The following is a 111,244-nucleotide window of genomic DNA, read 5'->3' on the forward strand; positions in this document are numbered from 1 at the left end:
GGCGCGAGCTTCTCGCAGCCGAGGCTGATGACCAGAATCTCGCCGCCGAAATTCGGGTTCAGCGCGATGTTCTGCAGCGTGCGGATCGGCACCACCGCGTCGGGGGCATTGATGGCGACGCCGCAGCCGTAAGCATGCGTCAGCGGCACCACGTCGTCGACGTTGGGGTACTTTGGCAGCAGCTCGGCGCGGATGCGCTTCACCGCATATTCCATGGTGCCCTTGACGCATTGCACGGAGGACGAGATGCCCAGGATATTCTTGGTGCCGACCGAGCCGTCCGAGTTGCGAAAGCCTTCGAAGGTGAAGCCTTCGAGCGGCGGCAACGGAGCGGGGACGGCGGTGGAGATTTCCAGCTTGTCGAGGTCGGGGGCATCGGGCATGCGGATGCGCGCCTCGTCGACCCATTCGCCGGCCAGGATCGGCGAGAGCGCGTAGCCGATGATCTCGCCGTAACGGATGATCGGTGCGTCTTGCGCGATGTCGACCAGCGCCGTCTTGTGACCCTGCGGCACGAAGGCGCGCAGCGTCAGCCCGCTGGCGAAGCGGGAGCCGGCGGGAAGCCCGAAATCATTGACCACGATCGCGACATTGTCGCGCTCGTTGAGCTTGATGTAGCGGGGCTGCTCTTTCGCTGCGACGTCCTGGTCCATCACTAGCTCCGGATTTGTAGGGCGGGTTAGCCGAAGGCGTAACCCGCCGCTTCTCCCAACGTTCGGAAAACAAGAGGCGGATTACGCTTACGCTAATCCGCCCTGCGATCTTCACCCCGGGAACGTATAGGCCGTCTTCACCGTCGTGTAGAACTCGCGTGCGTAGGAGCCCTGCTCGCGGGCGCCGTAGCTCGAGCCCTTCCGGCCGCCGAACGGCACGTGATAGTCGACGCCGGCGGTCGGCAGATTGACCATCACCATGCCGGACTCGCTGTTGCGCTTGTAATGCGAGGCGTATTTCAGGCTCGATGTGCAGATGCCCGAGGCGAGGCCGAACTCGGTGTCGTTGGAGATCGCCAGCGCCTCGTCGTAGTTCTTGGCGCGAATGACGGCGGCGACCGGTCCGAAGATTTCCTCACGCGCGATGCGCATGTTGTTGTTGGCTTCGGTGAACAGCGCCGGCTGCAGGTAGTGGCCGGGGTTCTCGCGCTTGAGCAGCTCGCCGCCGAAGGCGAGCTTGGCGCCCTCGTCCTGGCCGATCTTGATGTAGCGCAGGTCCTGGTCGAGCTGGCTCTGGTCGACCACGGGGCCAATATGCACGCCGGCCTTGAGCGCATCGTCCACCGACAGGCTGTTCAGCCGCTCGGCCACCGCCGCGACGAAGCGGTCGTGAATGCCCTCGGTGACGATCAGGCGGGACGACGCCGTGCAGCGCTGGCCGGTGGAGAAATAGGCGCCGTTGACGGCGACCTCGACGGCGGTCTTCAAATCCGCGTCGTCGAGCACGACCAGCGGATTCTTGCCGCCCATCTCGAGCTGGAATTTCTTCATGGGGTTGGAGAGCACGCAGGCCTGCGCGATCTTGCGCCCCGTCTGCACCGAGCCGGTGAAGGAGATCGCGGAAACGTCCGGATGGTCGAGCAGGGTCTGGCCGACCACCGAGCCGGAGCCGACCACGAGATTGAACACGCCGGCGGGAATGCCGGAGCGGGTGATGATCTCGGCGAGCGCATGCCCGGAGCCCGGCACCAGCTCGGCCGGCTTGAACACCACGGTGTTGCCGTAGCAGAGCGCGGGCGCGATCTTCCAGGCGGGAATAGCGATCGGGAAATTCCAGGGCGTGATCATGCCGACGACGCCGACGGGCTCCCGCGTCAGCTCAACGTCGAGGCCGGGGCGCACCGATGCGCCTTTCTCGCCGATCAGGCGCAGCGCCTCACCGGCGAAGAACGCGAAGATCTGGCCGGCACGAGCAACCTCGCCGATGCCCTCCGGCAGGGTCTTGCCTTCCTCGCGCGCGAGCAGGCGGCCGAGCTCTTCCTTGCGGGCGAGGATCTCGAGCGAAATCTTGTTCAGCGCGTCGAAGCGCACCTGCGGTGTCGACTGCGACCAGGCGGGGAAGGCGGCCTTGGCGGCGGCGATCGCCTTCTCGGTCTGTGCCTTGTCGGCCTTGGCGTATTCGCCGACGAGATCGTTGGTGTTGGAGGGGTTGATGTTCCTGGTGACGCCGGAGCCGTCGACCCATTCGCCGCCGATGAAGTTTTTAAGGATCGCAGTCATCTTGTCCTCCAGAGTTTTTAGCGAACCAGGCAGGGACGCTTGTCGTCGAAGGTCCAGCCCGGGATCAGGTCCTGCATGGCAATAGCGTCATCCCGGGCGCCAAGTCCATGCCGCTTGTAGAGTTCATGCGCCGCGTCGATGGCGGCCCTGTCGATTTCGATACCCAGGCCCGGGCTATCAGGGACCGCGATCTTGCCGCCCCTGATTTGCAGCGGCTCCCTGGTCAGCGCCTGACCGTCCTGCCAGATCCAGTGGGTGTCGATCGCGGTGACCTTGCCGGGTGCGGCGGCACCGACATGGGTGAACATGGCCAGCGAAATGTCGAAATGGTTGTTGGAGTGCGAGCCCCAGGTCAGTCCGTTGTCGCGGCAGGTCTGGGCGACGCGCACCGAGCCCTGCATGGTCCAGAAATGGGGGTCGGCCAGCGGAATGTCCACTGCGCCGAGGCGCAGCGCATGGGAGAGCTGCCGCCAGTCGGTGGCGATCATGTTGGTTGCGGTCGGCAGGCCCGTGGCGCGGCGGAACTCGGCCATGATCTCGCGGCCGGAGAAGCCGGCCTCCGCGCCGCAGGGGTCCTCGGCATAAGCGAGGATACCGTGCATGTCCTTGCAAAGGCCGATCGCCTCGTCCAGCGACCAGGCGCCGTTGGGATCCAGCGTAACGCGTGCGTTGGGGAAGCGCCTGGCGATCGCGGTGACGGCCTCGATCTCCTGCTCGCCGCGCAGCACGCCGCCCTTCAGCTTGAAATCGGCGAAGCCGTAATGGTCGTGGGTGGCTTGCGCGAGCCGCACCACGGTCTCGGGCGTCATCGCCTCCTGATGGCGCAGGTTGAACCATTCCGCCTTGCTGGTTTCGCCGCTGACATAGTCGAGCTTGCTCTTGCGCCGGTCGCCGACGAAGAAGAGATAGCCCAGCGTCTCGACGCTCTTGCGCTGCTGGCCTTCGCCGAGCAGCGCGGCGACGGGCAAATTGAGGTGCTGGCCGAGCAGATCGAGCAACGCAGACTCCACGGCCGTGACGGCGTGGATCATGACGCGGAGATCAAAAGTCTGCTTGCCGCGGCCGCCGGCGTCGCGGTCGGCGAAGGCGGTGCGGACGTCGGCCAGAATGTTGTTCATCGCGCCGACGGTCTTGCCGATCACGAGATCGCGGGCGTCCTGCAGCGTCTGCCAGATCTTCTGCCCGCCCGGCACCTCGCCGACGCCGGTGTGGCCGGCATTGTCGGTGAGGATGACGATGTTGCGGGTGAAGAACGGCGCGTGTGCGCCGCTGAGGTTGAGGAGCATGCCGTCGCGGCCCGCGACCGGGATCACCTGCATCGCCGTGACGACAGGTGCACCGGAAATTTCCACCATCGCACGCTCCTCCCTGTTGTCTTCGTTATTCTGCAGCCTGTTGTGACGATCGGATGGCGGGCAGATTCTTCACCAGCGCGGCCAGTTCCGCAATCTCCTGCTCGGAGAGGTCGGTCAGAGGCGGACGGACCGGGCCGGAATCGCGGCCGATCACCTTCATGCCGGCCTTGATGATCGAGACCGCGTAACCCTTCTTGCGGTTGCGGATCGCGATCAGCGGCAGGATGAAATCCTTCAGCCCGGCTTGGATCGTGGCGTGGTCGCGCTTGCGCACGGCCGCGTAGAAATCGGTGGCGAACTCCGGCACGAAGTTGAACACCGCGGAGGAATAGGTCGTCACGCCCATGTCGAGATAGGGCAGCGCGAAGGTCTCGGCCGTCGGCAGGCCGCCGACATAGGTCAGGCGGTCGCCGAGCTTGGTGTAGACGCGGGTCATCAGCTCGATGTCGCCGATGCCGTCTTTGTAGCCGACGAGGTTCGGGCAGCGCTCGGCGAGGCGGGCGACCGTGTCGGGCTGCAGGATGGCATTGTCGCGATTGTAGACGATGACGCCGATCTTCACGGCGGCGCAGACCGCCTCGACATGGGCGGCAAGGCCTTCCTGCTCGGAATGGGTGAGATAGGGCGGCAACAGCAGCAGGCCGTCGGCGCCGGCCTTTTCCGCACCGATCGCGATCTCGCGGGCGATCGCGGTGCCGTAGCCGGTGCCGGCGAGCACGGGCACACGGCCCTTGGTCTCCTCGACGGCGACCTTGACGACCTCAGGGACCTCAGCAGGCGTCAGCGAGAAGAACTCGCCGGTGCCGCCGGCGGCGAACAGGCCCGCGACATCATAGCCGCAAAGCCAGTCCATGTTGGCGCGGTAGGTCGCTTCGTCGAAGGAGTAATCCGCCCTAAACGGGGTGACGGGGAAGGACAGGAGGCCGGATCCGATCTTCTCGGCCATTTCCTGCGGGGTCATCTTGCTCACGGGCGCTGCTCCCTTATTGCGTGTTGTGGAGGACGCGGACCGTGAAGGGCTCGCGCGTCCATGCGCCGTGGTTTAGGAGACCGTTCGATACGCGTCCAAGCCAAAGCCTATATCGACCGATGCGGATTGAGCATCAATCCTCCGCCACCTCCGCGGAGGACAATTCGCCGGCGATTTTGACCAGCGCGGCGAGCAGCGGATCCTCGTTGTCGCGGCGCCAGACCATGAACAGTTCGACCGGCACGCGGCCCCGCAGCTTCAGCGGCCGCAGCCGGACGTCGGAGATTTTCAGGCCCGCGGCCGCAGCCGGCACGATGGCGAGGCCGAGGCCGGCGCGCACCATGGCGAGGATGGAGTGGATCTGGCTGAGATGCTGGACATAGCGCGGCAGCACGTCGGCGCGGGTGAATTGCGCCACCAAGAGGTCGTGGAAGTATCGGCTCTCATAGGGCGAATACATCACGAAGGGCTGGTCGTCGAAATCCTTGATGGTGATGCTGTCGGCGCTCGCCAGCGGATGCTTCTTCGGGATCGCGGCGAGCAGGGGCTCGGCGACGACGCGGCGGCTGGCGAGCTCGGGCCGCGCGATCGGCGGCCGCAGCAGGCCGGCGTCGATCTGGCCGGACGTGAGCGCCTCGAACTGGTCGCCCGAGACCATCTCCTTCAGCGAGAAGTCGACCTCCGGCAGCTTGGCGCGGCAGGCGGCGACGAGCTCGGGCAGGAAGCCGTAGGCGGCGGCGGCCGTGAAGCCGATCTTCAGCGAGCCGGTCTTGCCGAGTGCGATGCGGCGGGCGACCTGCGAGGCGCTTTCCGCCAGCTTGAGGATGCGCCGGGCCTCGGGCAGGAAGCTGCGCCCGGCCGGCGTCAGGCGCACCGATCGGCTGGTCCGCTCCAGCAGCGGCGCGTCGATGATGTGCTCCAGCACCTGGATCTGCCGGGACAGCGGCGGCTGGGTCATGTTCAGCCGTGCGGCGGCGCGGCCGAAATGTAATTCCTCCGCGACTGTCACGAAACAGCGGAGCTGGTTGAGGTCGAACATCGATACATGCCTTAGATGGATAAGGCGTTTCCCCGGCACTTCTAGCATCGATCACCCCCAAAACAAAGACGGCGGCTTTTGGGGCCGCCGTTGAGTTGCCTGGTCAAGCTCCCATGGGAGCCCTCAGGAGGAACGTTTGAGCGTCACCCGCTCGATCTTGCCCACGATGACGAGATAGGCGAACGCGGCCACCAGCGCGTTGGCGCCGACGAACACCAGCGCGCCGTTGAACGAGCCGGTCGCGGCCAGGATGTAGCCGATCACGATCGGCGTGGTGATCGAGGAGAGGTTGCCGAAGGTGTTGAACAGGCCCCCGGAGACGCCGCCGGCTTCCTTCGGCGAGGTGTCGGAGACGACGGCCCAGCCGAGCGCGCCGATGCCCTTGCCGAAGAATGCGAGGGCCATGAAGCCGACCACCAGCGCCTGTCCGTCGACGTAGTTGCAGGCGATGATCGACATCGACAGCAGCATGCCGCCGACGATCGGGATCTTGCGCGCCATGGTCAGCGAGCCGGTCCGGCGCAGGATGGCGTCCGAGATGACGCCGCCGAGCACGCCGCCGATGAAGCCGCACAGTGCGGGCAAGGTGGCGACGAAGCCGGCTTGCAGGATCGACAGGCCGCGCTCCTTGACGAGATAGACCGGAAACCAGGTCAGGAAAAAATAGGTCAGCGTGTTGATGCAGTACTGGCCGAGATAGACGCCGAGCATCATGCGGTTGGAGAGCAACTGGCGGATGTGATCCCATCCGGAGCCGGTCTCGGGCGCACGCGCGCGCGGCAGATCGTCCCTGGGCGCGTCGAGATCGACCAGCGCGCCGCCCTGCTTGATGTAGTCGAACTCGGCCTCGTTGATCGAAGGATGCTCCTTCGGGCCATAGATGGTCTTGAGCCAGACGAAGCCCATGACGATGCCGAGCGCGCCCATCACGACGAACACGAAGCGCCAGCCGTAGCTGTGCGCGATCCAGCCCATCAGCGGCGCGAAGATCACGGTCGCGAAATACTGCCCCGAATTGAAGAAGGCCGACGCGGTGCCGCGTTCATTGCCCGGAAACCAGGCCGCGACGATGCGGGCATTGGCAGGGAAGGACGGCGCTTCCGCGATGCCGACGAGCAGGCGAAGCGCGAACAGCACGATCACGGCCGTGCCGGCGCTGAGGAAGCCGACCCAGCCCTGCATCAGCGTGAACAGCGACCAGATGATGATGCTGAAGGCATAGACGAGGCGCGAGCCGTAGCGGTCGAGCAGCCAGCCGCCCGGCACCTGCGCCGCGACATAGGACCAGCCGAACGCCGAGAAGATCCAGCCCATCGCGACCGGATCGAGATGCAGCTCCTTGGAGAGCGCGGGGCCGGCGATCGACAGCGTGGCGCGGTCGGCATAATTGACTGTCGTGACCAGGAACAACATGGTCACGATGAACAGCCTGACGCGAGATCTCCTCGCGTCCGCGGCGGACACCACTGCGCTCATCAGGCGCCTCCTTGAACTCGAACATTTCCTCAAGGCGACTCCTAGAGGCGCGCGCGGCGAAGTGTCCAAGTTGAAGGCAGTATCGATCGATGCCGTTTTTGGATTGATGGAACGGCAGGTTGCGGGGAACGATGGTATGGGAGTGAGAGCCCGCGGTTGGTGGCTGCGCACTTCGCCATGCACTCCACCGTCATTCCCCGCGCAGGCGGGGAATCCAGTACGCCGCGGCTTCTCGATTCAAACCCTGCTGTCACGGCGTACTGGATCGCCCGCCTGCGCGGGCGATGACACCAGAAGTGGACGGTGCTGGCCAAACTCGTCATTGCGAGCGCAGCGAAGCAATCCAGGAATCTTTCCGCGGAGGGACTCTGGATTGCTTCGCTGCGCTCGCAATGACGGCGGATAGAGCGCGTAGCCCGCATGAGCGAAGCGACATGCGGGGGACTTGTCCCGGATGTCGCTTCGCTCATCCGGGCTACGACATCACCGTGCTCGCTACTGCTGCGCGCGGCCGCCCAATAGCGGAGCGAGCAGGCCGCGCGTCACACCTGGCGGCACGGCGAAGCGAGCGGCGCACACACCGCCGTCATTCCCCGCGCAGGCGGGGAATCCAGTACGTCGCGGCTTCGCGATTCAATCCCTGCTGTCACGGCGTACTGGATCGCCCGCCTGCGCGGGCGATGACACCGGAGAGTGGACGGTGCTGGCCAAACCCGTCATTGCGAGCGCAGCGAAGCAATCCAGGAATCTTTCCGCGGAGAGGACTCTGGATTGCTTCGCTGCGCTCGCAATGACGGCGGAGAGAGCGCGTAGCCCGCATGAGCAAAGCGATATGCGGGGACAGTGGTCCCGGATGTCGCTTCGCTCATCCGGGTTACGACATCACCGTGTTCGTTACTGCTGCGTGCCGCCGCCCAGCAGCGGCGCGAGGAGGCCGCGTGTTACGCCCGGCGGCACGGCGTCGAGGCGAAGCACCGCGCTCGCGGCCGGCAGGGCCGCATCCGCCATCGCGGCATGGCCTTCCGCGCTCGGATGCACGGCGCCGCCATAGACGGCGGAGAGCACGCCCCAGGTGGCGTCGTGGATGTCGGTCGGCTGGCTCGCCGCCGGCAGTCCTTGCGGATAGGTCATCGCGGCGAAATAGCTGTCATTGGCGTCGCGGATCCAGCGCCCGCGCGGCAGGTAGGCGCGGTATTCGGAAGCGCCGCGGCCGCACAGCATCGGCTGGCTGGCTGCGCTCACGATATCGGGGTTGAAGCTCTGGCCGTTCTCGGCAAAGCAGGTGCGGTCGAATTCGGGATCGTTGCCGGAATGGGCGCAGAAACCGTGATCGGCGAAGGCGGCCTGGTGCGCGTCGACGAAGGTCATGCGGTCGGCCTCGGGATCGCGGCACAGCGCGCCGCGGGTGCAGGTGGCGAGGCCCTTCAGCTGCGGCAGGAATTCAGTGTCGACGAAGGTCGAGACGCGGGCGAGGCGCTGCGGATCGGCATTGAAGGAGGGATGGATGTCGAAGCCCGCGCGGCCACCGCGGCAGGGCACGCCGCCCTCGGCGAGCGCGGGATTGGCGTAGGAGACGTAGACGACATGCGAGAGGTCGCCGCCGACCAGCGGCTTCAGCGCCTCGCGCAGCTTGACGAAATTCTGCGGCAGCTCGCGCTGGAGCGCGTCGCGGGATTCGTCGACGCTCGCCATCACGCCGGAGCGGCGGAACAGCGCCCGTTCGGTCGCGGTGTCGACGATGACGTCGGTGACGAGGCCGGAGAAATAAACGTCGTTGGCGCCGACCGAGAGCAGCACGAGATCGAGCGTGCGGTCGGGCTGGCGCTTCTTCGCCGCGGTGAGCGCTTCGCGCAGCTCGGCCACTTGCGCATTCACGCTGGTGTTGCAGACGCCGGTCTTGCCGGGCGGGCATTCGCGGGCGCGCTGCGAGCCGAGCAGGCCGTCGCCGATGCTGGCGCCGGTGCAGGCGAGCGGCAGATAGGTCACCGCGATATGGGTGTAGCGCACCGCGAGCGCGAGTGCCGTGCGGGTCTGGTAGCTGTAGAGCGAGCGGTGGCAGGGCGAGTTGAACCAGAGCGCGCTGTAGCGCTGCCAGTTCGCGAGCGTGTCCGGCGCCTCGCAGGCACGGCCGCCCTTGTAGCCGTGGCGGCTCGGCCGGTAGTACTGGCCGCCGGCGGCGGTGCCGAGATAAGAGCGGAAGCAGAAGCCTTCGTCGGACAGCGCCAGCGGCCGGTCCGGATTGCCTTCGCCGGAGGCGATGCTGTCGCCGAGGCCGGCGATGAAGATGTCGCGGACTTGAATCTCGGTCTGGACGCGCTGGCTTGCGTCGGAGCCGGAGGAGACGTCGACGGTCGCGACCGTCTGCTTGCCGTAGCGGACGCGCAGATTGATCGGCTCGGCGCAGTCGAAGGTGGATTGTTGCGGCCCGTCGCCGTCGTCGAACGACCAGGCGCAGGTGGCGCCGACCGGCACGGCGCCGGCGAGGCGCACGGTGACGGGATGGTCGATCGGGGTGAGGTAGTTTTCCTTGGTGTTGTCGCGGGTGCAGGGCTGGTTGACCCGGCCCTGGAGGTCGATGCAGAGGCGGTTGACCATGTTGCGGGCCCAGCCGCGGCCCTCGCTCTGTAGCTCCAGCGATTGCTCGGCGGCGAGGATGCTGCGGTTGCGGGCGTTCTCGACATGGAGCAGGAAGTCGCGCTCTTCGCGGAATAGCCGGAAGCGGTTACGCACCTCCCAGCTGATCTGCAGGGTGCCGGCGTCCTGCGCGGCAGCGCGCTCGGCCGGCAAAACGGACAAAAATCCGGCGATCAGCAGGGCGCCGGCGGAAAGCTTACGAAGCAATACAGGGATCATGGCCCGCGTCTTCAACGGCAAAGTTGAGGCGGAAATAAGAGAGCATTGCCCCTCAATCCGCAACCTTTGTCTAAAGCGCGTGCCTTACCGCTTGCTGGCCTGCCGCAGCGCCCGCTCGCGCTCCATGGCCGCCACCTGCTTCGGCAGATTGGCCTGCGCGCAGGCCTCCGCCAGCCGCCGCCGCTCCTGCCAGGGCTCGACCACGTTCATCCAGAGCTCGCGCGTGCCCATGATGGAGATGGCGAGGCCGAACGGGATCACGAAATAGAGGATGCGGAACACCAGCAGGGTCGCCAGGAGCTGCTCGCGGCCGAAATCGGGCAGCGCCAGCAGCATGGCGGCATCGAACACGCCGATCGAGCCGGGGGCATGGCTGGCAAAGCCCAGCAGCGTCGCCAGGATGAACACCACGGCCAGCGACATGAAGTCGATCGGCGGATTGGCCGGCATCAGGAGGTACATCGCGGTGGCACAGAAGCCGAGATCGACCACCCCGATCAGGATCTGGACCAGCGTCAGCGGCGCCGACGGCAGCACCACCTTCCAGCCCTTCTGGCCGAGCTCGCGCCGCTTCTCGCCCATGCAGAGCCAGACCAGATAGGCGCCGATCGAGGCGAGGCCGCCAAGGGCGATCAGCCGGTTGATCGAGGAGGGGAGCTGATCCATCGAGGAGGCGGCGTCCGGATGGATCGCCATGCCGATAGAGAGCACGAAGATGTTACCGAGCCAGAAGGTCAGGCCCGACAGGAAGCAGATCTTGGCAACGTCGATCGCGTTCAGCCCGTAGTCCGAATAGATCCGGAAGCGGATCGCGCCGCCGGTGAAGACGGTGGCGCCGATATTGTGGCCGATCGAATAGGACGTGAAGCTGGAGAGCGCCGCGATGCGATAGGGCACGTGCTTCTTGCCGATCGTTCGCAGTGCAAAAAAATCGTAGAAGGTCAGCGTGCAGAACGCGAAGAAGACGCAGACCGCCGCCAGCCCGATGCTGCCGCGGGGGATCTCGGTCAACGCGGTCAAGATTACCCCGGTATCGATACCCTTGAGGGTTCGCACCAGCGAGGTAATCGCGAAGGCGATGATGAAGATGCTCGCGGCAACTCCCAGCCGTCGCCAGCCGATCCATCTCTTGAAGCCGCGTTTCAGCGCGGGCAGCAGTCCGTGCATTCATCCTCCCGGCGGGGGGCAAGACCAACGAGGCCAGGCATTGGCCAGTCGGGTACGATCATGGCCAAAGACGGGCATCGATCGCTAGGCATGATCCAGCTCATTTAATGCAAAAACAGCGGCTTGTGCAGCCCTTGACAACAATAGGTTCTGCGTCGGACCGGCCGGTTTTGTCATACGCGGTTCACATCGACGGCGCGTTAAGCATATGAGTCGTAAGCCGGCCCGGCCCACGCATGTCGAATGCCGGCATGATCGCAGCTGTCGGCGCCGTCCGCATTGTTCCAGCGCAAGCCTTGACCGGTCTTTTTGGAACGTCGATGCCGCGCGCTCGTTGGGCCCCATCAGCAACCGAACATGGCGGAACGGGCGGCTTTTTTCACGCAAAGCCGCTGCCTGCGTGTTCCCAAACACCAAGAGGACGGAACGATGGGACTGTTCACAAAAGATATCAAAACCATGAACGACCTGTTCGTGCACCAGCTCCAGGACATCTATTACGCCGAGCAGCAGCTCACCAAGGCGCTGCCCAAGATGGCCAGCAAGGCCACCGATCCACAGTTGAAACAGGGCTTTTTGACGCACCTCGAGGAAACCAAGCAGCACGTCGCGCGGCTCGAGGAAGTGTTCAAGATGCACGGCGTGCCCGTGAAGGCGGTCGATTGCCCGGCGATCGACGGCATCATCGAGGAAGCCGACGAGACCGCCGGCGAGGTGGCCGACAAGGCCGTGCTCGACGCGGCCCTGATCAACGCGGCGCAGGCCGCCGAACATTACGAGATCGTGCGCTACGGCAGCCTGGTCGCCTGGGCCAAGCAGCTCGGCCGTAGCGATTGCGCCGCTGTGCTTGCCAAGACACTCGAGGAAGAGAAGGCGACCGACATGAAGCTGACGAAACTGGCCGAGAGCAAGGTAAACCTGCGCGCGGCTAGCTGAGCAACGAGCGCGCTTCCCTTCTCCCCTTGTGGGAGAAGGTGGCGCGAAGCGCCGGATGAGGGGTTGTCTCCGCGAACTCGGATGAGAGTCGAATTCGCGGAGACAACCCCTTACCCGTCTCGCCGCTACGCGGCGAGCCACCCTCTCCCACAAGGGGAGAGGGGAAGCCACCGGTCGGCGCGTTCGCGTGGTTGCGTCCATCCTTCGTCCATTATCGAAGCATGATCGCGCGCCGATCGCCTATATTCGCATGGGGCTGCAATCGAGGTGCAGCATGCGAGCCAACACCATCAAATACGGATCCTTCGACAAGGCAGCCAGCACGCCACGCGCCGGCTCGCCTCTTGCGACATCCCTCACGCTGGCGGCGATGAGCCTCGGCTATGGCGTGGTGCAGCTCGACGTCACCATCGTCAACACCGCGCTCGATGCGATGGGGCGGACGCTCGGCGGCGGCGTCGCCGAGCTGCAATGGGTGGTCAGCGCCTACACCATCGCCTTTGCCGCCTTCATCCTGACGGCCGGCGCGCTCGGCGACCGCATCGGCGCCAAGCGCGTCTTCATGGCGGGGTTCGCCATCTTCACCGCGGCCTCGCTGGCCTGCGCGCTGTCGCCCAATGCGACCGTGCTGATCGGCGCGCGGCTGGTCCAGGGCTTGGCGGCGGCGATCCTGGTGCCGAATTCGCTCGCGCTGCTCAATCACGCCTATCCCGACGACCGCGCGCGCGGCCGGGCCGTCGCGGTCTGGGCCGCGGGTGCCAGTCTTGCGCTCACCGCCGGCCCCTTCGTCGGCGGCGCGCTGATCACTCTGGTCGGCTGGCGTTCGATCTTCATGGTCAATCTGCCGATCGGGCTCGCCGGCCTGTGGCTGACCTGGCGCTATGCCAGCGAGACCACGCGGGCGCGCTCGCGCGAGATCGATCTTCCTGGCCAGCTCGCCGCGATCGGCGCGCTGGGCATGCTGGCCGGCGCCATCATCGAGGGCGGTGCGCTCGGCTGGTCACATCCGGTCGTGCTTGGCGCCTTTGTCGGCGCCGCCGCTTTCGCTGTGCTCTTCCTCTGGCGCGAGAGCCGCGCGGCGCAGCCGATGCTGCCGCTGTCGCTGTTCAGCCACCGGCTGTTCGCGCTGACCTCCCTGGTCGGCCTGCTCGTCAACATCGCGATCTATGGCCTGATCTTCGTGCTCAGCCTGTACTTCCAGCAGATCAACGGGCTGTCGGCGTGGTGGACCGGGCTCGCTTTCGTGCCGATGATGGGCGCGGTGCTGCCGATCAACCTGCTGGCGCCGCACCTTTCCGAGCGCATCGGCCCGTGCCCGACCATCGTGGTCGGCGCCTGCGTCTCGGCGCTCGGCTGTTTCGGCCTGCTTTGGATCGAACCTGACACGCGGTACTGGATGATCTGTGCGCAGCTGATTGCGATCAGCGGCGGACTGGGGCTGCTGGTTCCGCCGTTGACCTCGACCCTGCTGGGCAGTGTGGACAAGGCGCGCTCGGGCATCGCGGCGGGCGTCCTGAACGCGACGCGGCAGACCGGCAGCGTGCTCGGCGTTGCGCTGTTCGGCTCGCTCGTGGCCGCGGAAGGGGCATTCATGACCGGGTTCCATCTGTCGCTGGTCGTGTCCATGTCGGCCCTGCTGCTTGCGGCGATTGTGATCGGCTTCGGGGCGCCGCGGAGGATGAACAATCCGAGTGAATGAACACATCTTCCGTTCACCATTGCTGCAAGAGGCGCGTAGCGGGTTACCACCTGTCCACATTGATCGGCTCAAGTGCGGGTCCAACAGGGGCCCGCGATGCATCAAGTTCTCTACTGTCTCACCGCAGAACATGATCTGCGGCTCGTCGCACTTGGCGGCGCGGTGTGCCTGCTCGCCAGCGCGGCGGCGATCAGCCTGTTCCATCGCGCACGCGCGACGCACGGCATCGAGCGTCTGGCCTGGCTCGGCCTCGATGCCGCCGTCAGCGGTTGCGGCATCTGGGCAACCCACTTTATCGCGATGCTCGCCTACGGGCCGGGAGGCGTTGGCGCCTACAACATCCCGGTCACGATCCTGTCGCTGATCTCAGCGATCGCCGTGACCTTCGTGGGGCTGGGCATTGCCGTGTCGTCCTCGCGCACGGTGTGGATCGTTACCGGCGGTGCCATCGTCGGTGCCGGTGTGGCGGCGATGCATTACACCGGCATGGCGGCGCTGGAGATACCGGCGCGGGTGGAGTGGATCGGAAGCACGGTCGCCGTCTCGGTGCTGTCAGGAATTCTCTTCGCGGCGCTTGCGCTGTTCGTGGCTGCGCGGCGCGACGACCTCTCTCATGCGCTGACGGCAACGGCCCTGCTGACGATCGCCATCGTCGCCCATCATTTCACGGCCATGGGCGCGGTGCTGCTGACGCCGGATCCGACGCTGGCGATCAGCGGGTTGTCGATCGCGCCGGCCTCGCTGTCTTTCCTCACCGCAAGCGTCGCCGTCGCGATCATCGCGGTCGCACTCGTGGCCGCGCTGCTCGACCGCCGCTCCAGGAGCGAGTTGGGCGCGCAGCAGATGGTGCTGGACACGGCGCTCGAGAACATGTCGCAGGGGCTTTGCATGTTCGACGCGGACGGCAAGGTCATTCTGTTCAACGAGCGCTATACGGCGATGCTTCGTCGCACCGACATGGCGCTGACCGGCCGCCGGCTGGTCGACGTGCTCAGGGACGAGCAGGCCAGGGGGCAATGGCACGGCGATGCGGACGAGTTCTTCGCCCGCCTCGTTGCCGACGCCCGCGAGGGACGCACCACGACCGACATCGTGCGCCGGTTCGGCCGCGCGATCCGGGTGGTCAACCAGCCGATGCAGGGCGGCGGCTGGGTCGCGACCTTCGAGGACATCACCGAATGGCTGGAGGCGCAGGCCAAGATCTCGCACATGGCGCGCCATGACGCGCTGACCGGCCTGTCGAACCGCGTCCTGTTCCACGAGCAGCTCGAGCAGGGGCTGCGCCGGACCGGCTCCGGCGATCAGCTCGCGGTGCTCTGTCTCGATCTCGATCACTTCAAGGACATCAACGACTCGCTCGGCCATCCCATCGGCGATGCGCTGCTCAAGGAGGTCGGCCGCAGGCTGAAGGCGGCGGTCGGCGAGGGCGACACCGTGGCCCGGCTTGGCGGCGACGAGTTCGCCGTGGTCCAGATCGGCCGGTCCGAGGAGGCTGCCGCGCGATCCCTTGCCGGCCGTCTCGTCGAGGTCACCTCCGCGCCTTACGAGATCGACGATCATCAGATCCTGATCGGCGTCTCGATCGGCATCTCGCTGGCGCCGCAGGACGGCAGCAATCCGGACGAGCTGTTGAAGAACGCCGACCTCGCGCTCTATCGCGCCAAGGCCGACGGCCGCGGCACCTATCGCTTCTTCGAAACCGGCATGGATGCCCGCGCGCAGGCACGCCGCCTGCTGGAAATGGATCTGCGCGCAGCGCTGCAACGCAGCGAGTTCGAAGCCTATTACCAGCCGATCCGCGACGTCGTCAGCGGCCGCGTCGTCGCCTTCGAGGCGCTGCTGCGCTGGAACCATCCGCAGCGCGGCCTGATCTCTCCCATCGACTTCATTCCGCTCGCCGAGGAGACCGGTCTGATCCTCCAGCTCGGCGAATTCGTGCTGCGCGCCGCCTGCGCCGACGCGGCCACCTGGCCGGAGGACGTCGACCTCGCCGTCAATCTGTCGCCGGTGCAATTCAAGAATCCGAATCTGATCGCGTCGGTGACCGATGCGCTGTCCGCGTCCGGGCTCGATGCGCGACGCCTCGAGCTCGAGATCACCGAATCGGTGCTGCTGCAGAACAGCGAGGCGACGCTGGCGACCCTGCACGAGCTGCGCACCATGGGGGTGCGGATCTCGCTCGACGATTTCGGCACCGGCTATTCGTCGCTGAGCTATCTGCGCAGCTTCCCGTTCGACAAGATCAAGATCGACCGCTCCTTCGTGTCGGAGCTGGCGACGCGCGACGATTCCATGGCGATCATCCGCGCCGTGACGGGCCTTGGCCGCAGCCTCGGGATCGTCACCACGGCGGAGGGCGTGGAAAACGACGCCCAACTCGAGCTGCTCAGGCGCGAGGGCTGCGACCAGGCGCAGGGCTATCTGTTCAGCAAGCCGCGGCCCGCTTCGGACGTGACGATCATGCTGGGCCGCCCGCGGTTGCTGGCGTCGGCTTGAATATCAGCCGCGGCGCAGTGCGAAATGGGCGCCGCAAAACGCCATGACCGCGCCGAGGCATAGCGCGGCGAGCCCGGCCAGCACGCCCGAGGCGGTCGGGATCGGGCTTGGCGCCGAGGCCGCCTGGCCCGCGCCTGCCAGCAGCAGCACGCCGACCGCGATCAGGAATTGCCGCATCCGTTGCGGGATCTGGCCGGAGACCGCGCTCTGCATCAAGGTCGCGGTGAAATAGCCGCCGGAAAAGCCGACCGTTGCGATCAGCCACCATGCGATCGCCGCGCCCGCGGGGATGTACTCATTCGAGTCGGAGCGCCAGAGCCCGCCGAGGTCGAGACCGTAGCGCGCGCCCAGCATATGCACCGCGAGCGCCAGCAGCACGCCGGAGATCATTGCGGCGCCGAGAATCAGGCGGCGTGGAAAAAAGATCGTCTCAACCATGCCTCGCTTGTAGGATGGGCGAGGGCGATCGCGCAAGCGGATCGCCGAGGGGATTTCGTGGACGGGATCGGTTGCGGGGATGCAAGGTTCGGAAGCTGAGGCCGCGTCGGTCACGAGCTATGCCTACAAGGCCTCGCTGATCGGCTCGGCGCATCGCTTCGCGCTGGCGGAGGAGGGGTTGTCCTGGCACATCGGCGGCCGCTCGGGGCTGTGGCCGTTTGCCGAGATCAGTGCGATCCGGCTCTCCTTCCGCCCGGTCTCGATGCAGCAGCATCGTTTTCGCGCCGACATCACCCACACCTCCGGCCGCCGCATCGCGATCCTGTCGACGAGCTGGCAGACCGCCGCGCTGATGGCGCCGCAGGACAACGGCTTTCGCGCTTTCATCGTCGAACTGCACGCGCGGATGGCCAGGGCCGGCAGCCGCGCGGCGCTGACCGCAGGGCTCGGCCGCACCAGCTATGCGATGGTGCTGGCGTTCCTCGCGGTGCTGACGGTTGCGATGGTGGGCCTGTTGATCCGCGCCCTCATGACCGGCGAGCTTGCTGGCGTTCTCTTCATCCTCGGCTTTGCCGCGCTGTTCGCCTGGCAGGTCGGCGGCTTCGTGCGGCGCAATCAGCCGCGCGCCTATACGCTGGCGCACCTGCCGGAATCCTTGCTGCCGTAGCTCTGCAACCGCCAGCAATCAAACGTGAGTTCGCGCCTCCGCGCGGCTGCCGCATGCTGCGGCCATGCCGCACATGCATCCCGCCACACGCCAACTGACAGCGGACGAGATCGCCGAGATCAATCGCAGGCACCTGATCGAGACGCCGCTCGTGCCGGCCGATTTGTTGTTCGTATTCGGCACGAGAGAGGACGAGATGTTGCGGGCGGAGACCGCGGCGCGGCTCTGGCGCGAGGGTTATTTCCGCTGGGCGATTGTCAGCGGCGGGGTGACGCCGGGCTCGGAGCAATCCGAGTGCGCGCTCATCAAGGCAGCGATGGTCGATGCGGGAATTCCTGCGGAACTTGTCCTCGAAGAGCATCGTGCGATGAACACCGGCGAGAACGTGATCTTCTCGCTGCCGATCATCGATGCGGCGCTGGGCCTTGCCAACATCCGCAGCGTGATCTGCCTCGGCAACACCTGGACCGCGCGGCGCTATCCGATGACGCTGCACCGGCACTGGCCGGAGGTCGCGAAGATGCTGCTCACAGTCGACAGCTTCGCGACGCCGCGCGCGCTGTGGCACACCGACGCCGAGTTTCGCCGCCGCATGCTGCATGAATGGGACAAGATCGAGCCGTACAAGGCGAAAGGCTTCATCGCGGAGTGGCCGGAGGCCTGAGCAACGCGATCTATTCCGTGGAGTCGAAATCCTCTTCCTTGGTGCCGAGCAGCGACACGATGGTGCGCAGTCCGGAATCGAGCTGCTCGAAGGTGGGCGGGGCGATCGCGAGGCGCACCGCGTTCGGCGCATGGCCGTGGGCGATCGCGAAGGTGGAGGACGGCGTCAGCGCGATGCCGCGGCGCGCCGCGGCCGCGACGAAGGTCTGCGAGCGCCAATGCGGCGGCAGCGTCAGCCACAGATGATAGGCGCGGGTGTCGGCGGCGATCTGGTAGCCCGCGAGCAGCCTTGCGGCGGTCTGCTGTCGGCGCGCGGCGTCGATGCGCTTCAGCCGCGTCAGCTCGGCGACGGTGCCGTCGGCCATCAGCCGCTGTCCGGAGGCGAGCGCATGGCCGGAGGCGATCCAGCCGCCGGTGCGAACCGCGCTCATCACGCTTTCGCGCAAGTGCGGCGGCGCGACCAGGATGCCGAGCGCAAGGCCGGGCGCGACCTTCTTGGACAGGCTGTCGATCACGATGCAGCGGTCCGGCCCGAGGGCTGCCAGCGGCGTGTCGTCGGCGAGGAAGCCGTAGACGGCGTCTTCGATGATGGTGAGGTCGAGCTTCTCGGCAACGCGCATGATGTCGGCGCGCCGCGTCGCGTTCATGGTGACGCCGAGCGGGTTCTGGATGATCGGCTGCAGATACAGCGCCGACAGATGCGCCTCGCGATGCGCTTTCTGGATCGCATCGGGCCGCGCGCCGAACTCGTCCATCGGGATCGGGACCAGCGTGATGCCGAGCCGTGCCGCGATGCTCTTGACGTAAGGATAGGTCAGCGCCTCGACGCCGCAGCGGCCGCCGGTCGGAACGAGTGCGGCGAGCGCGGCCGCGAGCGATTGCTTGCCGTTGGCGGTGAAGACGATCTGCTCGGCCTGTGGTGCGAAATCCTTGCGCGCGAGATAGGCGGCGGCTGCATTGCGCGCGCTCTTGGTGCCGGTGCTGGTCGAGACGCGCAGCGCCGATTCGAGCGCGTCGACGCGCTCGAGCCCCGCAAGGCTCTTGGCGATCATCGCCCATTGCTGCGGCAATAACGGATAATTGACCTCGAAATCGATGCGCGCATCGCGCGGCTCGCTCAAGGCCTCGACCTCGCGCCTGATGTCGCCGGAGATGAAGGTGCCGCGTCCGACCTCGCCGACGACGAGGCCGCGACGAAGCAATTCCGTATAAACACGGCTCGCAGTTGAGACTGCAATGCCACGGTCATATGCAAAATTGCGCTGCGGGGGCAGCCGATCGCCAGGCCTTAACGTGCCGTTAGAGATATCCGAGGCAATGGCATCGGCGAGCTTCACGTACTCGAACTTGGACATTATTGCACCGAGAGCAATGTTTTGCTTGCTCCGAGAAGTGTACTGAAGCATTTAAGTTCCATCAAGGTCCGCGATTGAGCCGAGGAAAGCGAGAGCAATCCGACGGCAAATGAGGTGCAAGCGCTGAGTGCGCCTGCGTCAACGGCAATTGCTTCGCCGCGCGGCCCATTAGGCCGGAGAAGAAAAGTGACCATCATTTCGCAAACTGCCGGGCAGAATTTACGCCCGTCCTCCACGAGCGGCTTTCTTGCATCGCTCTTCAATCTCACCTGCGCGCTGTTCGACCGCATGGAGCGCCGTACCGCCGTCAAGACGCTGAACGAACTCGACGACCGCGCCCTGCGCGACATCGGGATCAACCGCAGCCAGATCGAGGACGCGGTGTACGGACAGGTCAAGGCCGAGCTGACGCGGTATCTGTAAGCTGCTCCTGTCCCGGACGCGGTGCGGCACGCAGTGACGCTCCGCAGAGCCGGGACCCAGCAGGCCACGGCATTCGCTACAACGTTGGCCCCGGCTCTGCAGCGCACCGCACCGGACGATGCTTCGCATCGCCGGGGCTGCACTGCGTCCGGGGCACGAGAGCGGAGTGTGGCGCTCAACTGCATCCACGCCGTCATTGCGAGCGCAGCGAAGCAATCCAGAATCCCTCCGCGGAAAGACTCTGGATTGCTTCGCTGCGCTCGCAATGACGTTGTGATGGCATCGCTCCTTCATTGCGCATCTTCCTCTGCAGACACACCTTCGCATCCTCGCGGCGTTTCTCGCCCGAGCTTTGCATGGTCGCTTCACCCTCATGAACGAGGGCGCAGGGAAGACCGGGAGCCGGTTGGCTCCCGTGGACCGCCATGCCAAGGGCAGACTGCGTGTGCTGCTGCATAGCGGAGAACAGGGCAACCGGAGACATCCCGGCCTTCCCTGCGCGATGGTTTGACGGCTTATGTCGTGCTCTCCCCGGGAGCGTTGCACTATTGCCCCGTCGCCTTGCGGATGACCGATGCGTGGGCCCGGTTGGGCCCTCCACATCACCGCAACACTTGACGCCAGACCGCGGGCGTCAGGACCACACGATTTTGCCGTACGCCGATCACACCGGTCGTGTGCGCGATGGCTTCGCTCACGGTTTCCCGCCCTGCAAAACCCGTCGCGCCGATGTGACCTGCGTCAACCGCCACTCGGCCCGCGTTCGTGACGATCGCGATACGCCCCTCTTAGTTGGGCCGGGATGTGGCGATAGATACGCCATTCCAAAAATTCGGTAAAACGGAATATTGTTCGATGCGCGGATTGACCGGCATCTCGGGTGTTTTGCCCGTTTGGGCAACGCAAGATGTCGTGGCCTCGTAGCCCGGATGAGCGAAGCGACATCCGGGATTCTCGCCGCCAGCGGCCCCGGGTGTCGCTTCGCTCACCCGGGCTACGGTCCGAGCGACCCGGTGGATTGCGCCCCACGCGACCTCGATCAGGCCAACGCCATCCCGCCCCAGGCGCTGCCATAAGCTCGATCGTCTTCGGAGCGGGCCGGCTTGCGGCGAGGCCTCGTCTGGACACCGCGTTGACGCCGGTGCCGGATGTCGAGCCGTTGCACATGCGCGACGATGCTGCCCGCGAGCAGGGCGATACGTGCCGCCGCCTGTTTGATGACGAACAGGATCGTCGTGACGCGGCTCAGGACGCCGAACAGGATCAGAATCGAGAAGACGTCGATATAGGCGAGAAAATCGCCGATCAGCATCAGCTCCGGCGGAATCGGGATCCGGTGGTAATAGGCGAGGACGATGATCGCGACGGGGATGAAGGCGATGATCTTTCGCACCGTCAGCCTGTCCAGCAATGCCGCCAGTTGGACGACCAGCACGTCCCACAGCGCATCGCCGATCGCGAGCGGGACCTCGTAGCTCCATCGTCGCCACCATTGCTTCATACCGTTGCTCCGAGCTCGGTGTCCGATCATCGGCTGTGTAGCCCGGATGAGCGAAGCGACATCCGGGATTCTCGCCGCGCGCAGCCCCGGGTGTCGCTTCGCTCACCCGGGCTACAAGGCTAATGCCTCACCACCAGCACCGAGCATTTGGCGTAGCGCACCACGTGCCCGGCGTTGGAGCCGAGGAAATAGGTGCGCATCGCCGGCCGGTGCGAGGTCATCACGATCAATTCGGCCTTCATGTGCGCGGCCTCCTCGAGGATCTCGTGATAGATGCCGCCCTGGCGCACCACGCTGGAGATGCGCCCCGCCTCGATGCCGGATTCGCGCGCGACGATGGCGAGGGCTTCTTCCGAGGTCTGGCGCTGCTGCTCGTCGAAATCGGCCGGCACGTATTCGGCCAGCATCACCGGCGTCATCGGCATCACGTTGAGCAGTCGCACGACGCCGCTCCAGGTCTGCGACAGCGTGGCCGCGGTCGCGATCGCCGGCTTGGCGAGATCGGTATCGGCGAGGTCGATGGGCACGAGGATGGACTTGAACATCTGCGCCTCCAGATCTTTTCGGCCGGCAGGTCGGGCCGGCCCGTCGCGCGATCATCCCGATCGAAGCAGCCTGGGACTGACGAACAGCACCAGCTTGCCGCGGCGGTACGCCACGTCCCCCCAATCCTTGACGTCAAAGTCGAAGATCGCAAGCCCCGAGGTGGGCAGATTGTCGGCGAGCGCCTTGGCGCCGGCCGGGTCGCCGCCGCCCATCAGCATGAGGGCGGCCTCGTGCATGCCGGGATTATGGGCGACCAGCAGCAGCTGCTTGGGGTCGGCCGGGGCGGTTGCAGTACGAATGGACTCCAGGATCTGCGCGGGATCGGCGCCGTAGAGTTCCGGCAGGATCTCGACCTGCGGCGCCGGGACGCGGTCCTTCATCGCCTCCCAGGCGGTGTCCCAGGTCTGCCGGGCCCGGACGGCGTGCGAGACCAGCACGGTATCGGGGAAGGGCGGATGGCTGGCGATCCAGTCGCCCATCTGGGCGGCATCCTTGTGGCCGCGGTCGTCGAGGCGGCGATCCTGGTCACGGCCGCTCGGCGCGTCAGTCTCGGTCTTGGCGTGACGCAGCAACATCAAACGGCGCATGGCATTCTCGAATCGTTTTACGGCTTGGATAATCTACAGGCGCTGGGAGAGGACAAGGTGACAAGCGCCCGCACGGTGCTTTAAAGCGCGATCAGACTAGGGCAAATCCTCATCGCGCTCTAAATTTTTGTTTTTGAGCATGATCTCGGCGCAAACCCGATTTCCGGGTGTGTCGCCACAGAAAACCGCTGCACGGCTTTCCGGATCATGCTCTAAGAAAACGACATGAGCGAGACTTTCACAAGCGTGTCCCAGGAGGAAGCCGGCTTTCGCGACCGTGCGCGGCTGTCCTTCGACCTCGACGCCGACATCTGTGTCATCGGTGCCGGGCTTGCCGGGCTCACCATCGCGCTGGAGGCGGCCCGGCTCGGGGCCAGTGTCGCGGTGCTCGAGGGACGCCATATCGGCTGGAACGCTTCCGGCAACCAGCTCGGCACCGTGATGCCGGGCTTCGCGCTGCCGCTCACCGATCTGATCGAGCGCATCGGCTTCGAGGACGCGCGCGAATTGTGGACGCTGTCGAAGGAGGGCGCCGAGTTCGTCCGGGTCAACGCCACCGAAGAGAACATGCCGGGGATCGCCAGAAGCGACGGCGTGCTGGAGGTCTCCAACGTCGATGCCGGCGACCGCCTGATCAGCCGGTTGCAGATGCTGAACGAGGATTTCGACACCGAGGTCGAGGGCTGGCAGGCCGATCGCGTTCGTGAGGTGCTCAAGACCGGTCGTTACTTCCACGGCGTGTATTATCCCCGGGCGTTCCAGGTCGACGGACGCAAATATGTGCATGGCCTGGCGGCGCTGGCGCGGCGGGCCGGGGCCCGTATCTTCGAGGACACGCCGGTCGTCAGCATCGATCATTCCGGCATCCGCAAGCGCATTGTCACGCCCTCGGCGCGACTGCGCGCCACCCACATCGTGCTCGCCGGCAACATCCATCTCGGCGCGCCGTTGCGGCGTCTGTCGGAAACGCTGCTGCCGGTCTGGCGCTATGCCGGCATCACCGCGCCGCTCGGCGAGCGCGTGCACGAGATCATCGGCTTCAAGGGATCGGTGATGGATTCCGACGGGGTCGACCATTTCCGCGTCGTCGACGGCGACCGGCTGATGTGGGAGAGCCCGGAGACCACCTGGGCGGCGCGTCCGCAGCGGCTCGCGGGCGCCGTCCGGCGGCGGATCCACGCTGTCTTTCCCGAGCTCGGCAAGGTCGAGGTCACCGACATGTTCGGCGGCGCCACCGGCCAGACCGTGCACGGCATGCCGCAGATCGGCCAGTTGCGCAAAGGCCTGTGGGTGGCGAGCGGGTTCGGCCGCCAGGGCATGAACACCTCGGCCATGGCCGGGCAGATGATCGCCCGCAGCATCCTGTGGGGCGACGAGCGCTGGAAGCTGTTCTCGCCGTTCGAGCTGGTCTGGGCCGGCGGCGCCACCGGTCGCGTGGCCGGCCAACTGGTCGGGATCTGGGGCAGGGCGAGTTCCGCCGCCGCAGGCTCGCTCGCCCGCTACCGCGAACGAGCCAGGATCAAGGATCGGCAGCGCGAGGCCCGCCTCGCCGAGGCCAACCGGGCCGCCGGCACCGGTCCGCGCCGCCCGCCGCCCGGCGTCCGGCCGCGGCCGGCGCCGCCGCCCAAACCCGCCGTTCAGGCGGAGCAACGGACCACGGAACCGGCCTCGCAGGAGGCCGACATTTCGCGATAGGGCTTAGAAAAATATCGCCTGGACGTGTAACGTCAGCCGTTAGAGCCCGTATCTCAGGGCGTGGAGCTCCCGCACGGAGAATGAGATGTTTGATCGCCGCATCCTGTTGACGACTGCCGCCGGCCTGTTCGGCCTTGGAGCCCTTCGCTGGCTGAGGGCAACGCCTGCCGAGGCCGGCCAGAAGGCCGCTCAGAAATTCGAGATCGAGAAGACGGACGCCGAGTGGCGCGCCCAGCTCACGCCGCAGCAATATGAGATCCTGCGCAAGGAAGGCACCGAGCGGCCGGGATCCAGCCCCCTCTTGAAGGAGCACCGCAAGGGCACCTTCGCCTGCGCGGGCTGCGACCTGCCGCTGTTTGCCTCCGATACCAAGTTCGAAAGCGGTACCGGCTGGCCGAGCTTCTACCAGCCGATCGAGGGCAATGTCGGCAAGACCGAGGACCGGACCTACGGCATGCTGCGCACCGAGGTGCATTGCCGCCGCTGCGGCGGCCATCTCGGCCACGTCTTCGACGACGGTCCGAAGCCGACCGGCCTGCGCTATTGCATCGACGGTTTCGGGCTGGTGTTCCATCCGGCCGCGGCGTCCGCGACGTGATGGATTGAGGTGTCATTCCGGAGCGATGCGTCAGCATCGAATCCGGAATCTCGAGGTTCCGGATTCGATGCTTCGCATCGCTCCGGAACGACGATCCTCCCCGGCAATTGTTGCCGGTCCCGGCAATTGTGCCCCGGTCACCCGACCGGGGCTTTTTCGTTAAGTCATTGATTTCGTGAAGTTACCCGCATTGGCATGGCCCTTGCGACTGTCTCCCCCGACTGCGGCCCTGGTCGACCGGCCGCCGAGATCGGATTTGGAGACAAAGTTATGGGTATCTTCGATGCAATGAACACCTCGGTGGGTGGCCTGCAGGCGCAGTCCTACGCGCTGCAGAACATTTCCGGCAACATCGCGAACTCATCCACCACCGGTTACAAGGGCATCGGCACCAGCTTCGTCGATCTCATTCCCGACTCCTCGGTTCCGAGCAAGCAGGTCGCGGGCGGCGTGACGGCCAATGCGAAGGCCACCATCACCACGCAGGGCACGATCTCGGGCTCCACCGTCGCCACCAACATGGCGATCACCGGCGACGGCTTCTTCTCGATCCAGAAGGCAACCGGCGTCGTCGACAACGTGCCGGTGTTCAGCGGCGTCACCTACTATACCCGTCGCGGCGACTTCCAGCTCAATGCCAACGGCAACCTGGTCAACGGCGCCGGCTATTATTTGATGGGCGTCACGGTCGACCCGAAGACCGGCAACCCAACCGGCAATGTGGCGAACGTCCTGAAATTCCAGAACAACTTCATTCCCGCCCAGGCGACCACTTCGATCCAGTACGCCGCCAACCTGCCGACCCAGCCGAACACGGCCGCGAGCTCGACCGCCGGGAGCGGGACGCTGCTGGCGGCCGGCGGCATCAACCCGTCGGATTTCTCTGCCAACCCGCTGCCGGTCGGCACGCCGCCCGCGCCTTACACCAACAACACCGCTTCGGGCGCCGCGGCCACGGGCAACGTCCGCTCGCCCTATTCGTCGACGACCAACACCGGATCGGTAGCTCTGCAGAACAACTCGTCGGCCGTGGCATCCACGACGACATCGCTGGATAATGCCCTCGGCACGCATCTGGCATCGAGCATCCTCACCGCGTTGAGCGGCCAGACGCTGACCATCAACGGCAGCAACACGATCACCTTCAACGCCGGCAACACGGTCACGCTCGGCACCAACTCGACCATCGGCCTGGGCGCCGGTACGCCGGCGACGGTCCAGGACATTCTGACCGCAATTCAGAACGCAGCCGGCCCCGGCGTCACCGCTTCGTTGAGCGCCAGCGGCAACATCGTGATTTCGAGCGGCACCACCACGGACGTGGCCGTGAACAGCGGCACAGCGGCTACGGCGCTCGGCATCACCAGCGTGACGCGCGGCGGCAACGTGCTGTCCTCGCCCGCCATCTCCGGGGCAACGCTGTTGAGCGGCAGCGCGACGGCCGGCGGCGCCCAAGTCCTCACCTCCGGCTTTTCGGCGGGCCCGCCTGCCGACACGATCACCGTCAACGGCCAGACGCTGACATTCATGGCTTCGGGCGCGAGCGGTCCGAACCAGATCAACATCACCGACAACATCACGACGCTGCTCGGCAAGATCGATGCGCTCTCCGGCGCCACCGGCTCGTCCGTCAGCACCAGCGGTGTGATCACGTTGAACACGGGCACCGTGTCAAACCTGTCGGTGTCCAGCTCGAACAGCGCCGCCTTCGCCGCGCTCGGCTTTACCTCCACCATCACCAAGAACCGTAACGGCGGCGGCACCGCCGGCACCGGCGGCGTTATCGGCAACGACATCGCGACCTTCACCAAGGAATCGATCAGCGGCGGCGCGGTGACCGCCTACAATGCGGCCGGTACGCCCGTGAACCTGCAATTGCGCTGGGCCAAGACCGACAGCGCCTCGCTGGGTGCAGGGCATTCCGACAGCTGGAATCTGTTCTATCAGACCGATCCGAATGCGACCGGCACGACGGTCGGCTGGGTCAATACGGGCCAGGCTTTCACCTTCGCTTCCGACGGCTCGCTGACCACGCCGAGCGGGTCGGGCATCACCATCAACAATGTCAGCGTCAGCGGCCAGTCGCTCGGCTCCGTCGCCTTCAACATCTCCACCGGCGGACTGACGCAATATGCCTCTACCAGCGGCGCGGTGACCATCAACACCATCACCCAGAACGGCTACGCCGCGGGCCAGCTTCGCTCGGTCGCCGTCAACAACAGCGGCCTCGTGGTCGGCACCTTCTCCAACGGCCAGAACCTGAACCTCGCACAGGTCTCGCTGTCGCATTTCAACGGCACCAATTATTTGAAGGCGATGGACGGCGGTGCTTATGCCGCGACCGACCAGTCGGGGCCCGCGATCGACGGCGCATCGGGGAGCATCAGCGGCTCGTCGCTGGAAGGCTCGAACACCGACATCGCCGACGAATTCACCAAGCTGATCGTGACCCAGCAGGCCTACTCGGCCAACACCAAGGTGATCACGACCGCGAATTCGATGGTGCAGGACCTTCTGAACGTGTTGCGCTGATCGGCGCGCGACGTAACCAAAGGCGGCAAGTAACATGGGTTTGAGTTCAGCCCTCGCCAGTGCGATGAGCGGTCTGCGTGCCAACCAGGCCGCGCTCTCGATCGTCTCCTCGAACGTCGCGAATGCGCAGACGCCGGGTTACGTCGCCCAGAGCGCGAACCAGATCGAGGTCACCACCGGCGATTTCGGCTCGACGGCGATGACGACCGGCGTCAGCCGGGAGCTCGACACCTTTGTACAGAACCAGCTGCGCACCGAGACCGGCGGCGGCGGTTACGCCGACCAGATGGCCAACATCCTGAAGCAGCTTCAGAGTGTCTATGGCACGCCCGGCAACAGCGGCACGCTCGAAACCGCGCTGAACAACTTCACCACGTCGCTGCAGGCGCTGTCGACCAGCTCGGGCGCGTCGTCGGCGCAAACGGTTGCCCTCGGTGCGGCGCAGGCGCTGGCCACGCAGCTCAACGTCACCACCAAGGGCATCCAGTCGCTGCGCTCCAACGTCGAGCAGGATCTCGGCACCTCGGCGCAGGCCGCGAACGCTGCCATGCAGCAGGTCGCCACCATCAACTCCAAGCTGCAGGGCCTGTCGGCAAACGACCCCTCGGCCGCGACGCTGATGGACCAGCGCGACCAGGCCATCAGCACGTTGTCGAAATATGTCGACGTCCGCGTCACCACCGACGGTTCGAACCAGGCCAACATCTATACGACGACAGGCATCCAGCTCGTTGGTGCCGGGCTTGCCTCGCAATTCACCTTCGCGTCCGCAGGCGCGATGTCGGCGACATCGCTGTACAACACCGATCCCGCCAAGTCGGGGGTCGGCGCGCTCAACATCGTGCTGCCGAACGGCTCGAAGGTCGACGTCGTTGCCAACAACGTGGTCTCGTCGGGCCAGATCGCGGCCGATCTCAAGCTGCGCGACCAGACGCTGGTGCAGGCCCAGAACCAGATCGACCAGCTTGCCGCGACGATGTCGAGCGCGCTCTCCGACAAGACCACTGCCGGCAGCACCGTCTCCGGTCCGCCGGCAGGCTTCGATGTCGACCTCGCCGGTGCGCTGCCGGGCAACACCGCCACCTTCACTTACACCGACACGGCCACCAACACCCAGCGTCAGATCACGTTGGTGAACGTGACCGATCCGGCGGCGTTGCCGCTGCAGAATGCGACCAACGCCAATCCGATGCAGATCGGCGTGAATTTTTCCGGCGGCATGGGCGCGATCGCCTCGGCGCTCAACACCGCGCTTTCGACCTCGCATCTCAGCTTCTCTGCGGCGCCAGCGCCGGCGAACGCCACGACGCTGCGGGTTACGGACGACAATTCCGGTCTCGCCAAGGTCAACTCGGCCACGACGAGCAAGACGATTTCGTCGCTGACCTCGGGCAATCCGCAACTGGCCGTGTTCACCGACGGCGGGCAGGCGCTCTACACCGGCGCGATCACGTCGTCGGGTTCGCAGCTGACCGGCCTTGCCGGACGCATCAAGGTGAACACGCAGCTGGCCGCCGATCCGACCAGGATGTCGGTCTACAACACCTCGCCGGTGACGCCCTCCGGCGACACCACGCGTTCGGACTATCTCTACTCGCAGCTCACCTCGGCGGTGTTCTCCTATTCACCGCAAAGCGGTCTCGGCTCGGCCAACCAGCCCTTCACCGGCAGCGTCTCGAACTATTTGCAGCAGTTCCTGAGCATCCAGGCCAATGCCTCGACCCAGGCCACCCAGCTCCAGCAGGGTCAGAGCGTCGTGGTCTCGACGCTGCAGGCCAAGTTCGACTCGACCTCCAAGGTCAACCTGGACTCGGAGATGTCGAACCTGATCCAGCTGCAGAATGCCTATGCCGCCAACGCCCACGTCATGTCGGTGGTGCAGAGCATGATGAACACGTTGATCCAGGCTCAATTGTAACCAGTAACAGGGCGCTGAAACATGTCGATCAGCAGTATCAATTACTCCTCGTCGGTTCTCGGCGCGCAGATCCGCAACATCAACCAGCAGCTCACCGATCTGTCGACGCAGCTCTCGACCGGCAAGCTGTCGCAGAACTATTCCGGAATGGGGACCAACGAGGGCTTCGCGATCGCCGGGCGCGCGCAGCTCTCTAACATCGCCGCCTATACCGACACGATCACCAACGTCAATGTCAGCATCAATCTCTCCAACACCGCCTTGCAGGCGCTGACCAAGATCCGCAGTACCGTGCAGACGGGCGCCGCCAACACCGCGCAGGATCTCAACGTCAACGGCCAGACCATCGCGCAGAATACCGCCGCGGCCCAGTTCGGCTCGATGGTCGGCGTGCTCAACACCCAGACGGGCAACCGCTATCTGTTCTCCGGAACCGCCGTCAACACGCAGTCGGTCGCCGATGCCGGCGACATCATCAACGGCACCACGACGCAGGCCGGCTTCAAGACCGTGATGGCGGAGCGCCAGGCCGCCGACCTCGGCGCCAACGGCATGGGGCGGCTGGTGCAAACGCACGTGACGCCGAGCGCGGTGGTGCAGGTGTCGGAGGACGTCGCAGGCTCGCCGTTCGGGCTCAAGCTCAAGGCGGCGTCCTCGACGCTGACGGGCGCGACGGTCACGGGCCCGAGCGGCTCACCGGTGTCGTTCTCGGTCGATCTCAACGGCAACAACCCCGTCAACGGCGACAAGCTGAGCATTCAGTTCACGCTGCCGGACGGCTCGACCGAGCAGATCGACCTGACCGCGTCCACCGCGACGCCGACGCCGCTCGGCAGCTTCGCGATCGACCCCGGTCAGCCCAATGCCATTCCGCCGGTCGCGCCCGACCCGAACATCACCGCCTCGAATCTCAACACGGCGCTGAACACCGCGATCAAGAAGCTCGCGGGCACCTCGCTGGTCGCGGCGTCGGCCATGGCCGCCGGCGACAATTTCTTCAACACGGTGGGATCGGCGATCGCGAACCAGCCGGCGGTGAATCAGGTCGTGCCGCCGGCTCCGGCGACCGGCGCGACGACACTGTCCGGCACCAGCGGCTCGGATTCGATTTCGCCCGGATATGCCGCCGGCGACACCATCACCGTCAACGGCACCACCATCACCTTCGTCAATTCGGGTGCCACCGGCAACCAGCTCAACGTCGATGACAGCATCCAGACCCTGCTCGGCAAGATCGATCAGATCACCGGCACGTCGAAGCCGTCGACCATCAGCGTCGGGGTGATCACGATCAACACGGACGATCCCGGAAGTCTGAACATCACGAGCTCCAACGGCACGGCGTTCGGGAAGCTCGGCTTCACGTCCGCTCCGGTCACCGCAGCGACGCCTCCCTTGCGCGTTCCCCAGCCGGCGAGCTCGGCGACGACCCTCGTCAACGGCTCCGCCACGACAGTGAAATGGTACCTCGGTAACGACGGGCCGGGCTCGGCGCGCTCCACCGCGATGGCGCGGGTCGACGATTCCGTCACGGTGCAGTACGGCGCGCAGGCGAACGAGGACGCGATCCGCCGCCAATTGCAGGTGACCGCCGTGTTCGGCACCTTCGCGACCTCGCCGACCGGGCAATATTCGGGCGGACAGGTCTCCGCGCTGAGCCTGCGGGTGACGCAGGCGCTGACCCAGCAGCCCGGTCAGCAGCGCATCGAGGACATCCAGACCGACATCGCGATGGCCCAGAACACGATGAAGGACGCCTCGACGCGCCAGACCCAGGCCAAGGCGCAGCTCCAGACCATCATCGACCAGGCGGAATCGGCCTCGCCCGACCAGGTCGCGAGCCAGTTGCTGGCGCTCCAGAACGCGCTCCAGGCCTCCTACCAGGTCACCTCGAACCTGGCGCAGCTCTCGCTCGTCAAGTTCCTGTAAGGAGACGTTAAGGCGCCGTTAACCATGCCTCTTTACCTCTTGGTGAGGATTGGAGCGGGGCGGAGCTGTCGATGTCGGACAAGATGCAATTGGTGGTGGCAACGCCGTGCTTCGGCGGGCAGGTGTCGAGCATCTATGCCAGCTCGATCTTCGCGCTGCAGCGCGCCGTGCACGGCATGTCCAATCTCGAGCTCAAGGTGCTGCTGCGGGACGGCGATGCGCTGATCACCCGCGCGCGCGCCAATCTGGTCGCGCTGTTCCTGGACGACCCCAAGGCCACGCATTTCCTGTTCATCGACGCCGACATCGGCTTCAAGCCGGAGCAGGTCTTCCGCCTGATCGAATGCGGCGCGGACGTCGTCGCCGGCTGCTATCCGATCAAGCGGGTCAACTGGGACAAGGCCGCGCGGGCGATCCAGTCGGGTCGCGCCGACGTGCCGGCCGCCTCGCTCGACTACGTGCTCGAGATCGAGGATCCCGACCGCATCGTCGTGGTCAACGGCTTTACCCGCGTGCGTTATGCGGGCACGGGCTTCCTGATGATCCGCCGCCACGTGCTGGAGGCGATGTGCCGGCACCCGAATTATGCGTCGCTGCAGTTCTTCCGCGAGCATTCGCACGACTCGCTGGTCGCGAGCCAGAACCGGTTCGCATTGTTCGAATGCATGATCGATCCGGCGACAGGCACGTATCTGTCCGAGGACTTCGCCTTCTGCAAACGCTGGACCGACATCGGCGGCGAGATCTGGGCCGACATCCAGAGCTCGCTCGATCACGTCGGGCCGTCGGTCTTCCACGGCGACATCGCCTCGCAATTCGCAGCCGTTCCCGCAGGGACGGCGGCCGATGCGGCGTGAGCCTTCCGGGATGAGCGCCGGCGCATCCCGTCTGTCAGGACTGGAGCGCGCCTCCGACGGCGGCTCGCGTTATCGCCTGCGCGATCTCTTCACGCCACTCGACACGCTCCTCGTCTCCGGCGGCGATCCGCGGCTGGCGCTCGATCCACGCGATCGCGTCAACGGCTATGGCTGCGCGGCCTCGCCGGAGCCGGAGATCTGGAATTTCGCATCATCGACCGCATCGACGATCTCGCAGGCTGCCTATGACCGTGCCGCGTTGGCGCGCGAAGAGTTGATGCACAAGTGCCTGTTCGACGAGGTCGAGATCGCCTTCGATGCACGCTGCGAGGACATGCGGGACGAGCTGCGCGGTCATCTCCAGCTGCCGCCGCGCGTCGACATCGTGTTCTCGCCTTCGGGTACGGATTCACAGCTTCACGCCCTGTTCCTGGCACGCGCGGTGCTCGGCGCGCCGCCGGTGACGATCGTGGTCGGCGCCGACCAGACCGGAAGCGGGACGCCCCATACTGCCCGAGGCCACCATTTCAGCTCCATGACGGCGAGCGGGCTTGCGGTTCGCAAGGACGGCGCGGTCGCAGGGCTCGCCGGCGCCAGTCTCGCATTGCCGCTGCTTGCGGTAGGGCCGGAGATCGCGATGCGCGCGGACGCCGATGCCGCTGTGCTGCAAGCGGTCGAGGCGACGATCGCGCAAGGGTCGCCCGTGCTGCTCCAAATCATGGACGCATCGAAGCTCGGCTGGCGCGCGCCGAGCGCGGCCTGCCTGGATGAGATCGCGCGGCGCTGGCCGCGCAAGGTCCAGATCGTCGTCGATGCCTGCCAGGCCCGGCTCGGCCGCCGCCGGCTGCGCGCCTATCTCGACCGCGGCTACATGGTGCTGACGACGGGCTCGAAATTCTTCAGCGGCCCTGCCTTCAGCGGCGCGCTGCTGGTACCGAAGGGACTGTCGCGGTCGCTCGACCGGATCGAGGGGATCGCGCCGGGCTTCTTCGACTATGCGGGCCGCTGCGATTGGCCGATGGCCTGGACGGCGCTGCGCTCGCGCTTCGAACGGCGGCCGAACTTCGGTCAATGGCTGCGCTGGGAGGCGGCGCTCGCCGAAATCGGCAGCTACTACGCCGTGCCCGGCGCATTCCGCGCCAGGGTGCTCGCCGAGCTCGGTGCCGGCATCGACAGCATGATCGCGTTGTCGCCGTCGCTTCGCGCCGTTCCAGCCGCGACCACCACCGCTGGCGCGGATGACGAAGAATTTGCACAAACCACGATCTTTCCGTTCATGCTGCTGCGCGACGGCAGACCGGTTTCGACGGCCGAGACCTCAGCCCTTCACCGGGCACTGGCGCGTGACATGAACGAGGAGATCAGCGGCAGCGCGGCGGACCGTCAGGTCGCCGCGCAGCGCTGCCTGATCGGCCAGCCGGTCCGTCTGGAGCGGCAGGACGGGGCACCGCAGGCGGTGCTGCGGCTTTGCGTCGGCGCCCGGCTCGTGACCGAGGCCTGGTCGCCGGATGCGGCAGAGGCCAGGCGCAACGTCCGGCACGTGCTCGATCGCATCGCCCATGTCCTGGTAAAGATCGAGCTGCTGCTGGACCGTGGCGCGGTCGCAAGCGCGCCGGTAAACTCCGCGTTCGAGGTGTGAGATGCAGCATCAGGTTTCCGCGCCGATCGGCATGACCGCGGCGAACTACGCCGATCGCATCGGCTTCGCGCAGTTGACGCGGCAGGCATTTGAAGGTGTTGATCTGCATCCGTTGCGCGACCATTTGCTGGCGCGGATCGCGGCGGGCACGGCGCATGCGGGCGAAGGGCTCGATCTGTCGTTGATCACGCAGCTTCTCGGCGACAAGGATCAGGGGCTTGCGATCCAGTCGGAGGTGCTGACCTTCCATCAATTGTTCCGCACGCCGAGCGCCGCTTCCAAGCCGGTCTTGCGCGTGCTCGCGCTCGCCGCCGACATCGACATGGGCGGCAACACGCCGATCGATTTTCTGCTCGAAGGCTCCGACATCGAGCTGCTGACGCTCTACGTGATTAAGGGCGTCGCCTTGCCCGAGAGTTTGCCCGAGCACGACGTCGCCATCGTGGTCGCCTCGGATTCCGAGGAATGCCGCGCGGCGCTCGCCTCGATCGAGAAGGCGGCGCCGCACTGGCCGCGCCCGCTGCTCAATCGCCCCGATCGCATCGGCAATCTCGATCGCGACAAGCTGCATCGGCTGCTCGCGGGTGTTCCGGGCCTCGACATTCCCGCGACCATCCACGCAACGCGCGCACAATTGTCCGATCTCTCCAGAGCGCAGATCGCCTGCAAGGATATCGCGGATGAGCTGCGCTTTCCGATGATCGCGCGGCCGCGCGGCTCTCATGCCGGCGTCGGACTCGCAAAGCTCGACGATGCGGCGGCGCTCGCCGCCTATCTCGCCGAGCGCGGCGAGCAGGACTTCTTCGTCGCGCGCTTCGTCGATTATGTCAGCCCCGACGGGCTCTACCGCAAATATCGTCTGGCGATGGTCGACGGCAAGCCTTACGCCTGCCACATGGCGATCGCCGACCGCTGGGACATCTGGTACCTCAACGCCTATATGGCGTTCAGCGAAGAGAAACGGGCCGAAGAGGCCGCCTTCATGCTCGACTTCGATCGTGCCTTTGCCGAGCGTCACAGACACGCACTCGACGAGATGAGCAAGCGCGTCGGTCTCGACTATTTCATCGTCGATTGCGCCGAGAACGAGAACCGCGAACTGCTGGTCTTCGAGGCCGACAACACCGCGGTCGTCCACAACATGGATTCCCCGGTCGTGTTTCCCTACAAGCCGCCGCAGATGCGCAAGATCTTTGCGGCGTTCTCGGCGATGCTGTCACGGCATGCAGGTGCGGGCGAGGGGAGCGCAGCATGAACGAGATCATCCGCAACGCACGAAGCTCCGTTGCGCGCACGTCGCTCGATCCGCAGGATTGGAGCGAATTTCGCGCGCTCGCCCATCGCATGCTCGACGAGGCGATCGACGGCATCGCTAATGTTCGGGCTCGTCCCGTTTGGCAGCCGATCCCCAATGACGCCCGCGCGGCGATGAAGTCCGACGTGCCGCGCGAGGCGAGCGATCTCGCCGACGTCTATCGCGAGTTCGCTGAAAACGTCGCGCCGTATGCGACCGGCAACGTCCATCCCGGCTTCATGGGCTGGGTGCATGGCGGCGGCACCGCGGTCGGCATGCTCGCGGAGATGCTCGCGGCCGGCCTCAACGCCAATCTCGGCGGACGCGACCACATGCCGATCGAGGTCGAGCGGCAGATCGTCGACTGGATGCGCCGCCTGTTCGCGTTTCCGGACAATGCCAGCGGCATCTTCGTCACGGGCACCTCGATGGCCAATCTGATGGCGGTGCTGGTGGCGCGCACGACCGCGCTCGGCACGCTGGCGCGGCAGCACGGCATCGGCAATGACGGCGCGTTGCTGACGGCCTATACGTCCCAGGTCGCACATGGCTGTGTCTCCAGGGCGATGGACATTGCCGGGCTCGGCACCGATGCGCTGCGCAAAATCGGCGTCGATGCCGATCATCGCATCGACGTTGCCGCGCTGCGCGCGCAGATCGTCGTCGATCGCGAGGTCGGCTTCAAGCCGTTCCTCGTCGTCGCCTCCGCTGGCACGGTCGACATCGGCGCGATCGACGACCTCAAAGCCGTCGCGGAGCTGTGCCGCGAAGAAGGAATCTGGTTTCACGTCGACGGTGCCTTTGGTGCGCTTGCGATCTTCTCGCCCGAGCTCGCGCCGCTGCTCGGCGGCATCGAGCTTGCAGATTCCATTGCGCTCGATTTCCACAAATGGGGGCAGGTGCCCTACGATGCCGGCTTCCTGCTGGTGCGCGACGACGAGCAGCATCGCCAGGCCTTCGCGCAGCCTGCTGCCTATCTCAGCCGCGAGGCGAGGGGACTTGCGGCGGGCGCGGTCTGGCCCTGCGATCTCGGCCCGGATCTGTCGCGTGGTTTCCGTGCGCTGAAGACGTGGTTCACCCTGAAGACGTTCGGCACCGAACGGCTGGGAGCCGCGATCGCGCGAAGCTGTGCGCTCGCCAAATACCTCGAAGCGCGCGTGCTGGCCGAGCCGCGGCTGCAATTGCTGGCGCCGGTCAACCTCAACATCGTCTGCTTCCGCTATCGTGCCGATGATGCGGTCAATCGCGAGATCGTCGCCGACATCCAGGAATCCGGAATAGCGGCGCCGTCGAGCACGACGCTGAACGGCAGGTTCGCGATCCGCGCCGCGATCGTCAATCACCGCACCGAGGAAGCCGACATCGATGCGCTGCTCGCGGCGGTGCTGGACTTCGGCGGCCGGCGGTGCGGCAACGATCTGATCGAGGTCGAGGCGCCGCCGCTCGCGGTGCAATAGCGCGCCTCGCATTCCCTGAAACGACAACGGCCCCGGAGTTGATCCGGGGCCGTTGTCGTTTGCGGGATGCGTCGTTCGCGTGGCGCGGCCGCCAATGGTCAGGCGGCGGAGCTCACGTCGTCCTTGTCCGCTTCCGCCTTGGGATGGGTGGCCTCGAACTGGCTCCGCAGCTTCTCTTCATAGGCGATCAGCTTGCGGGCATCCTTGAGCGCCCGGTAGAGGTCGCCGTTCAGGATGTTGTTGTTGATGCACTCGATGATCGGCCAGGCGCTCGGCACCGCGGTGACGATGTCGCGCACCAAGTTGAAGTAGGTGCCGTGCTGGGTCTGCGGATCGGGCGAGATGTACATCAGCTGGACCGCCAGATAGACGAGCTTGGCGGGCGTATCGGCGGTCTCCGGGGTGAGGATGTCGCGTTCGCGCAGGATCGGCACGTTGTCGCCGTCGATCAGGAGGCGGGCGCGCTGGTCCGTGTTGGTAATCACGCAGTTACCGACGATGATACGTTCGTGCGGTCTGAGCTCGACCTTGAGGGCCATGCCTGTTCTCCATCAACGCTTTCGTAACCGAGCGTTCGTTGCGGCCTATCAGAGCGCGATTCTCGCTCGTAACTAGTTAACGAGCTGTAAATTCACGCCATTCGCGCTGAAAAGCGCAGCAATTTCAATGGTTCGATCGTGTGGCGCCGCAACGATCCGCGCCGCTTGCGGGACCGAATCACGCGTGACCCGGCGAAAGCGCGGGTTTCATTTCATGTTTCGTTAGAGGTCTCGGCGCCACGGTCCGCCGGTCGCTGGGTCCATCTCGATCCAAGCAGACGTGTAACAGTAGCGTCGTTTACCAGAAAGGTAACAGAGTTATGTCAGGCATCGTCCTCTCCGCATCGGTTCGTCAGAACCTGCTTTCCCTCCAGTCCACCGCTGATCTTCTCGCCACCACGCAGAACCGTCTGTCGACCGGCAAGAGCGTCAACTCGGCTCTGGACAATCCCACCAACTTCTTCACCGCCCAGTCGCTCGACAACCGCGCCAGCGACATCAACAACCTGCTCGATGGCATCGCCAACGGCGTGCAGGTGCTGCAGGCCGCCAACACCGGCATCACCTCGCTGCAGAAGTTGATCGACAGCGCCAAGTCGATCGCCAACCAGGCGCTGCAGACCACCGTCGGTTACTCCACCAAGTCGAACGTCTCCGCCACCATCTCCGGTGCGACGGCCGCCGACCTGCGTGGCACGACCTCGTTCGCCAGCGCTACCGCCAGCAGCAACGTGCTGTTTAGCGGCGCTGCCGGCGGCACCACCGCGGCGAGCGGCACCACCACCCTCGGCGCCACCATCGGCTCCTTCACGGGCACGACGGCAACGACGGGCGCGGGCGGCACCACGGCCCTGACCGGCACCATCACGCTGATCGCGACCAACGGCACCAGCGCCAGCGGTCTCGCCGGCGTTGCTCAGCCCGCCGACGGCGACACGCTGACGGTGAACGGCAAGACCATCACCTTCCGTGCCGGCACCGCGCCCGCGGCGTCTGGTGTTCCGACCGGTTCTGGCGTCAGCGGCCATCTCGTCACCGACGGCGGCGGCAACACCACCGTCTATCTCGGCAGCACGGGTACCCCGGCGACGCTTGCGACCGTCAGCGACCTCTTGACCGCCATCGACCTCGCCAGCGGGGTGGATACGGTCTCGATCAGCTCCGGCGCCGCGACGATCACCAACAGCGTCGGCCAGACCTCCTCGAGCGTTGGCGCAAGCGCCGTCACGCTGAAGAGCTCGACCGGTGCGGATCTGAACGTCACCGGCAAGGCTGACCTGCTCAACGCGCTCGGCCTGACCTCGGCCGTGGGCGGCGGCAACGCCACCATCAACGTCAACCGGACCACGAGCTCGGGCTCGCTCGGTGCGGAGATTGCGGATGGCTCGACGCTGAACGTCAACGGTCACGTCATCACCTTCAAGAACGCGCCGATCCCGGGTTCGACCGGTGCTCCCAGCGTTCCGACCGGGTATGGTGCGAGCGGCAACGTCCTCACCGACGGCGCCGGCAACTCGACGGTCTATCTGCAGGCCGGCACGGTCAACGACGTGCTCAAGGCGATCGATCTTGCCACCGGCGTGCAGACCGCGACGGTCAACGCCAACGGCACCGCGACGCTCGCGACGGCCACTGGCCAGACCAACTCGTCGATCAACGCTTCCGGCCAGCTCAAGATCTCGACCGGCGTCAATGCCGATCTGTCGGTCACGGGCACCGGTAACGCGCTGAACGTGCTCGGCCTCGCCGGCAACACCGGGACTGCAACCGCCTTCACGGCGGCGCGGACCTCCGGCGTCGGCGGACTCAGCGGCAAGACCTTGACCTTCTCCTCCTTCAACGGCGGCACGGCGGTCAATGTCACCTTCGGCGACGGCACCAACGGCTCGGTCAAGACGCTCGATCAGCTCAACACCAAGCTGCAGGCCAACAACCTGACGGCGACGATCGACGCCAACGGCCTGCTGACGGTCTCGACCACCAACGACTACGCGTCCTCGACCATCGGTTCGAGCGCCGCGGGTGGTGCGATCGGCGGTACGCTGACCACGGCTCTGACGTTCTCGACGGCTTCCAGCCCCGTCCAGGACACGGTTGCCCAGACTTCGCGCGCGAACCTGGTCTCCCAGTACAACAACATCCTGAACCAGATCGACACGACCTCGCAGGACTCCTCGTTCAACGGTGTCAACCTCTTGAACGGCGACCAGCTCAAGCTGGTGTTCGACGAGACCGGCAAGTCGAACCTGAGCATCACGGGTGTGACCTACAACTCGAAGGGCCTGGGCCTTGCTGCGCTGACCAGCGGTGTCGACTTCATCGACAACGCTGCCACCAACAAGGTTTTGTCCAACCTGAACGCCGCGTCGAGCACGCTGCGCTCGGAAGCTTCGAGCCTCGGTTCGAACCTCTCGGTGGTGCAGGTTCGTCAGGACTTCAACAAGAGCCTGATCAACGTGCTGCAGACCGGTTCGTCCAACCTGACGCTGGCCGACACCAACACCGAAGCGGCGAACAGCCAGGCGCTGTCGACCCGTCAGTCGATCGCGGTCTCCGCGCTCTCGCTGGCCAACCAGTCGCAGCAGAGCGTGCTGCAGCTGCTCCGCTAAGTCGCGGACGACATCGCAAGCAAGATCAGGCGGCGGGGCTTCGGCCCCGCCGCTTTCTTTTTGGGCGGCATCAGGTTGCCGCTCGGCGACGTGCGGACGATGCGGTCGAGTCCAGCGAATTGCTCACTCTGAGTTATGGTTGACAAGTGGCAAACGCATCGCCGCTGCACCAAAAAGCATCATCTGATCATGACGATACGACGGAGCGCGATCCGACCTCGATTGCTCATATGGTGAATCCGCGCAAGGACTGCCGCGACACGCTTCATGCTTTGTTAGCCCCAAACGTTCACCGTCCCGGCATCGATTAATCCTAATCGAAGTTTTGTTGCGTTGCGTACCAGAAGGGTAACACTCAATGTCCGGTATCGTTCTCTCTTCGTCGGTTCGTCAGAACCTGCTTTCTCTCCAGTCCACCGCTGATCTTCTCGCCACCACTCAGAGCCGCCTTTCGACCGGCAAGAGCGTCAACTCGGCCCTGGACAATCCCACCAACTTCTTCACCGCCCAGTCGCTCGACAACCGCGCCAGCGACATCAACAATCTGCTCGATGGCATCGCCAACGGCGTGCAGGTGCTGCAGGCCGCCAACACCGGCATCACCTCGCTGCAGAAGCTGATCGACAGTGCCAAGTCGATCGCCAACCAGGCGCTGCAGACCACCGTCGGCTACTCCACCAAGTCCAACGTCTCCACCACCATCTCCGGTGCGACGGCGGCCGACCTGCGTGGCACGACCTCGTTCGCCAGCGCCACCGCGAGCAGCAACGTGCTGTATAGCGGCGCGGCCGGCGGCACCACCGCGGCGAGCGGCACCACCACCCTCGGCGCGACCATCGGCTCCTTCACGGGCACGACGGCAACGACCGGTGCGGGCGGTACCACGGCCCTGACCGGCACCATCACCCTGATCGCGACCAACGGCACCAGCGCCAGCGGTCTCGCAGGCGTTGCTCAGCCCGCCGACGGCGACACGCTGACGGTGAACGGCAAGACCATCACCTTCCGTGCCGGCACCGCGCCGGCGGCCACCGGTGTTCCGACCGGTTCTGGCGTCAGCGGTCACCTCGTCACCGATGGCGGCGGCAACACCACCGTCTATCTCGGCAGCACGGGTACGCCGGCGACGCTCGCGACCGTCAGCGACCTCTTGACCGCCATCGACCTCGCCAGCGGGGTGGATACGGTCTCGATCAGCTCCGGCGCCGCGACGATCACCAACAGCGTCGGCCAGACCGCCTCGAGCGTTGGCGCAAGCGCCGTCACGCTGAAGAGCTCGACCGGTGCGGATCTGAACGTCACCGGCAAGGCCGATCTGCTCAACGCGCTCGGCCTGACGACGGCCGTGGGCGGCGGCAACGCGACTGTCAACGTCAACCGCACCTCGAGCTCGGGTTCACTGGGCGCGACGATTGCGGACGGCTCGACGCTGAACGTCGACGGTCACGTCATCACCTTCAAGAACGCGCCGATCCCGGGTTCGACCGGTGCTCCCAGCGTTCCGACCGGGTATGGTGCGAGCGGCAACGTCCTCACCGACGGTGCCGGCAACTCGACGGTCTATCTGCAGGCCGGCACGGTCAACGACGTCTTGAAGGCGATCGACCTTGCCACCGGCGTGCAGACCGCGACGGTCAACGCCAATGGCACCGCGACGCTCGCGACGGCCACCGGCCAGACCAACTCGTCGATCAACGCTTCCGGCCAGCTCAAGATCTCGACCGGCGTCAATGCCGATCTGTCGGTCACGGGCACCGGTAATGCGCTGAACGTGCTCGGCTTCGCCGGCAACACCGGGACCTCGACCGCCTTCACGGCGGCGCGGACCTCCGGTGTCGGCGGTCTCACCGGCAAGACCTTGACCTTCTCCTCCTTCAACGGCGGCACGGCGGTCAACGTCACCTTCGGCGACGGCTCCAACGGCACCGTCAAGACGCTCGATCAGCTCAACAGCAAGCTGCAGGCCAACAACCTGACGGCGACGATCGACGCCAACGGCCTGCTGACGGTCTCGACCACCAACGACTACGCGTCCTCGACCATCGGTTCGACGGCTGCGGGTGGTTCGATCGGCGGCACACTGACCTCGGCGCTGACGTTCTCGACGGCTTCCAGCCCCGTCCAGGATACGGTTGCCCAGACTTCGCGTGCCAACCTCGTCTCGCAGTACAACAACATCCTGAACCAGATCGACTCCACGGCTCAGGACTCCTCGTTCAACGGTGTCAACCTCTTGAACGGCGACCAGCTCAAGCTGGTGTTCGACGAGACCGGCAAGTCGAACCTCAGCATCACCGGCGTGACCTACAACTCCAAGGGTCTCGGCCTCGCCGCGTTGACCGGTGGTGTCGACTTCATCGACAACGCCGCCACCAACAAGGTGCTGACCAACCTGAACTCGGCGTCGAGCACGCTGCGCTCGGAAGCTTCGAGCCTCGGTTCGAACCTGACGATCGTGCAGGTTCGTCAGGACTTCAACAAGAACCTGATCAACGTGCTGCAGACCGGCTCGTCCAACCTGACGCTGGCCGACACCAACGTCGAAGCGGCGAACAGCCAGGCGCTGTCGACCCGTCAGTCGATCGCGGTCTCCGCGCTCTCGCTGGCCAACCAGTCGCAGCAGAGCGTGCTGCAGCTGCTCCGCTAAGTCGCGGACGACATCGCAAGCAAGATCAGGCGGCGGGGCTTCGGCCCCGCCGCTTTCTTTTTGCTTGCTGCTTGTCGATTTCGAGAGGGCAGGTGGCGGTCGAAAAAGTAACCAGCGGTTATGGTTAATGGAGCGTAAGCGCGGAGAAATGCCAATGATTTCAGCTTGATTGCCGCGCTCACGCGCGCCGTCTGCGCGCTTATGGTGAACCGGCGCTTATGCCGACGATGATCGTTTCACCCTTTGTTAGCCATGTCACGGCACGCTGGCCCCGTCACTCGATCCAGAAGCGATCGAACGAAGACGCGTAAGCCAGAAGGGTAAGAGTCATGTCCGTTGTTCTCTCTGCGTCGGTTCGTCAGAACCTCCTCTCTCTCCAGTCCACCGCCGACCTCCTCGCCACCACACAGAACCGTCTGTCGACCGGTAGGAGCGTCAACTCGGCCCTGGACAATCCGACCAACTTCTTCACCGCCCAGTCGCTCGACAACCGCGCCAGCGACATCAACAACCTGCTCGACAGCATCGCCAACGGCGTGCAGGTGCTGCAGGCCGCCAACACCGGTCTGACCTCGCTGCAGAAGCTGATCGACAGCGCCAAGTCGATCGCCAACCAGGCGCTGCAGACCACGGTCGGCTACTCCACCAAGTCCAACGTCTCGACCACGATCTCCGGTGCGACCGCCGCCGATCTGCGCGGCACGACGAGCTTCGCCAGCGCGACCGCCAGCAGCAACGTGCTCTATAACGGCACGGCCGGCGGCACCACCGCGGCGAACGGCACCACGACCCTCGGCGCCACCATCGGCTCCTTCACGGGCACGACGGCAACGACCGGTGCGGGCGGCACCACGGCCCTGACCGGCACCATCACCCTGATCGCGACCAACGGCACCAGCGCCAGCGGTCTCGCCGGCGTCGCCCAGCCCGCCGACGGCGACACGCTGACGGTGAACGGCAAGACCATCACCTTCCGCGCGGGCACCGCGCCGGCCTCGACCGCCGTTCCCTCCGGTTCGGGCGTCAGCGGCCATCTCGTCACCGACGGCAACGGCAACACCACCGTCTATCTCGGCAGCACCGGTACGCCGGCGACGCTTGCGACCGTCAGCGACCTCTTGACCGCGGTCGACCTCGCCAGCGGCGTGGATACGGTTGCGATCAGCGCCGGTGCCGCGACGATCACCAACAGCGTCGGCCAGACTCCCTCGAGCGTCGGTGCGAGCGCCGTCACGCTGAAGAGCTCGACCGGTGCGGATCTGAGCGTCACCGGCAAGGCCGACCTGCTCAACGCGCTCGGTCTGAGCACGTCGACGGGTGCAGGCAATGCCACCGTCGAGGTCAACCGGACCACGACCGCGGCTTCGCTGGGTGCGACCATCGCGGACGGTTCGACGCTGAACGTCGACGGTCACGTCATCACCTTCAAGAACGCGCCGATCCCGGGTTCGACCGGTGCTCCCAGCGTTCCGAGCGGGTATGGCGCGAACGGCAACGTCCTCACCGATGGCAACGGCAACTCGACGGTCTATCTGCAAGCCGGCACGGTCAACGACGTGCTCAAGGCGATCGACCTTGCCACCGGCGTGCAGACGGCGACGATCAACGCCAACGGCACCGCGACGTTTGCGACCGCCACCGGCCAGTCGAACTCGACGATCAACACCTCCGGCCAGCTCAAGATCTCGACCGGCGTCAATGCTGATCTGTCGGTCACCGGCACCGGCAATGTGCTGAACGTGCTCGGCCTTGCCGGCAACACCGGCAACGCGACCGCCTTCGCCGCGGCCCGCACCTCTGGTGTCGGCGGCATCGCCGGCAAGACCTTGACCTTCACGTCCTTCAACAGCGGCACGGCGGTCAACGTCACCTTCGGCGACGGCACGAATGGCACGGTCAAGACGCTCGATCAGCTCAACAACAAGCTGCAGGCCAACAATTTGTCGGCGACGATCGACGCCAACGGCCTGCTGACCATCACCGCGTCCAACGACTACGCGTCCTCGACGCTGGGTTCGACGGCAGCGGGCGGCACCATCGGTGGCACGCTCACCTCGGCGCTGACCTTCTCGACGGCTTCCACTCCGGTCCAGGATGCGGTTGCCCAGACGGCGCGTGCCAATCTGGTGTCTCAGTACAACAACATCCTGAACCAGATCGACACGACCTCGCAGGACTCCTCGTTCAACGGCGTCAATCTCTTGAACGGCGACCAGCTCAAGCTGGTGTTCGACGAGACCGGCAAGTCGAGCCTGAACATCACCGGCGTGACCTACAACTCCAAGGGTCTGGGCCTCGCCTCGCTGACCGTCGGCGTCGACTTCATCGACAACGCCGCGGCCAACCGGGTGCTGACCAACCTCAACGCCGCCTCGAGCACGCTGCGCTCGGAAGCTTCGAGCCTCGGCTCGAACCTCTCGGTCGTGCAGATCCGTCAGGACTTCAACAAGAACCTGATCAACGTGCTGCAGACCGGCTCGTCCAACCTCACTCTGGCCGACACCAACGTCGAAGCGGCGAACAGCCAGGCGCTTTCGACCCGCCAGTCGATCGCGGTTTCCGCGCTCTCGCTGGCCAACACCTCGCAGCAGAGCGTCCTCCAGTTACTCAGGTAAGTAACTGACTTATCTAGCTAAATCGAGCGGCGGGGTCCCTGGCCCCGCCGCTCTTTTTTGCGTTTGGCGGCGGGCTGGGGCGTTCACCGGCCATTAACCCTATCCTTTAAACCGGCGTTAACCATACTTTAAAGGACACCTCCTAAGACTGGTCAAAAGCCCGCTTTGCAGACCGCGCGGCCGATTCGTATCCGGTTCAAGAGGAAGACTCGCCAATGTCCAACATCGTTCTCTCGGCGTCCGTTCGCCAGAACCTGTTGTCGCTGCAGTCGACGGCCGACTTGCTGGCCACGACGCAGGAGCGGTTGTCGACCGGCAAGAAGGTCAACACGGCGCTCGACAATCCCACCAACTTCTTCACGGCGCAGGGGCTCGACAACCGGGCGAGTGACATCAGCAACCTGCTCGATGGCATCAACAACGGTGTCCAGGTGCTGCAGGCCGCAAATACCGGCATCACTTCGCTGCAGAAGCTGATCGACAGCGCGAAATCGATCGCCAACCAGGCGCTGCAGACCACGGTCGGCTACTCCACCAAGTCGAACGTCTCCACCACCATTCCCGGTGCGACGCCCGCCGACCTGCGCGGCACCACCTCCTATGCCAGCGCGACCGCGAAGAGCAACGTGCTCTATACCGGTGCTGCCGGCGGCGTGACCCCGGTGACGGGAACCGCCGCGCTCGGCGCCTCGCTGGGTTCGACGGCCGGCGCCTTTACCGGTACGGCCGCGCTCGCGGCCGACGGCACCACCGCATTGTCCGGAACCGCGACACTGCTCGGCACCACCGCGTCCACCACGTTCGGGACCGCGCCCGCCGACGGCGACACCATCACGGTGAACGGCAAGTCCATCACCTTCCGCACCGGCATCGCGCCGAGCACGCAGCCGACGGGCTGGGGTCTCGACGCCAGCGGACACATCGCCACCGACGGCAACGGCAATTCGATCGTCTACGAGGGAACGGCGGCTGCTCCGGGCGCGACCATCAACGACGTCCTCAGCGCGATCGACCTCGCCAGCGGGGTCAAGACCGCAACCATCAGTGCCAGCGCGGCGACCATCGCCGTCAGCGGCGCGGCGGGTCCCGTCGGCACGCTGCAGGTGGCATCCTCCATCACGGCGGGTGCCGTGACGTTGAAGAGCTCGACCGGTGCGGACCTCAGCGTGACGGGCAAGGCCGATTTCCTCAAGGCGCTCGGCCTGACATCCGCGACCGGCGCGGGCAACGCGAACGTGACCGCGAACCGCTCGACCACCGCGGGCTCGCTCGGCACCCTGGTCCAGGACGGCTCGACGCTGAACATCGACGGTCACACCATCACCTTCAAGAACGCGCAGACGCCGCAATCGGCGGCGAGCGTGGCCAACGGCTATGGCGTCAACGGCAACGTCGTCACCGACGGCAACGGCAATTCGACGGTCTATATCCAGAGCGCGACGCTCACCGACCTGCTCAACTCGATCGACCTTGCCACGGGCGTGAAGACTGCCAGCATCTTCAACGGCGCAGCGGCGCTGCAGACCACTGCAGGCCAGATTCCCTCGTCGGTCAACAGCAGCGGTCAGCTTGCGCTGTCCACCGGCATCAATGCCGACCTGTCGATCACCGGCACCGGCAATGCACTGAGCGCGTTCGGCCTCAGCGGCAACACGGGGACGGCAACCGCCTTCACCGCCGCGCGAACCTCCGGCGTGGGTGGTGTCAGCGGCAAGACGCTGACCTTCTCGTCCTTCAACGGCGGTACGCCTGTCAACGTCACCTTCGGCGACGGCACCAACGGCACCGTCAAGACGCTCGATCAGCTCAATGTGCAGCTGCAGGCCAACCATTTGACGGCGACGATCGACGCCAATGGCGTGCTGACGGTGACCACCGTCAACGAATACGCCTCCTCGACCCTCGGTTCGACTCTCGCTGGCGGCGCGGTCGGCGGTACGCTCACCGGCGTGCTCGCCTTCACCACCGCGCAGCCGCCGGTTCAGGACCCCGTCGCGCAGACGGCGCGTTCGAGCCTGGTCAGCCAGTTCAACAACATCCTTGCGCAGATCGACACGACCTCGCAGGACTCCTCCTTCAACGGCATCAACCTGCTCAACGGCGACACGCTGAAGCTGGTTTTCAACGAGAACGGCAGCTCGACGCTCGGCATCAACGGCGTCGTGTTCAACGCGGCGGGCCTGGGCCTCAGCAATCTCGTTCCCGGCACGGACTTCATCGACAACGGCGCCACCAACAAGGTGCTGGCCAGCCTCAATGCCGCCTCGAGCAGGCTGCGCTCGGAAGGCTCCTCGCTCGGTTCGAATCTCTCGATCGTGCAGGTGCGTCAGGACTTCTCCAAGAACCTGATCAACGTGCTGCAGACCGGCTCGTCGAACCTGACACTCGCCGACACCAACGAGGAAGCGGCGAACAGCCAGGCGCTGTCGACCCGCCAGTCGATCGCGGTGTCCGCGCTGTCGCTGGCGAACCAGTCGCAGCAGAGCGTGCTGCAGCTGCTCCGTTAATTTCGCGAGCCAGGTTCGCTCTTCAAGATTTCGCGGCGGGGCTAACACCCCGCCGTTCTTTTGAGGGAGATCGCTAAGACAAGATTAGCTGAGATCGACACGCATCGCGCGAGGTGCGTTTACATCATGCATGTGTGGATCTAGCGTTGCGCCGACGAAGAGCTCCGTAACCCGTAATTATCCGGAGTGCTTCCAAGCACAACACGTAAGCAAATCTTAAGCGGTGCTGCCTAGGGTTGGGAAAGAAATCCTTAAGCGCTTACAACGCGCTAGGTAACCTCCAGGGTGTGATTGATGTCGAATTCCGCTGCCTCGGCTTATGCGCGTGTTGCAACGACCACCGCATCTCCTCGCGACATCGAGGCGCAGACCCTGCTGAAGGCCGCGAACAAGCTCCAGGATGCGGTGAACAACGCCGATCCGCTGAGCGAGCAGACCATGCAGGCCCTGATGTTCAACCGCAAGCTCTGGACCATCTTCCTGAGCGAGGCGATGCGCGACAACAACCCGCAGCCGATCGACGTTCGGCAGAAGATCGCCAACATCAGCGTGTTCGTGCTGAGCCAGACCGCCGCGCTGCAGATGAGCCCGCAGTTCGATCACTTCCGTCCGCTGATCGAGATCAACCGCAACATCGCTGCCGGCCTGTCCGGTCGGCCGTGACGGCGGCGCGTGATCGCAGCATCACGGGCACCCCGGACCTGTTTTCATTCGGAAACACGAATTTCGCGCTGACCGGTGTCGGTCAGACGCAGGGCGTCGTCATCGATCGCGTGATCGTCAGGCGCTGACGTCCGTGCTGAGCGGGCGCGAAGGCTCGGACTTCATATCCAAGGCGTGGAAATAGGCCCGCCGGCGCAGCATCGCTTCGTCGGGGAACTGGTTGACCACCGCTTCGGTCTTGTCGTTGACGACCTGGAAGACCATGGATGCGGACGCCTGGTCGAACACGACCTGGCGCGAGATGTTCTCGTGGTTCGGCAGATCGTTGCGCACAGGCGCGCTCGTATCCGCCGCGGCGACCGTCTGGCTCACCGGAAGATCAGTCTGCACGGCCTCGTTCGCCGCCGCGCTGGACGTCGCTACTATCTGCACGGGGGCCGGGATCCCCACCGGCCTGATGCTGAAATCTGTACTCATGGCAGCCTCCTGGTTGCCTCACGTGAGTCAAATCCCAACCCCTCTCGTAACGCAACCTTGGAACACCAGGACTGAAGACCCGGTAAGGAAACGTGCCTAACCGCGCGACGAGATCGCCGCGCGGTTTTTCGTAAAATTGTCGCTTGTTTTCGCGCGCGCTCAGAGCGAGCGGCTGACCGCGAGCGGCGTGATGTGGCGCGGACCGGGAGTCGCGCGACGACCCGCGGCCGTATAGGTGTTCGGCACGTTGCGCTTCTGGATCTCGGCGTTGACGCCGCGCACCACGCTTTCGGAGACCGCGTGTGCGGTCGCGAGCACGGTGAGATTGACTTGAAGCATCGCGCGGAACGCATCGTGGTGGCGATGCAGCGTCGAGAGCAGCTCGGGCGCGGATTTCGCGAGCTGGGGCTGGTTCGCCTTCAACTGGCTGACGGCGCCGACATAGTTGCGCGAGAGCTCCTGCTTCTTGCTCTCGAGCGTCATCGCCTCGCGAACCTTGCCGGCGCGAACGAGCTCGGTCTCGCGTTCGATCAGCCCGAGCAAGGCGTTCATCGCGTCCATCAGGTCCTCGGCGAGCTTGCGCGCTTCCGCGTTGCCGGGCGCGGCGGGCGGGCGTTGCGCTTGCATCGGCCGACGTGAGGCGTTGAACTGGTTCATCTCGTTTGGACCTTATGCCGTACGAAGAGTTGTCTTCGCCTGCTGGACGATCAGCGTGCGATAGACGTCGCGGGCGATGCCGACGCCGCCGGCGTTGGCGAAGTTCTTGGAATATTGCTCGGTCAGCATCGAGCGCCACACGCCGGTGCCCGGCGTGTCGCCGAACGGGCCTTCGCCCTTCAAGCCCGAGGTCATCTGCGAGAACATGCTGTTGAGGAACATCGCTTCGAAATCGGTGGCGGTCTTCTGCGCCTTGGCCTGTTGCTTCGGCGAGACCTTCTGCAGCGCGGCCGCGAGGTCGAAATCGGGGCGGCCGTTGCGGCTCTCGACCGAGAAGGCCGAGGAGGTGGAGAGGCGCGGGGTGTTGATGGTGTTCGTCTGCATCACATCACCTCGATGTCGGCTTCGATCGCGCCGGCGGCCTTGATCGCCTGCAGGATGCTGATCATGTCGCGCGGGCCGATGCCGAGGCCGTTGAGGCCGTCGACGAGCTGCTGCAGCGACACGCCGTCCTTGACGACGGCGAGCTTCTTGCCGTCCTCGGTGACGGTGACGCTGCTGCGCGGCGCGACCACGGTGCGGCCGCGCGAGAGGGGATTGGGCTGGCTCACCTGCGGGCTCTCGGAGATCGTCACCGTGAGATTGCCCTGCGCCACCGCGACGGTGGCGACGCGGACGTCGCGGCCCATCACGATGATGCCGCTGCGTTCGTCGATGATGATCTTGGCGGCGAGATCCGGATCGACCTGCAACTGCTCGATCTCGGTGAGGAAGGCGACGACGTTGCCCTTGAACTCCGGCGGCACCGACAGCTGCACGGTGGAGGGATCGATCGGCTCGGCCGTCTTGACGCCGAGATAGTCGTTGACGGCGGCCGCGATCCGCTTCGCCGTGGTGAAGTCGGCGTTGCGCAGCGCCAGGCGCACGTTCGGCAGGCGGTTGAGCGCGAACTCGATCTCGCGCTCGATGATGGCGCCGTTGGCGATGCGGCCCACCGTTGGAACGCCGCGCACGATCTTCGCCGCTTCGCCCTCGGCCTGGAAGCCGGAGATCGCGAGCGAGCCCTGCGCCACCGCGTAGACATTGCCGTCGGCGCCGAGCAGGGGGGTGACGAGCAGCGTGCCGCCCTGGAGGTTCTTGGCATCGCCGAGCGCGGAGACGGTGACGTCCATGCGCGTGCCCTGGGTGGCGAAGGCCGGCAAATTGCCGGTCACCATCACCGCCGCGACGTTGCCGGTACGGATGGTGGCGCCGCGGATGTTGACGCCCATGCGCTCGAGCATCGCCTGCAGCGACTGCTTGGTGAAGGGGATGTTGTTGAGGGTGTCGCCGGTGCCGTTGAGGCCGACGACGAGGCCGTAGCCGATGAGCTGGTTCTGCCGCACGCCTTCGATGTTGGCGAGGTCCTTGATGCGCGAGGTCGCAGCCGCTGGCGCGGCCGAGAGCACCAGCGCTGACAGCGCGGCGCAGGCCACCCCAACAATCCTCACCCAACGAACGACTGGCATCCTCTGCTCCCCGAGGTCCTCAAATCTCGGACTAACCACGACACTCCCATGTCGAGCTGGTCCGACGCTGTCCTTGCGAGGGTTGTGCCAAGCCGCATTGGCAGGGGTAGGGCGCTGAATAGGTTGAATAAATCTGTTTCGACTGGTGTCAGCCGGCGTTCGCCGTGAGGAGCGAAACTGCCGGCTGTCGGCAGTTTTTGCCGGGCTGTTTACGCGCCGTTAACCATAAGACGGCGAAGGTGACGGCATCGATCACCCGGATTCCCTCCGATGCGCATCTACGGACCGAATGGCACCACGCTTGGAACGCCGGCCAGCCAGGCCAGGCGGACCAGCTCCGGCACCTTCGTGCTGCCCGACACCTCGTCGGCGCAGGAGACGCGGAGCGCTGCCGCACCAAAGGCCGCCGCCAACATCGACGGGCTGCTGGCCCTGCAGGGCGTCGAAGAGGATCCGGTCGAGCGGCGCAAGCGCTCGGTCGCCCGCGGCAGGACCGCGCTCGATGTACTCGACGACCTCAAGATGGGACTTCTGTCGGGCAATCTCGACGCCTCGACCGTGCTGCGGCTGCGGGACGCTGCGGCGAACCTGAAATCGTCCTCGGGCGATCCCGGACTGGATTCCGTGCTCTCGGAAATCGAGCTGCGCGTCGAGGTCGAGCTGGCCAAGGCGGGGCAGGCCTGATCAGAGAGGCTGTCGTCGCCCGGCTTGACCGGGCGACCCAGTATTCCAGAGACAGTCATTGTTGAATTGAGGCGCTGCGGCGTACTGGATGCCCCGGTCAAGCCGGGGCATGACAGCGGAGTTTTGGGCCCTACGCCGCTTCTTCCTTCTGCTGCGTGTCGTAGCGGCGCTGGGCGGCGAGAACGTCTTTCAGATTCTGCTCGGCCCAATCGCGCAACGGATCGACCGCAGCGGCGAGCGTCAGCCCGAGCTGCGTGATCGAATATTCCACGGTGACAGGCACCGTTGCGATGGCGTGGCGCCTGATCAGGCCGTCGCGTTCCAGCGATTTCAGAACTTGGCTCAGCATCTTCTGCGAAATGCCTTCGATCGTGCGGCGCAACTGATTGAAGCGCATCGGCTCCTCGCGCAGCAGCAGGAGGATCAGCACCGCCCATTTGTCGCCGACGCGATCGAGGATCTGGCGCGTGGGACAGTTCGCTGCATAGACGTCGGGTTTCATGGTCGGGCCTCGGACTCCGTTTTCGTCGCTTGCGACACGCATGGGGTTACCCCTGTGTAATCAGGTAAGCACAAAGTGCTCTCTTAACACCAGCATTCTTTGCGATATCTAGTCTCCGTTAGTTACTAAAGCAACGAAGGAGCCTTCCATGAAAATCGCAGTTGCCGGCGCCTCGGGCCGGGCCGGGTCGGAGATCACCAAGGAGCTGTCCCGCCGCGGACACGCCGTCACCGCCATCGCCCGGAACCCGGAGAAGATCGCGGCCCTGCCGAACGTCACGCCGACCAAGGGAGACGTGCTCGACCAGGCCGGCCTCGCCGGGTTGTGGGCCGGCCACGACGTCGCCGTGAGTTCCGTGCACTTCCTGGCCAGCGACGCGCACAAGCTGATCGGTGCGGCGAAGGACGCCAAGGTTGGGCGTTACCTCGTCGTCGGCGGCGCCGGCAGCCTGGAAGTCGCCCCGGGCGTCAAGCTGGTCACCACTCCCAATTTTCCGGCCCAGTACAAGGCGGAAGCCGAGGCGGGCTCGGCCTTCCTCGACCTGCTGCGGCAGGAGAAGGAGCTGAACTGGACCTTCATTTCGCCGTCGGCGCTGTTCGTCGAGGGGGAACGCACGGGCAAGTTCCGGCTCGGGACCGACCAGCTTCTCGCAGATGCGAACGGCAAGAGCTGGATCACCTTCGCCGATTACGCCATTGCGCTCGCCGACGAGATCGAGCGCCCGGCCCATCCGCGGCAGCGTTTCACGGTCGGCTACTAGGCCCAGCGGCGGTCTCCAGGCCCTGCGGGATAAACCTTCCTGTGCAAGGGCTTGGGGGCGCCAGCCGGACGATGAGGGAAACATTGTCTGTCACGGGAGGCCACTATATAAGCCCCGGCTCAACGGACCCTGTTTCCGTTGCGAGTCGTTGCTTAGACAGATAGGCCGCCCTTGGAAAAGTTGAAAAACTACCGACCGACCGAAAAAGAGCCTTTCATGAACGACCGGCAGAAGGAGTACTTCCGTTTGAAGCTCCTCGCCTGGAAGGATGAGATCCTCAAAGAGTCCAAGCTCACCCTGCAGGCCCTGCAGGAGGAGAATGTGAACCACCCCGATCTCGCCGATCGGGCATCGTCCGAAACCGACCGCGCCATCGAACTCCGCGCCCGCGACCGCCAGCGCAAGTTGATCGCCAAGATCGACGCCGCGCTCCAGCGTATCGAGGACAACACCTACGGCTATTGCGAGGACACCGGCGAGCCGATCTCTCTGAAGCGGCTCGAAGCCCGGCCCATCGCGACGCTCTCGGTGGAAGCGCAGGAGCGCCACGAGAAACGCGAGAAGGTCTACCGCGACGAATAGAGACGGAGCCGCAGGGATGCGGCTCTTTTGTTGTGTGGCGTAAGGTGCACTGTTTCGCACCGCGTCCGGCCTTTTGCCTGACGTCTGCAGTCGCGCGTGTTTGCGCGCGAGCGGAAACGCGAAAAGTGAATCGCGATCAATGGTCTAGAGTCCATTCTTCCGAGCTCACGTGAGTTCGGATGAGAATCGACCTTAACTTCAGGCGCGGGCGGTTTTGCGAGTCGCATCAACGAGATCGGCTCGGATGCTGAGATGCTGATCCAGCGGCATCAAGCATCGCTGTAATCAGCCCTGTTGCGACGCCATGAGGCGTGCATCTCCATAAAGCCTGGACCAACTCAATATTTCCTTAAACGCCGGCAACAGGCCGTAGGCCGACTCGGTCAGCTCGTATTCGACTTGCAGCGGCTTCGAAGCGAGGACGGTGCGCGACACGAGTCCATCCTGCTCGAGCTCTCGGAGCTGCATCGTCAGCATGTGCTGGGTGACCCCGTCGATCGATCGCCGCAACGCGCCGAAGCGGACCGCGCCGTTCATCAGCGCGAACAGGATCTCCAGTTTCCACTTGCCGCCGAGGGCGTGGATCGCGCGCTTGAAGTCGGCGAGCAGGGCAGGGTCGGGGCTGCAATCGCAGTTGCCCTCGCAGGCGATGGTCAGGTTTTCCATACCGGTCTCAAATTCCATTCTACTTGTTCCCCCTGGAGATAGGGACCAGATGCCGCCTTGAGCAGGGTGACGGAGCCAATTCGCGAACCCGCGCAACGAGGGAAATCTTGGTAATGAGCACCGTTCTGGTCACCGGCGGGTCCGGCTTCATCGGCATCCATGTCATCCTGCAGCTTCTGGCCGCAGGCCATCCGGTGCGGACCACGGTGCGCCGGCCGGACCGGCAGGCCGAGGTGCTGGCGATGTTGCGCGAGGGTGGAGCGGCCTCGCCCGAAAGCGTCTCCTTCGCTACGGCCGACCTCACCGCCGACCAGGGGTGGCGCGAGGCGGTCGCGGGCTGCGACTACGTGCTCCATGTCGCCTCGCCCCTGTCGACCAGCGTTCCCAAGGATGAGAACGAGATGATCATCCCGGCCCGTGACGGCACGCTGCGGGTGCTGCGCGCCGCGCGGGACGCCGGCATCAAGCGCGTCGTCGTCACCTCGTCGCTGGGCGCGATCGGTTATGGCCATCCGCCGCGGGCAAAGCCATTTGACGAAGCCGACTGGACCAATCTCGGCAGCGCCGATTTGCAGCCCTACATCAAGTCCAAGACTCTGGCCGAGCGGGCGGCCTGGGATTTCATCTCGCAGGAGGGCGGCGGACTCGAACTGTCCGTCGTCAATCCCGCCGGCGTTTTCGGTCCGGTGCTGGGGCCGGACTTTTCAGGCTCGATCGAGATCGTCAAATCGCTGCTCGACGGCGCCATGCCGGCGGTGCCGCGGGTGTATTTCGGCGTGGTCGACGTTCGCGACGTCGCTGACCTGCACCTGCGGGCGATGACCGCTCCCGAGGCGAAAGGCGAGCGCTTCATCGCGGTCTCCGGCGAGACGATGTCGATCCTTGAGATCGGCAAGGTGCTGCGGCGGGAACTCGGACCGCAGGCGCGGCGGGTTCCGCGGCTTCAGGCGCCGGACTGGCTGGTGCGGATCGCGGCGAGCCGCATTCCGTTGCTGCAGGCGGTGGTGCCGATGCTTGGAAAGGTCCGGCATTCCACCAGTGCCAAGGCGCGGGCGATGCTGGGCTGGCAACCCCGTTCCAATGACGAAGCGCTGCTCTCGACGGCCGAAAGCCTGCTGCGGCTCGGTCTCGTCAAGGGCTGAGGCTTCCCTTTCAGGTGTTCCTTGGCCCGCGCTTGTCACGCCCGGGCGGGGATGCTGAAGTGCCGCCCCTTGATTGTGACGCGTGGGAGGCGGCGCCGATGGACAAGATTCTCGAAGCCGCCAAGGCGATCGCGCTGGCGCGCCGCAATCATGCGCCGCTGGCCACGCTGGAGCGACCACCGGCCGACGAAGCCGAGGGCTATGAGGTCCAGCGCGCGCTGCACGATCTGCTGCTCCCGCATGTCGGGCCGCTGGTCGGCTACAAGATCGGCTGCACCAGCCAGGTGATGCAGGACTATATCGGCATCCCGCACCCCTGCGGCGGCGGCGTGTTCCAGAAGGGCGTGCATGACAGCGGCGCCAGGCTTGCCGCTTCGAGCTATGTCCGGGTCGGCGTCGAATGCGAGATCGCGGTCCGGCTGAAGCGCGACCTCGCCCCCGGCGAGGCGCCGTTCACGGCCGAATGGGTCGGCGAGGCGGTGGAGGCCTATCATCCCGCCATCGAGATCGTCGACGACCGCTACGTGAAGTGGGAGACGATGGGCGCCCCGACGCTGATCGCCGACGACTTCTTCGCGGCCGGCTGCGTGCTCGGCCCCTCGGTTCCGCGCTCGTCGGTGCCGGACCTGAAGGCGGTCAAGGGCCGGGCCATCGTCAACGGCGAGGAGGTCAGTCACGGCACCGGCGCCGACGTGCTCGGCCACCCCCACAACGCACTCGCCTGGCTCGCCAACCATCTCGCCGCCGAAGGCAAGGGTCTGCACGCCGGCCAGCTGGTTCTCACCGGCAGCCTGGTCAAGACGCTGTGGCTGAAAGCCGGCGACAAGGTGCGGATGGAGCTGGACGGGCTTGGTGTGGTCGAGGCGGAGTTCACGTAAGCTCTCTCCCCGCGTCATTGCGAGGAGCCCTTGCGACGAAGCAATCCAGGATCTTTCCGCGGAAGCAGTCTGGATTGCTTCGTTGCGCTCGCAATGACGGAGTGCGAGGCAATACCACCGCTAAAATACATGCGGCCTCCAGCAGGGGAGCTACTGGAGGCCGCGTAGTACATCGTCGTTCGCGCCTAGGATCGCGAGCACGATGTGGGAGCTCTTGAAGGGTCAGAAGGGCAGCAGCACGTCCATCACTTGCTGGCCGTAGCGCGGCTGCTGCACGTCCGTGATCTGGCCGCGGCCGCCGTAGGCGATGCGGGCCTGCGCGATCTTGGTGGAATCGATGGTGTTGTCGCTCTGGATGTCCTCGGGGCGGACGATGCCGGCGACCACGAGCTCGCGGATCTCGTAGTTGACGCGGATCTCCTGCTTGCCTTCGACCACGAGGTTGCCGTTCGGCAGGACCTGGGTGACGACCGCAGCGACGTTGGTCTGCAGGGCTTCCGTGCGATTGACCGAGCCCTTGCCGTCGCTGGAGGAGGCGGAGTCGGCGGTGAGGAGGCGGCCGGGCAGCACCTTCTGCGCCTGCACGCCGAGGGTCTTCGCGCCGATGAAGTCGGTCACCCCGGAATCTTCCTTGTTGGTCCGGCTGCGCTGGGTCTCGTTGGCGATGTTGGCCTTGTCCGTGATGTTCACGGTCACGGTCAGGAGGTCGCCGACCTGGCGGGCGCGCTGGTCCTTGAAGAAGGCGCGGCTGCCGCTGCGCCACAGCGAGTTCGGATTGTAGGAGGCGACTTCCGGCTTCGGCATCGGCATCTGCACCGGCTTGTAGCCGGGCTGCGCCGTCGGATTGTCGATCGCCGACAGTTTCGGTTGCTCGCCGATCTGCGACAGACGGTCGATCGACGAGCAGCCGCCCAGCGCGCAGGAGGCCAGCATCAGGGCGGAGATCGCGATGCGACGAAGACGGTAAGCCGAACTGAAAGCGGACATGACGAACTCTTACTTGGCTTGAGCTTGCGAGACGCGAGCTTGCGGGATCTGGGCTTCTGCGATCTGGGCCGGCGAGGCGGGCGCCTGCACCAGGTTGCGGAGGAGAGCTGCGGTGTCGACGGGGGCCGGGGCCTCGTCGCGCTTGAGCGAGGAGGTCTGCTCGACCGCGGGCGCCATCGGCGCGGACTGGCTCGCGCCCTGGATCGTCACCTGGCCGCGGCCGGTGACGACGCCGGTGAGCGTGCGCTTGGATTGCAGATTGAGCACGCTGACGGTGTCGCCCTCGGCGCCGCTCTCGATCGCCTTGCCGCGCGTGGTGAGGTATAGACCGGGCGCCTGGAAGATGACGGTCACTGCCTGGTCGCGCACCACGAAGTCGGGCTTGACGATGTCGGCGGCGCGAAGCGGCGTCCCTGCGCGCATCCCGCGGCGCAGCTGCATGCCGACGCTGCGGTCGCGCGAGGCGGGCTCGCCGGTGACCTCGGCCTTCGGCCGGCGCTCCAGCGCGACGTCGGAGGACTTCAGCGTATCGGCACGGTCGACGTCGCGCGTCAGCACGGCCACTTCCACCGTCTCGATCGCGGTGCCCGAGAAGCGCAGCTTGGTCGGGGTCGGATTGTTGTCGTTGGTGATCTCGAAAGCGATGTCGAAACGGCCGCTGCGCGCGTCGTAGCGGGTCGCGACCGGCTGGAGCGCGCCGGTGTTGGACGCGTCCAGCCGCATCTCGGCGACGCCGCGGTCGAAGGTGACGGTGATGTTGGCGGCGTCCCCGAGGCCGAAGCGGCGCTCGAGCGCCGTGGCGACCGCATTCTCGAGATCCTTGTTCGCGAGCGTGCGGGCGAGGCGGGTGACCTGGACCTCCTTGATGTCGCCGGTCATCACGCCGATCACCTGCTTGGCGCGGAGCACCGACAGCACTTGCGCGGCCGTCAGCGTGCCTGTCGTGCCGAGGTCGGGCGAGCGGTAGACCGGGATCAGCGCGGCCGATCCGGCATTGTCGATGAGATCGCCGACCCGCACCACGTCCGCGGACACGGTGACGTTCGCCCGCAGCGTCGGCGAGGCGATGAAGTCGTCCGCGGCCGCGGCCGGCAGGGCCAGCAGGGCGAGGGCGGAGAGGGTGGCGAGAGCGGTGCGGATCATCGTCATCACTCAGCGGAACAGCGCCGTGGTCGACTGCATCATCTGGTCGGCGGCGCTGATCACCTTGGCGTTCATCTCGTAGGCGCGCTGGGCGGCGATCAGGTCGCTCATTTCCGAGACGACGTCGACATTGGCCTGCTCGAGGCTGCCTTGCGTGATCTTGCCGTAGCCCTCGGAGTTCGCGGTGCCGTCCTGCGGCGCGCCGGACGAGGGGGTCTCGGTGAACTGGTTGCTGCCGACCGGCTGCAGGCCGGCCTTGTTGATGAAGCGCGTCACGCCGATCTGGCCGACGATCGAGGAGGTCGACGAGCCCGGCAGCGTCACCGAGACCTGGCCCTGCTCGCTCACGGAGATGCCGGAGGCGTTGTTGGGGATCGTGATGGTCGGCTGCACCGGGTTGCCCTGGGCGGTGACGACGCGGCCCTGATTGTCCATCTGGAAGGTGCCGTCGCGTGTGTACTGGTAGGTACCGTCGGGCATCAGGATCTTGAAGAAGCCTTCGCCGGACATCGCAAGGTCGAGATCGTTGCCGGTCTGCGACAGCGTGCCCTGCGTCATGCTGCGCGGCGTGCCGACGGTCTTGACGCCGCCGCCGATGTCGACGCCGACGGGAAGGATGGTGCCCTGGTCCGAGGCCTGCGCGCCGACGCGGCGCACGTGCTCATAGATCAGGTCCTGGAACGCCGCGGTCTGCTTCTTGAAGCCGGTGGTGCGGAGGTTGGCGATGTTGTTGGAGATCACCTGAACGTTGAGTTCCTGTGCCGCCATTCCGGTCGCTGCGGTGTGAAGCGCCTGCATGTCAGTTCTCCCTCAATCAGGCCGGCACGTCGGCGAGCTTCTCGATCGCCGATTTGTGCATGTCGCTCTGCTGCTGGAGCAGGTTGGCAATGGCGGTGTAGCTGCGCATGACCTCGACCATGCGGGTCATCTCGCCGACCGAATTCACGTTCGACTTCTCGATGTAACCCTGGCGCACGGTGGACTTGGTGTCCGGCTGCTGGACGGCGGAGCCGGCGGCGTAGAGATTGGCGCCGAGCTTGGTCAGCTTGGCCGGATCGTTGAAGGAGGCCATGCGGATCTTGCCGCGGATCGAGTCGGTCTTGGCGGTGCCTTCGAGTACGGTGACGGTGCCGTCGGGCGCGATGTTGATGTCGTGGTCGGTCGGCTGGAAGGTGATCGGGCCGCCGGTGCCGAGCACCAGGTTGCCGTCCGTGGTGACGAGCTGGCCGGTCGCGTTGAGCGAGAACTTGCCGTCGCGGGTGAACATCTCGCCGCCATTGGCCTGCACGGCGAAATAGGCGTTGCCGTCGATCGCCATGTCGAGCGGGTTGTTGGTCGCCTCCATCGGCCCCTGGCCGATGTCGCGGTAGGTACCACGGTCCTGCACATAGGAGACCCGGCGGTCGGCGCCGATGAAATTGTCCTCACGCGCGTTCGAGTTGAGAAACTCCTCGAACAGCGAATGGTCGGCCTTGAAGCCGTTGGTGTTGGCATTGGCGACGTTGTTGGCGACGACATCCATCTGCCGTTCCAACGTCATTTGCCGTGACAAGCCGATCAGAAGCGCGTTCTGCATCGGAAAATCTCCCCTGAGGGGGATCTGCCATTTCGCTCTCCCAAGCGCCTTGGCGGACCCCGTGAACGAGACCGGCAGGTTCTCCCAAACCGTTCGGTCTCGGCCCTCTCTCAGCGAAAGCCGTGCCAACTTTAAAAATGTTGAAAACTCAATGGCTTGGCGATTTTTCGGGGGTGCGGGAGGGCGGCAGAAAGGTTCTGTTAGCCATGTCTGCCCGGCAGATTTTTCCTAGCGGAGGCCCAATCGAAAGATTCCGTTAACCATTATTACCGTAGCGTTTGCCATGAAAAGGAGCGCATTGCGCCGGGGCATTTGTATCGCGTCTCTGTCTAAGGCCTTGCTCTTCGACCCCTTTGAGAAATCCGGGCGCGGCGACCATGGCAGAGAATGATGCAGAAGGCGGCGCAGCCGCCGAAGGTGCGGAAGCCGCTCCGCCCAAGAACAAGCTGAAGATCATCATCATGGCCGTCGGCCTGCTCGCCGTCCTCGGCGGCGGCGCTGCGACCTGGTTCTTCTTCTTCCGTCACGGCGACGAGGAGCATCATGCGGAGGCCGCGCCTCCGCCGAAGCCGCCGGCCTTCGTCGACGTCCCCGACATCATGGTCAACCTCGCCGGCGCGCCGGGCGAGCGCGTGCAGTATCTCCGGATGAAGATCGTGCTCGAGCTGAAGGAAGAGAAGCAGATCGAGGCGATCAAGCCGACGATGCCGCGCGTCACCGACATCTTCCAGACCTATGTCCGCGAGCTGCGCCCCTCCGATCTCAACGGTTCCGCCGGCATCTTCCGCCTCAAGGAGGAACTGACCAAGCGCGTCAACGCAGCGGTCGCCCCGATCCAGGTCAGCGCGGTGCTGTTCAAGGAAGTCGTGATCCAGTGAAGACGCTGCGGAAGGGGACGGGCTAGCGTCATGGCCGGCAACGAGCAAATGGACCAGGATGCGATTGCCGCCCAATGGGAGGCGTCGCTCGATTCCGAGGATCCCGCGGAGGCCGCAAAGGCCGCCGCCGAAAACGAACTATCGGAGACCATGGCCCTGCAATGGGCGGCCATGGTCGAAGACGGCAGCCGCGATCTCGGAACCGGCAAGAATTCCGGCGAGCGGGTGCTGTCGCAGGAGGAGATCGACAATCTCCTCGGCTTCACCGTCGGCGACGTCACGCTCGACGATCATTCCGGCATTCGCGCCATCATCGATTCGGCGATGGTGTCCTACGAGCGTCTGCCGATGCTCGAAATCGTCTTCGACCGCCTGGTGCGGCTGATGACGACGTCCCTGCGCAACTTCACCTCCGACAACGTCGAAGTCTCGCTCGACCGCATCACCTCGGTGCGCTTCGGCGACTACATGAATTCGATCCCGCTGCCCGCCGTCCTCACCGTCTTCAAGGCCGAGGAGTGGGAAAACTTCGGCATGGCGACGGTCGATTCCAACCTGATCTATTCGATGATCGACGTGCTGCTCGGCGGTCGCCGCGGCACCAGCCAGCTCCGCATCGAGGGCCGGCCCTACACCACGATCGAGACCGAGCTGGTCAAGCGGCTGGTCGAGGTGGTGCTGGCCGATGCCGAGCAGGCGTTCCGGCCGCTGTCGCCGGTGACCTTCACGATCGACCGGCTCGAGACCAACCCGCGTTTCGCCGCGATCAGCCGTCCCGCCAATGCCGCGATCCTGGTGCGCCTGCGCATCGACATGGAAGACCGCGGCGGCAACATCGAATTGCTGCTGCCTTATGCGACCATCGAGCCGATCCGGGGCGTCCTGCTCCAGATGTTCATGGGCGAAAAGTTCGGCCGCGACCCGGTCTGGGAAGGCCATTTCGCCACCGAGATCGTGCAGGCCGAGATCGCCGTCGATGCCGTGCTCTACGAGGCCGATATCCCGCTCAAGCAACTGATGCGGCTCAAGGTCGGCGACACGCTGCCGCTCGACATGCGCGCCGACGCCAACGTCACCGTGCGCTGCGGCGACGTCACGCTGACCGAGGGGCGGATGGGCCGGGTCGGCGACCGCGTCGCGATCCGCGTGACGAAACCCTTGCGCAAGCCAAGTACGACACTTGCGATGTTCGAGAAGGTCGACGAGCAGAACAAGATGATGGAGGCCCCATGAACCACTCCCTGGGAATGGCGATCGAGACGTTGGTGGCTGTCCTGCTGATGCTGACGATCTTCTACTGCGTCATGCTCAACAAGCGCCTGACGCGGCTGAAGGCGGACGAGCATTCGCTGAAGGCGGTGATCGGCGAGCTGATCACGGCGACCGAGATCGCCGAGCGCGCGATCGGCGGGCTGAAGCTCGCCGTGCGCGACGTCAACGAGAATCTCGGCAGCCAGCTCGCGGCGGCGACGCAGATGTCGGACCAGCTCTACAAGCAGCTCGGCGAAGCCGACAACGTGGTGCGCCGCCTGTCCAAGATCGCGATCGCCGCGCGGCCCGTCACCAATCCGGAAATGGTTGCCGCGCCCGCGCCGAAGCCTTCGACCGCGAAGGCGGTGGCGGCCGCGGCGGAAGCTTTCTCTGAACGCCGACGATCCAACGGGCTTGCCGCATGAAGTCCTTGCCGCATGAAGTCAGGGTATGAAATCCTTTCGTAACATCCGCGTCATCCCGATCGTCCTGGTTGCCGTCGCCGGCCTCGCCACGTTGAAAGTGGCGGGCCTCGTGATCAATGGCGGCTATGTGTTCGACTACAAGCCGAACCAGACCAAGAAGTCCTGGGCGCAGGAAAATCTGAACTTCCCAACCGGCCGCGAGGAACCGGAGATCATCACCGGCTCGACCCATGGCGCGCCGAAGGAAGCGCCCAAGCCCGCCGCGCCCGAGACCAAGCCGGAAGGCACCGTGGTCAAGGTGGACGAAGCCCAGCCGCAGGTCTCGGCCTCCGAGCGCGCCATCCTCGAGCGGTTGCAGTCGCGCCGCCAGGAGATCGAGGCCCGCCAGCGCGAAATCGACATTCGCGAAAGCCTGCTCAAATCCGCCGAGAAGCGCATCGAAGGCAAGGTCGAGGAGATGAAGGCGGTGGAAACCCGCATCACCGCGACGCAGGCCGAGCAGAAGGCCGCCGAAGCCCAGCGCATGAAGGGCCTCGTGACCATGTATGAGGGCATGAAGCCCAAGGACGCCGCGCGGGTGTTCGACCGGCTGGAGATGGGCGTGCTGATCGAGATCGCCTCGGCGATCGCGCCGCGAAAGATGTCGGACATCATGGGGCTGATGTCGCCCGAGGCCGCCGAGAAGTTGACGGTCGAGATGGCCCGCCGGGCCAATGGCGGCGGCGATCAATCGGCCTCGGCCGGAGATCTGCCCAAGATCGACGGCAAGCCGACGCAAAAGCCGAATTGAGGGCTCATACTTAAGAAGTCCTTAATTGGCAAAACCTTAGAGTCGAAGCCGGGGGCCGGCATCAGCAGGGCCCCCGTGGACCGTCGAAACGGAAGACATGCCGCCAATGGCGCAGAAGGCTGCCGATGGATTGTGGTCGCGAGCCCGCGCACTGGCGCCGGGGCTGTCGCGTCATGTCCGCTCGGCGGGCGTGCTGGCGGTCTGCCTGCTGACCGGCCTCGGTGCGCCGGCGCGGGCGGCTGATCCCGTCAGAGGCGAGGCGACCTTTTCGGCGGGCGGCGGCTTTGCCCGTCTCGTCATCAAGCTCGGCGAGGACGTGCCGTCCGAGGTGACGACCGCGGGCTCCATCCTGATCATCCGCTTCGACCGGCCCGTCGACGTTCCCGTCGACCGCGTGCCGGAAGGCGCCCCCGATTACGTCAACTCCGCGCGCCGCGACCCTGATGGCGGTGCCATCCGTCTTTCGCTGGCGCGGCGTGTCACCGTCAACACCATGAACGCCGGCGAGCGCACCTTCGTCGACCTTCTGCCGGAGGGTTGGAAGGGCGCGCCGCCGAGCCTGCCGATGGACGTGGTCAAGGAACTCGCCGAGCGCGCCCGCGCGGCCGAGCGCGCGTTGCGTGCCCAGCGTGCCGCGGCCGAGACCAAGAAGCGTCCGCCGATCCGCGTGCGCGCCTCGGTGCAGCCGACCTTCGTGCGCTTCGTGTTCGAGATGCCCGACGGCGTCGGCGTGTCCTCCGTGCTCAACGAGCAAAAGCTCACGCTCGCCTTCAACGCCAACCTCAATTTCGATCTGGCGGATGCGGTCGTCGCGGCGCCGCCCAATGTCGCCTCGATCAAGCAGAAGGCCGACATCGACCAGACCAATGTCGAGATCTCACTGGTCGGCGATTCCGATGTGCACTCGTTCCGCGACGAGAAGAACTACGTCGTCGACGTCTCCTTCCAGCCCGACCGGGGCAAGGCCGCCGCGACGCCCGAGGCGGCGATCGCCCAGATGAAGCCTGCCGGCCACGGGACGGCGCCCGAGAAGCCCGCCGCCGAGAAGCCGAAGGACGCCCATCGCGAGATCGCGCCGCCGACCTCCGAGACGATCGCGCGCGAAGCCAAGATCGAAGTCAAGCCCGACCCGAAGCCCGAGGTGAAGGCGGAGGCGCCCGCCGCGATGCCACCCGCGGAAGCGCCGAAGCCCGCGCCGGCTCCCGCGACCGAGGCCGCGCACGCTTCCGAAGCGCCAAAGGAAACACCGAAGGAAGTTGTCAAGGAAGCTACGAAGGAAATGGTGAAGCCGCCGCCTCCCGCGGCCGAAGCTGCGGCCGCGCCGGCCAAGCCCGTGCACGCCGAAGAGGTTGCGAAGGAGCCGGTCAAGGAAGCCACCAAGCCGGCGCCGCCGTCGACGGCCGCCAGCGTCGATGTGCGCCGCGATAGCGACGGCTTGCGCGTGACGTTCCCGCTTCCGGTCGCGACGCCCGCGGCTGCGTTCCGCCGGGGCGACACGGTGTGGCTGGTATTCGATACGCCGAAGCCGATCGATGTCGAGGCGATCCGCGCCAAGGGCGGCGCGATGATCGGCGAGGTCGGCCGGATCCCGCTCGACAAGGGCCAGGCGGTGCGCATCCGTCTGACCCGCCCGCTGGTCTACTCGCTGACGAGCGAGGAGGTCGGCAAGGAGACCAACTGGCTTCTGACGCTCGCCGACAAGATCCAGGCGACGCCTTTGCCGCTGATGATGTCGCGCAACATCACCGATCCCGCGCTCGCCACCATCGCGATCCCCTTCGCCAATCCGGGCCAGTTGCACAAGCTGACCGATCCCGACGCCGGCGACATGCTCTACGTCGTCACCGCGCAGCGGCCGGTGCGCGGTTTCATCAAGCGGCAGGACCTCGTCGATCTCTCGCTCCTGGAATCCGCGCACGGCATCGCGATCCGTCCGAACTCCGACGAGGTCGGCGTCGAGGTCGGTGCCGACAAGGTGATCCTCGGCAAGAAGGGCGGACTGACCCTGTCGCCGGTCGACATCTCGGCCGAGCGGGCGCCGACCGCGGTGCGCCCGGTGTTCAGTCCCGAAGGCTGGCGCAAGGGTCAGTCGGAAAACTTCATGACGCGCCAGAGCGATCTGATCACGGCGATCTCCAACGTCGAGCCGGCGCTGCGCTCGCTGCCGCGGCTGGATCTCGCGCAGTTCTACATGTCGCGCGCGATGTATCACGAGGCCAAGGCCGTCACCGACGTCATGCTGACAGATCCCCTCAACAAGGAGGAGAGCAGCGCGCTGATCGTCCATGCGATCGCCAGCATCCTGATCGGCCGGCCTTCGCAGGGCTTGAAGGACCTCGCCAATCCCGTGATCGGCAACAGCCACGATTCCCAGCTCTGGAAGGCGCTCGCCTATGCGCGCCAGGGCAAATGGGCGGACGCGCGCGAGAAGTTCAAGAACGTCGAGTTCGCCATCGCCTCGCTGCCGCTCGACATCCAGCGCATCGTGACGATGGACGCGATGCGGGCCTCGCTCGAGGTGAAGGACTATGCCGGCGCCTCCAAGCGTCGTGGCGAGCTCGAGGTGGTCGGCGTCTCGCCCGAGGCGGCGCCCGGCTTCGCCGTGCTGCGCGGCCGGCTCGCCGAGGCGCTCGGCCACGACAAGGACGCGCTCGACGACTACAAATTCGCGGTCGCCTCGGCCGATCGGCGGGCCGCGGCGGAAGCCAAGCAGCTCGAGGTCGCGCTGCGGCAGAAGCGCGACGAGATCGGCAAGGAAGACGCGCTGCGCGAGCTCGAGACGCTCTCGATGACCTGGCGCGGCGACTCCATCGAGGTCAAGACGCTCCAGCTGCTGTCGCGGATGTATGCCGAGAGCGGGCGCTACCGCGACGCGCTCACCGCGGCGCGCACCGCGACGAGGCTGCAGCCCAACGCGGAGGCCTCGCGTCAGGCGCAGGATCTCGCCTCCGAGCTGTTCACGCAGATCTTCCTCGGACCGAAGGGCGACGAGCTGCCGCCGGTCGAGGCGCTCGGGATGTTCTACGAATTCCGTGAGCTGACGCCGATCGGCCGTCGCGGCGACGAGCTGATCCGCCGGCTCGCCGACCGTCTCGCCTCGATCGATCTGCTCGACCAGGCCGCCGAGCTCCTGCAATACCAGGTCGACCACCGCCTCGAAGGCGCCGCGCGCGCCCAGGTCGCCGCGCGCCTTTCCATGATCTATCTTGCCAACCGCAAGCCGGACATGGCGATCTCGGCGCTGCGCGCGAGCCGCATCAGCGATCTCTCCGGCGAGCTCAGGCAGCAGCGCCTGCTGCTGGAAGCGCGCGCGCAGAGCGACGTCGGCCGTCACGACCTCGCGCTCGACATCGTCTCCAACGTCTCCGGGCGCGAAGTGCTTCGCCTGCGTTCGGACATCTTCTGGGCAGCGCGGCGCTGGCGCGAATCCGCCGAGCAGATCGAGCTCTATTACGGCGAGCGTTTTCGCGATTTCAAGCCGCTCAACGCGGTGGAGAAGAGCGACATCATCCGCGCCGCCGTCGGCTACGCGCTCGCCGACGACTCGATCGGCGTGTCGCGCTTCCGCGAGAAATACGCGCCGCTGATGAGCGAGAGCGCCGACCGTCTCGCCTTCGACATCGCCAGCAAGCCGGCCGCGGCCTCCAGCGCCGAATTCGCCGAGATCGCCAAGCTCGCTGCCAGCGTCGACACGCTCGACGGCTTCCTGCGCGAGATGAAGCAGCGCTTCCCCGACGCCACCGCCCGCGCACCAGGCTCGCCGCAGGCCAAGGACGAAGCCGAGCACACCGGCTCGCTGCCCACGATCCCCGTCGTGCGGCAGATCAAGATGACGCGGTAGCGCCCGCGCAAAGCGCGTCCCGGGACCGTACCGCATCCTCCGTCATTGCGAGCGCCGCCGCTCCATCCTCCGTCATTGCGAGCGCAGCGAAGCAATCCAGACTCTTTCTGCGGCGGCAGTCTGGATTGCTTCGTCGCAAGAGCTCCTCGCAATGACGGGAGAGGGTGCGGAGGGCTTTGGGATGGATCGCGGGTGCGATTGGCAGTTTGTTCGAGCTGCCGCCGCATACTCCGTCATTGCGAGCGCAGCGAAGCAATCCAGGGATCTCTCCGCGGCGGCAGTCTGGATTGCTTCGTCGCAAGCGCTCCTCGCAATGACGCCGATGGGGCAGCAATTTCTCGCAAGGACTGTTCTCGCTGCTCGCCCTTACCGCCTAGTTGTGCTATCGTAACTGCACTCCTCAGCCGAGCACGATCATGAAGCAGCCATGCGTTTACATGTTCGCCAATCGCCGCAACGGCACGATCTACACCGGCGTCACCTCCAATCCGCCGCGACGCGCCTACGAGCACCGCGAGGGCTTGGTGAAGGGCTTCTCGGCGAAATACGGCTGCAAGCTTCTCGTCTGGTACGAGCTGCATGACACCATGATCGACGCCATCACGCGCGAGAAGCAGATCAAGGGCGGCAACCGGGCCAACAAGTTGGCGCTGATCGAGAGCGTCAATCCGGATTGGAAGGACTTGTACGACACGCTGATCTAGCGGCGGACGCTCGATGTTCAGTGAGGCAGGCTGTTCCCGCGTCCTCCGTCATTGCGAGCGCAGCGAAGCAATCCAGACTCTTTCCGCGGCGGCGGTCTGGATTGCTTCGTCGCAAGGGCTCCTCGCAATGACGTGGAGGGTGCGGAGGGCTTTTGGATGGGATCGCAGTTGCGGCTGGCGATTTGTTCGAGCTGCTGCCGCATGCTCCGTCATTGCGAGCGCAGCGAAGCAATCCAGACTCTTTCCGCGGCGGCAGTCTGGATTGCTTCGTCGCAAGCGCTCTTCGCAATGACGTGGATGGTGCGGAGGGCCTTGTGGATGGATCGCGGTTGCGGCTGACGGTTTGTTCGAGCTGCTGCCGCATGCTCCGTCATTGCGAGCGCAGCGAAGCAATCCAGCTCTTTCCGCGGCGGCAGTCTGGATTGCTTCGTCGCAAGGGCTCCTCGCAATGACGTGGATGGTGCGGAGGACCTTATGGATGGATCGCGGTTGCGGCTGGCTAATTGTTCGAGCTGCCGCCGCATACTCCGTCATTGCGAGCGCAGCGAAGCAATCCAGAGTCTTTTCGCCGCGGCAGTCTGGATTGCTTCGTCGCAAGCGCTCCTCGCAATGACGGGGAGAGGGCGGAGGCAATCTCTGCGGGCTGGGGGAATACGGGCGGCGCCCGGGCCCGCGCTATCCTCCGTAGCTCTGCACCAAGCTTCCCGCCACCAGCGACCAGCCGTCGACCAGCACGAAGAAGATCAGCTTGAACGGCAGCGAGATCGTGGCCGGTGGCAGCATCATCATGCCCATCGACATCAGCACGGATGCGACGACGAGGTCGATGATCAGGAATGGGAGGAACAACAGGAAGCCGATCTCGAAGGCGCGTTTCAGCTCGGAGATCATGAAGGAGGGCACGAGGATGCGCAGCGCGAGGTCGTCGGGCGTGGCCGGCGGCGGGTCGCCCGAGAGATCCAGGAACAGCTTGAGGTCCTTCTCGCGCACGTTCTTCTGCATGAAGCCGCGCAGGGGAACGGAGGCGCGCTGCAGCGCGTCCTCGACGCCGATCTGGTTGGCGACGAGCGGGCGGATGCCGTCGTCGTAGGATTTCTGCAGCACCGGTCCCATCACGAAGAAGGTGAGGAACATCGCGAGCGCGATGATCACCGAGTTCGGCGGCGCGGTCGCCGTGCCCATCGCGGTGCGCAGCAGCGACAGCACGACCACGATGCGCGTGAACGAGGTCATCATGATCAGGATCGAGGGCGCGATCGACAGCACCGTGAGCAGGGCGATGAGCTGGATCGCGCGCTCGGTGACGCCGCCGCCGCCAGCGCCGCCGCCGAGATTAATGCTGATGTCCTGCGCATGCGCAGGACCCGCGAGCGAAGCCGCGGCGATCAGGACAGAAACTGAAAGAACTCTACGCGGGAGGGACGGCAGCCTCACGAAGACGGCTTCGGACGGCCGAGCAGCGAGGCCATCTCGTCTTCAAGATTTTCAAAGCTGGTCTTTTCCGCGGCCGGCTTCGGCGGCGGGGCCGGTGGTGCTGCGGGCTCGCTGCGGGCCGCCCGCGGCGGGGGAGCGGCCGGCGGCTCCGGCGCGACGGGGGGCGCGACCGTTTCGCCGGCGGGGCGACGCAGCGCGGCCTCGAGCCGCTGCGCCATTTCGGCGAGGTTCTGCTCGGCGCTGGACGGCGCAGCCGCGGGCGCTGGCGGCGGCGGCACGGGCGGAGCCTGCGGCACGGGCGGCGGAGGCGGCGGTGCGGCGGCACGCTCTGCGCGCACCGGCGGCATCTTCGCCGGTTCGTTGGCGCGCGGCGGACGCGGCATCAGCGGCGGCTCGCTGCGCGGAGCGCGCGGCGGCAGCGGCTCGGGCCGGGGCTCGCGCTCGGGACGGGGCGCGATCGGCTCCGGCGGAAAGCCGCCCATCGGCGGTTCGCTGCGGCGCTCGGCCAGCGGGGGCGCGGGACGGCGCAATTCGTCGGCGAAGGACGGGCGCGCCGGCCGCGGCGGCGGCTCGGGCATCTGCGGCTCGGGATGGTCGAGCAGCTCGGGCCGCGGCGCTTCGTCGGCCCAGTTGCCGGCATCGGGCATCGGGGCGAGGCGCGGCGGCTCGGCGGCGTTGGGACGCTGCGGCAGCTGATCGCGGCCATGCGCGGCGCGAACGATGTTGGGTTCGACCACGATGTCGGTGGGGCCGCCGATCATCAGGAGATGTTCGACATTGTCACGCCTGACCAGCACCAGGCGGCGGCGGCCGTCGACCGCGGCGGCGTCGATCACGGCAAGGCGGGGCATCCGGCCGCGCTGGGTGTTGGCCCCGAGCCGGCTGGTGGCGAATCGGCGAACCAGCCAGGCAGCGACGCCGATCAACGCCAGAACGACGATGAACGCGACGATGAAGGTGATAGGGCTGCCTTGCATACTTGTCCCCGACAAATGGCGCTTTTCTCGTGCCCATGGTCGGACGCGCCAACCACCAGCCTACGATGCCCCAAACTGCGATCTCTTAACGTCCCACGGCAAGTTTTGCCGTCCCCAACTCTTAATAACCTATGAATCGCTCGATCCAAAACGACTTCTTGGCCTGTGCACGCGCCGCCAAATGGTTGGGTTAATGCAACTTTTGGAGGCGTAGAATCACGGGGGTGCCACATCATGTCCCACGCCGGGACACGCGCCGGCAACGTCCTTAACCAGCTGTTAACCATACACACGGCAAATTCTGCCTAGCTTCGGACCCAGAGGTCCGCAAGAGGCGGAAGGAGCCGCGACGATGTCCATCAACGACCTCCCGGTGCTGTCGGCGCTTCGCACCAAGATGCAGTGGCACCAGGAACGCCAGCGCGTCCTGTCCGAGAACGTCTCCAATTCCGACACGCCCAAATTCCGCCCGCGCGACCTCGTCGAGCCGAAACTCGACAAGGCCGGGGCCGTCACCGGCTCGATGGGGCCCCTGGCGATGATGCGCACCAGCGGCTCTCACATGACCCCGTCGGGCGCGCCGTCCGGATTCGACCAGAACAAGAATGCCGGCTTCGAGACCCGCCCCGCGGGCAATGCCGTCAATCTCGAGGAGGAGATGATGAAGGCCGCCAGCAACCAGATGGACTACGCGGCGGCGACCTCGCTCTATTCGAAGAGCCTGCATCTGCTCAAGACCGCGATCGGCAAGGGCTAACCGCATGATCCGCGGACAGAACAGCTAGGGGAGGCGCATCATGGCCAATGACAGCAGCGACTTCGCCCGCTCGATGGCGATCGCGACCTCCGGTCTGCGGGCGCAGGCCGGCCGCATGCGGGTGATCTCGGAAAACATCGCCAACGCCGATTCGACCGCGCAGACATCAGGCGGCGATCCCTACCGGCGCAAGGTTCCGACCTTCTCCTCCGCGCTCGACCGCACGCTCGACGCGCAGGTCGTGACCCTCGGCAAGATCAAGCCCGACCAGTCCAACTTCCGCGTCAAATACGAGCCGAGCAATCCGGTCGCCGACGCCAGCGGCAACGTCAAATACCCCAACGTGAACTCGGTGGTCGAGATGACCGACATGCGCGATGCGCAGCGGTCCTACGAGGCCAACCTCAACATCATCAGTGCGACGCGCCGGATGATCCAGCGCACGCTCGACATCCTCAAGAGCTGAACAGGACAATTGAGCCATGGCATCACCGTCAGTCGCCGCCAATGCCTATGCGAGCCTCGCCCGCGTGCTGGAAAACACCGGCGCCGGTGCCAGTAAGGGCAGCGAGGCCGGCGGGCAGTCCTTTGCATCGCTGCTCAAGGACGCCGTCGGCAGCGTCATGGAATCCGGCCGCAAGTCGGACGCGCAGACGGTCGCAATGGCGGCCGGCAAGGCCAATGTGATGGACGTGGTGACGGCGGTGGCGGACACCGACGTCGCAGTGTCCACCCTGGTCTCGGTCCGCGACCGCGTGATCGCGGCGTATGAAGACATCATGAAGATGCCGATCTGATATTTCGGCGCTGGCGTTCGCCTCAGTCGTCATTGCGAGCGCAGCGAAGCAATCCAGAATCTCTAAGCAGAGGCAGTCTGGATTGCTTCGTCGCAAGGGCTCCTCGCAATGACGGGGAGGGGCCGGTGGCCCACACCAGAGTGGTGGGGGATGGAAATGAACAAGGAACTCTGTAGATGACCGGCCCCGAAACTCTCGACGTCGCCCGCGATGCGATCTGGACCATCGTGATCGTATCCTCGCCCCTGATGGTGGTGGGCCTCGTGGTCGGCGTCGTCGTGTCGCTGTTCCAGGCGCTGACGCAGATCCAGGAACAGACGCTGATCTACGTGCCGAAGATCCTCGCCATCTTTGCCACGATGCTGCTGGCGCTGCCGTTCATGGCCGATGCGCTGCATTCCCACATGCTGCGGATCTCGTCGCGAATCATCGGCGGCTGAGGCAAGATGCGGCGATTATGCGCATCGACGTCTCGCTGCTGCCGGCGCTCGCCGCTTCCTTCATGCTCGCCTTCGCCCGGGTCGGCGCGATGGTGATGCTGTTGCCTGGTCTCGGCGAGACCAATATCCCGACCCGGATCAAGCTGTCGATCGCGCTGCTGCTGACGCTGATCATCCTGCCGCTGCACCGCAACGCCTACCAGGTCGACATGGGCTCGCTGGCGCCGCTGCTCGTGCTGATGCTGCATGAGATCGCGATCGGCATCGTGCTGGGCGCGACCGCGCGCGTGACGCTGTCGGCGCTCCAGGTCGCCGGATCCGTGATCGCGCAGCAGATGGGCCTCGGCTTCGTCACCTCGGTCGATCCGACGCAGGGGCAGCAGGGCGTGCTGGTCGGCAACTTCCTGACCATGCTGGGCGTGACGCTGCTGTTCGCCACCGACAGCCATCATCTGGTGATCGCGGCGCTGAACGACAGCTATACGATCTTCGCGCCGGGTGAGACCGTGTCGAGCGGCGACGTCGCCGCGCTCGCAACGCGCGCCTTCGCCGCCGCGTTTCGTCTGGGCCTGCAGCTCTCGGGGCCGTTTTTGGTGTTCGGCCTCGTCTTCAACATCGGGCTCGGGGTGCTGGCGCGCCTGATGCCGCAGATGCAGGTCTATTTCGTCGGCGTGCCGCTGTCGATCTTCGCGGGCTTCCTGGTGCTCGCCGTGGTGCTCACGGCGATGATGGGCACGTATCTGGATTACTTCATCGGTGTCATGCACCAATTGATGCCGCTCAGGTAGCGACGGGGCGATGGCAGAAGACAAGGATCCAGAGAGTCAAACAGAAGACCCGACGCAAAAGCGTCTGGAAGACGCGCTCGAACGCGGCGACGTCGCCAAGAGCCAGGAGATCAACACCTGGTTCATGATGGCGGGCGGCACGCTGGTGGTCTCGACCTTCTCGGGCTCGGTGGGCAGCGGGCTGCTGACGCCGATGCGCAATCTGCTCGCCAATTCCTGGATGATCAAGACCGACGGCAAGGCGCTGCTGGCGCTGATGCAGCAGATCGAGATCGTCCTGCTGGCGGCGATCGGCGTTCCCCTGATGATGCTGGTGCTGGCGGCGATCGCCGGCAACATGCTGCAGCACCGCCTGGTGTGGTCGGCCGAATCCCTCAAGCCCAAATTCAGCAAGATCTCGCCCGGCGCCGGTTTAAAGCGCATCTTCGGCAAGCAGGCGGCCGCGAACTTCCTGAAGGGCCTCGGCAAGCTGATCGGGCTCGGCGCGGTCATGACCATGATCCTGTGGCCGGAGCGCCATCGCATGGAGGCGATGGTCAAGCTCGATCCGGCCGCCATGCTCGGTGCCAGCACCAGCATGACCGTTCACCTGCTCGGCGCGGTGGTCGCGGCGCTCGCGATCGTCGCCATCGCCGATTATTTCTTCCAGTATCGCAGCTGGTTCCAGCGGCAGAAGATGTCGCTGCAGGAGATCAAGGAAGAGTTCAAGCAGTCCGAAGGCGACCCGCACATCAAGGGCAAGCTGCGGCAATTGCGCCAGCAGCGGTCCAGGAAGCGCATGATGGCGGCGGTTCCCAAGGCCTCCGTGATCATCACCAACCCGACCCACTATTCGGTGGCGCTGTCCTATGAGCGCGGCATGACGGCTCCGATCTGCGTCGCCAAGGGCGTCGACAACCTCGCCTTCAAGATCCGGGAGATCGCGCGCGAGCATGACATCCCGATCGTGGAGAACGTGCCGCTGGCCCGCGCGCTCTACGCCACCGTCGAAATCGACCAGGAAATCCCGAACGAGCACTATCACGCGGTCGCCGAAGTCATCGGCTACGTCATGCGGCTGAAGCGCGGATTCAGTGCGGGGCGGGGATAAAACACCCGAAAAGTACCGGAAATGGCCGTAATCTGGGAATCAGCGTACCTTTCGCCCCCGCTGCCCTTGCACCTCAGGGTCCGATTCAGGCAGGGAGGACCCCGCGCGCCCCGTAGCGCGTTGATTCTCTGCAGACAGGCTGCGCCAGCTCGAGAATGACCGCCGAAACCGACCACGACCTCCCACGCGAGCCCGTTGCGGCGCACGAGCCTTCGCCGCGCTCGGGCAGCATTGCGCTGGTTCTGCTGGTGGCTGCCGGCCTCGTCGCCGTCGCCGTCGGGCTGATGACGCTCGGGCGCGCGCAGGCGCAGCCCTACATTCTCGGGGTCCTCGCCGTGCTGGCGATGGTCGGCCTGTTCAACCTGTTCGCCTTCGCCGCAGGCATCATCCGCTTTGCCGACCGCAATCTCGACGACCCCATCATTCGCCGCATTTCCGATCACGCCTTCGACGGGCTCGCGGTCACCGACGCCCGCGGCCACGTGATCTATTCCAATGCCGCCTATCTGACGCTGACCGGCGCCAGCGGTCCGCAGGACGTGCGCCCGGTGGAGCGCGTCTTCATCGGCAATCCCGACGTCTCCGAAGCCGTGTTCCGGCTGCTCAAGGCTGCGCGCGAAGGCAAGCGCCAGCAGGAGGAGGTGCGCATCTCCGGCCAGGACGGCAGCCAGGGCCGCTGGCTGCGCATGCGGGTGCGCCCGCTCGGCACGGAAAAGCGCGAGGCGAAATACGCGGTGTGGTCGATCGCCGACATCACCCGTGATCGCGAGCGCCAGGAGGACGTGTTCCAGGAGCTCCAGCACGCCATCGAATATCTCGACCACGCGCCGTGCGGCTTCTTCTCGGTCAATCCGGCCGGCGAGCTCGCCTATGTCAACGCGACGCTGGCGAACTGGCTCGACTACGACCTCGCCGAGATCGGCTCGGGCGGCCTGAAGCTGACCGACATCGTCTCCGGCGACGGCGCCTCGCTGCTGACCTCGATCGTGGCGGTGCCGGGCGAGGTGAAGACCGAGGTCTTCGACATCGATCTGCGCATGCGCACCGGCAAGACCATGCCGGTGCGGCTCTATCACAAGCTCGCCTTCGGCGCCGACGGCGCGCCGGGGCCCTCGCGCACGCTGGTCATCAGCCGGGCCCGCGACGAGCGCAGCGACCCCGATCGCGCCGCCGAAGTGCGCTTCATGCGCTTCTTCGACCACACGCCGATGGCGATCGCGACCGTCGACCGCGGCGGCAACGTGGTGCGCGCCAATGCGCGCTACGCCAAGCTCGGCCAGGCGCTCGGGCTCGACAGCGCCTCCAAGTCGATCTTCCGTGCGGTCAATTCGCGCGACCGGCACCTCCTGATCGCGGCCATCAACCAGGCCGCCGACGGCCAGGCCGACGTCGCGCCGGTCGAGGTCGCGCTGGAAGGGACCAAGGACCGCTGGGGCCAGTTCTTCGTGACGCCGGTGGATGCCGTCGAGAACGAGGCGGAAGCCGCCATCGTGCACATGCTCGAGACCACCGAGCGGCGCGCGCTGGAGAACCAGATCAACCAGTCGCAGAAGATGGAGACCGTCGGCCAGCTCGCCGGCGGCATCGCCCACGACTTCAACAACGTGCTCTCCGCCATCATGATGGCGAACGACTTCCTGCTGAACGCGCACAAGCCGACCGACCCGTCGTTCCAGGACATCATGCAGATCAAGCAGAACGCGACGCGCGCCGCCACGCTGGTGCGGCAGCTGCTGGCGTTCTCGCGCCGGCAGACGCTGCGGCCGCAGGTGCTCGATCTCGGCGATGCCCTGAGCGATCTCACCATGCTGCTGCGCCGGCTGATCGGCGAGAAGGTCAAGCTCGACCTCGTCCACGGCCGCGACCTCTGGCCGGTGAAGGTCGACGTCTCCCAGTTCGAGCAGGTCATCGTCAACCTCGCGGTCAACGCGCGCGACGCCATGCCCGACGGCGGCAAGCTGATCATCCGCACCGCCAATGTCGCGACGGAAGACGCCGGAAAGCTCGCCTACAAGGGCATGCCGGCCGCGGATTACGTCCGGATCGAGGTCGCCGACACTGGCACCGGCATCCCCGCCGACATCCGCGACAAGATCTTCGAGCCGTTCTTCTCGACCAAGGAGGTCGGCAAGGGCACCGGCCTTGGGCTGTCCACGGTCTACGGCATCGTCAAGCAGACCGGCGGCTTCATCTACGTCGATTCCGAGCCCGGGCAGGGCACCTCGTTCCACATCTTCCTGCCGCGCCATCATGCCGAGCCGGAGGTGCAGGTCGAGCAGCCGGCGGCCGTGGCCGGCGCGGCCAGTGCTGCGGCGAAGGACGCCGCGCCTGCAGCCGCCGAGGCCAAGCCGCGCACCGATCTCACCGGGCAGGGCACGATCCTTCTCGTCGAGGACGAGGAGGGCCTGCGCGCCCTGAACGCACGCGGCCTGCGCTCGCGCGGCTATACCGTGGTCGAAGCCGAGAACGGCGTCGAGGCCATGGAGGTGCTGGAGGAGCAGAGCGGCGGCATCGATCTCGTCGTCTCCGACGTGGTCATGCCCGAGATGGACGGCCCGACGCTGCTCAAGGCGATGCGCGAGCAGAACCCCGACATCAAGTTCATCTTCGTCTCCGGCTATGCCGAGGACGCCTTCGAGAAGAGCCTGCCCGAGGGCCAGCAGTTCGACTTCCTGCCGAAGCCGTTCACGCTCAGCCAGCTCGTGGCGGCGGTGAAGGAGACCATGGCGAAGCAGGGGTGAGGAGCGTTCTCGCCTTTCCCGCGCCTTCCGGTCATTGCACCCGACTCTCTCATTCCGTCATTGCGAGCGCAGCGAAGCAATCCAGGCTGCCTCCGCGGAAAGACTCTGGATTGCTTCGTCGCAAGGGCTCCTCGCAATGACGTGGAAAGAGCAAAAATCTCTTTCAAACCCCACCGGTATCCCGTGACCGCGGTTCCCACCTCGATCCGGCCAAGTCCCGGCCAAATATGGGCTTTTGCCACATCCCCGCGACTGAGGGCCGCAGCCATAGGTTCCGAAACCGGCTTCACTTTTCGGGAAGTCTGCCCATCTTAAGAGCACGTCCCCATGCCGGGGATTTGGGAAACGCAAATGAATTTCTCGCTACGCTCCCGCAGTCTCTTCAAGACGATCGCCGTCGTGCTGGCGCTTGCGCTGCCGACTGCACTGGCGATCTCGTCGGCCGACGCGCGCGTCGGTGGCGGCTCCTCGTCGGGGTCGCGCGGCTCGCGCACCTATTCGGCCCCGCCCTCGACCTCCACGGCGCCGGGCTCGGCCTCGCAGTTCAACCGCACCTACACCCAGCCAGGCGCAGGCATGAACTCGGCCGCGCCCGCGCGCGGCGGCCTGTTCGGCCGCGCCGGCGGCTTCATGGGCGGCCTTGCGGCCGGCTTCCTCGGCGCAGGCCTGCTCGGCATGCTGTTCGGCGGCGGCCTGTTCGGCGGCCTCGGCGGTCTGTCCTCGATCCTCGGCCTGATCATCCAGATCGTGCTCGTGGTGTTCGTGGTGCGGCTGGCGATGTCCTGGTGGCAGCGCCGTCACTCGCCGCAGGCGGCCTATGCCAATGCGGATGCGGGCGCAGGTCCCGGACCGCAGGCGAACCAGCGCAGCGCGCTCGGTGGTGGTCTTGGCGGCGGGCTCGGTGGCTTCGGCTTCGGTGCCAATGCCAACAACGCGCCGCTCGAGATCAAGCCGGACGATTACGAGGCGTTCGAGCGCCTGCTCGGCGACATTCAGGCAGCCTGGTCGAACGAGGACGTGGCCAAGCTGCATACGCTCGCGACCCCGGAGATGGTCTCCTATTTCGAGCAGGACCTCGGCCAGAACCGCGCGCGCAACGTCGTGAACAAGGTGACCAACGTCAAGCTGCTGCAGGGCGACCTCGCGGAAGCCTGGCGTGAGGGCGAGACCGAGTACGCCACGGTGGCGCTGCGTTTCGCGCTCACCGACAAGACGCTGGACCGCAACAGCGGCACGGTCGTTGCCGGCAGCGAACAGCCCGGCGAAGTCACCGAGGTCTGGACCTTCGCCCGCAGGCCCGGCAGCGGCTGGGAATTGTCGGCGATCCAGCAGACCAACTGATCGCAAGGCGATTGAAGATGAAGGCGTCGTGCTCACCGCACGGCGCCTTTTTCTTTTCGGCATCGCGCATCGGAATAAGCGGGCGCGCCTCGGGTTGAAATCAGGCGGCCAACGACAAACACAACGGGAGGACGATATGATCCGCATTGAGAGAACCGTGACGATTTCAGGCCTCGCGCTCGCGATGGCCTTGCTGGCGACGCCCTCGGCGCAAGCGCAGTCGGCCGACATGACCTTCTTCGTGACCTCCAACGGCCCGGGCAAGGGCGCCGATCTCGGCGGCCTCGAAGGAGCCGATGCGCAGTGCGCGAAGCTCGCGCAAGGCTCCGGCGCCGCCGCCAAAACCTGGCGCGCCTATCTCTCGACGCAAGCCGCCGACGGCAAGCCGGCCGTCAACGCCAAGGACCGCATCGGCAAGGGCCCGTGGCAGAACGCCAAGGGCGCGGTGATCGCCAAGGATGTCGCCGACCTGCATGGCGCGGCCAACAATCTCACCAAGCAGACTGCGCTCAGCGAGAAGGGCGAGGTGATCAACGGCCGCGGCGACACGCCGAACCGGCACGACATCCTGACGGGAACGCAACCCGACGGCACCGCCTTCGCTGCGGGCGACGACAAGACCTGCAAGAACTGGACGTCGAGCACGCAAGGCGCGGCGGTCGTCGGTCACGCCGATCGTCAGGGCCTGCGCGATGACGAACCGTCGAAGTCCTGGAATAGCTCGCACCCCTCGCGCGGTCCCGACGGCGGCTGCTCGCAGGCCGATCTGAAGAGCACCGGCGGCGACGGCCTGATGTACTGCTTCGCTGCGAATTGAGTTAAGACGGGAAGATCTCACCTCCGTCATTGCGAGGAGCGAAGCGACGAAGCAATCCAGAGTCTTTCCGCGTAGGCAGACTGGATTGCTTCGCTGCGCTCGCAATGACGGAGTGTGTTGCAAGAGTGTTCCGTCTCACCCTGACGGAACACTCAGCTACATGCTACATTGGTCCTGACGCATTCACGCTGACGGACCTCTCCCATGAAATACGAACTCTACTATTGGCCCGAGATCCAGGGCCGCGGCGAATTTGTGCGGCTGGCGCTGGAGGAGGCGGGGGCGGCATACGTCGACGTCGCGCGGGGAGCGCGCGGGACGGCGGCGATGATGAAGATGATGGACGTGCAGAAGGACACGCCGCCCTTTGCACCGCCGTTCCTGAAAGCGGGCAAGCTCGTCATCGGCCAGACCGCCAATATCCTGCTCTATCTCGGCAGCCGGCACGGTCTCGCGCCGAAGACGGAAGCCGGGAAACTCTGGGTGCACCAGCTTCAGCTCACCATCACCGATCTCGTGGTCGAGATCCACGACACCCATCATCCGCTCGGGCCCTCGCTCTATTACGAGGATCAGAAGCCGCCGGCGAAGAGGCGCACGGCCGATTTCTGGAGCGAGCGGGTGCCGAAATATCTCGGCTATTTCGAGCAGCTTCTCGGCGAGAACGGAGGCGCGTATGTCACGGGTCGGCGGCTCACTTATGTCGACCTCTCGCTGTTCCAGATCGTCGCGGGGCTGCGCTATGCCTTTCCCAGACGCATGGACGCGTTCGAGGCGGACATTCCGGGCCTCGTCGCCTTGCACGACCGGATCGCCGCGCGGCCGAACATCAAGGCCTATCTCGCAAGCCCGCGCCGCATTCCCTTCAACGAGCAGGGTATCTTCCGCCGCTATCGCGAGCTGGATGGCTAAAGCGTTTTCGAGCGAAGTGGACGCCGGTTCGCGTCAGGAAAACGCGTCAAGACAAAAACTCTAGCCGGTCCGGAGGGAGGCTGGCGGCAGCCCCCGTTCCGGACCGGCCGCTTCGGGCGCGATCAGTCGCCCGAACGCGTCTTGGCCGGGCCGCGCAAGTGAACGCTCCGGCGCAGAGCGCTTATTGGAATCATCGGGGACGAGAGAGAGGTCGTGCTCGTCGGGGCAGGGTGGCTTGCAGAACATCGTTGTCTCCCGTCGCAAGGATGCGGGTTCCCTTAGCGGGGTTCGCCTGCTGCGACGTCACTCGTTCGGAGGAGGCGGGACGATTTTCCGTGCAGGGAGAGTGAGGCGTCCTCACCAGACGCCCGGCAGAAGGCGATAGCGCACCCGTTCGGTGTAATCGACGTAGCCCGGCAGGCCTTCGCGCAAGATGCGTTCCTCGATGCCGATGCGGATTGCGAACAGGACGACGAAGATCGGGACCATCAGCAGTCCCCGCCACGAGCCCAGCAGCAGCGGCACGCCGGCGTAGAACACGACCATGCCGCCATACATGGGATGACGCACATGGGCGTAGGGGCCGGTCGAGACCACGTGCTGCGCGCGTTCGGCCTGCAGCTTCACGACGGGGGCCGCGAACGAGTTCTCGCGGAAGACCCGGAGTGTGAACAGTGTCGAGAGCAGGAACAGCGCGAAGCCGGCGGCCTGGAGCACGACCGGCATGTCGAATGATTGCATGCGCTGGTCGAGGCCGATCAGCGCCAGCCAGAGCAGCATCGCGGCGACCAAGACGCTCATGAACACCTTGTCGGCGGTGGGCTGATCCTTCTGCAGGACCGGCCGCAGGCGCTCGGCGAGCAGCGCCGGATCGATCCGGTAGAGCCACCAGCCGCAGAGCGGGCCGAGCAGGGCGCATGTCACGAGGAAGATCCAGGCCGACGGCCAGCGCAAGGTCCCGGCGGAGGCGAACAGCAGCGCGCCCATCCCCGCGGTGGTGATCGTGCTCTGCAGCAGCAGTCTGGCGATCATGGTCGATCCCGTCCGATTCCCGCCGGCGCATTGGCAGCAGGTCTTTCCGGCAAACATGCGGCCGCTGAGGCGATCGAGACTCGCTTCAGACCTTGATCGGCGGCGTGAAGGCGGCAACCAGCCGAACCAGGTCCGCCTGCCGCTTGGTCCCAGTCTTGACGAAGATCCGGGCGAGATGGGTCTTGATCGTGGTTTCGGCGATGCCCATGCTTCTGGCCACGTCGGGAACACCGCCGATCTCGACGATGGACAGGAAGACGCGCAGCTCGGTCGGCGTCAGCTTGAACAGCTTGCGGATGAGGTCGGGCGCGACGATCGTGTCGAGCGCGGCCTTGCTGACGAATAGAACGGCGCAGGCATCGTAGCTGGCGCCGAATCTCTGCCGGCGCCCAGCCGTCAGCGGCAGCAGGTGCCCGACATAGTGCGAGCCGTCGCGCGCCGTCAGATGCAGCGAAATGCTCGCGCTCGTCATCGTCCGGTCACCGAGAACGGTGCCCGCCAGCGCCTGTCGCAGCACGCGATCGGTGTTCAGATCCGACGTCACGAGCCGGCCGCGGACCGAACGCAGCACGTCGGCGTCCTCCAGAATGTCGCGCGCGCTCGTATTGAAGTGCGTGATATGGCCTTCGGCGTCGAGCAGCAGGACGGCGGTTCGCAGCGCGTCGAGCGTACGCACCGAAGTCGTCTCCAGCTCGTTCTGGTGCTGCAGCTTCTGCCTGACCAGCATGGCCCGTTGCAGGTGGGGCGTGAGGTGGGAGATCACCTGGTACATCCTGCGGTCGACCGGACCGCCGCCCTTCATGATCGAAAGGCGGGATACGCCTTCGGAGGATTTGTCGAGCAGGACGTTGGCGGCATCCTCGAGCCCCTGCGGCCGCGTCCACTCGTTGTAGAACATGGTAGTGCGGAATTCGTCGACGTCGATCCAGTCCCTGATCGTCTGGATCTGGCCGACCGCCGCATGGAGCACGCCGCGCGACGGATCGAATGGCTCGTAGGTTTCGATGTAGGACTGGATGTAGGCGGGATCGACGCCGACAGCGTGCGAGATCACGGGCTCGCCCGCCGCCCCGATCCGCACCAGGCCGCCGCTCTGTCCGCCCGAGATGTCGACGATGCTATGAAGCGTCGCCGACCACCTGGAATCGTCGAGCGCGGCATCGTAGATGTCGGCGACCAGCGACAGCAGCTTGTCATTCATTTCCATTGGCTTGTCCCACAGACGCTGGCCGACCGGACGTAGGGATGGGCTCGTTCGGCCTCACAGATGAGCACGCCGGATACCGAAGTTGGATGAGCCGGATCACACTTGGGGGGCGCGCGCCGATCCGGAGGCGGGGGACTTGCGAGTCGAGGACTGGCGAAGGGGACAGCGCTGAAGCGGGCCGCGAATGCGGAAGGGGTATGCAACCCATGCGCGAGCGAAATCCGCCGCGTACTCGCGGCGGCGACCGGGATCGAGTTCGGCAATTGCAGTCGTGCGATCATGCGCAGGTCCCGGGGTGACCGCGCACGAATCTGATCCAGCTATCCGGCAAAGATGCGGCCGAATGCGGGACGGGCCCGATCGACCGGATCGGGCGATCCGTCCTCGCGGGGGCCGATCAGGCGAGCTGATCGATCCGCGTGCCCTGACCCGGCGGCAGCGGCGCAGGCGGCGGCGGCTCGTAGGTCGGGTCGGCATCCTTGGTCTTGGCCTGCTCGTCCTGCTGCTTGGTCGCCTCGTAGCTCGGCACCACGATCGCGATGGGCGGCGGCGCAACGGTAGAAACCTTCATGCGCAAATCCTCACATATGGAAACAATTCAGCCTGCGCCGTGAGGAGCGAAAATTCCTTCAAGCCAATCGTTAAAATGCGAGCGATCTAACGCGTGGGATGGGCGGTGTTTGCGTCTCATCCGCGCGGTGGCAAAGGAGGCGACGCGGCCTATCCCCGTCATTGCGAGCGTAGCGAAGCAATCCAGACTGTCTCAGCGGAGAGATCTCTGGATTGCTTCGCTGCGCTCGCAATGACGGAGTGTGTGGCAGGCGGCGCCGCGATGCGTTTCGACGCGGGGCGCGTGGCAAGAGAGCGGAGCAGTGCCCCGCTTATTCGTCCTTGCCGCGCGTGATCGCAATCGACGCATCCGTCTTGGTGCGCGTGCATTCCATGTTGAGGCGGCGGTAGCGCATGTTGACCTTGTCGCCGCGGAGCAGGCCCATTCGCTTCAGGCAGCGTGTGGCGCCGGTCGTGGTGTCGTCCTTCGTCACGGTGAAGACGATCGCCGCCATCGATCCCACCAACGCGTAGAACTCCGGCTTGGGCTTGCGATCGCCCTTGGCATAGAGCTCGATGGAGAATTTGTCGCCGCGGCAGCCGACCGACAGCTCCTTGGCCGCCGGATGCGAGAGATAGACGACGTTGCCGGCGCGGAAATTCACCTTCATACGCTCGACCTGGTTCGCGAGCTCCTTGGCGCTGTCGTCGCAGCGATCGGCGCGCGCAGGCGAGGTGAGGGTCACAAGGCCGGTGATGGCGGCGGCGACCAGGATCGCGCCGCGGACGTTCGAGTTCAAAGTCATGATGAAAAGCCCCTTAGGGCGCGCATTCAAGCGTCGTCGGACGCGAAGCGCAAGGGCGGGAACGGGCCTTTCCACGTGCTGCGCCAATGCCTTCCCAAGCCCCGGCCGCCCTCTTTGATGCGTACCGGGTCCCTTCCTTTTCGGTCCAAAATGGGCTTAGAACGCTTCTACGCGAGGGCCCGCGCGTGGCCCCAAACCCCTGGATTCGTCCCATGAACGCTCCCACCGCCTTCCCCGACCAGTCACAGCCCGTTCCGCCCTACAAGCACACCCCGCTGTTCCCGCTGGGCAAGGACGAGACGCCCTACAAGAAGATTTCGTCCGAGGGCGTCAGGGTGGAGAAGGTCCTGGGGAAGGACATGCTGGTGGTCTCGCGCGAGGCGCTGCGGGCGCTGTCGGAGGCGGCCTTCGGCGACATCAACCATTACCTCCGCCCCGGCCATCTGAAGCAGCTCCGCGCCATCCTGGAGGATGGCGAGGCGAGCCCGAACGACAAGTTCGTCGCGCTGGACTTTTTGAAGAACGCCAACATCGCCGCCGGCGGCGTGCTGCCGATGTGCCAGGACACCGGCACGGCGATCATCATGGGCAAGAAAGGCTGCAACGTCATCACCGACGGCGAGGACGAGGCGGCGCTGTCGGAAGGCGCGCGGGACGCGTATCTCCGCCGCAACCTGCGCTACTCGCAGGTCGCGCCGCTGTCGATGTACGAAGAGAAGAACACCGCCAACAACATGCCGGCGCAGTGCGAGATCTACGCCGAGGGCGATGACGCCTACAAGTTCATGTTCATGGCGAAGGGCGGCGGCTCCGCCAACAAGAGCTTTCTGTTCCAGGCGACGCCCTCGGTGCTGACCAAGGACCGGCTGCTGGCGTTCCTGAAGGAGAAGATCCTGACGCTCGGCACCGCGGCGTGCCCGCCTTATCACCTCGCCATCGTGATCGGCGGCACCTCGGCCGAGCTCTGCATGAAGACCGTGAAGCTCGCCTCCGCCCGCTATCTCGATGCGCTGCCGACCCACGGCTCGCCCGACGGCAACGCCTTCCGCGACGTGGAGATGGAGAAGGAAATCCACAAGATGACGCAAAGCTTGGGGGTGGGCGCGCAGTTCGGCGGCAAATATTTCTGCCACGACGTGCGCGTGATCCGCATGCCGCGTCATGGCGCCTCGCTGCCGATCGGGCTCGGCGTGTCGTGCTCGGCCGACCGCCAGGTGCTCGGCAAGATCACGAAGGACGGCGTCTATCTCGAGGAGCTCGAGCACAATCCGGCGCAGTATTTGCCTGAGGTCGAGGAGTCGCTCGGCGGCGAGGTCGTCAAGATCGACCTCAACCAGCCGATGAAGGACATTCTGGCGACGTTCTCGAAATATCCGATCAAGACCCGGGTCTCGATGACCGGCACCATGATCGTCGCGCGCGACAGCGCCCACGCCAAGCTGCGCGAGCGGCTGGAGAAGGGCGAGCCGCTGCCGGATTACTTCAAGAACCACCCGGTCTACTACGCCGGCCCCGCCAAGACGCCCGAAGGCTACGCCTCCGGCGCGTTCGGTCCGACCACCGCGGGCCGCATGGATTCCTTCGTCGAGCAGTTCCAGGCCGCCGGCGGCTCCATGGTGATGGTGGCCAAGGGCAACCGCGCGCCGGCCGTGCGCGAGGCCTGCAAGAAACATGGCGGCTTCTATCTCGGCTCGATCGGCGGCGCCGCGGCGAACCTTGCCGAGCACTGCATCAAGAAGGTCGAGGTGCTCGAATATCCCGAGCTCGGCATGGAAGCGATCTGGCGCATCGAAGTCGTCGACTTCCCGGCCTTCATCATCGTCGACGACAAGGGCAACGACTTCTTCAAGGAGTTGAACCTGGGCTGATCGAGACCTGCGTCGTCCGCCGGTTTCAGGCCGGCGGACGGTCCACGCAGCGTGCGTTCAGCGCTTCAGGCTGAAAGATACGGCGCCGCCATTTTCCGCACTGTCGAACATGACGAGGGTGCGAATGCCGGCTGCGTCTTCCTCGAGAGGAAGCAGAATCTCGGCTTTGGCGCCCGCCGTGACTGTGCTGAGATCGAGCGTCGCCAACGCCTTTGCTTCCTTGCTGCTGCCGTCCCACAGCCAGATCGTATAGGGCACGTTTTCGTCCCGCGTCGGTCCCGCGAGAATCAGGATGCCGCCGTTCACCACGGCAAGGTCCCGGATCCCGGTGTTCTCCCCCAGCTTCAGCGGCGTCGACTCTGGTTTGAGATCGTCGGCCTTGGTGAAGAGTGCGTCTGCATCGACGCTGAGCACGAAGGCCTGCTGCTCCAGTGACGGTCCCCGCAGTCCGAAGTACATGCGGCCGTTTCTGACCGCAATCCCTTCGACATTGACGCCGCCTTGCGCGAGCGGCTTGTTGAATTTTTCTTTGACAAATTTGTCGTTCTCGATCACCTCGCGCATTCGCGGGCTCGGCTCCACGCCGTCGACCTTCTTGGCGTTGGGTTCGGTCTTGGGGACGCCAGTTTGCGGATCCACGGCGATGCGAAATACGACGTAACTCGACAAGTTCTCCTTGTCGCTCTTGCGGCTGCGGCCGTGCGAGCCGGTTACATAGAAGAAGCCTTTGTCATATGCGACGCCTTCGGCATCGGGATCCTTGTCCTCGTCCGAAAGCCGGATGAGCTTCTTGGGAGTGAGGACGTTGCCTTCGATCGAGAAGAACTGCGCATATTTCTTCTCGTCATTGGCGATCAGGCATGACGTGAATTTCGGCGTGGTCGGCACGCACGCCGCGCCGCTCAAATTCATGCGCGGCTGGTCCTTGAACTCGTCGTCCTTGTCGTTCTTCTCGAAGATCGAGGCGGGCTTCCAGGTGGTCGCCTCCGGCGAGATCTTCGGCGGCAATGTTTCGCCGCGTCCGGCCGACGTCGTCGCTCCCAGCAGAATGCAAACGAATACGGCGGTCAGTGATCGATGAAATCCATGCGTGAAATTGTACGGCATTTTTCCCTCCCGGGCGCAATGCTCAAATACAATCCTGAATTGTGAGCAAGGGCAAGGGCGAGAACGCCGCAGCGTGCTCGTCTCAGCTGCAGTTCGTGACCTGGTTGGAACACAGCGCGCGCCACCAGCCGCGGACGCCGTCGTGGCTCTCGACCAGGCCCCAGAAGCCGCTGCAGGCGAGCAGGCGCTTCGGGCCGCCGTCGCCGTCGATCGGGCCGCCGAGCTCGCGCTGGGCCGGGGTCCATTGGGCGTCGACAAAGGGCGCCTGGAACAGGCCGCCTGCACGCGTGGCGCCGTTGGCGTAGTTGGCGCCGACCTTGTTGGACGCGACCCAGCCGCGCCCCGCATAGGGTTTTGGCGCGCTGCGCGGATATCGCTTCTCGTCCTCGTAGTCCTTGCCCGGCGGCTTGGCGCCTTCGATCAGGAACCAGCCGTTCTTGAAGCCGACGATGTGGAACTCGGTGAGCCAGCCGCCGTCGGGCGTGTTCTCGGCGCCGCCGAGCTTCAGCCGGTAGGGCGGCGGCAGCGTGCCGAGCACGCGCGCCGCCGCCGAGGGTTCGGCGCGCACGTTGAGACCGCCTGCATCCTTGTCGATGGACCAGGCGCCGAGACTGCAGGGCTCGGTGCCGTCAGGCAGCGCCGTGCGCTTTGCCGCAAGCTCGGCGTGCGGCTTGGCGAAGTCGGCTTCGTCGTTGTCCGGATCGGGCTCGGCGCGCGGCTTCAATTCGGCGGACACTGCGCGTGTCGCATCCGGTGTCAGCGCGACCACGAGGCTCTGGCGCGCCGCGAACACGCTTGCCGGTGTCTTCGGATCGTTCGATGACGCCGGATAGACGGCGAGGTAACCGGTCGCGCCTTCTGTGCGATAGGCGCTGCCGGCGACATAACCCGCTGGCACCATGGCGAGCGCGCTTGCGCGCCACGCCGGTTCGGCGTCGTCCGCGCGCGCCGCCTGTGCCACGACGCACAGCATCGTCGCCGCGATGAGACGAAGCGCGCGCATGATCGAGTGCGGCCTTACGCGCGGGCGCCCGTGAAGGGGAAGCTGCCCATCGGGCCGATGCCCATCTCGCCGTTCATGCTGTCGCCGGAGACGGTGCCGGTGAACTCGAGCGTGAGCGGCATCGGCTTGTCGATCGAGACCTTCCAGGAGACGTTGTCGCCGGAGACGGTGCCCTCGAAGATTTCGGCGGTATTACCTTCCGCGCCCTGCGTGCCCGTGAGCGTGCCGCCCGCGGCCTTCACGTTCAGCGTCGCCTGGCGCTCGCCCATCGGCGTCGTCATGGTCAGATTCCAGTTGCCGTCTACGGCCATTCCCGTCTCCCGAACAATCCCGGCGGACCGCGACGATCCGCGGCCAGTCCTCAAGCGAGCCTATAACCCAACTCGCAGCTCCTGCCTAACCCCTCGAATAGGGCGTTTAGGCGCGGGCGGCGGCGCGCCGGCGGCTGGTGACGATGAGCCGCAGCACGACGTACTGCACGGCGAAGGCGAGGATCTTGGCGCCGCCGGCGACCACCGTGAGGTAGAACGCCCACAGCTTCAGATCGCCCGTGGAGGCAACCACGATCATGCCGGCGCCGATCACGAACATCAGCACCGCCCAGGCATAGCCCGCGGCCGTCACATATTCCGGAACGGTCTCGACGACCATCGGCGGCATGTAGCGCAGCATCCAGCCGCGCTTGAGCATGATCGCGCCGATGGCGAAATGCGCGATCGAAGGCTTCGCCATCATGAAGCGGGGATCGTTGGTCAGCAGCGTGACGGTGCCGAGGCCAACCACGAGCGCGAGGCTCGCATAGGTCATGTAATTGAGCGGCTGCCCCTTGATGCGGGCGTAGATCACCTGCGCGACGGCGCCGGCCACGGCCACCGAGGTTGCCAGGATCACGTTGTCGGTGACGAGATAGACGACCAGGAAGAGGATCGCAGAGAAGAGATCGGAGGCGAGGCGGGCGAATACGTCCTTCATCGTCAATCCTGTTCAGCGGGCGGTGGGCAAGGTGGTGGGCAAGGTCGTTGTCAAGGCGCGGTCGGGCGCACCGTACTTGATCTGGCGATACTCCGGATACCACTTTGTGAAGTAGATCGCGCTGTTGCGGGCGGCGAAGGCGACCGCAAGGCTGGTCCAGAGCGGCAGGCCCGGGACGTAGAGCAGCACGAGATTGGCCGCCGCCATCAGCAGCGCGGCGACGGTCCAGGCGCCGGTGATGACGTAATTGGCATAGAGGAAGCCCGGCATCGCCGCGGTCTCGGCCGGTACCGATTCAAGCGCATATTGCAGCGTGAAGGGACGACGGAGCAGGATCGAGCCGAGCGAGATGACGAAGATGCCGATGTCGACCGACAGCTTGACGCCGAGCGTTCCGAGTTGCGGATCGAGCAGCGCGAGGTAAAGGCCGAGTGCGGCGAACACGATCGCCGAGCCGGCGGCCAGGATCTTCACCGAGCGGCCGCACGCCACATCGATCGCGACGGTGACGAAGCAGATCGCGGAGGCCGCGAACACGCTTGTCGCGGCCGACGTCACCAGCATCAGGAAGCTGTAGACGCCATAGGGCGCGAGGATCAGGAAAATCGTCATGGGCCGCCTCGGTCAATCCGATCTTTACGATGTAAAGATCAATAGTTCAGACGGCGTGCCGGGTCAAGCCAAATCTTTACAGTGTCAAAATAACGTAAGCGGCATGTAAAAGCTGAGCCGCTGCAATGGCTTGATCGGAGGCCTCCTCGGCCAACTCCGCCCAGGGCAGGTGCGAAAGGAGGGGCAGTGCGCAGGCGACCGCCAGACCAAGGGCGAGCAGGATGCCGCCGTTGAAGATGATCTGGCCGCTCCGCCGCAGCCGGATCATCTGGACCGCAGCGACGGCGCAGACCATGGCCAGGAGGGCGAGAACGTCTGCGGTGATCGAGGATATGTACATGGTGGATTCCCGTTTCCGCGATGTCATTCCGGGGCGACGCGGAGCGTCGAGCCCGGAATCCATTGAGCGGCATACACGCGGTAAAATGGATTCCGGGCTCGCGACTGCGTCGCGCCCCGGAATGACAGGCTGCTACTGCGCGCCCACCCAATTGCCGTGAAACCCGTCGGGTACGCGATGGCCGAGCTGCACCAGCGCGACGGGGCCCGCTTCGACATCGGTGGCGTTGAACACCGCGAGGTCGCTGCGGTTCTCGCGTGCGCGCCAGACCACCGCGAGCAGCCAGCCGTCGCCCTCGCTCGCATCCTTCGCGCGCTCGACGAACACGGGCTCGGAGATGGTGTCGCCGGCGGGCAGCAGATAATGGCCGAGCCGCTTTCCGTTGCCGTCGACATGGACGACGCCGGAGAGCGCGCCGAACATCGGCAGTTTCGGATTGGCGCAGGCGTACCAGCCGTGACGGGTCTTCAGTCCGGCGCGGCGGTCGTCGATGCGCGGGAATTCGCCGGTGAGATCGTCGAGATAAGTCTGCTGGAAGCGGTCGGTATTGCCCGAGAGATCGAAGGTCCAGCGGCAGTGCCGGGCGCGCGACTTCTCGGGATCGGTCGGCCGTCCGTCGGGATGCGGAAACAGCGGCGCTTCCTCGAACTGCATGACGTCGGCGACGATGCGGTTCTCGTCCTCCCACGCATTCATGATGTGGAAGACGTAGCAGGCTTCACCGCGGAACCAGACGATGTCCTTCGCCGTGCCGCTTCGCTTCATCACGCCGACATAGGCGCCCTTGTCCGGCTCCCAGGCGTAGGGCGGCCGCCCGCTCATCGCGCGCTCCATGCTGCCGGTGATGGGCAGGATCGGAAACAGCACATGGTTCGCGGTGACGATGAAGTCGTGCACCATGCTGGCATAGGGGGCCTCGAACCGCTCGAAGCGCGTCGCCTTGCCGGCGGCGTCGATCGATCCGTAGGAGAGGGCAGGGGTCAACGGCCCTGCTGCGTTGTAGCCGAAGAACACCAGCTCGCCGGTGACGGGATCGATCTTCGGATGCGCGGTGAAGCTGCCGGCGACGCGGCCCTGGTAATCGTGATAGCCGCGTGTCGCCAGCGTGCCCGGCTCGATCTCGGTCGGCAGATGCGCTTCTTCCAGCGCCAGCAGCTTGCCGGCATGGAAGATGATGTTGGTGTTGGCGACACCGCCGTCGGTGAGATCGGCGGGGGCATCCGGCAGCTTGCGGCCGAAGCCGCCGAACAGCGCGCGGCCGGCATCGTGCTCGGCGAGCCATTTCGGCGTGCGGACCCAGCGGTTGCGATAGCTGGCGCGGCCGTTCTCGAGGTGGAAGGCGTGCAGCATGCCGTCGCCGACGAACCAGTGGGCGCCGGGGGACTCGAACTGCGGATTGGGTCCGTTGCGATAGAGCACGCCGTTCAGCTCACGCGGCAATTCGCCGATGATCTTGAGGAAAGGTGCGTCCGCTTCGAACGGGATCGGCCCGATATTGTTGCGGCGCTCGGCGATGGCGTCGTGCTGCACGGCGTAACCTCCCTATCTTTACATCGTAAAGATGAGATAGCGCCGATCCGCGTTCCGGTCAAGCGAAATCTTTACACTGTCAATATTGCGTCATATAGCTTGCCAATGGCCAAGACAGACACCAAGACCGACACCAAGAGCGAAACAGCGCGAAGCGCGCGTGCCCCCAAAAAGGCTGCGTCATCGCGTGCGGCGCGTAGCGCGGGGAACGCTAGGACCGAGACGCCGTATCACCACGGCGCCTTGCGCGAGGCGCTGTTGCAGGCCGCCGAACGGGTGCTGGAGCGCGACGGGCTCGCCGGCCTCACCTTGCGCGCGGTGGCGCGGGAGGCGGGCGTGTCGCACGCCGCGCCGACCCATCATTTCGGCGATCTCACCGGCCTGCTCAGCGAGCTTGCCGCCGTCGGCTTCCGGCAATTCAACGCGGCGATGGCCTCGTCCTGCGATGCGGCCACCACGCCGCTCGAACGCGCGCTGGCGCGGCCGAAAGCCTATGTCGCTTATGCGCAGGCCCATCCCGGCATGTACGGCATCATGTTCCGCACCGAGCGCCTCGACTATTCCAGGCCCTCGCTGCACGAGGCGGCCGAAGCTTCCTTCGCGGGCCTCGCCAATGCGATCGGCATGATGCGGCAGGAACAGATCAGCGGCGATGCGCTGACGCTGAACCAGGGCGCCGCGATCGCACGCGCCTGGTCGATGGTGCACGGCTTCACCACGCTGCTGCTCGACGGACGGCTGGAAGACATCTTGGGGCGCCTGCCGGAGGGGACGACGGCCGAGCGCCTGCTCGAGACGATGCTGATGGCGCCCATCTCGGGAAAGCTGCCCGGCCCCTGATCGTCAGGGCCGACGCAACCCTTGCCGTGATCGGGCGTTGACGCCGCATGGCAAAAACATCACGCGCCCCCTGGAAACGCGCCAATCCCCGCAAGCGGGCCGGCAAGGCCGCGAGGCATCTCAGTCCCGCAAAGAAATCGGCGGCGAAGGCGCGCGCCCGCCGCGCCGGCCGCCGCTATCCCAACCTCGTGGACAACATGCGCATGGCAGCGAAGAAGAGCTCCAAAAAGAAGGCTTCCAAGAGAACTCCCAAGAAGGCTGCGAAGGCAACGAAGTCGAAGACATCCGCGAGGAAGACCCGCAAGCGCACCGCAAAGAAGGCGACAAAGTCCTCACGCAAACGCAGCGCATCCGCGCGCGAGAAGGATCCGCGCGGCGGCCTGACCGCCGCGGGCCGCAAGGCGTTCGCGCGCAAGCAGGGCGCTCATCTCAGGCCCGGCGTCACCAAGAAAGCATCGGAGATGACGCCGCAGGAGATGCGGCGGAAAGGCAGCTGGGCCGTGCGCTTCTACGGCCGCGCGAAATTGCCGCCTCTGGTCGATGCGAAGGGGCAGCCGACCCGGCACGCATTGTCGGCGCATGCCTGGGGCGAGCCGGTTCCGAAGACCGTGGCGGCGGCACGGCGTATTGCCGCGAAGGGCGAGCGGCTGCTGGCGCGCTATCGGCGTGCCAAGGCGCGAGGCCAGGCGAGGCGAGGCTAGTGCATCGTCGCCAGCTCGACGGCGCGGCCGCGCGTGCCGATGATCTTCACCTCGTCCCTGCCGCAGGTGAAGCCGCGGGCGAAATCGTCCGCGGCCTTGCGCGCGAGCTCGTTGGCGGCCGGGTTGGCAATCGCATCGACATAGGCGACGTGGCAGACCGGGCCGGGCGGCAGCCGGGTCACGACCAGCATGGCCTTGGTGTTGGGCCGGCCTTGCTTGTCGGGATCGCCGTTGTCGGCGATGTGCCAGCGCTGGATGATCGCGAACGGCTTTGCGTCCATGGCGCGCCATTCGATCGTGGTCTCCGATGAATTGAACGGGCCAAACCAGACCTTGGCCGCAGGTTCCTCGGCGGCAGCCCTGCGATTGCGGCCGACCGAGACGATTTCGCGAAGATCGTCCTCGGCGATCAGCACTATGAGCCCGTTCTTGCCTGGACATGCCCGCGTGGTGCTGCCGTCGAGCTCGCCGGGCTTGCCGATCTGGCGGCAATCCCTTGGTGCGGTGGAGGTGTAGCTGCTGCCCACGGATTGGGCGGCGGCACCGTTCAAGCCGATGCCTATCGCCAGGACGGCCAGGCCGATGCAGGTGACGTGGTTGATCATGTGGGCTTCGATGGTCCGGGAACTCGCTCTCATCAGACGTCTTCACTGTGGGCAAGGTTCAAACGAAGGTGGGTTGGACCTGACAGCGGCGCGGAATCGTTCTAGAAGAGCGGCTTCGCCTGAGGCATCCAGCCTCGTTCGCGTTCTCAATCCTCTCGATCATGCCAGCCATCGCTTCCAGCAAATCCTACCGCGTCGGCCGCTCCAAGACTGGACTCGGCCTCTTCGCCACCATGCCGATCAAGAAGGGCACCCGGATCATCCGTTATTTCGGACCGATCCTGGACTCGCGCATCCCCGAGCAGGACGACATCGAGAACAAATACCTGTTCGAGCTCAACGGCCGCTGGACCATCGACGGCTCGGTGCGCAAGAATGTCGCCCGCTACATCAATCATTCCTGCCGGCCCAATGCGGAATCCGACGTTCGCCCGCGCGAGCGCAAGGTCTTCATCCGCGCCATCCGGAATATCGAGCCGGGCGACGAGATCAACTACGATTACGGCACCGACTATTTCAAAGCCTATCTGAAGCCGATCGGCTGCAAGTGCCCGTCCTGCGAGGCCAAGCGCAAGAAGCAGCGCGCCGAAGCGCGGGCGGAAGCCGCCAAGGTGAAGGCGCGCAAGGCCAAGAAGGTGGTCGCGAAGGGGTCGAAGACCAAGGCCGCCAAAAAGAAGAAGCTCAACGGCAAGCACTTCGCCGGCAAGGCCGGGCGCGCGAAGGCGTAGTGTTCCGGAGGCCGAGCGCTCAGCCCTCTGTCTCCGTCCTCTGGGCCCGGCCCACAGCCCGAGACCGACGTTCTCGCCTCCTCTCCGTCATTGCGAGCGCAGCGAAGCAATCCAGGAGTCTTTCCGCGGAGACAGTCTGGATTGCTTCGCTGCGCTCGCAATGACGGCGCGGGCAAAAGTCCCGTGGGCTGACCACGCAACCAGCAAGACGGGTGGCCCCGAAGGATGGGCGGATCGCAGCTATGCCGATCGCTTTTCAGCCGCGCGGCATGGTGGCGGCCCTTGCCAACCCCATCGGCCTCAGTGCCACTCTCCGTACTCACTGCCGCTGTTTGACGGTCAATCGTGCCCAGAACGCGTTGCCGCGCTAGAGGCGCTCATTGCTCGTGATACGCGCGCAAAACCTTGAAGGTTTTCCTGTCAATGAAGACGACTGGAGTGCCACCGACAAAACCTTCCGGCAGTTGGTACTCCACTTGCCAGAATTTTGTCGTGCTCCTGATGATTGGCGGGCTCCCAGCGAGATCAAAGGCTGGCCAGCGAGTTGCCACATAGTCGCTCGCGATCTGAGCAACTTTGAGCTCGTCCTCTTTCACCGTTGGCCCATTGGCTCTCAAATCGCTCGAAAGGAACGCCGCCGCGGAGAAACAAAACACGAAGGCTAAGGAGCGAAAGACCATCATGAGAGCGTGCCGCGCGAATGGCTGAAGGAGTTCGGCTCCGGCCCAGTGCAGGCCTTCCCGGCCTCGAACAGATGGAGCCCAATTGGAGATCAGGAGGGCAAAGGTACGGTGGATAACTATGCCCTTTTCAGATCGGTCCATCTTACCATCGTTCTGTCAACCGCAAGGAACGATTCGAAATGGACCTGGATTGTAATGCCTACTTGGTCGGCTACGGCTCTATGCCTCTACGCAGCGCAATCAGGCGCATCAAACGACGATCTCCCGGTGAGTTTCCGTGCTTCCCAATTTTCTGCGAGGGCGATCCGGATAGCTTTACCTTGGCGGAAGTAGACGCAATGGACGATCCAGCAGAGGAGTAAGGCACATTCTCAAAGGTGATATGGCTGCCGCTCATGACGACGGCGTATGCGAATAGCTTCCAGGCGCGCGCGAGGCGTCGGGCAAAACACCCAAAACCCGTCAACCCCTCCCACTAGAAATATATCGCTTTTCCGAATTTCGGATTTGTGGCATATGTCCTCCATCCCGGCCCTGCCAGAGGGGCGCTTCGCGATCGTCACGAGATGCGGGTCGGGGTGCGGTGGACGCGGTAGCGCCGGCGCGGCAAGCGATGACAGGGACGGGCGACCGTTGAGTCAGGCGCGGCGCGCTACGACACGGCGCGGTCACAGCGGTTGGGTCGATGGTCTGGGGTGCGCACACTAAGCCCCGGGTGTTGAGGCCCAACCGTCCGCGGACGGAGAAGTCGTGTGGTCCCGGCGCCCGCGGTTCTGGCGTCAAGCCTCGCGGTGATGTGGCGGCCAACCGGCACGAGCATCGAACAGCGGCGAGGCGACGGGGGCAATAGTGCAACGCTCCCCGAGGAGAGCACGAAGGACACCGTTAAAACCATCCGCGCAGGGAAGGCCGGGCGACCGGCAACACCTGTGATCCACCCCGTGTGCATTTCTGTTGCGCACGGATTGCGGGTGCCGCCGGCGCCCGGCCTTCCCTGCGCCCTCTGGTCTTTCGAGGGCGGAACGAACAGCAAAGCTCGGGCGAAAGATGCCGCGAGAACGGGAAGGCGTGCCTGCAATTGCGAGAGCCGATGAAATGCGATCCGCTTGCCACTTGCTCCGTCATTGCGAGCGCAGCGAAGCAATCCAGGAATCCCTCCGCGGAGGCAGTCTGGATTGCTTCGTCGCAAGGGCTCCTCGCAATGGCGTGGAGAGAGCGACCGATACACTCGCGGCCCGTGCCCCGGACGCAGCGCAGCGCGCACTTGCGCGGTGCGCTGCAGAGCCGGGGCCCATGCATCGACGCGGCAGGCGGCCAGTGGGTCCCGGCTCTGCGCAGCAGCGCGAGAGCGCTGCAGCGCGTCCGGGACACGAGAGGGTCACGCGACCGCAACGATGCTGCTTCGCCGCAACCCCAAATATTGCAGCTCGGCGAACACGCCGGTGGCGATGGCCTGGGCGACGACCATCAGCTCGCCGGCAAGGTTCGGCGACACCGCGCCGGAGAACAGCATTGCGATGCTGCCGACCGTCCAGGCCGCATTGCCGACCACGACCAGCAGCACGAGCGGCTTTGCGACCGAGGCGCGGGAGGCGAGCCAGCCGACCAGCGCGGCATAGGCGATCAGGAACAGGCCGGTCTCGCGCAGCAATGCTTCCGGCAGGTTGAACAGAGCTGCGAACGCGCTGGCGCCGAAAGTAAAGCCGAGCGCGGCGACGCCGCTGAAGATGGCGTCGGCGAGCAGGGCGCGGCGGAGGAAGGTGGATGCGTCGATCATCGGTAGTCTCCTTGGCTGGGCTGGGGTGGAATTCACTGCCGTCCGCGCCACCAAGCGCGGAGCAGGCGGGCGAGGCGGAACGGGCAGAGGCTCCTGCCGACGCCGTGCTCGAAGGCGATGACCTGTGCGACCACGTAATCGCCGGTCGAATGCACCAGCGGCTCGGGCATGTTGAGGCTGCGCGCCAGCAGGCGGGTCGCGAGCGTCATGGCCCAGGGAAGAAGGTGGTCGGCGACGGTCCGGTAGAGCAGCAGCGCGATCATGGTCATCTCCTGTTGCGACCGAAGATGCGCCGGCCCGGAGGTCAATTCGATTACCTCGCGGGTAATGGAAGGGCCGAAATCTGCGTGATAGGTTTCCGGCCATGAACGCACATGCATCCACGGCACACACCGAACGCAGCCAGCCGGTCCATATCGGCGACCATTTGCGCGAATGGCGGCAGCGCCGCCGCATGAGCCAGCTCGATCTCGCGGGCGAGGCGGAGATCTCGGCACGGCACCTCAGCTTCGTCGAGACCGGCCGCGCCGCGCCCTCGCGCGACATAGTGCTCAGGCTCGCCGAGCGGCTCGACGTGCCCTTGCGCGAACGTAACGTGCTGCTGGTCGCGGCCGGCTTCGCGCCGGCCTTCCGGCAGCGGCCGCTGGAGGATCCCGCCTTGAAGTCAGCCCGTCAGGCGATCGACCTCGTGCTGAAGGCACACGAGCCCAATCCCGCGCTCGCGGTGGACCGGCACTGGAACCTGGTGTCGGCCAACCGCATGGTGGCGCCGCTGCTCGACGGCATTCCGCCGCACCTGCTCGGCCAGCCCTTCAACGTGCTCAGGCTCGCCTTCCATCCCGAGGCGCTGGCGCCGCGCACGGTCAACCTCGCCGAATGGTGCGGGCATCTCCTCGAGCGGCTGCATCGGCAATGCGAGGCGACGGCCGACCCTGAATTGATCAAGCTCTACGGCGATCTCAAGACCTATCCGATCCCGGCGCGGACGGGGCCGCTGTCGAGCGACAGCGTCGCGATCCCCTTCAAGCTGCGCCATGGCGGAGAGATCCTAAGTTTCTTCTCCACCACCATGGTGTTCGGCACGCCGGTCGACATCACCCTGTCCGAGCTGGCGCTGGAGACCTTCTTCCCGGCGGACGAGCGCACGGCCGAACGGCTGAAGCAGATGGCGGCAGCCATGACGTAGCGTCCCCGTCCGATGCCCTTGCGCCGTGCCCGGTTCGGCTTATCTTCCGGCAAACCCTTGACCTGCCCGAAGGAGGCGCCTGACATGAGCACGCTCAAACCGCTCCAGATCGATGTCGTCTCCGATGTGGTGTGCCCCTGGTGCTATATCGGCAAGCATCGGATCGAGAGCGCGCTGGCGCTGGTGCCGGACGTTCCGGTCAAGCTCAATTTCCGCCCGTTCTTCCTCAATCCCTGGGTGCCGCGCGAGGGCATCAGCCGCGAGGCCTACCTCACCCAGAAGTTCGGCTCGGTCGAAGCCTATAAGGGCATTGCCGGACGCGTCGTCGCGGCCGCGAGCGAGGAGGGCCTCGTCTACAAGCCGGAGCTGGTGGCGCGTCAACCCAACACCACCGACTGCCATCGCCTGATCCTGTGGGCGGAAGCGATCGGCAAGGCGCCCGAGATGAAGCAGCGCCTGATGGAGCTGTATTTCCGCGACGGCGGCGATCTCACCGATGTGAGCGTGCTGGTGCAGGCGGCCGCCGATGTCGGCCTCGATGCCGAGGATGTGCGCAAGCGCCTCGCCACCGACGAGGACGTCGCGCGCGTCTCGGCTGACGCGCAGGAAGCCGCCGAGAAGGGCATCTCCGGCGTCCCGACCTATGTGTTCGCGCAGAAATACGCCGTCTCCGGCGCGCAGGATCCTAACCTGCTCGCCCGCGCCATCCGCGAGGTCTCGGCGGAGATCAACACGCAGGCGGCGGAGTAGCCTTGCAGGTTGGATATATCGGCAGCTTGGGCGACTATCTGGGATGTGAGGTCATCATGAAGATCAAGATAGTTGTACACGAAGCCGAAGAGGGGGGCTTTTGGGCCGAGGTGCCGGCGATTCCTGGTTGCGCTACTGAAGGCGACACCATGGATGAGCTCATGGTCAATCTTCGTGATGCGATCGAGGGGTGCCTTTCCGTCGAAGTCGCGCCGCCGGAGCCCGGTGGCATCGAGCGTATCCTGGAATTGCCCGCATGAACTCTGTCTCCGGCCGGGAGTTCGCGCGCATTGTCGAACGCCGTGGTTGGAGCTTACTTCGGGTCAGCGGAAGCCATCACATCTACGGTAAGGCGGGCAGCGTCGTGCGTCTTTCCATACCGATCCGCGGCAGCAAGCCACTCAAGACAGGACTGCTGCGTCATCTCATGAAGATGGCAGATCTTTCGGACGCCGATCTTTAGTCCGCCGATTCCGGATGAAGCGAACGACAGTCCGCGCGGCCTCATGCGCGGCGTTGAGGCCGATCAGCGCGCCGTGCACCAGCGCCAAGACCGGGTCACGTCGGCGCAGCGGGATCAGCACGTCGCCGATTGCAAAGCGCCCGCGCCAGATCGGGTTGATCATGGGGTGGTCGGCGCCGGCCGTGGAATCCGCGCTTGTCATGGCGGGGTCGGCGCAGAGATGGCGGGTGAGCTCGAGCGTGAGCTGCACGCCCGGCGAATATCTCGCAAAGCGTTCGTCGATGCCGAGCTTGAAGAAAAAGGCGCGATCCTGGTGGCGCAGCACGATGCCGGCAGCGACCGGAATCGTCCCGGCGCGAAGCGTGATGATCTCGCACTGCGCGGTCTCGGCCAGCGCCGGCACGGCGCGGCGGATGAAGCTGGCATCGCCCGCATGCTGAACCAGCGCGGTGCCGCGCTTGCCCTTCCAGCCGCTGGCTTCGAGCTGCAGGAAGGTCTCGAGCGCGGGCCCGATCTCGTCCGGCCTGCGCGCGACGTCGAATGTAACAGGGCCATGCTCTTCGAGCCGGTGGCGCAGGCGGCGCAGCTCCTTGAGCTTCTTGGTGCCGAGTGCCCCGTGCAGCAGCGTTTCGGCCTCCTGCGTCGCATCGAGGCTGGCACGCATGTAGGAGGACAGCACGCGCGGCTTCAGACCGTCGCGGTCGAGGACCTGCCTGAGCGCATTCATGGCGGCGCCGTCGAGCGCGACGTCGTTCAGCACGAGCGCATGGGCGCCGGCCTCGCGAGCCTGCTGCAGCAGCCGTTTGGCCGCCTCGATCGGGGCGTCGCGGTCGAGCAGCGGGCTGCACAGCGTGCCGTAGGGATGCGCGCTCACCAGTGCGGGCAGGGGAATCTTCAGCGCGCGCCACAGCGAGATCACGGGCATCAGCCCGATCAGCCGCGGCGACGTTCCGTCAAAGGCGGGCAGGGCCGAGGCCGAGGTGCGGCCGCGCGCGGTGGCGCTGACGGCGAGCTCCCAGGCGGGCAAATAATATCCGTTCGGCTCGATCGCGCGCTGCGCCAGCGCGCGCCACTGGCCGGGGTCGATCGCAACGAGCGGGACGCACGCGGCCGCGGCATCCTCTGCGGATGCCGGATGGATCGCTGCCTGCTGCGCGATATCGACCACGTCCCCTCGTCCCGTCCACGCGGGCCAATGCCGCGTCACGTGGCCATCATTAGGGCAAAGGATGGAAAATACCGTTGGGACGCGGCTCCAATTCGAACGGTAATGTTAACGTCTCGTTGAGCATCCGCTGCCGGATGCTCGACGAGAGACCCTCATTTGTCGCCGGGCAGGAAGTGGTCACGGGCGCTCGCTCGGCCGCCGCCTGATGTATCGGTGATCGCGACCTCGAGATCGCGCGAGGTCTTCGGCAGATCGGCGGGCCCGACCTGCACCGACAGCCTGACTTCGCGGGTCTGGTCCTGTCCGACCTCGACGACGGGCTTGGCACCAGGCGCGGCCTCGATGCCGGCGACGCGAACGGTCGCTCCGGGCAGGCCGGAGACCTCGAGCGCGAACGACCGCTGCGCGCCCTTGTTGAGAATGCGCACGGTGTAGTCGTTGCGCACGCCGCCGTCGGACAGCTGAACGAACAGCGGATTGCGCTCGTGCAGCACGTTGACGTCCATCGTCGCGCGCGTGGCCAGCGTGTACACCATGACGCCGCCGACGATGGCGATCGCCGCGGTATAGATCAGCGTGCGTGCGCGGACGATGCGGTAGATCGGCGGCTTGCCCTCGCGCCGGCGCAGCATGTTGATGTCGGTGTCGTAGCCGATCAGGCCCTTGGGCCGACCGATCTCGCTCATCACGTTGTCGCACGCGTCGATGCACAGGCCGCACTGGATGCAGCCGAGCTGGATGCCGTGGCGGATGTCGACGCCGGTTGGGCAGACGTTGATGCACTGGTGACAGTCGACGCAATCGCCGGCGAAATCGCCCTGCGCGCGGGCGGCTTCCGCTTTCTTCACCGACATGCGCGGCTCGCCGCGGTCGCGGCGATAGGTGACGTTGAACGCCCATTCGTCGGTCAGGGCCGCCTGGATGCGCGGCCACGGGCACATGTAGATGCACATCTGCTCGCGGGCGTGGCCGGCGAAGACGTAGGTCGTCGCGGTCAGGATGCCGATCCAGAGATAGGCGATGAACGGGGCCTGGAAGGTCGCGAGCTCCTTCACCAGCGTCGGCGCGTCGTCGAAATACAGCACCCATGCGCCGCCGGTCCACCAGGCGATCATGATCCAGAGGAAATGCTTCAGCACGACTTTCCGGATGTGGCTGAACGTCCAGTAGCGCTTGTCGCCCTGCATGCGCTCGCGGCGGTCGCCTTCGACCCAGCGCTCGACCGCATAGAACAGATCGGTCCACACCGTCTGCGGGCACAGATAGCCGCACCACAGCCGTCCCGCGACGGCGTTCATCAGGAACAGCGCCATCGCCGCGATGATGAGCAGGCCGGTGAAGTAATAAACCTCCTGCGGCCACAGCTCGATGAAGAAGAAATAGAAGCGGCGATGCGGCAGGTCGATCAGCACGGCCTGGTCGGGCAGGCCGGGTCCGCGATTCCAGCGCACGAACGGCAACAGATAATAGATCCCGAGCGTGACGCACAGGATCGCCCATTTGATGCGGCGGAACGGCCCGTGGACCGATTGCGGATAGACCTTCCTGCGCTTCTCGTAGAGAGGCCCCTCGATGAAGGTGTCGTCGGTCATGGCAAATTCCCCCGCATCACTGGCTGCATTCGCACGCGTTCAGGAGAACGCGCAGCCGCTGCTCAGGCCGAGCTTCCTGAATACGATCGCGGCCGGGCAGAAGCCCGTGAACGAGGCCTGCAACATGTTCAGCCCGGCGAAGGCCGTCAGCAGGTACCAATACGCATTCACGTAGGTGCCGAGCGCAAGACCGAGCAGGACGACGAATCCCGCAAAGGCGAGGACGGCTCTATCGACATTCATGGCAGGCTCCTTTTGCTTATCAACGGGTCGGGTTGGTTCCGGTCCAGGCGATGGATGCCCCAGGCATCCATCGCGCCGGAATGGCGTGTCGTACTCATGTGCCGGTTCGGACCTCCTTGAGCTTGGCGATGTTCAGCTTGTCGAGAACGAAGCGCTCGTAGAACGGCTCGCTCTCGCCGCGCCGCATCTTGCGCAGGAAGTATTTCTCGAAGGCGACCTTGGCGAGGTGCACCCATTCGCCCTTGGATGACCAATTGACGTTGCGCGGCGGGATTTGCGGCTGCGCGAGGAAGGCGACGCCGGAATCGCCGAAATCGGCGAGGCAGATCGCGTTCCAGGTCGGCTGTGCCGTCGGTGCCTTGCCGCGGAGCAGGGCGCCGATGTTCATCGCGGTCGCCGTCACCATGGATTCGATCATGAAGCCGGTCTTGGGGACGCCCACCGGCACCGGTGTCGCGCCGACCGGTGCGATCGCGACACAGACGCCGACCGCAAACACGTTGGGGAAGGTCGGGTTCTGCTGATGCTTGTCGACGACGACGAAGCCGCGCGGATTGGTCAGCTTCTCGATGCCGCGCACCGCTTCGACGCCGCGGAAAGCAGGCAGCATCATCGAATAGACGAATGGCAATTCGTGCGCCTTGCGGGACGTGCCGTTGTCGGAAAGCTCCTCCACCGTCATCACGCCGGGTTCGATCTTGTCGACGCGGGCGTTGGTGATCCATTTGATGTGCTTCTCCCGCATCTCGCTTTCCAGGAGACCCTTGGTGTCGCCGACGCCGTCGAGACCGAGATGGCCGATATAGGGCTCCGAGGTGACGAAGGTCATCGGCACCCGGTCGCGCAGCTTCCGGCGGCGCAGCTCCGTTTCCAGGATGAAGAGGAACTCGTAGGCGGGTCCGAAGCAGGAGGCGCCCTGAACGGCGCCGATCACGACCGGACCGGGATTGGCCGCGAGTTGCTCGAAGGCGTCACGGGCATGCGCTGCGTGATCGACGTGGCAGATCGACTGCGTATGGCCCTGCGGCCCGAGGCCGGGGATTTCGTCGAAGGCAAGTTCGGGGCCGGTCGCGACCACCAGATAGTCATAATCGATCGACGTGCCGTCGCCGAGCTCGACACGGTTCTCCTCGGGATGTACGCGCTTTGCGCCCTGCGTCAATAGCCGCACGCCCTTGCGCTTCATGACGTCCGCGAGATCGATCTCGATCTCCTCGCGCTTGCGCCAGCCGATCGCCACCCATGGGTTCGACGGCACGAAATGATACACCGCGCCTTGCGAGATGACGCTGAGGCGGTCCTCTTTTCGCAACTGGGGCAGCAATTCATAGGCCATCAGCGTTCCGCTCAGTCCGGCTCCGACTACGACAACTTCCGCCATGGGTATCCTCCATTGGATCAGGCCGCATCACCGGTTCTATGCCGGCTGTCGTGCAGCGCTTGACTATATATTCGTAATTGCGTATATACGCAAGTATGAAAATAGATAGCGAGATCATGGAGCAGGCGGCGGATCAGGCGAGCGAGCTGCTCAAGGCGCTCTCGAACCGTCACCGTCTTCTCATCATCTGCCAGTTGATCGACGGCGAGCGGTCGGTCGGCGAGCTGGCCGAGTTCTTGAGCCTGCGGGACTCCACGGTCTCCCAGCATCTTGCGCTCCTTCGCAAGGATGGCCTGGTTGCCGCCAGGCGCGATGCGCAGACGATCTTCTATTCGATCGCCAGCGAGCCGGCCCGCAAAGTCCTGAAGACGCTCTACCAGGTGTTTTGCGCGCCGAAGTCCGCAAGGACGAAGTGAAGCCTAGGGAAGAGCGGGCGGGCGCGCCTTGCGCGAGATCAACGCGCCTTCGCCCGATGTCGATGAAATGAGAGGGCACCGCGGCGCGGTGTGATGAAAGATGACGACACGGATGTGTCCCTTGCAATCTCTGGCGCGTCTGGGGCTGCTGGCCGCATGGGCGGCGATCGGAATACCGGCGGGGTCCGCAACCGCCGCGGGCACGCTCATTGTTACGCAGCAGAAGGTCACCGACGAGAAGGCGGTGTTTGCGACCGTCGAGAGCATCAGCGTGGTCCCCGCGCGCAGCCGCATCGGCGGCACCGTCGTCCAGCTCAAGGTGCGGGAAGGGGATCGCGTCGCCGCAGGTCAGGTGATCGCGGCGGTCGGCGACGAGAAGCTGGTTCTCCAGATGAAATCGCTCGACGCGCAGATCGAGGCGCTGCAGGCCCAGGCCAGGCAGGCGCAGCTCGACTTCACCCGGACCGAAGGGCTGGTCGAGCGCGGCATCCTGCCGCGCGTCAAGCTCGACGAGCAGCGCACGGCGCTCAATGTCGCCGACAACGGCCTGCGCGCCAGGACCGCGGAGCGCGCCGTCATCAACGAACAGCTCAACCAGGGACAGGTGCTCGCGCCGACGGACGGGCGCGTGTTGAAGCGGTTGATCACCGTGGGATCCGTCATGCTCGCCGGCGATCCGATCGTGACGGTCGCCGAGCAGAACTTCAAGCTGCGGCTGCGCGTGCCGGAGCGCCACGCGCGCATTCTGAAGGCCGGCGACAAGGTCCGCGTCGATGGCGCCAAGCTGTCTGGTGAGGCTTCCAAATGGGGCGTGATCGACCTCGTCTATCCCCAGATCGAGGAGGGGCGCGTCATCGCGGACGCGACCGTCGAAGGGCTCGGCGAATATTTCGTCGGCGATCGCTTGCGGGTCTGGATCGCCGGCGCCGCGCGGCCGGCCTTCGTCATTCCCGCCGGTTATGTGACCACCCGGTTCGGCATCGATTACGTCCAGCTCCGGAAGGGCGACGCGACGATCGACGTGCCGGTGCAGCGCGGCCGCGACATGCCGACGCCATCGCTTCCCGACGGGCTTGAGATCCTGTCGGGCATCCGCACCGGTGACCAGTTGGTGCAGCCGTGAATCTCGGTCTGTCAGGGCGGCTGACCCGCTCGACCATCGCATCGCCGCTGACGCCGCTGTTCCTGCTCGGGGCGCTGGTCGTGGGGCTGATCGCCGTCGTGGTGATTCCGCGCGAGGAAGAGCCGCAGATCAGCGTTCCCATGGTGGACATCCGCGTCAATGCCGACGGCTTGCGCGCGCCCGACGCGGTGGAGCTGGTGAGCAAGCCGCTGGAATCGATCGTCAAGGGCATCGACGGCGTCGAGCACGTCTATAGCCAGACCGAGGACGATCGCGTGATGGTCACCGCGCGCTTCCTGGTCGGCACCAAGTTCGAGGATGCCATCCTGCGGGTGCACGAGAAGATCCGCGCCAATCTCGACCGCATTCCCGTCGGCATCCCCGAGCCGCTGATCGTCGGCCGCGGCATCAACGACGTCGCGGTGACGGTCTTGACACTGTCGCCGAAGCCGGAGGCCGCGAGCCGCTGGACCGACAAGGACATCTACGAACTCGCTGACAAGGTTCGCGCGGAGCTGATGAAGGTCGACGACGTCGGCCTCACCTACATCTCCGGCGGCGCCGCACAACAGATCCGGGTCGAGCCCGATCCGGAGAAGCTGTCGCTGTTCGGCGTCACGCTGCAGCAGCTCGTGGCCAAGGTGAAGGACGCCAATCGCTCGTTCCTGGCCGGGCAGGTTCGCGATGCCGGCACCGTGCGGAACGTCGCGGCAGGGCAGACGCTGTCAGGCATTCCCGACATCGGACTATTGCTGATCACAAGCCGCGACGGCCGGCCGGTCTACGTCAAGGACGTCGCCGCCGTCGTCGTCGGCCCGAGCACCGTCGAGCATCGCGTCTGGACGGATTCGCGTGGTGCAGGGGGGCAGTGGGCGCGCACACCGGCCGTCAGCCTGGCGCTGGCCAAACGGGCCGGCGCCAACGCGGTCGTCGTGTCCGAGAACATCGCCAAGCGCCTCGACGGGTTGAAGTCGCGCCTGATTCCTGAGGACGTCCAGCTGACGGTGACGCGCGACTATGGCGAGACCGCCAACGAGAAGGCCAACGAGCTTCTGTTCCATCTCGGCCTCGCCACTATCTCGATCGTCGTCCTGATCGCGATCGCGATCGGCTGGCGCGAGGCGCTGGTGACCTTCGTCGTGATCCCCACGACGATCCTGCTGACGATGTTCGCCGCCAATTTGATGGGCTACACCATCAACCGCGTCAGCCTGTTCGCGCTGATCTTCTCCATCGGCATTCTCGTCGACGATGCCATCGTCGTGGTCGAGAACATCGCGCGGCACTGGGGCATGCGCGACGGCCGGCCGCGCTTGCAGGCGACCATCGAAGCGGTGGCGGAGGTCGGCAACCCCACCATCGTCGCGACGCTGACCGTGGTCGCCGCGCTGTTGCCCATGCTGTTCGTGTCGGGCCTGATGGGCCCCTACATGGCGCCGATCCCGGCCAACGCGTCGGCGGCGATGCTGTTCTCGTTCTTCGTTGCGATGGTGGTCGCGCCCTGGCTGATGCTCAAGCTCGCGCCGAAGGGCGAGGCGGCCTCCGCACATGCGGCGCACGACGAAGGCCGGCTTGGCCGGCTCTATCGCCGCTTCGCCGCGCCGATCGTGCGCAGCAAGCGTTCGGCCTGGATCTTCCTGCTCGGCGTCGGCATCGCGACGCTGTTGTCGATGACGCTGTTTGCGACCAAGTCGGTGACGGTCAAGCTGCTGCCGTTCGACAACAAGTCCGAGATTGCCGTGGTGGTCGATTTGCCGGAGGGGGCGAGCCTGGAGGCGACCGAGCGCACGCTGTTCGGCGCGGCGGAGATCGCGCGGCAATTGCCCGAGGTCACCTCGCTGCAATCCTATGCCGGCACGCCCGCGCCCTTCAATTTCAACGGGCTGGTACGGCACTATTATCTGCGCCAGAGGCCCGAGCTCGGCGAGGTGCAGGTCAATCTCGCCGCACGCGGCGAGCGTAAGCGCGCGAGCCACGAGATCGCGCTGGAGCTGCGCGAAAAGCTGAAGGCGCTCGATCCGCCTGCTGGCACCAGCATCAAGGTGGTCGAGGTACCGCCGGGGCCGCCGGTGCTGTCGACTCTGCTCGCCGAGGTCTACGGTCCCGATGCGGCCACGCGCCGTGCGGTCACGGCCGAGCTCAAGAAGGTGTTCGCGGAAGTGCCGTTCATCGTCGACATCGACGATTCCATCGGCGACAAGCGGCCGCGCTTGCGGCTCTCGATCGACCAGGACCGGCTCGAATTCTTCGGCGTCGAGCAGCGCGACGTCTATGACACCATCCAGGCGTTGTTCGGCGGCATCTCGATCGGCTATTCGCATCGCGGCGAGGACCGCAACCCGATCGAGATCGCGGTGCATCTCGGAAAGCGCGATCTGGTCTGGGACGAGGCGCTGGCCTCGACGCCGGTTCCGGCCAACACGGTGCCCGGCAGCAAGACGGTGGTCGAGCTCGGCCAGGTCGTGAAGGCGACCATGGAGGAAGGCTCGCCGACGATCTTCCGCCGCGACGGGCGCTTTGCCGACATGGTGATGGCCGAGCTCGCCGGGCGCTTCGAGGCGCCGCTTTACGGCATGCTCGCGGTTGCCGATCGGGTGGAAGCGCATGACTGGGGCAAGCTGACGAAGCCCGCGATCAGCCTGCACGGCCGGCCTTCGGACGAGTCGCGTCCGACGCTGCTGTGGGACGGCGAATGGGAGATCACCTGGGTGACCTTCCGCGACATGGGCGCCGCCTTTGGCGCGGCCATCCTCGGCATCTACGTGCTGGTCGTCGCCCAGTTCAGGAGCTTCCGCCTGCCGCTGGTGATCCTGACGCCCATCCCGTTGACCCTGATCGGCATCCTGATCGGGCACTGGCTCTTGAGCGCGCCGTTTACCGCGACCTCGATGATCGGATTCATCGCGCTCGCCGGCATCATCGTGCGCAACTCGATCCTGTTGGTCGATTTCATTGGGCATAGCGGCTCAGACGGAAAGTCGCTGCGCGAGGTAGTGCTCGAAGCCGGCGCGGTCCGTTTCAAGCCTATCCTGCTCACCGCGCTTGCGGCCATGATCGGGGCGGCGACCATCCTGCTCGACCCGATCTTCCAGGGATTGGCGATTTCGCTCCTGTTCGGGCTTGCGTCATCGACGCTGCTGACCGTGCTGGTGATCCCCGCGATCTACATCGCCTTGCGCGCCCCGCGCGAGGCGGCTTCGACCACAGTCAAATCCAACTCATGAGGATCCCATGGACAAGAACTACGTCGACATCACCAGGAACATCTCCGCCAATTTGAAGAAGCTGCGAAGCGACATTCCCGACACGATGAAGGGATTTTCCGTGCTCGCCCAGGCCGCCACACGGGACGGCGCGCTGGACAAGAAGACCAAGGAGCTGATGGCGCTGGCGCTCGGCGTCGCCGCGCATTGCGACGGTTGCATCGGATTCCACACCGAGGCGCTCGTCAAGCTCGGTGCGACCCGCGAGGAGATCGAGGAGACGCTGGGCATGGCCGTCTATATGGGCGGCGGACCATCGCTGATGTATGCGGCCGATGCGATCGCCGCGTACGAGCAATTCCAGCAGCAATCGACCGCGGGATAACCATCGCGGGCCCCTTGCAAAATCATACGAACGGGACCGGGCGAGTTGCCTCGTCCGGTCCCGAACATCTGCCTTCGTCAATTACCAGCGGTCGCCGACGCCCACACCGACGCTGACGCCAGGTGCGCGAATGCCGACACCGGCGCGCGGGCCGTCATCCCAGTCGCGGTGATAGGACCGGCGCTCGTAATAGTGTTCGCGCGGCATGTAATTGTAGGAATCGCGCACGACCACGCGCGCACCGCCGCGGGTGCGATAGCAGCGGCCGGCGTCGTCGCAGACCAGCCGCACCTGCTGAACGAGATCCGGATTGGCGTACTCGCTGCTCGTATAGATATCGGAAGCCTTCGCGCCCGAAACGACTGCCAAGGCACCCACGCCGGCCAGCAGCGCAATCGTAAATGTCTTCATCATGTCCTCCTCCAAAACTGCCCTCGGCGGTAACAAGAAGGGGAGGCGGTGATCGTTCCGGCCACAATGCTGGTTTTTCCCGGAACCTTCGTCTTGCAGCGGTTCCTAGATCGGCTCGTACGTTTCGGTGCCGCAGATGTCCTCGGCCTCGGCGCGCCGGCGGTCGACCACCTTTCCGTTCTTGATGGTCACGATGTAGGTCTGGGCGCCGAGCGTGCTCCCGGTCGCGGAGGTGAGCTGCGCGCGAACGCAAGCCGTCCAGCCCGGACCGCGCACCTCATGATGGGGCGGGGCGACGTGCACCTCGCGCGGATTGGAGGTGGTGAGAAAGAGGACGTCGATCTGCTCGCGCACCAGGCGCCTGACGTCGGGAGGCGCTTCGGGCGGCGCCTGCTCGACCTCCTTCATGCGCATGAACTCGGGCACCGGCGCGCGGCTGTCCGCAACGCCGCAGGCGCCGAGCGCGAGCGCGCCGGCGAGCAGCGCCGCATGAGCAATGATCCGCAACATTCCTGAGGGTCCCCTGCGGGCCAACAGATAGGCACGAATGCGATCCGGCGAAGTCCCGGGCGATCAAGATTTGCTGAAGCCTCGGCCCCCGCGGCATTTGCTATTCCGCGATTGCGGGCTAGTTTGTATCCCAGAGGAAGGGGATTGCGCCAATGAGGATTTTGGTCATCGCAGCCGCCGTCCTGCTACTTGCGGCCGCCTCGGTGCAGGCGCAGGGCCGGCGGCCACCCCAGGACGCAGGCAAGAAGGCGGACAACACGGCCAAGGTCGACGAGAAGGCCTACAAAGCCGCGCTCGACCGCATTCCCGAGCCCAAGGACAAGTACGATCCGTGGGGCGGGGCCCGTCCGAGCGAACCCGCCAAGAAGTCCAAATAGAGCAAGCCTAGGGCGGCGCTGGACCTCGAATTCCGCGCCGGCGATTGCGTGATGACGTCGCCCGAGATGTTGTAACGAAGGCAGCTTCCGGGCGAGGTGTCGCCTCGCCGAGGGGCTTCCGATGCTGCGTGTTCTGCCACTCAGCGCAGCGAGGTCAGGGTGCCGAGGCGCATCGATCCGAAGATCGCTCCGGCCATCGTCCCACTGATGCTTGCGTCAGTCTCACTTACGGAATCGCTGACGAGGCGGTTGCGATCTCAGCGCGATTCTGGCTTTGCGCGCTCGTGTCGTGGCGCGTCAGATCGCGTCATCATAATCGTTTGTGGATGCGATGCGAATGATCGTTCACATCGCGCGCGCTATTGCACGAAGGCGAGGCCGACGCGCTTGTCACTGCGCCAAACTGTGCGACAATTCCGCACGAAATCGTCGCACGCGATCGAGAGCGTGAGCGATTGCGGCAACGTGACGGGGGCATCGAGGTCGATCGCTGCGCCGCCCTCCGACATGTTTCGCACGGTGCAGGAGATGCCGCCGTTTTCGAAGGTGATCGTTCCACCCTTGAAAACACGGTAACGCTGCGCTGTACGCTTCTCGATCATTGGCGTCGGTCCATCATGATGATCGTGGAGTAGTGCATAGAAATTACGTTGAAATAAACTCAATACTGGCGCTACTTGGATGGCGTTTCAGACTTCGTTTACGACCTTCGCGCGGAGAGCCTCTCCGCCGACTTTAACGACAAGCCTTTCTTTTATGGCGCTGCGCGCCGATGGAGATTCTGATGAAGACCACGCTTTCGCTTCTGCTTGCTGCGGCGTTCTCGCTGTCGTCGATACCGGCCCACGCCGTCAAATGGGACCTCTCGACCATGACCTGCAAGCAATTCCTCGACAGCGGCGAAGACAACATCGCGGTCGTGCTGACCTGGATGGATGGCTGGTACAAGGGCGACGAGGACAACGCGATCATCGACACCGAGGTGTTCATCGACAACGCCAAGAAGTTCGGTGCCTATTGCGGAAAGAATCCGACCGTCAGCGTCGTGACCGCGGCCGACGAGATTCTCGGCAAGTAACGCTGCGAAGCTGGACGACCGGGGCGCGATCGCATCGTGCCTCGGTCTTGCGCTTCAGTCTTACGCTTCGACAGGGATCATGGAGAGCCGCGTCGGGTCTTGGGCCCCTCGCGGCTCTCGTCGTTTCGATCAGCCCGGCAGCATCGCGAACGCGCTCGACACCATCGCCACCGGCTTGTTGTCGGTCGCCGAGAGCAGCGTGACGCGGCCAAAGCTCATGGTGCGCCCGAGCCGGACCACGCGCGCATCCGCCAGCACGTCCGACGAAGACACCGCGCGCATGAAATGCGTGGTCTGGTCGACCGTCGTCATCGGGCGATAGCCGCGATTGGCGGCCAGAATAGCAATCACCATCGCGGTGTCGGCAAGTGCCATCAGGGCCTGGCCACAGACCACGCCGCCGTGCCGGCACAACCGCTCCGAAAACGGCATGCGCAGCACCGCGCCGGGCTGCCAGTCCGGCTCGCCAGCGGGCTGCGCGTGCTCGATCTGCTCGACCGCGAGGTTGAGATCCTGGACCCAGGGCGCGAAGACCTCGCCGAGGATGCGTCTGGCGTCGGGCAGGCCGAATTCGGCGTCTGGCGGGGTTTGCATTGCTGTCGCACTCTCCTGGTTTGCCGGATGTTTCGACCCATTGTGCGCGCATCGGCGCGGCAAAGTCACCCGGTGCGGCCGGCCCCCTCGGCTTGAAAATGCCTGACTTGGCCCGATATGATGCCCGCTTGGGTAGGGGGGATGATGTTGCGCCGGTGTGTTCTCGTTATATGCATGGTCGCGCTCGGCCTCGCGCTGGGCGGGTGCACCAAATGCGGTCCGATCTGGGACGACTGGCTGCACGGACCCAAATCCTGCCGGTCGGACCGGCTTTAGCGGCCCCATGGCCCCGTCGGCCGCGACCCCCTGTGACAAGGATGACGAGGCGCGGGCGATCCGTGCCTCAAGGATGATCAAGGAGTGGACGATGAAGCTTTTCCGTTTGGCCGCGGTGCTGGCCGTGCTGGCGGGACCGGCCTATGCGCAAATGCCCAATTTGAATTTGCTGCAGGACGCCCCGAGCAAGACCCCCGAGGAAAAGGCCGCGGAAGCCGAGCGTGACAAGGCCTACAAGGAAACGCTGAAGAAGATTCCGGACTCCAAGACCTCCAACGATCCCTGGGGCGGCATGCGGTC

The 111,244-nt window shown here is 65.5% G+C and carries 106 protein-coding genes (2 of these 106 running past the window's edge); 56 read left to right on the top strand and 50 right to left on the bottom strand.

The window, feature by feature from the left end; all coding sequences use genetic code 11:
- The 8 genes from garD to QRQ56_RS00535 all read right to left on the bottom strand — a co-directional run.
- Nucleotides 1-653 carry the 5' portion of a galactarate dehydratase gene (gene garD, locus QRQ56_RS00500; RefSeq protein WP_438736765.1) on the bottom strand. Its footprint begins 889 nt before the window's first position, so the window shows 653 of its 1,542 coding nt (coding positions 1-653); the start codon lies at nucleotides 651-653; its stop codon lies off the left edge, out of view.
- Between the two features lie 111 nt (nucleotides 654-764).
- Nucleotides 765-2,213 (bottom strand): aldehyde dehydrogenase family protein, encoded by a 1,449-nt coding sequence (locus tag QRQ56_RS00505; protein ID WP_438736767.1) that lies wholly within the window; start codon nucleotides 2,211-2,213, stop codon nucleotides 765-767.
- A gap of 17 nt (nucleotides 2,214-2,230) precedes the next feature.
- Entirely contained in the window at nucleotides 2,231-3,568 is a 1,338-nt protein-coding gene (gene gudD, locus QRQ56_RS00510) for a glucarate dehydratase (RefSeq protein ID WP_438736768.1), read from the bottom strand.
- 25 nt (nucleotides 3,569-3,593) lie between these two features.
- Nucleotides 3,594-4,538, bottom strand: coding sequence for a 5-dehydro-4-deoxyglucarate dehydratase (gene kdgD / locus QRQ56_RS00515; RefSeq protein ID WP_438736770.1), 945 nt, complete (start codon nucleotides 4,536-4,538; stop codon nucleotides 3,594-3,596).
- A gap of 133 nt (nucleotides 4,539-4,671) precedes the next feature.
- Entirely contained in the window at nucleotides 4,672-5,577 is a 906-nt protein-coding gene (locus QRQ56_RS00520) for a LysR substrate-binding domain-containing protein (RefSeq protein ID WP_438736772.1), read from the bottom strand.
- Between the two features lie 123 nt (nucleotides 5,578-5,700).
- Nucleotides 5,701-7,053: an MFS transporter gene (locus tag QRQ56_RS00525; protein WP_438736773.1), complete on the bottom strand. Its 1,353-nt coding sequence runs from the start codon at nucleotides 7,051-7,053 to the stop codon at nucleotides 5,701-5,703.
- Nucleotides 7,054-7,947: 894 nt separating this feature from the next.
- Entirely contained in the window at nucleotides 7,948-9,906 is a 1,959-nt protein-coding gene (locus QRQ56_RS00530) for a hypothetical protein (protein WP_438736776.1), read from the bottom strand.
- Between the two features lie 84 nt (nucleotides 9,907-9,990).
- On the bottom strand, nucleotides 9,991-11,073 hold the full coding sequence (locus QRQ56_RS00535) for a lysylphosphatidylglycerol synthase transmembrane domain-containing protein (protein ID WP_438736778.1): 1,083 nt from the start codon (nucleotides 11,071-11,073) through the stop codon (nucleotides 9,991-9,993).
- Nucleotides 11,074-11,502: 429 nt separating this feature from the next.
- Here QRQ56_RS00535 and QRQ56_RS00540 point away from each other — a divergent pair, with 429 nt between their 5' ends.
- The 3 genes from QRQ56_RS00540 to QRQ56_RS00550 all read left to right on the top strand — a co-directional run bounded on the left by QRQ56_RS00540 (nucleotide 11,503) and on the right by QRQ56_RS00550 (nucleotide 16,204).
- Complete coding sequence (locus tag QRQ56_RS00540; protein ID WP_438740032.1) at nucleotides 11,503-12,009, top strand: YciE/YciF ferroxidase family protein; 507 nt, start codon at nucleotides 11,503-11,505, stop codon at nucleotides 12,007-12,009.
- Between the two features lie 274 nt (nucleotides 12,010-12,283).
- Nucleotides 12,284-13,708, top strand: coding sequence for an MFS transporter (locus QRQ56_RS00545; RefSeq protein ID WP_438736780.1), 1,425 nt, complete (start codon nucleotides 12,284-12,286; stop codon nucleotides 13,706-13,708).
- Between the two features lie 96 nt (nucleotides 13,709-13,804).
- Complete coding sequence (locus QRQ56_RS00550; protein WP_438736782.1) at nucleotides 13,805-16,204, top strand: EAL domain-containing protein; 2,400 nt, start codon at nucleotides 13,805-13,807, stop codon at nucleotides 16,202-16,204.
- A 3-nt stretch (nucleotides 16,205-16,207) separates the two neighbouring features.
- Here the strand turns inward: QRQ56_RS00550 and QRQ56_RS00555 are convergent, their stop codons facing one another.
- Entirely contained in the window at nucleotides 16,208-16,642 is a 435-nt protein-coding gene (locus QRQ56_RS00555; RefSeq protein ID WP_438736784.1) for a hypothetical protein, read from the bottom strand.
- Between the two features lie 79 nt (nucleotides 16,643-16,721).
- On the opposite strand from QRQ56_RS00555, the gene QRQ56_RS00560 reads away from it, so the two are divergent.
- The gene (locus QRQ56_RS00560) at nucleotides 16,722-17,309 is read left to right on the top strand and encodes a hypothetical protein (protein WP_438736786.1); all 588 of its coding nucleotides are present in this window, start codon (nucleotides 16,722-16,724) and stop codon (nucleotides 17,307-17,309) included.
- A gap of 73 nt (nucleotides 17,310-17,382) precedes the next feature.
- A complete protein-coding gene (locus tag QRQ56_RS00565) occupies nucleotides 17,383-17,973 on the top strand; it encodes a YdcF family protein (RefSeq protein WP_438736787.1) in 591 nt (196 codons plus the stop codon).
- A gap of 10 nt (nucleotides 17,974-17,983) precedes the next feature.
- Here QRQ56_RS00565 and QRQ56_RS00570 read toward each other — a convergent pair whose 3' ends face one another.
- A complete protein-coding gene (locus QRQ56_RS00570; RefSeq protein ID WP_438736789.1) occupies nucleotides 17,984-19,327 on the bottom strand; it encodes a PLP-dependent aminotransferase family protein in 1,344 nt (447 codons plus the stop codon).
- A gap of 186 nt (nucleotides 19,328-19,513) precedes the next feature.
- On the opposite strand from QRQ56_RS00570, the gene QRQ56_RS00575 reads away from it, so the two are divergent.
- A complete protein-coding gene (locus QRQ56_RS00575) occupies nucleotides 19,514-19,750 on the top strand; it encodes a DUF1127 domain-containing protein (RefSeq protein ID WP_438736791.1) in 237 nt (78 codons plus the stop codon).
- Nucleotides 19,751-19,943: 193 nt separating this feature from the next.
- Here QRQ56_RS00575 and QRQ56_RS00580 read toward each other — a convergent pair whose 3' ends face one another.
- The 4 genes from QRQ56_RS00580 to QRQ56_RS00595 form a co-directional block, all read right to left on the bottom strand.
- Nucleotides 19,944-20,234 (bottom strand): hypothetical protein, encoded by a 291-nt coding sequence (locus tag QRQ56_RS00580; RefSeq protein ID WP_438736793.1) that lies wholly within the window; start codon nucleotides 20,232-20,234, stop codon nucleotides 19,944-19,946.
- Between the two features lie 555 nt (nucleotides 20,235-20,789).
- Nucleotides 20,790-21,251 carry a hypothetical protein gene (locus tag QRQ56_RS00585; protein ID WP_438736794.1) on the bottom strand — a complete coding sequence of 154 codons (462 nt, stop codon included), beginning with the start codon at nucleotides 21,249-21,251 and terminating at the stop codon, nucleotides 20,790-20,792.
- A 119-nt stretch (nucleotides 21,252-21,370) separates the two neighbouring features.
- Entirely contained in the window at nucleotides 21,371-21,796 is a 426-nt protein-coding gene (locus QRQ56_RS00590) for a universal stress protein (protein ID WP_438736796.1), read from the bottom strand.
- Nucleotides 21,797-21,847: 51 nt separating this feature from the next.
- Entirely contained in the window at nucleotides 21,848-22,384 is a 537-nt protein-coding gene (locus tag QRQ56_RS00595; protein WP_438736798.1) for a SixA phosphatase family protein, read from the bottom strand.
- A 225-nt stretch (nucleotides 22,385-22,609) separates the two neighbouring features.
- Here QRQ56_RS00595 and QRQ56_RS00600 point away from each other — a divergent pair, with 225 nt between their 5' ends.
- The 9 genes from QRQ56_RS00600 to QRQ56_RS00640 all read left to right on the top strand — a co-directional run bounded on the left by QRQ56_RS00600 (nucleotide 22,610) and on the right by QRQ56_RS00640 (nucleotide 36,303).
- A complete protein-coding gene (locus QRQ56_RS00600) occupies nucleotides 22,610-24,079 on the top strand; it encodes an NAD(P)/FAD-dependent oxidoreductase (RefSeq protein ID WP_438736801.1) in 1,470 nt (489 codons plus the stop codon).
- A gap of 85 nt (nucleotides 24,080-24,164) precedes the next feature.
- Nucleotides 24,165-24,677 (top strand): peptide-methionine (R)-S-oxide reductase MsrB, encoded by a 513-nt coding sequence (msrB, locus tag QRQ56_RS00605; RefSeq protein ID WP_438736804.1) that lies wholly within the window; start codon nucleotides 24,165-24,167, stop codon nucleotides 24,675-24,677.
- Between the two features lie 270 nt (nucleotides 24,678-24,947).
- Complete coding sequence (locus QRQ56_RS00610; RefSeq protein WP_438736806.1) at nucleotides 24,948-27,209, top strand: flagellar hook-basal body complex protein; 2,262 nt, start codon at nucleotides 24,948-24,950, stop codon at nucleotides 27,207-27,209.
- Between the two features lie 34 nt (nucleotides 27,210-27,243).
- Nucleotides 27,244-29,127: a flagellar hook-associated protein FlgK gene (flgK, locus tag QRQ56_RS00615; RefSeq protein ID WP_438736808.1), complete on the top strand. Its 1,884-nt coding sequence runs from the start codon at nucleotides 27,244-27,246 to the stop codon at nucleotides 29,125-29,127.
- A 21-nt stretch (nucleotides 29,128-29,148) separates the two neighbouring features.
- Entirely contained in the window at nucleotides 29,149-31,056 is a 1,908-nt protein-coding gene (locus QRQ56_RS00620; protein WP_438736809.1) for a flagellar protein, read from the top strand.
- Nucleotides 31,057-31,127: 71 nt separating this feature from the next.
- The gene (locus tag QRQ56_RS00625; RefSeq protein ID WP_438736811.1) at nucleotides 31,128-31,913 is read left to right on the top strand and encodes a hypothetical protein; all 786 of its coding nucleotides are present in this window, start codon (nucleotides 31,128-31,130) and stop codon (nucleotides 31,911-31,913) included.
- A complete protein-coding gene (locus QRQ56_RS00630; RefSeq protein ID WP_438736812.1) occupies nucleotides 31,903-33,552 on the top strand; it encodes a hypothetical protein in 1,650 nt (549 codons plus the stop codon). The genes QRQ56_RS00625 and QRQ56_RS00630 overlap by 11 nt, the downstream gene beginning before the upstream one ends.
- A 1-nt stretch (nucleotide 33,553) precedes the next feature.
- Nucleotides 33,554-34,807, top strand: a complete 1,254-nt coding sequence (locus QRQ56_RS00635) for an ATP-grasp domain-containing protein (protein WP_438736814.1) — start codon at nucleotides 33,554-33,556, stop codon at nucleotides 34,805-34,807.
- Nucleotides 34,804-36,303, top strand: coding sequence for a pyridoxal phosphate-dependent decarboxylase family protein (locus tag QRQ56_RS00640; RefSeq protein WP_438736816.1), 1,500 nt, complete (start codon nucleotides 34,804-34,806; stop codon nucleotides 36,301-36,303). Before QRQ56_RS00635 ends, QRQ56_RS00640 begins: the two co-directional genes overlap by 4 nt.
- A 98-nt stretch (nucleotides 36,304-36,401) precedes the next feature.
- Here QRQ56_RS00640 and flbT read toward each other — a convergent pair whose 3' ends face one another.
- Complete coding sequence (flbT, locus tag QRQ56_RS00645; protein WP_438736818.1) at nucleotides 36,402-36,842, bottom strand: flagellar biosynthesis repressor FlbT; 441 nt, start codon at nucleotides 36,840-36,842, stop codon at nucleotides 36,402-36,404.
- 320 nt (nucleotides 36,843-37,162) lie between these two features.
- Between flbT and QRQ56_RS00650 the strand changes: the two genes are divergently transcribed.
- The 5 genes from QRQ56_RS00650 to flaF all read left to right on the top strand — a co-directional run bounded on the left by QRQ56_RS00650 (nucleotide 37,163) and on the right by flaF (nucleotide 47,883).
- A complete protein-coding gene (locus QRQ56_RS00650; protein WP_438736820.1) occupies nucleotides 37,163-39,451 on the top strand; it encodes a DUF1522 domain-containing protein in 2,289 nt (762 codons plus the stop codon).
- A 358-nt stretch (nucleotides 39,452-39,809) separates the two neighbouring features.
- On the top strand, nucleotides 39,810-42,098 hold the full coding sequence (locus tag QRQ56_RS00655; RefSeq protein ID WP_438736822.1) for a DUF1522 domain-containing protein: 2,289 nt from the start codon (nucleotides 39,810-39,812) through the stop codon (nucleotides 42,096-42,098).
- Nucleotides 42,099-42,427: 329 nt separating this feature from the next.
- Nucleotides 42,428-44,713, top strand: a complete 2,286-nt coding sequence (locus QRQ56_RS00660; RefSeq protein WP_438736824.1) for a DUF1522 domain-containing protein — start codon at nucleotides 42,428-42,430, stop codon at nucleotides 44,711-44,713.
- A gap of 215 nt (nucleotides 44,714-44,928) precedes the next feature.
- The gene (locus tag QRQ56_RS00665; protein ID WP_438736825.1) at nucleotides 44,929-47,220 is read left to right on the top strand and encodes a DUF1522 domain-containing protein; all 2,292 of its coding nucleotides are present in this window, start codon (nucleotides 44,929-44,931) and stop codon (nucleotides 47,218-47,220) included.
- 294 nt (nucleotides 47,221-47,514) lie between these two features.
- Entirely contained in the window at nucleotides 47,515-47,883 is a 369-nt protein-coding gene (gene flaF, locus QRQ56_RS00670) for a flagellar biosynthesis regulator FlaF (RefSeq protein ID WP_008554779.1), read from the top strand.
- A 117-nt stretch (nucleotides 47,884-48,000) separates the two neighbouring features.
- Here flaF and QRQ56_RS00675 read toward each other — a convergent pair whose 3' ends face one another.
- The 4 genes from QRQ56_RS00675 to QRQ56_RS00690 form a co-directional block, all read right to left on the bottom strand.
- Entirely contained in the window at nucleotides 48,001-48,360 is a 360-nt protein-coding gene (locus QRQ56_RS00675) for a hypothetical protein (protein ID WP_438736827.1), read from the bottom strand.
- A gap of 159 nt (nucleotides 48,361-48,519) precedes the next feature.
- On the bottom strand, nucleotides 48,520-49,017 hold the full coding sequence (locus QRQ56_RS00680; protein WP_438736829.1) for a hypothetical protein: 498 nt from the start codon (nucleotides 49,015-49,017) through the stop codon (nucleotides 48,520-48,522).
- A 12-nt stretch (nucleotides 49,018-49,029) separates the two neighbouring features.
- The gene (gene flgJ / locus QRQ56_RS00685; RefSeq protein ID WP_438736831.1) at nucleotides 49,030-49,401 is read right to left on the bottom strand and encodes a flagellar assembly peptidoglycan hydrolase FlgJ; all 372 of its coding nucleotides are present in this window, start codon (nucleotides 49,399-49,401) and stop codon (nucleotides 49,030-49,032) included.
- Complete coding sequence (locus QRQ56_RS00690; protein ID WP_438736833.1) at nucleotides 49,401-50,525, bottom strand: flagellar basal body P-ring protein FlgI; 1,125 nt, start codon at nucleotides 50,523-50,525, stop codon at nucleotides 49,401-49,403. The genes flgJ and QRQ56_RS00690 overlap by 1 nt, the downstream gene beginning before the upstream one ends.
- 270 nt (nucleotides 50,526-50,795) lie before the next feature.
- On the opposite strand from QRQ56_RS00690, the gene QRQ56_RS00695 reads away from it, so the two are divergent.
- Nucleotides 50,796-51,209: a flagellar assembly protein FliX gene (locus QRQ56_RS00695; protein ID WP_438736835.1), complete on the top strand. Its 414-nt coding sequence runs from the start codon at nucleotides 50,796-50,798 to the stop codon at nucleotides 51,207-51,209.
- Nucleotides 51,210-51,339: 130 nt separating this feature from the next.
- Here QRQ56_RS00695 and QRQ56_RS00700 read toward each other — a convergent pair whose 3' ends face one another.
- Nucleotides 51,340-51,711: a winged helix-turn-helix transcriptional regulator gene (locus QRQ56_RS00700; RefSeq protein ID WP_438736837.1), complete on the bottom strand. Its 372-nt coding sequence runs from the start codon at nucleotides 51,709-51,711 to the stop codon at nucleotides 51,340-51,342.
- Nucleotides 51,712-51,859: 148 nt separating this feature from the next.
- Between QRQ56_RS00700 and QRQ56_RS00705 the strand changes: the two genes are divergently transcribed.
- Nucleotides 51,860-52,471: an NAD(P)-dependent oxidoreductase gene (locus QRQ56_RS00705; protein ID WP_438736839.1), complete on the top strand. Its 612-nt coding sequence runs from the start codon at nucleotides 51,860-51,862 to the stop codon at nucleotides 52,469-52,471.
- Between the two features lie 216 nt (nucleotides 52,472-52,687).
- Complete coding sequence (dksA, locus tag QRQ56_RS00710) at nucleotides 52,688-53,053, top strand: RNA polymerase-binding protein DksA (protein ID WP_008554760.1); 366 nt, start codon at nucleotides 52,688-52,690, stop codon at nucleotides 53,051-53,053.
- 285 nt (nucleotides 53,054-53,338) lie between these two features.
- Here the strand turns inward: dksA and QRQ56_RS00715 are convergent, their stop codons facing one another.
- A complete protein-coding gene (locus tag QRQ56_RS00715; RefSeq protein ID WP_438736842.1) occupies nucleotides 53,339-53,737 on the bottom strand; it encodes a winged helix-turn-helix transcriptional regulator in 399 nt (132 codons plus the stop codon).
- Between the two features lie 95 nt (nucleotides 53,738-53,832).
- Here QRQ56_RS00715 and QRQ56_RS00720 point away from each other — a divergent pair, with 95 nt between their 5' ends.
- Nucleotides 53,833-54,861, top strand: a complete 1,029-nt coding sequence (locus QRQ56_RS00720; protein ID WP_438736844.1) for an SDR family oxidoreductase — start codon at nucleotides 53,833-53,835, stop codon at nucleotides 54,859-54,861.
- Nucleotides 54,862-54,959: 98 nt separating this feature from the next.
- On the top strand, nucleotides 54,960-55,739 hold the full coding sequence (locus QRQ56_RS00725; protein ID WP_438736846.1) for a 2-keto-4-pentenoate hydratase: 780 nt from the start codon (nucleotides 54,960-54,962) through the stop codon (nucleotides 55,737-55,739).
- Between the two features lie 222 nt (nucleotides 55,740-55,961).
- Here the strand turns inward: QRQ56_RS00725 and flgH are convergent, their stop codons facing one another.
- Genes flgH through flgF form a run of 4 tightly spaced genes read right to left on the bottom strand, consistent with a single transcriptional unit; the run spans nucleotide 55,962 to nucleotide 59,445 of the window.
- Entirely contained in the window at nucleotides 55,962-56,726 is a 765-nt protein-coding gene (gene flgH / locus QRQ56_RS00730; protein ID WP_438736848.1) for a flagellar basal body L-ring protein FlgH, read from the bottom strand.
- A gap of 9 nt (nucleotides 56,727-56,735) precedes the next feature.
- Nucleotides 56,736-57,869: a flagellar basal body P-ring formation chaperone FlgA gene (flgA, locus tag QRQ56_RS00735; RefSeq protein WP_438736849.1), complete on the bottom strand. Its 1,134-nt coding sequence runs from the start codon at nucleotides 57,867-57,869 to the stop codon at nucleotides 56,736-56,738.
- Between the two features lie 9 nt (nucleotides 57,870-57,878).
- The gene (flgG, locus tag QRQ56_RS00740) at nucleotides 57,879-58,667 is read right to left on the bottom strand and encodes a flagellar basal-body rod protein FlgG (RefSeq protein WP_438736851.1); all 789 of its coding nucleotides are present in this window, start codon (nucleotides 58,665-58,667) and stop codon (nucleotides 57,879-57,881) included.
- 16 nt (nucleotides 58,668-58,683) lie between these two features.
- On the bottom strand, nucleotides 58,684-59,445 hold the full coding sequence (gene flgF, locus QRQ56_RS00745) for a flagellar basal-body rod protein FlgF (protein WP_438736853.1): 762 nt from the start codon (nucleotides 59,443-59,445) through the stop codon (nucleotides 58,684-58,686).
- Between the two features lie 377 nt (nucleotides 59,446-59,822).
- On the opposite strand from flgF, the gene fliL reads away from it, so the two are divergent.
- The 6 genes from fliL (at nucleotide 59,823) to QRQ56_RS00775 (ending at nucleotide 67,334) form a co-directional block, all read left to right on the top strand.
- Nucleotides 59,823-60,323: a flagellar basal body-associated protein FliL gene (gene fliL / locus QRQ56_RS00750; protein WP_438736855.1), complete on the top strand. Its 501-nt coding sequence runs from the start codon at nucleotides 59,823-59,825 to the stop codon at nucleotides 60,321-60,323.
- Nucleotides 60,324-60,353: 30 nt separating this feature from the next.
- On the top strand, nucleotides 60,354-61,556 hold the full coding sequence (fliM, locus tag QRQ56_RS00755; protein ID WP_438736856.1) for a flagellar motor switch protein FliM: 1,203 nt from the start codon (nucleotides 60,354-60,356) through the stop codon (nucleotides 61,554-61,556).
- Nucleotides 61,553-61,999, top strand: a complete 447-nt coding sequence (locus QRQ56_RS00760; protein WP_438736858.1) for a DUF6468 domain-containing protein — start codon at nucleotides 61,553-61,555, stop codon at nucleotides 61,997-61,999. Before fliM ends, QRQ56_RS00760 begins: the two co-directional genes overlap by 4 nt.
- 25 nt (nucleotides 62,000-62,024) lie before the next feature.
- Nucleotides 62,025-62,789, top strand: coding sequence for a MotE family protein (locus QRQ56_RS00765; protein WP_438736860.1), 765 nt, complete (start codon nucleotides 62,025-62,027; stop codon nucleotides 62,787-62,789).
- A gap of 106 nt (nucleotides 62,790-62,895) precedes the next feature.
- Nucleotides 62,896-66,630, top strand: coding sequence for a tetratricopeptide repeat protein (locus QRQ56_RS00770; protein ID WP_438736862.1), 3,735 nt, complete (start codon nucleotides 62,896-62,898; stop codon nucleotides 66,628-66,630).
- A 416-nt stretch (nucleotides 66,631-67,046) separates the two neighbouring features.
- Nucleotides 67,047-67,334 (top strand): GIY-YIG nuclease family protein, encoded by a 288-nt coding sequence (locus QRQ56_RS00775; RefSeq protein WP_438736864.1) that lies wholly within the window; start codon nucleotides 67,047-67,049, stop codon nucleotides 67,332-67,334.
- A gap of 675 nt (nucleotides 67,335-68,009) precedes the next feature.
- Here QRQ56_RS00775 and fliP read toward each other — a convergent pair.
- Together fliP and QRQ56_RS00785 are read right to left on the bottom strand one after the other, a co-directional pair.
- Nucleotides 68,010-68,768, bottom strand: coding sequence for a flagellar type III secretion system pore protein FliP (gene fliP / locus QRQ56_RS00780; RefSeq protein ID WP_438736866.1), 759 nt, complete (start codon nucleotides 68,766-68,768; stop codon nucleotides 68,010-68,012).
- Nucleotides 68,765-69,745 carry a flagellar biosynthetic protein FliO gene (locus QRQ56_RS00785; RefSeq protein WP_438736868.1) on the bottom strand — a complete coding sequence of 327 codons (981 nt, stop codon included), beginning with the start codon at nucleotides 69,743-69,745 and terminating at the stop codon, nucleotides 68,765-68,767. The genes fliP and QRQ56_RS00785 overlap by 4 nt, the downstream gene beginning before the upstream one ends.
- Before the next feature lie 352 nt (nucleotides 69,746-70,097).
- Between QRQ56_RS00785 and flgB the strand changes: the two genes are divergently transcribed.
- From flgB to QRQ56_RS00835, 10 genes are all read left to right on the top strand, one after another.
- Nucleotides 70,098-70,502 (top strand): flagellar basal body rod protein FlgB, encoded by a 405-nt coding sequence (gene flgB / locus QRQ56_RS00790; protein WP_438736870.1) that lies wholly within the window; start codon nucleotides 70,098-70,100, stop codon nucleotides 70,500-70,502.
- Nucleotides 70,503-70,542: 40 nt separating this feature from the next.
- Nucleotides 70,543-70,968 carry a flagellar basal body rod protein FlgC gene (gene flgC, locus QRQ56_RS00795; RefSeq protein WP_246931033.1) on the top strand — a complete coding sequence of 142 codons (426 nt, stop codon included), beginning with the start codon at nucleotides 70,543-70,545 and terminating at the stop codon, nucleotides 70,966-70,968.
- Between the two features lie 16 nt (nucleotides 70,969-70,984).
- Nucleotides 70,985-71,299, top strand: coding sequence for a flagellar hook-basal body complex protein FliE (gene fliE / locus QRQ56_RS00800; protein ID WP_438736872.1), 315 nt, complete (start codon nucleotides 70,985-70,987; stop codon nucleotides 71,297-71,299).
- Nucleotides 71,300-71,475: 176 nt separating this feature from the next.
- Entirely contained in the window at nucleotides 71,476-71,739 is a 264-nt protein-coding gene (fliQ, locus tag QRQ56_RS00805; RefSeq protein ID WP_007612284.1) for a flagellar biosynthesis protein FliQ, read from the top strand.
- A 17-nt stretch (nucleotides 71,740-71,756) separates the two neighbouring features.
- Nucleotides 71,757-72,527: a flagellar biosynthetic protein FliR gene (fliR, locus tag QRQ56_RS00810; RefSeq protein ID WP_438736875.1), complete on the top strand. Its 771-nt coding sequence runs from the start codon at nucleotides 71,757-71,759 to the stop codon at nucleotides 72,525-72,527.
- A gap of 10 nt (nucleotides 72,528-72,537) precedes the next feature.
- Entirely contained in the window at nucleotides 72,538-73,617 is a 1,080-nt protein-coding gene (gene flhB / locus QRQ56_RS00815; protein ID WP_438736877.1) for a flagellar biosynthesis protein FlhB, read from the top strand.
- A gap of 155 nt (nucleotides 73,618-73,772) precedes the next feature.
- Nucleotides 73,773-76,358 carry a cell cycle histidine kinase CckA gene (gene cckA / locus QRQ56_RS00820; RefSeq protein ID WP_438736879.1) on the top strand — a complete coding sequence of 862 codons (2,586 nt, stop codon included), beginning with the start codon at nucleotides 73,773-73,775 and terminating at the stop codon, nucleotides 76,356-76,358.
- Nucleotides 76,359-76,685: 327 nt separating this feature from the next.
- Nucleotides 76,686-77,699: a Tim44 domain-containing protein gene (locus QRQ56_RS00825; protein ID WP_438736881.1), complete on the top strand. Its 1,014-nt coding sequence runs from the start codon at nucleotides 76,686-76,688 to the stop codon at nucleotides 77,697-77,699.
- A gap of 136 nt (nucleotides 77,700-77,835) precedes the next feature.
- A complete protein-coding gene (locus tag QRQ56_RS00830; protein WP_438736883.1) occupies nucleotides 77,836-78,516 on the top strand; it encodes a lectin in 681 nt (226 codons plus the stop codon).
- 204 nt (nucleotides 78,517-78,720) lie between these two features.
- Complete coding sequence (locus QRQ56_RS00835) at nucleotides 78,721-79,428, top strand: glutathione S-transferase (RefSeq protein WP_438736885.1); 708 nt, start codon at nucleotides 78,721-78,723, stop codon at nucleotides 79,426-79,428.
- 357 nt (nucleotides 79,429-79,785) lie between these two features.
- Here QRQ56_RS00835 and QRQ56_RS00840 read toward each other — a convergent pair whose 3' ends face one another.
- The 4 genes from QRQ56_RS00840 to QRQ56_RS00855 all read right to left on the bottom strand — a co-directional run bounded on the left by QRQ56_RS00840 (nucleotide 79,786) and on the right by QRQ56_RS00855 (nucleotide 83,022).
- Nucleotides 79,786-80,460: a methyltransferase family protein gene (locus tag QRQ56_RS00840; RefSeq protein ID WP_438736887.1), complete on the bottom strand. Its 675-nt coding sequence runs from the start codon at nucleotides 80,458-80,460 to the stop codon at nucleotides 79,786-79,788.
- Nucleotides 80,461-80,545: 85 nt separating this feature from the next.
- Nucleotides 80,546-81,667, bottom strand: coding sequence for a helix-turn-helix transcriptional regulator (locus QRQ56_RS00845; RefSeq protein ID WP_438736889.1), 1,122 nt, complete (start codon nucleotides 81,665-81,667; stop codon nucleotides 80,546-80,548).
- A gap of 397 nt (nucleotides 81,668-82,064) precedes the next feature.
- Nucleotides 82,065-82,238, bottom strand: a complete 174-nt coding sequence (locus QRQ56_RS00850; protein WP_438736892.1) for a hypothetical protein — start codon at nucleotides 82,236-82,238, stop codon at nucleotides 82,065-82,067.
- Nucleotides 82,239-82,548: 310 nt separating this feature from the next.
- Nucleotides 82,549-83,022 (bottom strand): hypothetical protein, encoded by a 474-nt coding sequence (locus QRQ56_RS00855; RefSeq protein WP_438736894.1) that lies wholly within the window; start codon nucleotides 83,020-83,022, stop codon nucleotides 82,549-82,551.
- Between the two features lie 212 nt (nucleotides 83,023-83,234).
- Here QRQ56_RS00855 and QRQ56_RS00860 point away from each other — a divergent pair, with 212 nt between their 5' ends.
- On the top strand, nucleotides 83,235-84,890 hold the full coding sequence (locus tag QRQ56_RS00860; RefSeq protein WP_438736895.1) for a fumarate hydratase: 1,656 nt from the start codon (nucleotides 83,235-83,237) through the stop codon (nucleotides 84,888-84,890).
- 57 nt (nucleotides 84,891-84,947) lie between these two features.
- Here QRQ56_RS00860 and QRQ56_RS00865 read toward each other — a convergent pair whose 3' ends face one another.
- The 7 genes from QRQ56_RS00865 to QRQ56_RS00895 form a co-directional block, all read right to left on the bottom strand.
- A complete protein-coding gene (locus QRQ56_RS00865; protein WP_438736897.1) occupies nucleotides 84,948-85,997 on the bottom strand; it encodes a DUF3616 domain-containing protein in 1,050 nt (349 codons plus the stop codon).
- Nucleotides 85,998-86,079: 82 nt separating this feature from the next.
- A complete protein-coding gene (locus QRQ56_RS00870) occupies nucleotides 86,080-87,000 on the bottom strand; it encodes an SH3 domain-containing protein (RefSeq protein ID WP_438736899.1) in 921 nt (306 codons plus the stop codon).
- 14 nt (nucleotides 87,001-87,014) lie between these two features.
- Nucleotides 87,015-87,311: a hypothetical protein gene (locus QRQ56_RS00875; RefSeq protein ID WP_438736901.1), complete on the bottom strand. Its 297-nt coding sequence runs from the start codon at nucleotides 87,309-87,311 to the stop codon at nucleotides 87,015-87,017.
- A 106-nt stretch (nucleotides 87,312-87,417) separates the two neighbouring features.
- A complete protein-coding gene (locus QRQ56_RS00880; protein WP_438736903.1) occupies nucleotides 87,418-87,972 on the bottom strand; it encodes an inner membrane-spanning protein YciB in 555 nt (184 codons plus the stop codon).
- Nucleotides 87,973-87,984: 12 nt separating this feature from the next.
- Complete coding sequence (locus QRQ56_RS00885; RefSeq protein WP_438736904.1) at nucleotides 87,985-88,584, bottom strand: hypothetical protein; 600 nt, start codon at nucleotides 88,582-88,584, stop codon at nucleotides 87,985-87,987.
- A gap of 76 nt (nucleotides 88,585-88,660) precedes the next feature.
- Nucleotides 88,661-88,924, bottom strand: a complete 264-nt coding sequence (locus QRQ56_RS00890; protein WP_438736906.1) for a hypothetical protein — start codon at nucleotides 88,922-88,924, stop codon at nucleotides 88,661-88,663.
- Between the two features lie 132 nt (nucleotides 88,925-89,056).
- Complete coding sequence (locus QRQ56_RS00895) at nucleotides 89,057-90,454, bottom strand: carotenoid oxygenase family protein (protein ID WP_438736908.1); 1,398 nt, start codon at nucleotides 90,452-90,454, stop codon at nucleotides 89,057-89,059.
- 105 nt (nucleotides 90,455-90,559) lie between these two features.
- On the opposite strand from QRQ56_RS00895, the gene QRQ56_RS00900 reads away from it, so the two are divergent.
- Together QRQ56_RS00900 and QRQ56_RS00905 are read left to right on the top strand one after the other, a co-directional pair.
- Entirely contained in the window at nucleotides 90,560-91,294 is a 735-nt protein-coding gene (locus tag QRQ56_RS00900) for a TetR/AcrR family transcriptional regulator (protein WP_438736910.1), read from the top strand.
- Between the two features lie 47 nt (nucleotides 91,295-91,341).
- Nucleotides 91,342-91,995, top strand: a complete 654-nt coding sequence (locus tag QRQ56_RS00905) for a DUF6321 domain-containing protein (RefSeq protein WP_438736912.1) — start codon at nucleotides 91,342-91,344, stop codon at nucleotides 91,993-91,995.
- Here the strand turns inward: QRQ56_RS00905 and QRQ56_RS00910 are convergent.
- Nucleotides 91,992-92,633 (bottom strand): hypothetical protein, encoded by a 642-nt coding sequence (locus QRQ56_RS00910; RefSeq protein WP_438736914.1) that lies wholly within the window; start codon nucleotides 92,631-92,633, stop codon nucleotides 91,992-91,994. The genes QRQ56_RS00905 and QRQ56_RS00910 overlap by 4 nt on opposite strands.
- A gap of 128 nt (nucleotides 92,634-92,761) precedes the next feature.
- On the opposite strand from QRQ56_RS00910, the gene QRQ56_RS00915 reads away from it, so the two are divergent.
- Nucleotides 92,762-93,328 (top strand): SET domain-containing protein, encoded by a 567-nt coding sequence (locus tag QRQ56_RS00915; protein WP_438736916.1) that lies wholly within the window; start codon nucleotides 92,762-92,764, stop codon nucleotides 93,326-93,328.
- A gap of 377 nt (nucleotides 93,329-93,705) precedes the next feature.
- Here QRQ56_RS00915 and QRQ56_RS00920 read toward each other — a convergent pair whose 3' ends face one another.
- From QRQ56_RS00920 to QRQ56_RS00930, 3 genes are all read right to left on the bottom strand, one after another.
- Entirely contained in the window at nucleotides 93,706-94,152 is a 447-nt protein-coding gene (locus QRQ56_RS00920) for an NTF2 fold immunity protein (RefSeq protein ID WP_438736918.1), read from the bottom strand.
- A 1,237-nt stretch (nucleotides 94,153-95,389) separates the two neighbouring features.
- Nucleotides 95,390-95,788: a hypothetical protein gene (locus QRQ56_RS00925; protein ID WP_438736920.1), complete on the bottom strand. Its 399-nt coding sequence runs from the start codon at nucleotides 95,786-95,788 to the stop codon at nucleotides 95,390-95,392.
- A 32-nt stretch (nucleotides 95,789-95,820) separates the two neighbouring features.
- Nucleotides 95,821-96,051 (bottom strand): hypothetical protein, encoded by a 231-nt coding sequence (locus QRQ56_RS00930; protein WP_438736922.1) that lies wholly within the window; start codon nucleotides 96,049-96,051, stop codon nucleotides 95,821-95,823.
- A 101-nt stretch (nucleotides 96,052-96,152) separates the two neighbouring features.
- On the opposite strand from QRQ56_RS00930, the gene QRQ56_RS00935 reads away from it, so the two are divergent.
- From QRQ56_RS00935 to QRQ56_RS00950, 4 genes are all read left to right on the top strand, one after another.
- Nucleotides 96,153-96,974, top strand: coding sequence for a helix-turn-helix domain-containing protein (locus tag QRQ56_RS00935; protein ID WP_438736923.1), 822 nt, complete (start codon nucleotides 96,153-96,155; stop codon nucleotides 96,972-96,974).
- An 84-nt stretch (nucleotides 96,975-97,058) separates the two neighbouring features.
- Nucleotides 97,059-97,724 (top strand): DsbA family oxidoreductase, encoded by a 666-nt coding sequence (locus QRQ56_RS00940; RefSeq protein WP_438736926.1) that lies wholly within the window; start codon nucleotides 97,059-97,061, stop codon nucleotides 97,722-97,724.
- 56 nt (nucleotides 97,725-97,780) lie between these two features.
- Nucleotides 97,781-97,984 (top strand): type II toxin-antitoxin system HicB family antitoxin, encoded by a 204-nt coding sequence (locus QRQ56_RS00945; RefSeq protein WP_438736928.1) that lies wholly within the window; start codon nucleotides 97,781-97,783, stop codon nucleotides 97,982-97,984.
- Nucleotides 97,981-98,187: a type II toxin-antitoxin system HicA family toxin gene (locus QRQ56_RS00950; RefSeq protein WP_438736929.1), complete on the top strand. Its 207-nt coding sequence runs from the start codon at nucleotides 97,981-97,983 to the stop codon at nucleotides 98,185-98,187. The genes QRQ56_RS00945 and QRQ56_RS00950 overlap by 4 nt, the downstream gene beginning before the upstream one ends.
- On the opposite strand, the gene QRQ56_RS00955 is transcribed toward QRQ56_RS00950, so the two are convergent.
- The 4 genes from QRQ56_RS00955 to QRQ56_RS00970 form a co-directional block, all read right to left on the bottom strand.
- Entirely contained in the window at nucleotides 98,150-99,355 is a 1,206-nt protein-coding gene (locus tag QRQ56_RS00955) for a GNAT family N-acetyltransferase (RefSeq protein WP_438736931.1), read from the bottom strand. The genes QRQ56_RS00950 and QRQ56_RS00955 overlap by 38 nt on opposite strands.
- A gap of 152 nt (nucleotides 99,356-99,507) precedes the next feature.
- Complete coding sequence (gene ccoG, locus QRQ56_RS00960) at nucleotides 99,508-100,947, bottom strand: cytochrome c oxidase accessory protein CcoG (protein WP_438736933.1); 1,440 nt, start codon at nucleotides 100,945-100,947, stop codon at nucleotides 99,508-99,510.
- A gap of 39 nt (nucleotides 100,948-100,986) precedes the next feature.
- On the bottom strand, nucleotides 100,987-101,190 hold the full coding sequence (locus QRQ56_RS00965) for a YgaP family membrane protein (RefSeq protein ID WP_106951808.1): 204 nt from the start codon (nucleotides 101,188-101,190) through the stop codon (nucleotides 100,987-100,989).
- 94 nt (nucleotides 101,191-101,284) lie between these two features.
- Nucleotides 101,285-102,571, bottom strand: coding sequence for an NAD(P)/FAD-dependent oxidoreductase (locus QRQ56_RS00970; protein ID WP_438736936.1), 1,287 nt, complete (start codon nucleotides 102,569-102,571; stop codon nucleotides 101,285-101,287).
- Between the two features lie 116 nt (nucleotides 102,572-102,687).
- Here QRQ56_RS00970 and QRQ56_RS00975 point away from each other — a divergent pair, with 116 nt between their 5' ends.
- The 4 genes from QRQ56_RS00975 to QRQ56_RS00990 all read left to right on the top strand — a co-directional run bounded on the left by QRQ56_RS00975 (nucleotide 102,688) and on the right by QRQ56_RS00990 (nucleotide 107,698).
- A complete protein-coding gene (locus QRQ56_RS00975; RefSeq protein WP_438736938.1) occupies nucleotides 102,688-102,987 on the top strand; it encodes an ArsR/SmtB family transcription factor in 300 nt (99 codons plus the stop codon).
- 112 nt (nucleotides 102,988-103,099) lie between these two features.
- The gene (locus QRQ56_RS00980) at nucleotides 103,100-104,110 is read left to right on the top strand and encodes an efflux RND transporter periplasmic adaptor subunit (RefSeq protein WP_438740034.1); all 1,011 of its coding nucleotides are present in this window, start codon (nucleotides 103,100-103,102) and stop codon (nucleotides 104,108-104,110) included.
- Entirely contained in the window at nucleotides 104,107-107,334 is a 3,228-nt protein-coding gene (locus tag QRQ56_RS00985; RefSeq protein WP_438736940.1) for an efflux RND transporter permease subunit, read from the top strand. The genes QRQ56_RS00980 and QRQ56_RS00985 overlap by 4 nt, the downstream gene beginning before the upstream one ends.
- Before the next feature lie 7 nt (nucleotides 107,335-107,341).
- On the top strand, nucleotides 107,342-107,698 hold the full coding sequence (locus QRQ56_RS00990; RefSeq protein WP_438736942.1) for a carboxymuconolactone decarboxylase family protein: 357 nt from the start codon (nucleotides 107,342-107,344) through the stop codon (nucleotides 107,696-107,698).
- An 81-nt stretch (nucleotides 107,699-107,779) separates the two neighbouring features.
- Here the strand turns inward: QRQ56_RS00990 and QRQ56_RS00995 are convergent, their stop codons facing one another.
- Nucleotides 107,780-108,112, bottom strand: a complete 333-nt coding sequence (locus QRQ56_RS00995) for a hypothetical protein (protein WP_438736944.1) — start codon at nucleotides 108,110-108,112, stop codon at nucleotides 107,780-107,782.
- Nucleotides 108,113-108,214: 102 nt separating this feature from the next.
- On the bottom strand, nucleotides 108,215-108,619 hold the full coding sequence (locus QRQ56_RS01000; protein ID WP_438736946.1) for a hypothetical protein: 405 nt from the start codon (nucleotides 108,617-108,619) through the stop codon (nucleotides 108,215-108,217).
- A 152-nt stretch (nucleotides 108,620-108,771) separates the two neighbouring features.
- On the opposite strand from QRQ56_RS01000, the gene QRQ56_RS01005 reads away from it, so the two are divergent.
- On the top strand, nucleotides 108,772-108,996 hold the full coding sequence (locus QRQ56_RS01005) for a hypothetical protein (RefSeq protein WP_438736948.1): 225 nt from the start codon (nucleotides 108,772-108,774) through the stop codon (nucleotides 108,994-108,996).
- Between the two features lie 359 nt (nucleotides 108,997-109,355).
- Here QRQ56_RS01005 and QRQ56_RS01010 read toward each other — a convergent pair whose 3' ends face one another.
- Nucleotides 109,356-109,598, bottom strand: a complete 243-nt coding sequence (locus tag QRQ56_RS01010; RefSeq protein ID WP_438736949.1) for a PilZ domain-containing protein — start codon at nucleotides 109,596-109,598, stop codon at nucleotides 109,356-109,358.
- Nucleotides 109,599-109,780: 182 nt separating this feature from the next.
- Between QRQ56_RS01010 and QRQ56_RS01015 the strand changes: the two genes are divergently transcribed.
- The gene (locus QRQ56_RS01015) at nucleotides 109,781-110,074 is read left to right on the top strand and encodes an HdeA family protein (RefSeq protein ID WP_438736951.1); all 294 of its coding nucleotides are present in this window, start codon (nucleotides 109,781-109,783) and stop codon (nucleotides 110,072-110,074) included.
- A gap of 129 nt (nucleotides 110,075-110,203) precedes the next feature.
- Here QRQ56_RS01015 and QRQ56_RS01020 read toward each other — a convergent pair whose 3' ends face one another.
- Nucleotides 110,204-110,668, bottom strand: a complete 465-nt coding sequence (locus QRQ56_RS01020; protein WP_438736953.1) for a PaaI family thioesterase — start codon at nucleotides 110,666-110,668, stop codon at nucleotides 110,204-110,206.
- 367 nt (nucleotides 110,669-111,035) lie between these two features.
- Between QRQ56_RS01020 and QRQ56_RS01025 the strand changes: the two genes are divergently transcribed.
- On the top strand, nucleotides 111,036-111,244 hold the 5' portion of the coding sequence (locus tag QRQ56_RS01025; RefSeq protein WP_438736954.1) for a hypothetical protein. It continues 85 nt past the right edge of the window; only the first 209 of its 294 coding nucleotides appear in the window; it begins with the start codon at nucleotides 111,036-111,038; the stop codon falls past the right edge of the window.

This window comes from Bradyrhizobium sp. U531 (assembly GCF_051710265.1).
GTDB lineage: Bacteria > Pseudomonadota > Alphaproteobacteria > Rhizobiales > Xanthobacteraceae > Bradyrhizobium.

Excerpts from the sequence above, each read along its gene's own strand:
- QRQ56_RS00635 (WP_438736814.1), top strand. The coding sequence starts at position 33,554 with ATGCAGCATCAGGTTTCCGCGCCGATCGGCATGACCGCGGCGAACTAC.
- QRQ56_RS01015 (WP_438736951.1), top strand. The coding sequence starts at position 109,781 with ATGAAGACCACGCTTTCGCTTCTGCTTGCTGCGGCGTTCTCGCTGTCG.
- QRQ56_RS00915 (WP_438736916.1), top strand. The coding sequence starts at position 92,762 with ATGCCAGCCATCGCTTCCAGCAAATCCTACCGCGTCGGCCGCTCCAAG.
- QRQ56_RS00935 (WP_438736923.1), top strand. The coding sequence starts at position 96,153 with ATGAACGCACATGCATCCACGGCACACACCGAACGCAGCCAGCCGGTC.
- QRQ56_RS00905 (WP_438736912.1), top strand. The coding sequence starts at position 91,342 with ATGGCAAAAACATCACGCGCCCCCTGGAAACGCGCCAATCCCCGCAAG.
- QRQ56_RS00965 (WP_106951808.1), bottom strand. The coding sequence starts at position 101,190 with ATGAATGTCGATAGAGCCGTCCTCGCCTTTGCGGGATTCGTCGTCCTG.
- QRQ56_RS00545 (WP_438736780.1), top strand. The coding sequence starts at position 12,284 with ATGCGAGCCAACACCATCAAATACGGATCCTTCGACAAGGCAGCCAGC.
- fliR (WP_438736875.1), top strand. The coding sequence starts at position 71,757 with ATGCGCATCGACGTCTCGCTGCTGCCGGCGCTCGCCGCTTCCTTCATG.
- QRQ56_RS00725 (WP_438736846.1), top strand. The coding sequence starts at position 54,960 with ATGGACAAGATTCTCGAAGCCGCCAAGGCGATCGCGCTGGCGCGCCGC.
- flbT (WP_438736818.1), bottom strand. The coding sequence starts at position 36,842 with ATGGCCCTCAAGGTCGAGCTCAGACCGCACGAACGTATCATCGTCGGT.
- QRQ56_RS00715 (WP_438736842.1), bottom strand. The coding sequence starts at position 53,737 with ATGGAATTTGAGACCGGTATGGAAAACCTGACCATCGCCTGCGAGGGC.
- flgH (WP_438736848.1), bottom strand. The coding sequence starts at position 56,726 with ATGTCCGCTTTCAGTTCGGCTTACCGTCTTCGTCGCATCGCGATCTCC.
- QRQ56_RS00525 (WP_438736773.1), bottom strand. The coding sequence starts at position 7,053 with ATGAGCGCAGTGGTGTCCGCCGCGGACGCGAGGAGATCTCGCGTCAGG.
- QRQ56_RS00695 (WP_438736835.1), top strand. The coding sequence starts at position 50,796 with ATGCGCATCTACGGACCGAATGGCACCACGCTTGGAACGCCGGCCAGC.
- QRQ56_RS00585 (WP_438736794.1), bottom strand. The coding sequence starts at position 21,251 with ATGAAGCAATGGTGGCGACGATGGAGCTACGAGGTCCCGCTCGCGATC.
- QRQ56_RS00580 (WP_438736793.1), bottom strand. The coding sequence starts at position 20,234 with ATGTCTCCGGTTGCCCTGTTCTCCGCTATGCAGCAGCACACGCAGTCT.
- QRQ56_RS00900 (WP_438736910.1), top strand. The coding sequence starts at position 90,560 with ATGGCCAAGACAGACACCAAGACCGACACCAAGAGCGAAACAGCGCGA.
- QRQ56_RS00640 (WP_438736816.1), top strand. The coding sequence starts at position 34,804 with ATGAACGAGATCATCCGCAACGCACGAAGCTCCGTTGCGCGCACGTCG.
- QRQ56_RS00865 (WP_438736897.1), bottom strand. The coding sequence starts at position 85,997 with ATGCCGTACAATTTCACGCATGGATTTCATCGATCACTGACCGCCGTA.
- QRQ56_RS00940 (WP_438736926.1), top strand. The coding sequence starts at position 97,059 with ATGAGCACGCTCAAACCGCTCCAGATCGATGTCGTCTCCGATGTGGTG.
- QRQ56_RS00880 (WP_438736903.1), bottom strand. The coding sequence starts at position 87,972 with ATGAAGGACGTATTCGCCCGCCTCGCCTCCGATCTCTTCTCTGCGATC.
- cckA (WP_438736879.1), top strand. The coding sequence starts at position 73,773 with ATGACCGCCGAAACCGACCACGACCTCCCACGCGAGCCCGTTGCGGCG.
- fliE (WP_438736872.1), top strand. The coding sequence starts at position 70,985 with ATGGCATCACCGTCAGTCGCCGCCAATGCCTATGCGAGCCTCGCCCGC.
- QRQ56_RS00990 (WP_438736942.1), top strand. The coding sequence starts at position 107,342 with ATGGACAAGAACTACGTCGACATCACCAGGAACATCTCCGCCAATTTG.
- flhB (WP_438736877.1), top strand. The coding sequence starts at position 72,538 with ATGGCAGAAGACAAGGATCCAGAGAGTCAAACAGAAGACCCGACGCAA.
- msrB (WP_438736804.1), top strand. The coding sequence starts at position 24,165 with ATGTTTGATCGCCGCATCCTGTTGACGACTGCCGCCGGCCTGTTCGGC.
- QRQ56_RS00830 (WP_438736883.1), top strand. The coding sequence starts at position 77,836 with ATGATCCGCATTGAGAGAACCGTGACGATTTCAGGCCTCGCGCTCGCG.
- QRQ56_RS00650 (WP_438736820.1), top strand. The coding sequence starts at position 37,163 with ATGTCAGGCATCGTCCTCTCCGCATCGGTTCGTCAGAACCTGCTTTCC.
- QRQ56_RS00765 (WP_438736860.1), top strand. The coding sequence starts at position 62,025 with ATGAAATCCTTTCGTAACATCCGCGTCATCCCGATCGTCCTGGTTGCC.
- QRQ56_RS00845 (WP_438736889.1), bottom strand. The coding sequence starts at position 81,667 with ATGGAAATGAATGACAAGCTGCTGTCGCTGGTCGCCGACATCTACGAT.
- QRQ56_RS00925 (WP_438736920.1), bottom strand. The coding sequence starts at position 95,788 with ATGATCGACGCATCCACCTTCCTCCGCCGCGCCCTGCTCGCCGACGCC.
- QRQ56_RS00920 (WP_438736918.1), bottom strand. The coding sequence starts at position 94,152 with ATGGACCGATCTGAAAAGGGCATAGTTATCCACCGTACCTTTGCCCTC.
- QRQ56_RS00505 (WP_438736767.1), bottom strand. The coding sequence starts at position 2,213 with ATGACTGCGATCCTTAAAAACTTCATCGGCGGCGAATGGGTCGACGGC.
- QRQ56_RS00980 (WP_438740034.1), top strand. The coding sequence starts at position 103,100 with ATGTGTCCCTTGCAATCTCTGGCGCGTCTGGGGCTGCTGGCCGCATGG.
- QRQ56_RS00770 (WP_438736862.1), top strand. The coding sequence starts at position 62,896 with ATGGCGCAGAAGGCTGCCGATGGATTGTGGTCGCGAGCCCGCGCACTG.
- QRQ56_RS00625 (WP_438736811.1), top strand. The coding sequence starts at position 31,128 with ATGTCGGACAAGATGCAATTGGTGGTGGCAACGCCGTGCTTCGGCGGG.
- QRQ56_RS00785 (WP_438736868.1), bottom strand. The coding sequence starts at position 69,745 with ATGCAAGGCAGCCCTATCACCTTCATCGTCGCGTTCATCGTCGTTCTG.
- QRQ56_RS00610 (WP_438736806.1), top strand. The coding sequence starts at position 24,948 with ATGGGTATCTTCGATGCAATGAACACCTCGGTGGGTGGCCTGCAGGCG.
- ccoG (WP_438736933.1), bottom strand. The coding sequence starts at position 100,947 with ATGACCGACGACACCTTCATCGAGGGGCCTCTCTACGAGAAGCGCAGG.
- QRQ56_RS00930 (WP_438736922.1), bottom strand. The coding sequence starts at position 96,051 with ATGATCGCGCTGCTGCTCTACCGGACCGTCGCCGACCACCTTCTTCCC.
- QRQ56_RS00535 (WP_438736778.1), bottom strand. The coding sequence starts at position 11,073 with ATGCACGGACTGCTGCCCGCGCTGAAACGCGGCTTCAAGAGATGGATC.
- QRQ56_RS00950 (WP_438736929.1), top strand. The coding sequence starts at position 97,981 with ATGAACTCTGTCTCCGGCCGGGAGTTCGCGCGCATTGTCGAACGCCGT.
- QRQ56_RS00700 (WP_438736837.1), bottom strand. The coding sequence starts at position 51,711 with ATGAAACCCGACGTCTATGCAGCGAACTGTCCCACGCGCCAGATCCTC.
- QRQ56_RS00555 (WP_438736784.1), bottom strand. The coding sequence starts at position 16,642 with ATGGTTGAGACGATCTTTTTTCCACGCCGCCTGATTCTCGGCGCCGCA.
- QRQ56_RS00875 (WP_438736901.1), bottom strand. The coding sequence starts at position 87,311 with ATGGCCGTAGACGGCAACTGGAATCTGACCATGACGACGCCGATGGGC.
- QRQ56_RS00620 (WP_438736809.1), top strand. The coding sequence starts at position 29,149 with ATGTCGATCAGCAGTATCAATTACTCCTCGTCGGTTCTCGGCGCGCAG.
- flgA (WP_438736849.1), bottom strand. The coding sequence starts at position 57,869 with ATGATCCGCACCGCTCTCGCCACCCTCTCCGCCCTCGCCCTGCTGGCC.
- QRQ56_RS00825 (WP_438736881.1), top strand. The coding sequence starts at position 76,686 with ATGCCGGGGATTTGGGAAACGCAAATGAATTTCTCGCTACGCTCCCGC.
- QRQ56_RS00690 (WP_438736833.1), bottom strand. The coding sequence starts at position 50,525 with ATGCCAGTCGTTCGTTGGGTGAGGATTGTTGGGGTGGCCTGCGCCGCG.
- QRQ56_RS00970 (WP_438736936.1), bottom strand. The coding sequence starts at position 102,571 with ATGGCGGAAGTTGTCGTAGTCGGAGCCGGACTGAGCGGAACGCTGATG.
- flaF (WP_008554779.1), top strand. The coding sequence starts at position 47,515 with ATGTCGAATTCCGCTGCCTCGGCTTATGCGCGTGTTGCAACGACCACC.
- flgC (WP_246931033.1), top strand. The coding sequence starts at position 70,543 with ATGGCCAATGACAGCAGCGACTTCGCCCGCTCGATGGCGATCGCGACC.
- QRQ56_RS00835 (WP_438736885.1), top strand. The coding sequence starts at position 78,721 with ATGAAATACGAACTCTACTATTGGCCCGAGATCCAGGGCCGCGGCGAA.
- gudD (WP_438736768.1), bottom strand. The coding sequence starts at position 3,568 with ATGGTGGAAATTTCCGGTGCACCTGTCGTCACGGCGATGCAGGTGATC.
- QRQ56_RS00840 (WP_438736887.1), bottom strand. The coding sequence starts at position 80,460 with ATGATCGCCAGACTGCTGCTGCAGAGCACGATCACCACCGCGGGGATG.
- QRQ56_RS00655 (WP_438736822.1), top strand. The coding sequence starts at position 39,810 with ATGTCCGGTATCGTTCTCTCTTCGTCGGTTCGTCAGAACCTGCTTTCT.
- fliL (WP_438736855.1), top strand. The coding sequence starts at position 59,823 with ATGGCAGAGAATGATGCAGAAGGCGGCGCAGCCGCCGAAGGTGCGGAA.
- QRQ56_RS01010 (WP_438736949.1), bottom strand. The coding sequence starts at position 109,598 with ATGATCGAGAAGCGTACAGCGCAGCGTTACCGTGTTTTCAAGGGTGGA.
- QRQ56_RS00850 (WP_438736892.1), bottom strand. The coding sequence starts at position 82,238 with ATGAAGGTTTCTACCGTTGCGCCGCCGCCCATCGCGATCGTGGTGCCG.
- QRQ56_RS00570 (WP_438736789.1), bottom strand. The coding sequence starts at position 19,327 with ATGTCCAAGTTCGAGTACGTGAAGCTCGCCGATGCCATTGCCTCGGAT.
- QRQ56_RS00860 (WP_438736895.1), top strand. The coding sequence starts at position 83,235 with ATGAACGCTCCCACCGCCTTCCCCGACCAGTCACAGCCCGTTCCGCCC.
- dksA (WP_008554760.1), top strand. The coding sequence starts at position 52,688 with ATGAACGACCGGCAGAAGGAGTACTTCCGTTTGAAGCTCCTCGCCTGG.
- QRQ56_RS00705 (WP_438736839.1), top strand. The coding sequence starts at position 51,860 with ATGAAAATCGCAGTTGCCGGCGCCTCGGGCCGGGCCGGGTCGGAGATC.
- QRQ56_RS00775 (WP_438736864.1), top strand. The coding sequence starts at position 67,047 with ATGAAGCAGCCATGCGTTTACATGTTCGCCAATCGCCGCAACGGCACG.
- QRQ56_RS00995 (WP_438736944.1), bottom strand. The coding sequence starts at position 108,112 with ATGATGAAGACATTTACGATTGCGCTGCTGGCCGGCGTGGGTGCCTTG.
- QRQ56_RS00660 (WP_438736824.1), top strand. The coding sequence starts at position 42,428 with ATGTCCGTTGTTCTCTCTGCGTCGGTTCGTCAGAACCTCCTCTCTCTC.
- QRQ56_RS00720 (WP_438736844.1), top strand. The coding sequence starts at position 53,833 with ATGAGCACCGTTCTGGTCACCGGCGGGTCCGGCTTCATCGGCATCCAT.
- QRQ56_RS01000 (WP_438736946.1), bottom strand. The coding sequence starts at position 108,619 with ATGTTGCGGATCATTGCTCATGCGGCGCTGCTCGCCGGCGCGCTCGCG.
- QRQ56_RS00560 (WP_438736786.1), top strand. The coding sequence starts at position 16,722 with ATGCAAGGTTCGGAAGCTGAGGCCGCGTCGGTCACGAGCTATGCCTAC.
- QRQ56_RS00600 (WP_438736801.1), top strand. The coding sequence starts at position 22,610 with ATGAGCGAGACTTTCACAAGCGTGTCCCAGGAGGAAGCCGGCTTTCGC.
- QRQ56_RS00910 (WP_438736914.1), bottom strand. The coding sequence starts at position 92,633 with ATGAGAGCGAGTTCCCGGACCATCGAAGCCCACATGATCAACCACGTC.
- QRQ56_RS00665 (WP_438736825.1), top strand. The coding sequence starts at position 44,929 with ATGTCCAACATCGTTCTCTCGGCGTCCGTTCGCCAGAACCTGTTGTCG.
- QRQ56_RS00885 (WP_438736904.1), bottom strand. The coding sequence starts at position 88,584 with ATGACGATTTTCCTGATCCTCGCGCCCTATGGCGTCTACAGCTTCCTG.
- QRQ56_RS00870 (WP_438736899.1), bottom strand. The coding sequence starts at position 87,000 with ATGCGCGCGCTTCGTCTCATCGCGGCGACGATGCTGTGCGTCGTGGCA.
- QRQ56_RS00975 (WP_438736938.1), top strand. The coding sequence starts at position 102,688 with ATGGAGCAGGCGGCGGATCAGGCGAGCGAGCTGCTCAAGGCGCTCTCG.
- QRQ56_RS00630 (WP_438736812.1), top strand. The coding sequence starts at position 31,903 with ATGCGGCGTGAGCCTTCCGGGATGAGCGCCGGCGCATCCCGTCTGTCA.
- QRQ56_RS00520 (WP_438736772.1), bottom strand. The coding sequence starts at position 5,577 with ATGTTCGACCTCAACCAGCTCCGCTGTTTCGTGACAGTCGCGGAGGAA.
- flgJ (WP_438736831.1), bottom strand. The coding sequence starts at position 49,401 with ATGCAGACGAACACCATCAACACCCCGCGCCTCTCCACCTCCTCGGCC.
- flgK (WP_438736808.1), top strand. The coding sequence starts at position 27,244 with ATGGGTTTGAGTTCAGCCCTCGCCAGTGCGATGAGCGGTCTGCGTGCC.
- QRQ56_RS01005 (WP_438736948.1), top strand. The coding sequence starts at position 108,772 with ATGAGGATTTTGGTCATCGCAGCCGCCGTCCTGCTACTTGCGGCCGCC.
- QRQ56_RS00760 (WP_438736858.1), top strand. The coding sequence starts at position 61,553 with ATGAACCACTCCCTGGGAATGGCGATCGAGACGTTGGTGGCTGTCCTG.
- QRQ56_RS00565 (WP_438736787.1), top strand. The coding sequence starts at position 17,383 with ATGCATCCCGCCACACGCCAACTGACAGCGGACGAGATCGCCGAGATC.
- QRQ56_RS00890 (WP_438736906.1), bottom strand. The coding sequence starts at position 88,924 with ATGTACATATCCTCGATCACCGCAGACGTTCTCGCCCTCCTGGCCATG.
- fliQ (WP_007612284.1), top strand. The coding sequence starts at position 71,476 with ATGACCGGCCCCGAAACTCTCGACGTCGCCCGCGATGCGATCTGGACC.
- QRQ56_RS00540 (WP_438740032.1), top strand. The coding sequence starts at position 11,503 with ATGGGACTGTTCACAAAAGATATCAAAACCATGAACGACCTGTTCGTG.
- QRQ56_RS00590 (WP_438736796.1), bottom strand. The coding sequence starts at position 21,796 with ATGTTCAAGTCCATCCTCGTGCCCATCGACCTCGCCGATACCGATCTC.
- QRQ56_RS00550 (WP_438736782.1), top strand. The coding sequence starts at position 13,805 with ATGCATCAAGTTCTCTACTGTCTCACCGCAGAACATGATCTGCGGCTC.
- QRQ56_RS00675 (WP_438736827.1), bottom strand. The coding sequence starts at position 48,360 with ATGAGTACAGATTTCAGCATCAGGCCGGTGGGGATCCCGGCCCCCGTG.
- QRQ56_RS00530 (WP_438736776.1), bottom strand. The coding sequence starts at position 9,906 with ATGATCCCTGTATTGCTTCGTAAGCTTTCCGCCGGCGCCCTGCTGATC.
- QRQ56_RS01020 (WP_438736953.1), bottom strand. The coding sequence starts at position 110,668 with ATGCAAACCCCGCCAGACGCCGAATTCGGCCTGCCCGACGCCAGACGC.
- QRQ56_RS00855 (WP_438736894.1), bottom strand. The coding sequence starts at position 83,022 with ATGACTTTGAACTCGAACGTCCGCGGCGCGATCCTGGTCGCCGCCGCC.
- QRQ56_RS00945 (WP_438736928.1), top strand. The coding sequence starts at position 97,781 with ATGAAGATCAAGATAGTTGTACACGAAGCCGAAGAGGGGGGCTTTTGG.
- QRQ56_RS00595 (WP_438736798.1), bottom strand. The coding sequence starts at position 22,384 with ATGCGCCGTTTGATGTTGCTGCGTCACGCCAAGACCGAGACTGACGCG.
- flgB (WP_438736870.1), top strand. The coding sequence starts at position 70,098 with ATGTCCATCAACGACCTCCCGGTGCTGTCGGCGCTTCGCACCAAGATG.
- QRQ56_RS00680 (WP_438736829.1), bottom strand. The coding sequence starts at position 49,017 with ATGAACCAGTTCAACGCCTCACGTCGGCCGATGCAAGCGCAACGCCCG.
- flgF (WP_438736853.1), bottom strand. The coding sequence starts at position 59,445 with ATGCAGAACGCGCTTCTGATCGGCTTGTCACGGCAAATGACGTTGGAA.
- fliM (WP_438736856.1), top strand. The coding sequence starts at position 60,354 with ATGGCCGGCAACGAGCAAATGGACCAGGATGCGATTGCCGCCCAATGG.
- flgG (WP_438736851.1), bottom strand. The coding sequence starts at position 58,667 with ATGCAGGCGCTTCACACCGCAGCGACCGGAATGGCGGCACAGGAACTC.